The organism is Arenimonas sp. MALMAid1274, from assembly GCF_049195245.1.
GTDB lineage: Bacteria > Pseudomonadota > Gammaproteobacteria > Xanthomonadales > Xanthomonadaceae > Arenimonas.
Genome location: NZ_JBMIRR010000027.1, coordinates 110486 through 219171 on the forward strand (window position 1 = coordinate 110486; position 108686 = coordinate 219171).

The window sequence follows — 108686 nt, forward strand, 5'->3', positions numbered from 1 at the left end:
GGCCAGCAGGATCGCCGCCATCGCCAGCGAAGCGACGACGATGCGCGCGCCGAGGGTTCCCGCTTCGCCGGCGTACCAGCCGATGCCGGCGGTGCCGGCCAGCGCCGGCAGCAGCAGCCAGCCGCGGTCAGGCAGTCCGTCGAACTGCCGCAGCGCGCGCCAGTACCCGGTAAGCCCGAGCAGCAGGCAGCCATTGGCCAGCGGAAGCACCAGCTGTGCAGGCAGCGAGGCCTGCACCACCTGCAGCACGCAGCTGGCGGCGGTGAGCAGGGTGGCGATGCGCCAGCTGACCGCGCTGGGCTGCACGTCCGGCGCCAGGCTGCGGTGCATCAGGCCGAGCACGCCGCCGTTGAGCAGGATCATCAGGGTCGCCGACACCAGCAGCGTGCGCGGATCGATCAGTGCAAAGGAGTTCATCCGGCGCCGCCCGGGTCGTCCTTGCTGAAGCTTCGCGCGGCCAGGTTGCGGGTGAGCCGGAACACCCCCTCGCGTACCACCCGCGTCATGCGCAGGTCGATCAGCGTGGTCTCATTGGGACGCAGCACCTCGAGCAGGCCGCCCCCGTCCGCGCCGAGTTCGGCCAGCCAGTGTTCCACCCATTTGCCTTCCTGTCGCGGTAGCAGCCGCAGGCCATAGGGCGGCCGCGGCACCAGCTCGGGACGGCGCAGCCGACCGTCGGCGTCGCGTATTTCCGGGCAGCCGGTCAGCGCCGCGTGGTTGAGGAAGAAACACAGATTGCCCGGCGCACGGCGGTTGCCCTGGCGGTCGGTGAGGAAACCCTCGGGCAGTTGATTGGGATCGGCATTGGGTCCGGCGGTGAGCAGCAGGTTCATCTCGGGCACGCGGGTGCCGCTGTCGTCGATCAGGCGGAAGATCACCATCGCGTGCGGATCGTGCAGGTAGACGCGGTCGGGCAGCACGGGAATCTTTTCGATCTCGACCCGTCGCGGCAGCGCCTGGTGCTGCGTGTTCTCGGCATCGAAGTCGCGCCGCAGCGTCTCGTAACCAGCCGCATCCTGCACCGCCAGGCAGCGGATCACCGCGTCCACCGTAGGATGGGGCCGGCCGTCGTTGCGCACACTGGCCATGATTCCCTGCTCGCGCCCGCTGTGCGAGACGCCCGGCACGATCTTGAACGCGGTCGGCGCGGCGCGCGCGACCGACACCTTCTGCAGCGAACGCAGCCGCTTGCGCGCCGACGGCAGCGCTTCGCCCGGCACCAGCGGCGGCTGCGCCAGCACGACATGGCTGGCGTTGAGGTTGGCCGCGGCCAGCCGCACCACGCCATCGCCGCCGGTCTCGCCGGTGTAGGCGTTGACGTGGTCGTAAAGCTTTCGATCGATGCTGTCTCCGCTGAGCACGAACTGGAAAACCGGGCGCGCACCGCGCATCAGGTCGAGCGCAGGGTAGTCCTGGATCCAGCGCAGGTTGAGCGCCATCGACTCGGGGCTGGCCAGCTCCAGCCAGTCCAGCACGCCCTGGCCCGGTTCGACGCCATTGAACCAGGCCTTCATCGCGCCGAGCCGGCTCTTGCCCAGCTGCGCCAGGGCCGAACCGAAGTTCGCGGGCGCCAGCATCACCAGGTGGCTCAGCGGGCACTGTGCAAGACGCCCGGTCTTCACGTAGTAGCGGTCGAGCCATTCACGCACCACCGGGCCGCCAGTGCTGTGGGTGATGCAGGCAAAGCGCCGACCGGCGCCGGCTTCGGCGAGCACGGCGGCCAGGGCGCGGTCCAGCGCGCGGGCGACGTCCTCGAGCTTCACTTCGTCGCGGAAGCTCACGTACTGGCCCAGGTGCACTTCGGCCACGTCCAGCGCCGGTCCGCCGGCGCGCGCGGCCTCGGCCTTGAGCCGGGCGGGCAATTCGCCATACGTCGAGGTGTTCGTCACGCTCCAGCCGTGGACAAAAACCAGCAAGGGCTTGGCCATTGCGATGGGCTCGCGAGGGGTTCGGCCATGCTAACGTAGCGACGGCCCGTTGGGGGACGGTGGGGACTCATGGCGTTGGAAGAAAAGCGGATCCTGGTTGGTCTGCTGGAGAAGGGCATGTTCGTCAGTCGCCTCGACCGCGACTGGGTGGGCACGCCATTTCCGTTCCAGGGTTTTTACATCGAGTCCGACAACGATGTGGAGCTGCTGGGCAACTATTGCACCAGCGTGTTCATCGACGTGCTCAAGAGCCCGTTGACCGACCCCGGCCTGCAGTCGCTGCCGCGTCCGGCCCCCGGGGTATTCCCGCCCCGTGGGCCCACCTACCGGAACACCGTGGCGGTACAGGATGAATTGCCGCGCGCCCGCACCGCCCATGCCGACGTGCATCGGCTGGCGGCGGGTGTCGAGGCGGCGGTTCGCGCCGGCCAGCGGTTGTCGCCGCAGGCCGTGCGCGACGCGATGGAGCCCATGGTCGAAAGCCTGCTGCGCAATGCCGACGCGCTGTTCTGGCTGATCAGCCTGCTGCGCCGCGACGACTACGCCTACAGCCACGCGGTGAACTGCAGCGCGCTGGCGGCCGCCTTCGGACGCCATCTGGCGCTGCCGCGGGAAACCCTGGTCGAACTCGCCACCGGCGGCTTTCTGCTCGACGTCGGCAAGGCCGCGCTGCCCGATAGCCTGTTCAACCACGCAGGGCCACTGGAGCCGGCATCCATACAACGCATGCGCAGCCATGTGTCCGAAGGCCTGCGTGTGATCGACGAATCCGGCATCCGTGGCAAGTGGGTGCGCGACATGGTCGGCTGCCATCACGAGCGGCACGACGGCAGCGGCTACCCCGACCGCCTGGCCGGTGACCGCATTCCGCTTGCGGGCCGAATGGGCGCGGTGATCGACACCTATGACGCAATCAGCAGCGATCGCCCGCACTGCAAGGGCGAGTCCCGGCACGACGCGCTGCAGGAGGTCTACCGTGCCAGTGACCGCCTCTACCAGGGCGAGGTGGTGGAACAGTTCCTGCAGTGCCTGAGCGTGTATCCCACCGGCTCGCTGGTGGAGCTGAGCACGGGAGAGGTGGCGATCGTGATGGCGCAGAACCAGGCGCGTCGCCTGCTGCCGCGGGTGATGCTGCTGCTGGATGCCAACAAATACCCCTACCGTCCGTTCCGCGACGTGGACCTGATGACGGCGGGCGGCGAGAAGGCCGGTGCCGGCGCCGCCAAGATCGTCGCGGCGCTGGAGCCCGGCGCCTACGGCCTGGATCCGGCCGAGCTGTTCCTGGCATGAACGCAGGCAGCTACGCCAACGCGGGCACGGCGCTGATGGCGACTCTGGGGCCGCACCTGCAGGCCAGCACGGCCAGCGGCCGGCCGCTGGGCCTGCTGATGCTGGGGCTGCAGGGCCTGCGCCAGTTCAACATCCAGAACGGTTACGGCAACGGCGAGCGGCTGGTGGCGAAGGTGCAGGCGATGGTGCAGGCCGCACTGCGGCCCGGCGACCTGGTGTTCCAGATCGGTCCCGCGGATTTCGCGGTGCTGTTGCCGGTGATTCCCGACGGCAAGCACGCCGTGCTGGCGGCATCGCGGCTGCTCCGGCAGTTCGAGCAGACGCTGGAGGTCAACGGCCGGCCGGTGCTGGCTTCGGTGGCAGTGGGCATCGCGGTGGCGCCCGAGCATGGGCTGGACGCGGATTCGCTGTGCCGGCATGCGGAAGCCTCCCTCGCGCTCGCCCTGGGTGCGGCCGACCGCATGGCGATGGCGCCGGCGCAGGTGTTCGACACCGGCATCGAGCCGGCGGACCTTCGCGAGGCGATCCAGGCCGGGCACCTGGGCATCCACTTCCAGCCGCTGTGGGACCTGCGCGCCGGCCGCGTCGCCGGCGCGGAAGCGCTGGCGCGCTGGCAGCATCCGACCCGCGGCGCGATCAGCCCGGCGGTCTTCGTGCCGATGGCCGAGTCCACCGGCATGATCGCCGAGCTCACCCGCTGGAGCATCAACGCCAGCCTGCAGCACGCGGTGGACGCGCGCGAGGCAGGCATTCGCCTGCCGGTGTCGATCAACCTGTCGGCCGTGGCCTTTGCGGAGCGTGGTTTGGTCGAACACCTGGTCGGCGCGCTGCGGCTGTGGGGCGTGCCGGCCGACGACGTGGTGATCGAAGTCACCGAGACCGCCATCATCGCCGACCTCGACAAGGGCGCCCGCATCCTGGACCGGCTCAGTGCCGAAGGCGTGCGCGTCTCCATCGACGATTTCGGCGTCGGCAACTCGTCGTTTGCCTACCTGCGCGAGTTCCCGGCCACCGAGCTCAAGATCGACCGGTCCTTCGTCACCGGCATGCTGGGCAACGAGCGCTCGCTGCAGCTGGTGAAGGCAATGATCGACTTCGCCCACCACCTGGGCATCCGCGTCGTCGCCGAAGGCGTGGAGGACACCGCCACCCTGGAGCGTCTGGCCGAACTGAACTGCGACCACGCGCAGGGCTATGCGATCGGCCGGGCGCAGCCGGCCGCGGATTTCATCGCCGGCCTGGTGGCCGGCCACTGACTCAGGCCGGCGAGGTCTCGTCGTCGGTGTCGGCCGCCTGCACGCCGGCCGGCGGCAGTCGCCGCGGCACCTGCTGGGCGTCGAGCAGCCGCTCGATGCGGGCGAATACCTCGGCGCGCGCGAACGGCTTCTTCATGAAGTCGTCGGCACCGATGCGGTGCACGTAGAACTGCTCGGTGGCCTGCTCGTTGCCGCTGATCATGATCACCGGCACCTCGCGGGTGAACGGGTCGCGGCGCAGCTGGCGCAGCGCGGCGAAACCGTCCATGCCGGGCAGCACGATGTCCAGGAAGATCAGCTCGGGGCTCTGGGTGCGGGCGATGTCCAGGCCGGTCTCTGCATCGGCCGCCTCCAGCACGGTGTAGCCGTTCTGGCGCAGCATGCGCGAGAGCAGGGCGACGATGGTGGCCGAATCGTCGATCACCAGCATGCGGGTGCCGGGCCGGGCGTTGGCGCGCGCCTTGACGCGGCGCTCGTTGCCCGAGGGCGCCGCCGCGACCGGCGTGGCGCCATCGGCCGGGGCTTCGGCAGCGGGCCGCGGCGCGGGCCGGGCGCCCCAGCCGAACATCTGCTTGATCTTGTCGTAAACGCTCACGCCGCCATCCCCTTCCCCCGATACAGGCGCTAGTGTCCATGCCCGGCCCGCGGCTGGCAATCGCCCGCACTGGACATCGGTGCCGGGCTCGCGCAGTCTGCCCGCCCGCCTGTCCCGCCTGGAGTTGCCGTGGCCCCCAAGTCGACCGTGTACAAGGCCACCCTGCAGGTCAGCGACATGGACCGCAACTACTACGCCGGCCACGAGCTGGTGCTGGCCCAGCATCCGTCGGAAACCGACGAGCGCCTGATGGTGCGGCTGCTGGCCTTCGCCCTGCTGGCCGACGAGCGCCTGGAGTTCGGGCGCGGCCTGAGCACCGACGACGAACCCGACCTGTGGCGCAAGGACCTCACGGGCGCGATCGAACAGTGGGTGGAACTGGGCCAGCCCGACGAGTCGCGCCTGCGCAAGGCCAGTGGTCGTGCGCGCGAGGTGGTGCTGCTCACCTACGGTGGCCGCGGCGCCGACCTGTGGTGGGAGAAGAACGAGGCCGCGCTGGCGCGCCTGAAGAACCTGCGCGTGATCGACATCGCCGCCGAGGACAGCAAGGCCCTGGCCGGATGGCTGCGGCGCGGCATGGACCTGCAGGCGATGGTTCAGGACGGCGTGCTGCAGCTGGTGGATGGCGAGGCCACGCTGGAGATCACCCCGCGCCTGCGCCGCGAGGCCGGCTGAAAGGTCCGCGCCGCTTCAGTCCAGCGCCTTGGCCTCGGACGTACCGAGGGTGGCGGGATCGGGCTTGTGTCGTGGCCCACGCGTCAGCAGCGGATGCAGGAAGACGCCGGAGAGGATGATCACCACGCCCGCGTAGAACATCGCGCCCAGCTCGCGCTGCTCGCCCAGCAGCAGCACCGCCAGCACGATCGCGTAGACCGGCTCGAGGTTGATCGCCAGCTGCGCCGCAAACGCGCTCATGTTCCGCAGCGCCACCAGCGACAGCGCGAACGGCAGCAGGGTGCAGGCCAGGGCCAGCACCAGCAGCATCGCCCCGTCGTGCAGGCCCGGCAGCATCCAGGGCGAGCCGAACCAGGGGATCAGCGGCGCCGCCAGCGCCAGCAGCAGGCCACCGGCGCCCAGCTCGACGAAGGTGACCGTCAGCGCATCGGCGCGCTCGACGTAGCGCTTGTTGAGCGCCCCGAAGATGGCCACCAGCACCGCCGAGATCGTGCCCACTACGATGCCCAGGCGCATGCCGGCGGGCACGCCGCCCACCACCAGGGCCACGCCCGGCACCACGGCGATGCCCAGCAGCAGTTCGCGCGGCTGGAACCGGCGCCCGGTGACCCAGGGCTCGACCACCGGCAGGAACACCGTGGCCAGGGCAATGCAGGTCACCGCCACCGAGGCATTGGCCAACTTGATCGAGCCGTAGAAGGTGAGCCAGTGCAGCGCCACCAGCGCACCGATGCCGGCATAGATGCCCAGCAGGCGCACCGGCATCGCGCGCAGGCCGCGCCATACGCGCGGCACCAGCAGCAGCGCCGCCGCGACCAGGGCCATGCGCCACACCACCAGCGCCATCGCGGGCAGGGTGATGGCCTTGCCCAGGATGGCGGTGAACCCCCACAGCAGCACGCAGGCGTGGATCTGCCACTGCGCCCTGGCCGCGGGCGTCACGCCGGCACCGCCGCGCTGGCCGCCAGGGCGCGCTTGTCGGCGGCGCTGAGCTGCTTGATGGCGTACTCGGCCTTGAGCGCGCTGGACCGGTCGGCATGTTCGAAGCGCGCCAGCAGCCGGCGCGGCGGATGCGAGCGCGTGTAGCGCGCGCCCTTGCCGGCGGCATGCGCGGCATAGCGCTTGTCCACGTCCACCGCGACGCCGGTGTAGAGGCTGCCGTCCTGGCATTCGATCAGATACACGAACCAGGCCATCACTGCAGGCTCAGCGCGATGCGGCGCCAATCGGCGCGCACCTCGAGGCAGTCGCCGCCGCCCATGTCGAACTCCCGGCAGACGAAGGGCCGCTGCTCGTAGATGCTGCAGCACATGCGCTCGCGGTCCAGCGCGACGCACCAGCCGTCGTCGGCCTTGGCCATGATCAGGTAGCCCTCGCGGTCCTGGTCCAGGAAATGCTCCGGCGGCGCATCGCCGGGCAGCACCAGCACGGGCAGCTGGCAGCAGCAGGCCTGGCACTGGTCGCAGCGGATGGCGGGGTCGGTGGACACGGCCCCATTGTCCCATGCCGGCCGCCTCGTGCCGGCGTAGCATGCGGCGAAAACCACGGGAACCCGACCATGGCCATCACGCCCCGCGCCCTGCTGCTTGCCTGCCTGCTGGCGCCCGCCGCGGCGACCCTGGCAGCCTGTCCGCCTGCGGGGCAGGACCGTGCCTCGTTGGCCGCGCTGAAAGCCAAGGCCTTCCAGGTGGACGACGACGCGGCGCGCCAGGCACTGGCTCTGGCGCTGGTGGACTGCCTGGCGGATCCGGATCCGTCGCTTCGCGACGGCATCGCCTACGAATCCCTCGCGGCGTGGCTGCGGGCCGATGCGCTGGATCGGGCTACGCGCGAGCAGTTGCTTGCCGTGCTGCTGCCGCGCATCGACCCCGCCGCGGCCGACCCCGACGGTTTCGGCGCACCGTTCGCGGCCCTGGTGATGTCGGAACTCGCGCGCACCGACCGGGTGTCGGCCTGGCTGACGCCCGCGCAGCGCGCAAGCCTGGTGGAAGCATCCGCGCGCTACCTGGAGGGCGTGCGCGACTACCGCGGTTTCGACGATCGCGAAGGCTGGCGCCACGGCGTGGCGCACGGTGCCGACCTGCTGATGCAGCTGGCCTTGAATCCCGCGCTCGACAAGCGGCAGCTCTCGCGCGAGCTGGAAGCGGTGGCCTCGCAGGTGGCGCCGCCGGGCGCACCGGCCTACCACCATGGCGAAGCCGAGCGGCTCTCGCGTCCGGTGCTGTTCGTACTGCAGCGTGGCCTGCACGACGAACCGGAATGGTCCGCGTGGATCACGCGCATCACTGCCCCCGCGCCGATGAAGGCCTGGTCGGAGGCGTACGGCTCCGAGGCCGGACTGGCCCGCCGCCACAACACGCGGATGTTCCTGCTGGCGCTGTACGTGGGCCTGCGCGAAAGTGGCAGCGAGCCGCTGCAGGCGCGCGTGCCGGCGGTGGTGGCCGGCCTGCGCGCGGTGGACTGAAGGCTTAGTCCTTCGCGGGCGTAGTTGCGCGAACGGGCACCGGTACGTTGCAAAGGTCGATGTGGCCGGCCGGATGCAGGTACCAGTCGTCGCGGCGGTTGCGGCGCGATTCCACCAGCGCCTCGAACGTCGGCGTGTCGGTGCGCATCACCTCGATCTGCTCGCGCTCGGCTTCCGGCACCGAAGCGGCCAGGCGGATCGCGCGGATCGGCGTGCGCTGTTCCGGCTTTTCATAGAAGCCCAGTGGCCCCGTGCCGCGCGGCAGCACGCTCAGGCGCTCCATGCCCTGCACGACGCGTCCCACGGTGGTGATGTTGCGGTCCAGCTGGCGCGGCGACTGCCCGGTGACCACGTACAGCTCGGTGCCGTTGCTGCTGTCGGGCGGACCGCCGCGGCCGGCGCCGACCGTGCCGTAGCAGTGCGCGGCCCAGGCCAGCCCGGCCTCCGGGTCGCGCGCCGCCGGCATGCCCGCGGCGAACCCCACCTGCGGTGCCCAGCCGTCCACGTCGGGCAGGCGGGTGAAGGCCAGGCCCTGCGCGGGGCGGGTGAACTCGGCGGGCAGCTTCGCGGCCGCCTCGCCCAGTGGGCGCGCCTTCTTCGGGTCTTCGGCCTCGGCGTCGCCCCACTGCACCACGAAGTTGTCGTGCGAGCGGTTGATGCTCAGGCCGTCGTAGTACTTGCCGCGCACCAGGGTGAGGATGTTGGCGACGTGCCGCGGCGCGAAGGCGGGCGCCAGCTCGATCACCACGCGGCCACTGTCGAGCTCCAGGTACAGCGTGTGCTCCGGGTCCAGCCGGCGCCAGTCCGAAGGCTGCGAGGCGTCCAGCACCTCCTGCATCGTGCGGCCCTTGGGCGGCGCGTCATCGGCGGCGGCGCAGGGCAGGCTGGCCAGGGCCAGGACGAGCAGCAGGGGTCGCATCGGGGCCATCGGGCGCGCTCCATTCGAGGTTGCCGAAGACTAGCGCATCGCCGCGCGACGGTCAGTCCGGGTCCGGCGGCGCTTCCTGCAGCGCGGCCAGCTGTTCCTGCATCTGCGTGATCACCGATTCCCAGTGGCGTGGGGCCTGGAACCAGGGGAAGGCCACCGGGAAGGCCGGGTCGTGCCAGCGCCGGGCGATCCAGGCGTTGTAGTGCAGCAGGCGCAGCGTGCGCAGGGGTTCGATCAGGTGCAGCTCGCGGCGGTCGAAGGGGCGGAACTGCTCGTAGCCCTCCAGCAGCCAGCGCAGGGGTTCGGCACTGTCCTCGCGCCGGCCCGCCAGCATCCACAGGTCCTGCACCGCCGGGCCGGTGAGGGTGTCGTCGAGGTCGACGAAGTGCGCCTGGTCCTCGCGCCACAGGATGTTGCCGGGATGGATGTCGCCGTGGATGCGCAGCATGTGCACGTCGCCGGCACGGTCGTGGCAGTCGTGCATGGCATCGAGCAGCGCCTCGGCCAGCGATTCGAAGTTGCCTTCCAGCTCGGGCGGAATCCAGCCTTCATCCAGCAGGTAGTCGATGGGATCGTGGCCGTGGCTGTCCAGGGTCAGCGCGCCGCGGTGGCGGAAGCGTTCGCCGTCACCGACCGCATGCAGGCGGCCGAGCACGCGGCCGATGTGGCGCAGCGTTTCGCGGTCGCCGGGCTCCGGGGCGTGGCCGCCACGCAGCGGGAACAGCGCGAAGCGATGGCCGCCGTGGTGGTGCAGGCTGCGGCCGGCATGGTGCAGCGGCGCCACCACCGACAGGTCGGCGGCCTGCAGCTGCGCCGCGAAGCTGTGCTCCTCGTCAATTGCTTCGTCGGTCCAGCGGCCGGGCCGGTAGAACTTGGCCACCAGCGGCGGCCCGTCCTCCATGCCGATCCGGTAGACGCGGTTTTCGTAGCTGTTGAGCCCGAGCACGCGGCCGTCGCTGCGCAGCCCCAGCGACTCGATGGCGTCCAGGATGCGGTCGGGGTCGAGGTCGGCGTAGGGCGTGTCGCTCACTTCGCGGCCAGTTCCAGCGCCGTGGCGGCCGCGGCCAGCTCGCGGCTCAGGTAGGCCTGCGAGCCGACGGCCGTGAAGCCGGCCCGGGCGAAGGCGCGGCGATACCAGGCCGCGGGCCGGCGGCGCATCTCGTGCAGGTCGCCGATGATGTCGTCACCTTCGGCGAACACTTCCAGGAAGGCCACGCCCGAGCACAGGCGCGAGAATTCGGCCAGGCCGCGCAGCAGTTCGTCGTCGGGCAGGTAGTGCATCACGTCCGAGCACACCAGCAGGTCCACCGGCTTGCCAGGCGGCAGTGCGGCCAGGTCGCCGAACGGCAGCCAGTGCAGGTTGCGGCGCAGGCCGTGCCGGCGGATGGCGTAATCGCTCGAATCCACGCCCATGTAGCGCAGCTTCGGACGCAGGGCCAGCAGCGGCGCGCGCCAGGCGCCTTCGCCGCAGCCCACGTCCAGCACCGATCGCACCGGGCGGCCCAGGTGCAGTTCGGCCACCGCCACCGCCAGCGCCACTTTCCGCGCCAGCGCGGCCTTGCCGCCCAGGTCGCGCTGGCGGTACCAGGTGTCGAAGTAGCGGCGGTCGTAGGTCTTGCTCATGGCGGCGCGGGTGCCTGGCGCCGGCGCAGCAGCCACAGCGCGAAGAGCGCGGCGGTGAGGTACATGCTGAGCGAATACACCGCCGGCGCGATCGCCGCCTGCGAGCGCTGCAGCACTTCGATGGCGATGAAGATGGCCAGGGTGCCGTTGTGGATGCCGATCTCGAAGCTGATGGCGATCGCCTGCGGCTCGGCCAGGCGCGCGGCGCGGGACGCGAAGTAACCCGACAGCAGGCTGATCAGGTTGAACACGACGCAGGCCAGGCCGACCACCGGCGCGAACTGCTTCACCATTTCCCACTCGGACATGAAGGCCATCACAATCAGCACGCCCAGCAGCAGCGAGGACAGCGTGCGCACGGGTTTCTCGGCGGCGTCGGCCAGCGCCGGCTGCCAGCCGCGCAGCGCCATGCCCAGGGCCACCGGCACGATCACCAGCACGGCCACTTCCATCACCTTGCCGATGGGCGGCGGCACGCTGGCCTCGGCGCCCAGGAACACCGACAGCGCCAGCGCGGTCCACAGCGGCAGCGTCAGCAGGGCCAGCAGGCTGTTGATGGCGGTGAGCGTGATGTTGAGCGCGACGTCGCCGCGCGCGAGATGGCTGAACAGGTTGGCCGTGACGCCGCCGGGCGACGCCGCCAGCAGCACCAGCCCCAGCGCCAGCTCACCGGGCAGGTTGAAGGCGCGGCACACCAGGAAGGCCAGCGGCGGCAGCAGCAGCGACTGCACGGCCAGCGCCAGCAGCACCGCGCGCGGCATCTTCAGCACGCGGCGGAAATCGGCCAGGGTCAGGTGCAGTCCCAGGCCGGCCATCACCACGGCCAGCGCGAGCGGAAGGAACAGCACCAGCAGCGGATTGTCCTGCACGCGCGCCTCCCCGGCTCAGTCGGCGCCGATCAGCACGGAACGCATCGAGATCGATCCCGATACCGACTCGTTGAAGAATTCCACCTTGTCCTCGGGACGCTGCAGCGCGAGCACGTACAGCAGGGGCAGGTAGTGTTCGGGCGTCGGCACGGCCAGGTGCGCGTCGGGGCCCAGGGTCTCGTAGCCCAGCATGCCTTCGTGGTGCCCTTCGGCGATGCGCTCGGCGATGTCCTCGTCGAAGCGCAGCGCCCAGTCATAGGGCTCGGGCTTGTTCTGCCGCCACAGCCGCAGGTTGTGCACGATGTTGCCGGTGCCCACCACCAGCACGCCTTCGTCGCGCAGCGGCGCCAGCTGTTTGGCGATGTCGTAGTGCCAGGCGCCGGGCTGCAGTATGGACAGGCTCATCTGCACCACCGGGATGTCGGCCTCGGGGTACATCGGCCGCAGCACGCCCCAGGCGCCGTGGTCCAGGCCGCGGTGGCTGTCCAGGTGCACGCGCGGCTGCGGGATCAGCTCGGCGACGCGATGGGCCAGCGCCGGGCTGCCGGGCGCGGGATAGCGCACGTCGAACAGGGCACGCGGGAATCCGTGGAAATCATGGATGGTGTCGGGCCGCTCGGCGGCGCTGACGTAGATGCCCTGGGTTTCCCAATGCGCGGAGATGCACAGGATGGCCTTGGGCCGGGGCAGGCGCTGGCCCAGGACCTGCCAACTTCGCCGCCACTGGTTGTCCTCGATGGCGTTCATTGGCGAACCGTGGCCCAGGAACACCGTGGGCATCGGGCCGGACAGGGACGCGGGGCTCATCGAGGAACTCTCCTGGGGGTCGGGGCCTGCCTAAACACTACCACCCTGACTTCCGGCACTGCGCGTCCCGCGTGCCGGCAGCTAGTGTGGACTTAACGATATAGCCAAGTGGGCTGTATCCGGCAGTCGAGGGCAGGGGCATGGTCGAAACCGAAAGCCACGTGAAGAAATTCCAGAAGGAGCTCAGTGCCGGCACCGTCTCCCTGGTGCTGCTGGCGGTGCTGGGGCAGTCCACCGAGCCGCTGTACGGCTACCAGATCGCCAAGCGGCTCGAGCTCACCGGCGACCCGCTGCTGGTGGGCAAGCAGAGCGCGCTCTACCCGGTATTGCGCAACCTCAGCGCCGCCGGCCTTGCCGAGAGCCACGTCGAGCCCTCGGTCTCTGGCCCGCCGCGCCGCTACTACCGCATCACCGAGCTGGGCAGCCAGGTACTGGCCGACTGGGCCGCCACTTGGCAAACCACCCGCCGATCCGTCGATTCCGTGCTGGAAGGAAACCTGCGATGAATGCCGCCACCCCGAAAACCATCCCCGACTACCTCGACCAGCTGCGGCACGCGCTGCGCGGCGCCGACCCCGCCCTGGTGCAGGACGCGCTGTACGACGCCGAGGAATACCTGCGCTCGGAACTGGCGGACAACCCCGGCACCGACGAGGCCACCCTGCTGGCCAACATCGCCACCACCTACGGCGCGCCCGAGGAAGTGGCCGACATCTACCGCGACACGGAAGTGCAGGTGAGCAAGGCGCTGAGCCCGCCGCCGAAGCCGGCGCAGCGCAGCGCCCTGGGCGGATTCTTCGGCGTCGTGACCGACGCCAGGGCGTGGACGGCGCTGTTCTACATGCTGCTGTCGATGGCCACCGGCATCGTCTACTTCACGGTGGTGGTGACCGGGCTGAGCCTGTCGGCCGGGCTGGCCGTGCTGATCATCGGCATCCCGTTCGTGATCCTGTTCCTGGGCGTCGTGCGGCTGCTGTCGCTGGTCGAAGGCCGGCTGGTGGAAGTGATGCTGGGCGAGCGCATGCCGCGCCGGCCGCTGTACGCCGAGCGCGGGCTGCCGCTGATGACGCGCATCGGCCGCATGTTCACCGATCCGCGCACCTGGACGACGATGCTGTACATGCTGCTGATGCTGCCGCTGGGCATCGTCTACTTCACGGTCGCGGTGACGCTGCTGTCGGTGTCCCTGGGCCTGATTGCCGCCTTCGTGGTGGCGCTGGCGGAAATCCTGGGCATCGGCATGTTGGACGTGGACTGGTACGTCACGCTGCCGGCGATGTGGGAATTGCCGCTGCTTCTGCTGGTCGGCGTGCTGGGCCTGTTCCTGACCCTGCACCTGGCGAAGCTGGTCGGCTGGCTGCACGGCACGCTGGCCAAGCACCTGCTGGTCAAGACTGCCCAGCACGCGTGAAGCGCCCAGGCGTGGCGGTCGACGGCGGGCCCGCAGCGGCCCGCCGTTCCGGTGGCCGGGCCGTCAGGCCAGCACGAAGGTCCAGATGACGCCCCACAGTCCCTGTGCCACCAGCACCACGTTCGCCAGGCCGGCGACGGTAAAGGGCATCGCGCGGCTCCTGGCGGGGTTGGCATAGGCCAGCACGTACCACACGCGTCCCAGCAGCCACAGCGCGCCGAGGGTGGCGGCCAGCCACACCGCACCGAACTCCGCCGCGACCCACAGCGCGGGCAGGAACATCAGCGCCGCCTCCTGGGTGTTGCCCTGCACGCGGAAGATGCGCTCGAAACCCTCGTGGCCGGTGGTGGCCGGTGCCTTGATGCCGTAGCGGCCGCGGGCGCGGCCCACCATGATCAGGGTGGCCATCAGCAGCAGCACGGTGAGCAGGGTGATCAGGGCGATGTAGGGATGCATGGCGGAGTCCTGTCGGGAAGAAGAGGGGGTGCCGCCGCAGTGGGCGGAACCGGATCGGCAGTCAAGGCGTTGTCACCGGGCCGGCAAGCGCGACCAGCTGCACGCCCTTGCCGTTTTCCTGTCGCAGCGAGTGCGGGTCCAGGCCCAGGTCGGAGAGCCGGCCGACCACGTCCTGGTCGGGGCCCGGAAACACGCCGTAGCCGCGATTACGGCCTTCGAGCTTGCTCAGGTACAGCGCCACGTCGGCCAGGTTCAGCACCTGGTCTCGGCTGAGCTGCGCGCCGTCGCTGCCCACCCAGGGCAGGGGCGCGTAGCCGAGCGAACAGGTGACGCGCAGGCTGAGCCCGCCCGGCAGGCGCATCGGGGTTTCGCTGACGCTGTGCAGCACGCGGTAGGCGAAATCACGCGCGCCCTCGTAGTCGTAGCCGTGGCCGACCACCAGGAATTCTTCGCCGCCCCAGCGCAGCAGCCCGTCGTTCTCGCGCAGGTTCTGGCGCAGGCGGCGGGCCACCTCCACCAGCACGGCGTCGCCGGTCTCGTGGCCGTAGCGGTCGTTGATCTGCTTGAAGTGGTCCAGGTCGAACAGGCAGAAAGTGAAATGGCCGGGCGCGCGGTGCCGTCGTTCGGTCGGGGGCTGCGGCAGGTTCGGCGCCTGCTCGAGGAAAAACTTCAGGTAGCGACGGTTGCGCAGCCCGGTCAGCGCGTCGGTCAGGCTGGCCTCGGTCAGTTCGCGATTCATCAGCTCCAGCTGCGCCTTCTGGCTTTCCACCTGCTGGTTGCGCGCCTCCAGCGCCGCCCGGCTTTCGATCAGGGCCTGGAACGCGGCCTCGCGCGCCTCGGCGGCCGCGGCCGCGCGCGCGTGGTAGCGCACGCGCGCGACCAGCTCGAGCGGGCTGGGCAGCTTGACCACGTAATCGTTGGCGCCGCGGCGGAAGGCCTCCACCTTGGTTTCGGGCTCCTCGGCCGCGGACAGCATCACCACGGACACGTCGGTGAGATCGGGATCGGCGCGCAGGCGCGACAGGACTTCCAGTCCGTCCACCGGCTCCATGTTCAAGTCCAGCAGCACCACGTGCGGCCGCAGCTGCAGGGCCAGCACGATGGCGCCGTCGGCATCGGAGGTGGTGGTGACCTCGAGTTCGGGGGCCAGCGCCAGCATGGAGCGCACCGCCTCCAGGATGATCGGCTGGTCGTCGACGATCAGCACGCGCAGGGTCTCGTCCATCACGCGCGCCCCTTCGCCAGCTGGCGCACCAGCGCCGGTCCGATCGCCGCCAGGTCCAGCGCCTGCTGCGCGGCGCCCGATTCCATCGCCGCGCGCGGCATGCCGTACACCACGCTGCTGCGTTCGTCCTGCGCCAGCGTGTGCCAGCCGCGCCGGCGCATCTCGCCCAGGCCCGCGACGCCGTCGCTGCCCATGCCGGTCAGCAGGGCGGCCACGCCCGGCGCCGCGTGCAGGGCCAGGCTGGTGAACAGTGCATCGACGCTGGGCACGTGCAGCTCACTCGCGCGCGCGGCCTGGCGGCTGAACTGCAGCGAGGGCAGCAGCACCAGGTGGCCGCCGCTGCCGGCGACGTAGACACGGCCCGCGCGCGGCGTGTCGCCCCGTTCGGCCACCGACACCGGCAGCTTGCTCTGGCTGCCCAGCCACTCGGCCAGGCCGCTGGTGAATTCACTTTCGATGTGCTGCACGATCAGCACCGCGGCCTGCAGGTCGGTCGGCAGGCTGGCCAGTACCTTGGCCAGCGCGAGGGGGCCGCCGGTGGAGGCGCCGAGCGCGATGATCGGCGGCTGCCGCGTGCTGGGGGCGGCGGTGGCGGCCGGGCTGCCGATGCCGGCCGGACCGACCAGGCTGGCCAGGCGCTGGATGCGCGTGAGCGTGCGCTGGCCTCCGATCAGTTCACCACTCTCGTCCAGCCGCGGCGGCTCGATCAGGCCCAGGGCGCCCAGCCCGAGCGCCTCGTAGCCGTCGCCCGCCGCCTGGCTGGACGCCAGCGCGATCACCGAAATGCCGCCTTCGATCAGGCGCGGCAGGTGTTCGGCCCGGCGGCCCAGCAGCTCGAGCTCGACCAGCAGCAGGGCGGGGGGCTGGCGGCGGCATTCGCGCTCGAGTTCGGTGCGGTCCGCGGCCTGCCAAAGCAGTTCGTGGTCGCTGCGTGACAGGGTGCGGCGCAGGGCTTCGCGCACGAGGCGGTCGCGGTGGGCGATGGCGAGTTTCATTCCGGGGCCTCGGCGTCGCCGATGAGGGAGTGCACGACGTCCAGGAAGCCATGTTCCTGGAAATCGCTCTTGGTGAGGTAGGCGTCGGCGTGCACTTCCAGGCCACGGCTGCGGTCTTCGGGCCGGTCGCGGTAGGACACGATCACCACGGGCAGGTTGCGCAGGCGCGGGTCCTGCTTGATCGAGCGGGTCAGTTCGATGCCGTCCATGCGCGGCATGTCCACGTCGGTCACCACCAGATCGCAGGGCCATTCACGCAGGCGCATCCAGGCGTCCATGCCGTCCACAGCCACCTCCACGTCGAAACCCTTGGCCGACAGCAGCTGGCGCACCAGCTCGCGCACCGAGATCGAGTCGTCCACCACCAGCACGCGACGCCGCCGGCTGGCGTCCGCCTCGTCGCCCTGGCCCGCGAGGCGGCCATGCTGGCGCTCGCGCTCCAGCGCGCCGCGCATTAGGTCTTCGGTGTCCAGCAGCACCACCGGCGCGCCGTCGGGCATCAGCGCCAGCGCGGCCAGGTCGGCGACCCGGCCCAGGCGCGCGTCCAGCGGGCGGGTGGCCAGGTCGAATTCGCCGAGCACCGAGTCCACCGCGAAGCCGGCGCGACGGCCGTCTTGCGCCACCACCACGATGTCCGTGCCTTCGCCGCCGCCGCGCGTGTTGCCCAGGTCCAGCAGTTCGGCCAAGGGCACCAGGCCGATGTTCTGGCCCTCCAGCGCCAGGTACTGCATGCCTTCGCGGCGGTGGATCTGGTCGGGCGAGGCGCGCACCAGGCGTTCGATGCGCAGCAGCGGGAAAGCGTAGGTTTCGCCGGCCACGCCCACGGCCACCGCGCGGGTGACGGCGCGGGAAATCGGCACCAGCAGGCTGAACCGGGTGCCGGCGCCCGGCGTGGAGTGCAGGCGCACGCTGCCCTCGAGCTGCTTCAGCATCTGCCGCACCACGTCCAGGCCCACCCCACGCCCGCTGATCTCGCTGACTTCCTCGCGCGTGGTGAACCCGGCCGCGAACAGGGATTCCGACAAAGTGTCCTCGTCCAGCGCCGCCGCCTCCTCGTCCGACAGTCCGCGCTCGCTGCGCAGCCTGGCGCGGACGCGCTGGAAGTCGATGCCGGCGCCGTCGTCGCTGACCTCGATGGACAGCATGCCGGCGCGATAGCTGGCAGCGATGTTCAGCAGGCCTTCTTCGGGCTTGCCGGCCGCGAGCCGGCGGGCCGGATCCTCGATGCCGTGGTCGAGGGCGTTGCGCAGCAGGTGGGTCAGCGGCGCGTCCAGGCGCTCGAGCACGTCGCGGTCCACGGCCAGCTGCTCGCCCGACAGCACCGCACGCGCACGCTTGCCAAGCTGGCGCGACAGGTCGCGCACCATGCGCGGGTAGGACTCGGCGATATCGGCGAAGGGCCGCAGCCGGGTTTGTGACGCGTGGTGGTAGAGCCGCTCGGTGAGGTCGGCCGATTCGCGCTCGTAGGCCCCGAACTCGTCCAGCCATTGGTTGATGGTGCCGCGCGAGGACGACAGCTGCTGGCGCAGCCCCGCCAGCTGGCTGCCCACGGGCGTCTGCGGGCTGGGGGCGCCGAGTTCGTGGTGCAACTCGTCGAGCAGGCGCGAGGCCGCCGCGAGATCGCGGCGCAGGCGCTGCTGGCGTTCGCCGAACGGACGCAGGCGGCGGTTTTCGACCATGCCGGTGCCGGCCAGCGCGATCAGGCGGCCGACGTGGCTGGCGCGCACGCGCAGGATCGGGTCGGTGTCCTCCACGTCGATGTAGGTCGGCACCGGTGCCGCCAGCGTGGCGGCACCGGGCGCGGTCGCGGGCGCGGCCGGACCCGGGGCCGCCAGCAGCGCCGTGCACAGTTCCGCGGCGGCCTGGCGCGCGGCCGGCGAATCGTCGGTGCCCAGCCGGCGCAGGCGATCCACCGCACGCAGCGCCAGATCCAGGCGTTCGGCGTCCAGCGGCAGCGCGCGCTTTTGCGCGGCGCTCAGGCAGTCTTCCAGCGCATGCGCCAGCCGCACCGCGTCCTCGTTGCGCACGGCGCGGGCCGCGCCCTTGATCGAGTGCGCGGCGCGCATCAGCGGCGCCACCAGCTCGAGCCGCTCGGGTGATTGCTCCAGCTGCAGCAGCACACGCTCCATGGCGTTGCACTTGTCGTCCACTTCCGTCGCGAACAGGGCCCGCAGGCGCGCGTCCACGCCCGCGGGCACGGCGGCCGGCGCGGGCACCGCGATCGCGGCCGGTTCGTTGGCCAAGGCCTGCAGGGCGGCGATGGCCGGCTCGAATTCTTGGGCAGCGATGGCCGTGAGCGCGTCCATCCAGCGCCGCGCCTGCGCCACGTGTTCCTCGCGCGAGCCGACGCCCTGCCACAGGCCCTGCATTCGCTCGATCACCGCCGGCAGCGGCGTGTCGCCCAGCGCGCGCGTGGCGCCCTGGAAGCCGGCGAGGCGACGCTGCCACTGCGCGGCGGCGGCGCCGTCCTCGCCGTGCGCCAGCGCATCGGCGAAACGGCGCAGCTGCGGCAGCAGGCGCGCCAGTTCCTCCTGCATCAGCGGCCACAATGCCTTCATTCGAACACCGCCGACCGCAGCAGGCGGGTCACCGCGTCCGCATCCAGCAAGGCCACGTGCCCCGACGCAGTCGGCATCATCGCGCGCACGCAGGCATCCAGCGGCGCCCGCAGCGTGTCGGGCGGCGGTTCGACGGCATCGTCGGAATAGGGCAGCAGGCCGCGCACTTCGTCGCAGCGGAACGCCAGCGGGCCACTCTCGTCTTCCACCAGCACCAGGCGCGCGGTGGCGCCGCCCGGATCGCGGCGGCCCAGGCCCAGCAGCTCGACCAGCGACACGCACAGGCGCAGCTCGCCGCGCACGTTCACCACACCCTCGATGCGGCCGTCCGTGCGGTGCGCGAGCCGACGCACGGGCGGGTTGGCCGCGACTTCCGCCACCAGGCCGGGCGGCAGCCCGAGCCACTGCTGTCCCAGGCGGAACACCAGCGCCGTGCGCGTGCTGGTGGCGCGGCGGGTGTCGGACGGGATCTCGTCGCTGTCCTCCAGCGGTGATTCGCGGTCGAGCAGCTGCCGTGCCGCGGCCGCGTAGATCGGGCAGTTGCGGCAGTGCAGGACTTCCAGCAGGCGTTCGCAGCTCTGGTCGCCGCCCTGCACGCCGATCACGCGCCAGCAGTTGGCGGGCAGGCCGGTCACGGCGAGGCCTCGCGATGGCGCTGGCGCAGGCGGGCGGCGCGCGCGCGCAGGTCGCGCGCCTGGTCACCGGCACCCCGGCGTTCGGCCAGGCCGATGCGCTGTTCGATGGCGTCCAGGTGGTTGCGGTCGAGGTAGAGCACCTGCGTGAACGCGCGGTCGGCGGCATCGGCATGCCCGGACGCGGACTCAAGCAGGCCCAGCAGATACAGCGCAGCGACATCGGCCGGCTGACGCGCGAGGTGCAGCAGGCAGGCGGCGCGGGCCTGGTCCACGTGGCCGGCATCGGCGAGGTCGTGTGCAAGCCGGATGGCGTCGTCCGGCGCGGCGACGGCATCGGCAACCAACGGGACGGACGCGCGTTCGCGCGGGGGTGCCCCTCCCTGGGACGTCGCATCGCCGCGCGGCACGGCAGGCGCCGGCTCACGGGCCGGGGCGGGGACCGAGCGGCTTCGCGCGCCGGTCGACGACAGCCGTTCCATCGTGCCGGTGGCCTGCCGGCGTGGCGCGGCGGACCGCCCCGACCCCACGCTGGCCGCGGCCCGCGGCCCGCCATGGATGAAGCTCAGCGGGCAGCCGCCTTCGTAAGGCTGCAGCGCATCCGACATCGAACTCAGCACTTCCGCCTGGCCGGCCAGCACCAGGGCCGGCACCTGCGACGCCGACAGCAAAGTGTGCAGCAGCTGCCCGCGCGCTTCCGGGTGCAGATAGATCAGCAGGTTGCGGCAGAACACCACGTCGAACGGGTCTTCCGCGCGCAGCAGCCCGGGATCGAGCGCATTGCCCACCCGGAAGCGAACGCAGCGGCGCAGCACCGGGTCGGCCTGCAGGCTGCCGTCGGCCGCTTCGTGCAGCCAGGGCGTCGGCACCGGCTGGCCACGCAGTGCACTGCGGCGGAACACGCCGGCCTGCGCGCGGCGGATCGCGGCCTGCGAGACATCGATGCCCAGCACGTCGATGTCGGCAGGCGCCAGCCCGGCCTCGAGCAGGGTGATGGCCGCCGAGTAAGCCTCCTCGCCGGTGGAGGAGGGCAGGCTGAGCACGCGCAGCGGTCGCCGTGCCGGCTGTTCGCGGGCATGGCGGGCCAGGTCCTGGAACTGTTCGGCGGCGCGGAAGAACCAGGTCTCGGGCACGACGAAACATTCGCAGAATTCACCGAAGGCCTCGGCGTCGAGCAGCACCTTGCGGTAAAGCGCGGCATCGTCGGCCGCCGCCAGCGCGCGGCGGGCGTCGGCGAAGGCATCGTCCACCACGCGCGCGCCCAGCGTGCCCGGGTCCAGGCCCAGGCGCGTCTGCAGCAGGTCCAGCAGCGCGGCGCGGCTCATGCCGGGGCGGCCTGCTGGTAGAGCGCGGCCAGCTCGGCCGGGAGCAGCTGCATCGGGTCCACCAGCTGGGGCAGGCCGGCGCTGTGCGCCAGGTGTTCGCCCAGCCAGGGCGCACCGGCCACCGCCAGGCCGGGCAGGGTGTCGCCCATCGCCACCAGGTCGAGCACGTTTTCGGCCAGCAGGCCGACCAGGCGCTGGCCCGGGTCCTGCGGCAGCGACAGCACCATCAGGCGGGTCGAACGCAGCGGCCGCGAATCGCGGCCCAGGGCCAGCCGGCACAGGTCCACCACCGGCGTGAGCGTGCCGCGGAAGGGCAGCAGGCCGATGACGCCATCGGGCGCCAGGGCAAGCGGGCGCAGGGTGCGCCGCGGCAGCAGTTCCACCACGAACGAGGCCGGCAGCGCCAGCCGCAGCTCGCCCACCTGGAATGCGATCGCCAGCATCGTCGCGCTTTGGACTCAGTTGCCGACGTTGAACTGGGCGATTTCCTGCTTCAGCACCGACACCGCGTCGCGCAGGCTTTCGGTGGCGCTGTTGAACTCGCGCAGGGACACCGAGGTCTGGCGGGCACCGTCGATCAGCTGGCCCATGGCGTCGCCGATCTGGCGCGCGCCCTGGCCCTGGCTGCGCATGCCGTGGTTGACCGCGTCGAAGCGCTCGGAAAGCGTCTTGACCTGGCTGATGATCTGGCCAAACTGGCCGCCCACGCGCACCACGTTGCCGACGCCGCTGCGAACTTCCTCGGCGAAGCGGTCGATCTCCATCACGCCCGCGGACACCGCGTTCTGCATCTGCTTCACCATCTGCTCGATGTCCAGCGTGGCCACCGCGGTCTGGTCGGCGAGGCGGCGGATTTCGCGCGCCAGCACCAGGAAGCCCAGGCCCTGTTCGCCGGCCTTCTCGGCCTCGATGGCGGCATTGATGGACAGCAGGTTGGTCTGGTCGGCCACCTTGGAAATGGTGGTGACCACGCCGGTGATTTCGGCCGCCTCCTCGCGGATGGCGGCCAGCCGCGCCGCCATGGTGTTGGCGGCCTGGGCCAGGCGGTCCATGGTGGTGTCGAGATTGCGCAGGCCCGCCTGCCCATCCTCAGCGAGGTCGGCGGTCTGGCTGGCCACGGCGTTCACGCCTTCCATGGTGGACAGCAGCTCGGCGCTGGTGGCGTTGATCTGCTTCACCGCGGCGGCGATCTGGTTGGTGGACGCGCCGAAGCTCTGCACCGTGGCTTCCTGCTGGCGGCTGGTGGCGGCGAACTCGGTGGCCGTGCTCATCAGCTCGATGGACGCCTGCTTGGCGCGGGTGACCAGGGCGCGCAGGCTCTGGGTCATGCCGCTGATGGCCTTGAGCAGGCGGCCGGCCTCGTCGGTGTCGTTGCCGGGCGGCACCTCGGTGGCCAGGTCGCCGGAGGCGACCCGGTGGGCAACGTCGGCCGCCATCTGGATGCGCGAGGACAGCTGCCGCGCCGAGCGGTTGGCATAGACGGCCATGAACCCGACCACCAGCAGGATGGCGCCGCCCAGGATCAGCAGGGTGCGGCTCTGTTCGCCGATCACCTCGTCGGCCACCCGCTCGAAGTTGATGTTGTTCTGGGTGGCGATCTCGACCACGCGGTCGATGGCCCGGCGGTGGGTGTCGTAGCTGCGGCCCATCGGCACCAGCAGCGCGCGGGCCCGGTCGCGGTCGCCGGCGCGCACCGCCGGCACGAACTGCTCGTCCCGGACGCGGAAGAATTCGATGGCGGCGCGGTTGGCCTGCACCGTCATCAGGTCGCCCAGCTCGTTCTTGTCCAGCGTGCGCTTCCAGAACTCCTGGCGCGACTCGAAGTCCAGCCGCAGCTGGTCGCCGCGTTCGATCAGCTGCGAGATGCGGGTGGGATCGGTCTCGTCCACCATCTGCAGGGTCAGCAGGTAGGACTCGATGATGTAGGCCGGCGGCGGCAGCACGTCGGCGATCAGGTCCTTGCCCAGCACGATCTCGGTGTAGATCGGGCCCTTCACCCGCACCTGTTCCAGCGTGCGCCAGGTCGTGAAGCCGAACACCAGGAACAGCCCGGCGAACACCGCCACCAGCAGGGACAGCCTGCCGGCCAGTTGGGACTCACGCATCGCTTCCGCTCCCCTGTGGATTACCCCTCGATTTAAGCACAACCCAAGGGCCACCCGGGTGACCCGTGGCCGCCCGCATGCGGTCTAATGGGCCATCCGGCCCGGGAGTGCAAGATGACCGACCCGCTGTCCCAAGCCCTGCGCCTGCCCTGCGGCGCCGTGCTGCCCAACCGCCTGTGCAAGGCCGCGATGACCGAGGGCCTGGGGGATGGCCGGCTGCGCGCGACCGATCGCCACGTGCGCCTTTACCGGGCCTGGAGCGAGGGCGGCGCCGGCCTGCACATCACCGGCAACGTGATGATCGACCGGCATGTGCTGGAGCGGCCGGGCAATGTCGCCATCGATCCGCGCCATCCGCCCAGCGTGGATGCCGAGGCGATCGCGCGGCTCAGGGCCTGGGCGTCGGCCGGCACGGTAGGCGGCAACGGGCTGTGGATGCAGGTCTCGCACGCCGGCCGGCAGTCGCCGCGCTACGTGACGCGGCAACCGGTGGGGCCGTCGGACGTGCAGCTCGACCTGCTGGGCAACTACGCGCGACCGCGTGCGCTGACGGAAGCCGAAATCCTGGAGCTGGTGCAGCGTTTCGCGCAGGTCGCGGTGATCGCCCGCGACTGCGGCTTCACCGGCGTGCAGGTGCATGGCGCCCACGGCTACCTGCTCAGCAGCTTCCTGTCGCCGGTGACCAATCGCCGCACCGATGCCTGGGGCGGCTCGCTGGCCAACCGCGCCCGCTTCCTGCTCGAGACCGTGCGGGCCGTGCGCGCGGCGGTGGGGCCCGATTACCCGGTCTCGGTGAAGCTCAATTCCGACGATTTCCGCAAGGGCGGCTTCAGCCACGAGGACTGCCTGGGCGTGGTCGGCCTGCTCAACGGCGCGGGCATTGACCTGCTGGAGATTTCCGGCGGCAACTACGAGCAGCCGCGCCTGCTGGGCGTGTCGGGCCGCGACGACGACGCGGTGCAGGTGCGCGCCAGCACGCGGGTGCGCGAAGCCTATTTCCTGGATTACGCGGCCGCGATCCGGCGGGTGGCGACGATGCCGATGATGGTCACCGGCGGGTTCCGCACGCGCGCCGGCATGGAAGCGGCGCTGGCCAGCGGCGACACCGACCTGATCGGCCTGGCCCGGCCGTTCTGCACCCATCCCGATGCGGCGCGCCGGCTGCTGGCGGGCGAGATCGACACACTGCCTGCCTTCGAACACCGGCTGTACCTGCGCCCGCGCGGGCGGCTGTCGCCGGCCAGTCCCTGGCTGCTGGCCAAGATGGTGAACGTGCTGGGCGCCCAGGGCTGGTACTACCAGCAGATGGACCGGCTGGCCGACGGACGCGCGCCGGACCTGTCGCGTGGCATGCTGCGCTCCTTCGCGCGTTACTGGTGGAATGACCTGAGCAAGGCCGCGCAGCTGCGGCGCTAGGAGAGCAATCATGTCCGACCACGATCCCCTGCACGGCATCGAGCCGCTGGCCGACGAGACGGTGATTGCCGCGATGCGGGAATGGCTGGAGAAGGCCGTGATCGGGCTCAACCTGTGCCCCTTCGCCAAGGCCGTGCACGTCAAGCGGCAGATCCGCTACGTGGTCAGCCATGCGGCCGACGAAGAGGCGCTGATCGAGGACCTGCTGCACGAGCTGCAGCTGCTGGCGTCGGCCGATGCGGCCGACATCGAGACCACGCTGCTGGTGCATCCTCGCGTGCTGGCCGATTTCCTGGACTACAACGACTTCCTGGACATCGCCGACGCGGCCGTGGACGAACTCGGGCTGGATGGCGTGCTGCAGGTCGCCAGCTTCCACCCCGACTACCAGTTCGCCGACAGCGAACCCGGCGACATGGGCAACTTCAGCAACCGCGCGCCCTATCCCTGCCTGCACCTACTGCGCGAGGACAGCGTCGACAAGGCGGTCGCCGCCTTCCCCGACGCCGGCCGCATCTTCGAAACCAACATCGAGACCCTGCGCCGGCTGGGTCCCGAGGGCTGGGCGGCGCTTTGGCGGTAGGCGTTTTTGGGTTTTGTTTTTAGACGCGGATAAGAGCCCATTACGCGGATAGAGCCAGAGCGAATGGAAGCTTGATCCGGCAAGAACCAACCTTGCTCGCTTTTGCACTATCCGCGTGATTGGCTTTTATCCGCGTCAAAAAAAACCGTCAGAACATCTCGGCAGGGGTCGCCATCAGGGTCGGCGCACCCGCGCGGGCGGCGCGGAACTGGTGGTCGGTTTCCGGCAGCAGCCAGGCGAAGTAGAAGCGCGCGGTCGCGACCTTGGCGGCGTAGAAGCCGTCGTCGGTCTTGTCCAGCGCCACCGCGGCCATGCGTGCCCAGAGCCAGGCATAGGCCAGGTGGCCGACGATGCGCAGGTAGGGCACCGAGGCCGCGCCGACCTCGTTGGGGTCGGCCTTGGCCTTGGCGCCGATTTCGCCGGTCAGGCGCGCGGTGTCGGCCAGCAGCTTGGCCAGCGGCGCGGTGAACTCGTTCATCGCGGCGTTGCCCGACTGCTGCTTGAGGAAATCCTCAACCAGGCGGGCGAAGCGGCCGAACTTGGCGCCGCCGTCCAGCAGCACCTTGCGGCCGAGCAGGTCCAGCGCCTGGATGCCGTTGGTGCCCTCGTAGATCATGTTGATGCGCGCGTCGCGCACGAACTGGTCCATGCCCCATTCGTTGATGTAGCCATGGCCGCCGTAGACCTGCATGCACAGGTTGGTGGTCTCGTGCGCGGTGTCGGTGATGAAGGCCTTGACCACGGGCGTCAGCAGGGCCATCAGCTCGTCGGCCTCTTCGCGCACCGCCGGATCCGGATGCGCGTGCTCGCGGTCGATCAGCAGGGCGGTCCAGGTGGTGAACGCGCGGCCGGCCTCGGTGTAGGCGCGGCTGGTGAGCAGCATGCGGCGCACGTCGGGGTGCACGATGATGGGGTCGGCCGCCTTGGCCGGCAGCGCGGCGCCGGTGGGGGCGCGGCCCTGCAGGCGGTCCTTTGCGTAGGCCACGGCGTTCTGGTGGGCGGCCTCGGCCTGGCCCAGCGACTGCATGCCCACGCCCAGGCGCGCGGAGTTCATCATCACGAACATCGCGGCCAGGCCCTTGTGCGGCTCGCCGATCAGCCAGCCTTGGGCGGCATCGAAGTTCATCACGCAGGTGGCGTTGCCGTGGATGCCCATCTTGTGTTCGATCGAGCCGGCGGCCAGCGAGTTGCGTTCGCCCACGGCGCCGTTCGCATCGGGCAGGAACTTCGGCACCAGGAACAGCGAGATGCCCTTGGTGCCGGCCGGCGCATCCGGCAGGCGCGCCAGCACCAGGTGCAGGATGTTGTCGGCCAGGTCGTGTTCGCCGGCGCTGATGAAGATCTTGGTGCCGGTGATGGCGAAGCTGCCGTCGCCCTTCGGCTCGGCCCGGGTCTTGAGGATGCCCAGGTCGGTGCCGCAGTGCGGCTCGGTCAGGCACATGGTGCCGGTCCATTCGCCCGACACGATCTTCGTCAGGTAGACCTGCTTCTGCTCGTCGGTGCCGAAGGCCATCAGGCATTCGTAGGCGCTGTGCGAAAGGCCGGCATACATCAGCCAGGCCTGGTTGGCGGAGTTCCACATTTCGTACAGACGGTTGTTGAGGATGGTCGGCAGGCCCTGGCCGCCGAAATCCGGATCGCAGCCCACCGAGGGCCAGCCCGCGTCCACGAACTGGGCATAGGCCTGCTTGAATCCCGTGGGCGCGGTGACCACGCCCTGGCCGTGGAAGGTGCAGCCTTCGCGGTCGCCGACCTGGTTCAGCGGCTGGATCACCTGGCTCGCGAACTTCGCGCCTTCCTCCAGCACGGCGTCGATGGTCTCCACGTCGATGGCTTCATACGGCGGCAGCGCCTTGAGCTCGTCCTGGACCTTGAGCAGCTCGAACAATACGAAGCGCATGTCGCGCAGCGGCGCGGTGTACTGGGGCATGGGAAGCGACCGGGGTGGGTGAGGGTGGCGCGGACTCTAACATACCCTTGCGTACGGACTGTGACGCCCGCCGCGGCGCTATGCTCGGTGGCTCAGCCATCTTCGGGAATACCCATGCGCCGTACGCTTCTTGCCATCGCCCTGGCCACCGTCCTGATCGCCGGCTGCGGCGCGGACGGCGCCGCCGCCGCCGCGCCCGCTGCCTCCGCCGAGACCCCGGCCACCTCCACCGCACCCGCGCCGGCCGATGCCGCGTTCGCCACGCTCGCGGCCCGCTACCTGGACGAGGGTCTGGCCCTGTCGCCGGTCAGCGCCACCGGCATCGGCGAGCACCGGCACGACAGCGAGATCGACGACCTCAGCGCCGCCGGCCGCGAGCGGGGCACCGACTGGGCCCGCGGCATGCTGGCCGAGCTGACCGCCATCGATGCCGGCCAGCTGAGCCGGGAAAACCAGGTGGACGCGCGCATCCTGCGCAACCAGCTCGAATACGCGATCTGGGACGACGAGGTGATGCAGCGCTGGGCCTGGGACCCGCAGGTCTACAGCAGCCTGGCCGGCGGCGCGATCTACAGCCTGATGGCGCGCGAGTTCGCACCGATGCCCGACCGGCTGCGCTCCGCCACCGCACGCATGGAAAAACTGCCGGCGCTGCTGGCGCAGGCGCGTGAGAACCTGGATCCGGCGCGCGTGCCCAAGACCCATGCCGAAACCGTCGCCGCCCAGAACCGCGGCGTGCTGAGCCTGCTCGACGGTTTCATCCTGCCGGCGGCGGACCAGCTGCAGGGCGAGGAGCGCGCGCGCCTGGACGCTGCGGTGGCGACGGTGCGCGCCGCGGTCGAAGAACACCAGGTCTGGCTGGACAAGACCCTGGTACCCAATGCCGCCGGCGATTTCCGCATCGGCGCCGAGAAGTACGACCAGCAGCTGCGGTTCGCCCTTAACTCGTCCCTGGGTCGCGCCGAAATCCGCCAGCGCGCCGAGGCCGAACTGGCCCGCGTGCGCGACGAGATGTACGCCGTGGCGCGCACCGCGCTCAAGGACCGGCCGGACGCGCCGCCGATGCCCGAGCAGCCGGACGAGGCGCAGCGCCAGGCCGCCATCGAGGCTGCGCTGGAGCTGGCCTACGCCGAGAAGCCCGGCCGCGACGAGGTGGTGGACTTCGCCAAGCACACGCTGGACGTGGCGACGCAGTTCGTGCGCGACAAGGACCTGGTCACGGTGCCCGACGATCCGGTCAAGATCATCCTGATGCCGGAGTTCCAGCGCGGCTTTTCGGTGGCCTACTGCGATTCGCCCGGGCCGCTGGACCGCGGCCTGGACACCTACTACGCGATCTCGCCGATCCCGGAGTCCTGGGACGCGGCGAAGGTGGATTCCTTCCTGCGCGAATACAACGACTTCATGATCCACGTGCTGACCATCCACGAAGCCATGCCCGGCCACTACCTGGAGGGCGCGCATTCGGTCGAGCATCCCTCCACCCTGCGCGCGGTGCTGCGCTCGGGCCCGTTCGCCGAAGGCTGGGCGGTGTACACCGAGCGCATGGTGGCCGACGCCGGCTACCTGGACAACGACCCGCGCTTCCGCCTGATGCAGCTCAAGTTTTATGCCCGCGCGGTGGCCAATGCCATCCTCGACCAGGGCGTGCACGTGGATGGCTGGAGCAAGGAACAGGCGATGGACCTGATGGTGCGCCAGACCTTCCAGCAGCAGAGCGAGGCGGAGGGGAAGTGGGTGCGGGCGCAGCTCTCGTCCACCCAGCTGGCCACGTACTTCGTCGGCTCGCAGGAACATTTCGACGCCCGCAAGGCCGCCGAGGCGAAGTGGGGCGAGCAGTTCGCGCTCAAGGACTACCACGACCGCATGCTGTCCTACGGCGCGCCGCCAGTGCGCTTTGCGCGGCAGCTGCTGCTGGACGAGCCGATCCAGTGACGTGGGTGGGCGGCGGCGTGGCCGCCGTCCCGCCGCTCAGCAGGCCTGGCCCGCGGCGTGGCCGCTGGCCCAGGCCCACTGGAAGTTGTAGCCGCCCAGCCAGCCGGTGACGTCGAGCACTTCGCCGATGAAGTAGAGCCCGGGAACGTGCTTCGACGCCATCGTGGTGGACGACACGCCATCGGTGTCCACCCCGCCCAGCGTGACTTCCGCCGTCCGGTAGCCTTCGGTGCCGCTGGCGGTGATCGGCCAGTGCGCCAGCTGCCGCGCGATGTCGGGCAGCTGGTTGTGCGTGTACTGCTTCATCGGCTTGCTCGGGAACCACACCTCGCAAAGCCGCTGCGCGAAGCGCTTGGGCAGCACCTCGCCCAGCACCGTGCGCAGTTCGGCGGCCGGCTGCGCCTGCTGGCGCTCGCGCAGGAAGGCGGCGATGTCGTGTTCCGGCAGCAGGTCCAGCAGCAGCTCCTTGCCCGGTTCCCAGTACGAGGAGATCTGCAGGATGCTCGGGCCGCTCAGGCCGCGATGGGTGACCAGCATCGCGTTGCGGAAGCGCGCCTTGCCGCAGCGCGCCTCGACCGGAAACGCGACACCCGACAGCTCGGCGTAATGCTCCTGGTGCTTGCCGCTGAGCGTCAGCGGCACCAGCCCGGCGCGGGTGGGCAGCACGGCGTGGCCGAAGCGGCGCGCCAGCTCGTAGCCGAAGCCGGTGGCGCCCATGCTGGGGATCGACAGCCCGCCGGTGGCCACCACGACGGATTCGGCTTCTAGCGCGCCCTGGCTCGTGCCGATCCGCCAGCCGCCGCCGGGCACGGCGTCGAGGCTGTCGACGGCGCAGGACACCTGCACCTGCACGCCGGCGTCCGCGCATTCGGCCAGCAGCATGGCCACGATCTGCTTCGACGATTCGTTGCAGAACAGCTGGCCCAGCTCCTTCTCGTGGAAGGCGATGCCGTGCGCCTGCACCATCGCGATGAAGTCGGCCGGCGTGTAGCGCGCCAGCGCCGACTTGCAGAAATGCGGATTGGCGGAGAGGAAGTTGGCCGGCGTGGTGCCGGTGTTGGTGAAATTGCAGCGGCCCCCGCCCGACATCAGGATCTTCTTGCCGCAGCGGTTGGCATGTTCGACCACGCGCACCCGGCGGCCGCGGCGGCCGGCGGTGAGGGCGCACATCAGGCCGGCGGCGCCGCCGCCGATCACCAGCACGTCGACCTGCGCGGTGGCCTGGCTCATCGGTGGCGGGGCAGGGTGTCCATGTGGCCGGCATGATAGCGGGGGATGCCCCGGGCCCGTGCCCTCGGCTAACCTGTGGCCCTCACTGACGAAGACGGATGCGCTCCATGTCGGCCAAGAAGTGGCTCAGCGGTTGCCTGATCGTGATCGTGGTCCTGTTGCTGGGCCTCGCCGCCGCCTGGTGGTTCGTGCTGCGGCCGATGTGGAATGCCGGCAGCGAGTGGGTGGGCGAGGCGAAGGCCTGGACCCAGACGCTCGATCTGGGCGAGGGCGTGGTCAACAAGGAGCCCTTCACCGCGCCCGACGACGGCCGGCTGACGCCGGAGCAGGTGCAGGCCCTGGTGCAGGTGCAGCAGGTATTCGTGCAGGAGATGGGCGCCGACCTGGGCCAGCTGGCCGAGCGCGTGCGCCAGGCACAGGCGCTGCGCCAGGGCGGCGAGGCTTCGTTCCAGGACATGGCGGCGGCGTACTCTGAAATGACGCGGCTGCTGAAGCGGGCGCGCGAGGCCCAGCTCAAGGGCGTCAATCAGGCCGGCCTGTCGCGCGAGGAGTACCACTTCATCCGCAGCCAGGCGCTGGCAGCCATGCCGCTGCTGGTGGACGTGGGTTCGATCCCCGGCCTGCCGTCGCTGCCGGGCGCGGACGCGCAGGCCGATCCGTCCGCTGCCCAGGCCAATGCCGAACTGCTGCGTCCGCACCTGCCGCTGCTGAGCAAGAGCCTGGGGGCGGGGCTGCTCCAGCCCTGAAACGACGAGGCCGCGCATTGCGCGGCCTCGTCTTCCGGTCCTGCGTCCGCTTATTCGCCCGGCGGACCCTTGCGGTGCGGCTTCTTGAACGGCGGCTTGTCGCCGAACTTGCGCGGGCCGAATTCCTTCTTGCCGCCGGCGAACGGCTTCTTGCCGAAGGGCTTCTTGCCCGCCACCTTGCCGGCCGTGTCCGGCGCATCGCCGTCGCGGGTGATGCGCAGCTGCTGGCCGGCGCACCAGACCGTCTTGAGGTGGCTCATCACGTCCGGCGGCATGCCGTCGGGCAGGTCGAGCAGGGTGTGGTCCTCGAAGATCTCGATGCGGCCGATGTGCTTGGCGTCCAGGCCGGCTTCGTTGGCGATGGCGCCGACGATATTGCCGGGCTTCACGCCGTGGTCGTAGCCCACCTCGATGCGGAAGGTGGCCTTGCCCTCGTCGGGCGTGCGCGGCTCGCGCGTCTTCTTCGGGAAGGCGGGACGTTCGGGACGCTCGGCGCGGGCCGGGCGCTCGCCGCGCTCGGGCTTGTCGAAGCGCGAGGGCTTGGAAAAGCGGTCGGTGGCCGCGGCGACGTCGCGGTCGAAGGCGCGCTTCTTGGCCTCGAACTTCGGCGGCTCCATCAGCAGCGGCACGTCGCCGCGGGCCATCTTGGCCAGGGCGGTGGCGATCTCGATCGCGGGTACGTTCATCTCGCGCTCGTAGTCCTCGATCAGCTTGCGGAATTCGGTGAGCTCGCCGCCGGCCAGGGTATCGGTGATCTGCTGCTTGAACTTGGACTTGCGCACGTCGTTGACATCGGCCACGGTCGGCAGCTCCATCGGGGTGATGGGCTGGCGGGTGGCGCGCTCGATCGCGCGCAGCAGGTTGCGTTCGCGCGGGGCGATGAACAGGATCGCCTCGCCGCTGCGGCCGGCGCGACCGGTGCGGCCGATGCGGTGCACGTAGCTTTCGGTGTCGTGCGGCACGTCGTAGTTCAGCACATGGCTGATGCGCTCCACGTCCAGGCCGCGGGCAGCCACGTCGGTGGCCACCAGGATGTCGATCTTGCCGTCCTTGAGCTGCTGGATCGTGCGCTCGCGCTGGGCCTGAACCACGTCACCGTTGATGGCGGCAGCGGAGAAGCCGCGCGCCTGCAGCTTCTCGGCCAGTTCGTCGGTGGCCAGCTTGGTGCGGGCGAACACGATCATCGCGTCGAAGGGTTCGGCCTCGAGGATGCGGGTGAGCGCGTCGAGCTTGTGCATGCCGCTGACTTCCCAGCTGCGCTGGCGGATGTTGTCGGCGGTGCGGGTCTTGGCCTCGATGGTCACTTCCACCGGGTCCTTGAGGTAGGTCTGGGCGATGCGGCGGATCGCGTGCGGCATGGTGGCCGAGAACAGCGCGGTCTGGCGCACGGCCGGCATCTTCTTCAGGATCGCCTCGACGTCGTCGATGAAGCCCATGCGCAGCATTTCGTCGGCTTCGTCCAGCACCAGGTTCTTGAGCAGGGACAGGTCCAGCGAGCCCTTCTCCAGGTGGTCGATGATGCGCCCCGGGGTGCCCACCACCACGTGCACGCCGCGGCGCAGGGCCTGCAGCTGCGGGCCATAGCTCTGGCCGCCGTAGATCGGCAGCACGTGGAAGCCCGGCATGTGGGTGGCGTAGCGCTGGAAGGCCTCGGCGACCTGGATGCCCAGTTCGCGCGTGGGCGCCAGCACCAGGGCCTGCGGCTTGGTCTGCGAGAGGTCGATCTGGGACAGGATCGGCAGCGCGAACGCGGCGGTCTTGCCGGTGCCGGTCTGGGCCTGGCCCAGCACGTCGCGGCCGCCCAGCAGGTGCGGGATGGTGGCCGCCTGGATCGGCGAGGGCGACTCGTAGCCCAGCTCGGTCAGCACCTTGAGCAGGGCTTCGCTGAGGGCGAGTTCGCGGAATTGCATGGGCGCGCTGGGCGCCTCGGTCGTCTGGGCGGTCATGGGGAGTCCGTAGGTCTGGGTCCGATCTCGTCGGGGAGACTTCGCATACCGGCACACCACGGACACGAAGAAGGCGCGCATTGTACCCTAAAGCGGCCGCAAGCGCTTGAGCCGCGTGGATTTTCGGCCGGCGGCCGGACTTCACCCGGCCCGGGCCGCGGACCATGGCATCCTGCGCGCACTGCCCCCTCCCACGGACTCCGCATGGCCGCCTATTTCTGGACCAAAACCTTCCATCTCGTGTTCGTGATCGCCTGGATGGCGACTGTGTTCTACCTGCCCCGGATCCTGGTGAACCTGGCCGAGACCCGCGGCCAGGCCGACGTGCAGGCGCGGCTGGTGCTGATGGGGCGGCGGCTGTACGGCTTTGGCCACAGCATGTTCGGCATCGCGGTGGTGCTGGGCCTGCTGCTGTGGCTGGGCCACAAGCTCTCGCCCGAGCTGTGGCCCGATATCGTGGCCGGCATGAAGTGGATGCACGCCAAGCTGACGCTGGTGGCGGCGCTGCTGGCCTATTTCATCGTCGCCGGGCGCTGGCTCAAGCGGGCGGCCGCCGGCGGCACGCTGCCGTCGCCGACCACGATGCGCTGGTTCAACGAGCTGCCGCTGCTGGCCCTGGTGCCGATCATCTGGCTGGTGCTGGCCAAGCCCTTCTGAGGCTCAGCCCCTGGTCCGGCGCCAGCGACTGGACTCTCGCCAGGCCACGGCGGCCAGGGTCAGCGCCGTCAGCGGGATCACCACCGTCTGCATCACCAGCGTGAACTCGTCCAGGGCATCGTGCGCCTGTGCATTGAGCACCAGGTAGACGGTGTAGGCCACGTAGTACCCCAGGAACACCGCGCCCTCCCAGCGGGCGATCAGGTGGCCGGTGAACAGCACCGGCAGGCAGGCGACCGCCACGGCCAGCATCACCGGCAGGTCGAAGGCCAGCAGCGAGGCGGGCACCTGCAGGCCGGTGCCCGACACCATGGCGCTGATGCCCAGCACCGCGCCCAGGTTGAAGATGCCGCTGCCCAGCACGTTGCCCACGGCGATCTCGCGTTCGCCGCGCAGCGCGGCGATCACAGAAGTGGCCACTTCGGGCAGCGACGTGCCCGCCGAGACGATGGTCAGGCCGATCACCAGCGGGCTGACGCCCAGCATCGTCGCCACCACCGTGGCGGCGTCCACCAGCCAGCGCGAGCCCAGCACCAGCATGCCCAGCCCGACGACGATCAGGGCCAACTGCACGGGCAGGCGCGACAGCAGGCCGGGGTGATTGGTCAGCAACGCGTCGGCGACTTCGGCCGGGGCGGCCCGCGTGCCCTGGCGGTATAGCAGCAGGATGTAGGCCAGCAGCGCCCCCAGCAGCAGGGCGCCATCGAGGAAGGACAGCCGCAGGTCCGTCGCCATCCACACCACCATGGCCGACAGCCCGATCATGATCGGCACTTCCTGCCGGATCAGCTGGCGGTCCACCACCAGCGGCGCCAACAGCGCCGAGACGCCCAGGATGAAAAGCACGTTAAAGATGTTGCTGCCCACCACGTTGCCCAGGGCCAGGTCGGTCTGGCCGTCGAGCGCGCCTTTGACCGACACCGCCAGCTCGGGCGCGCTGGTACCGAAGGCGACCACCGTCAGTCCGACCACCAGCGGCGCGATGCCCAGGGACAGGGACAGCCGCGAGGCGCCGCGCACCAGCAGGTCGGCGCCGAGGATCAGCAGGGCCAGTCCGGCGAGGAACATCAGGAAGGTCATGGGCAGGTTCGCGGCGCAGGTGGGGTGGGACGATTATCGCCTGCAACGGTGCGTTGACGCGTGTGCCGGCCGCGGGCGCGTGACCGGGGCCGCGGCCCCCGGTATCGTCGGGGCAACTCTTCAAGGGGGCTGACATGGGCCTGGCGGCACGCTGGTTCCGCATTCCGTTCTGGCAGCGCGTGCTGGCCGGCTTCGTGCTGGGCGGCCTGGTGGGCTGGCTGGTCGGCGAACAGGCCGGCCCCTGGTTCCAGCCGCTGGGCACGCTGTACGTCACGCTGATCAAGATGATCGCCACGCCGCTGGTGTTCTTCGCGGTGATCAATGCGGTGGCCAGCCTGCACGGCCAGCAGTCGGTGGCGGCGCTGGGCGGTCGCACCTTCCTGTGGTTCGCCGGCACGGCCGTGCTGGCGGTGGGCGTCGGGCTGGCGGTGGGCGTGCTTCTGAAGCCGGGCCTGGGCCTGGAGCCGCTGACCGTGGCCGACACCTACGTCGAGAAGGTGGTGCCCGGGCCGGTGCAGGTGCTGCTGGACGTGGTGCCTGCCAATCCGTTCGCGGCGCTGGCCGAGGGCCGCATCCTGCAGGTGATCTTCTTCGCGGGCCTGCTGGGTTTCGCCCTGGTCAAGCTGGGCGAACGCACCGCCGGGCTGCGCGCGCTGGCGGGCGAGGCCAGCGCGGTGATGATCCAGGTCACGCGCTTCGTGCTGGAGTTCACGCCGATCGGCACCTTCGGCCTGATCGCTGCGCTGGTGGGCACCTATGGCTTCGAGCGGCTGCTGCCGCTGGGCGGCTTCGTGTTCGCGCTGTACCTGGCCTGCGCGCTGCACATCGTGTTCGTCTACGGCGGCCTGCTGCTGGCGCACGGGCTGAACCCGCTGCGCTTCTTCCGCGGCGCGGCGCCCGCGATGCAGATCGCCTTCGTCGCCTCGTCCAGCTTCGCGGCGCTGCCGGCCTCGCTGCGCGCGGCCACCCACAGCCTGGGCGTGAAGCCGGAGTACGCCGCCTTCGCGGTGCCGCTGGGTGCCAGCATCAAGATGGACGGCTGCGGCGCGATCTTTCCCGCGCTCACCGCGGTGTTCGTGGCCCAGTACTTCGGGCTGGACCTGTCGGCGCAGCAGTATTTCGTGATCCTGCTGGCCTCGGTACTCGGCAGCTTCGGCACCGCGGGCGTGCCGGGCACCGCGATGGTGATGGCCACCGTGGTGCTCAGCTCGGCCGGCCTGCCGCTGGAAGGCATCGGCTACTTGGTGGCCATTGATCGGGTGCTGGACATGATGCGCACGATGACCAACGTCACCGGGCAGGTGCTGGTGCCGGTGCTGGTGGCGAAGGAAACCGGCCTGCTGGACCAGGCCGCCTACGACGCCGCCAACACCGACATCGCGCTGGAAGGGGACGAGGCCCGGCGATGAGCCCGCGGCACGGCGCCACGCTGGCCGGACTGGCCGCCGTGCTGCTGTGGTCGACGCTGGCGCTGTTGACCGCAGGCACCGGTCGCCTGCCGGTGTTCCAGGTGCTGGCGACGGGGTTTGGCATCGCCGGGCTGGCGGGTTGCGCGCTGTTGCTGCGCCCCGGTGGTCCGGGCCTTGGCGCGCTGCGGCAGCCATGGCCCGCGGCGCGGCTGGCCATTGCCGCACTGCTGGGGTACCACGGGCTCTACTTCTTCGCGCTCAAGCATGCGCCGGCGGTCGAGGCCAACCTGATCAATTACCTCTGGCCGCTGCTGATCGTGGTGTTCGCTGCCGCGATTGGCGGCACCCGCGTGCGCGCAGCGCAGTGGCTGGGCACGGCGCTGGGCCTGGCCGCCGCGGTGCTGCTGGTGTCGCGGGGCGGCCAGGTGCAGGTGGATCCGGCGCACTGGCCGGGTTACGCGGCCGCGCTCGGCGCGGCGCTGGTCTGGGCGCTGTATTCGGTGCTCAACCGGCGCCATGCCGCGGCCCCCAGCACCGCGATGGCCGGCACCTGCCTGGCCGTGGGTCTGTTCGGTGCCTGCCTGCACCTGGCGCTGGAAACCACGGTGGCACCGACGCCCGTGCAATGGCTGTTGCTGCTGGCCCTGGGGCTGGGCCCGACCGGCATCGCGTTCTGGCTGTGGGACATCGGAACCAAGCGCGGCGACCTCGCCCTGTTGGGAACCCTGTCCTACGCCGCCCCGGTGCTGAGCACCGGCTGGCTGCTGCTCGCAGGGCGCGCCACGCCGCACTGGAGCCAGGCGGTGGCGGTCGCCCTGCTGCTGGCCGGAGCCGCGCTGAGCGCGCGGCACGCCGACTAGCGCGCCAGTCGCCAGCCGAGCAGGGCGAAGGGCAGCGGCACCAGCACGCCCGCCACCATCATCCACAGCGGATGCGGGATGGCCGCGAAGTTGGCCGCGACCAGCGCCAGCATCACCACGCCGATGACGATGGCCACGCCGCGCTTGTGCGCGCGGCTGATGGTGGTGGCGGTGTAGGCGCCTAGGAAGCTGCCGGCCGCGTAGGCCACCAGTACCATGCCCAGGGCCATGGGCGGCATCGCGGCGATCAGGGATTTCGCCGCTTCGGGGTTGGTCAGGTCCAGGCCGGGCGGCGGGGGATAGATCGAATGCCCCAGCCACTGGATGGCGGCCACCATCACACCCATCACCACGATCCCCGCCAGTACCGCGAGCACGCTGCGGATCATCGCCGCTTCCTCCCCGTTCGACTGCGCGCAGCTTCGTCCGGGCCCGCGCAAAAGACAAGCGCTGGACGGTTGCCTGGGTCGTGGTTCGCAAGAAACGTGGGGTCCGGGGATATTTTGGCCGCCGCATGGCTGGCACGGCGCCGCCGGCGCCAAATGGAAACCGACGCAAAAAGAAAGGGCCGCACAGGGCGGCCCTTCTTCATGCACCGCGGGCGCGGATCAGCGCGCGGGGCGGGTGCCGTCGTTGCGGCTGCGGCCGTCGCGGGCGCCGTCGCGCGGGCCCTTGGGGCCGGCGTGCGCGTGGCGCTCGGTGCCCACGTGCGGGCGGCGGGCGTGGCGCTGCGGCGGACGCTGGCCACCGGCCGGACGGCCCGAGGGCGCATCGTTGCCCATGCGGATCGGACGCTGCGGCGTGTAGCCCTCGACTTCCACCATCTCGATGTCGGCCTTGAGCACGCGCTGGATCGCGCGCAGCAGGCCGCCCTCGTCGGAGGACACCAGCGAGATCGCCTCGCCGGACGCGCCGGCGCGGCCGGTGCGGCCGATGCGGTGCACGTAGTCTTCGGCCACCATCGGCAGGTCGAAGTTGATCACCATCGGCAGCAGCGGGATGTCCAGGCCGCGGGCGGCGACGTCGGTGGCGACCAGCACGCGGGCCTTGCCCGACTTGAAGTCGCGCAGGGCCTTCAGGCGCTGGGCCTGGCTCTTGTTGCCGTGGATGGCGACCGAGTTGATGCCGGCCTTGTCCAGCTGCTCCGACAGACGGTTGCAGCCGTGCTTGGTGCGGCCGAACACCAGCACCTGGTCCTGGTAGCGCTTGGACAGGATTTCCAGCAGTAGGTCGCGCTTGCGGCTGGCATCCACCGGATGGACGATGTGGGTGACGTTGGTGGCCACGGCATTGCGCACCGACACCTGCACTTCCTTGGGCTCGCGCAGGAATTCCATCGCCAGCTTCTTGATCGCGTCCTCGAAGGTGGCCGAGAACAGCAGGGTCTGCCGGCGCGACGGGATCTTGGCCATCACGCGCTTCATCGCGGGCAGGAAGCCCATGTCGAGCATGCGGTCGGCTTCGTCCAGCACCAGGATCTCGACGTGCGAGAGGTCCACGCTGCGGCGCTCGAGATGGTCGAGCAGGCGGCCCGGGGTGGCCACGAGGATGTCGACGCCGCGGCGCAGCGCGTCGATCTGCGGCTGCATGCCGGCGCCACCGTAGACGGTGGTGGCGTTCAGGCGCAGGTGCTTGCCGTAGGCGCGCAGGCTGTCGAACACCTGCACGGCCAGCTCACGGGTCGGCGCCAGCACCAGGGCGCGCGGCTTGCGCGGGCCGCTCTGCGGACCGGCCTGGGCCAGGCGGTGCAGCAGGGGCAGCGAGAAGGCCGCCGTCTTGCCGGTGCCGGTCTGGGCGCCGCCCATCAGGTCGTGGCCGGCCATGACCAGCGGAATCGCTTCGGCCTGGATCGGGGTGGGGTTGGCGTAGCCGAGTTCGGCAAGCGCACGGTTCAGCTCGGGCGCGAGCCCAAGGGTTTCAAAAGACATGGATGTACTCCGTTGCGTAACCCGGAGCGTTCCCTGAAACCGCGCTGCGAGCTGGTGAAGCTGGTTTTACGGCAGGGCCCGAGCTGGGCCTGACGGGTTTGCGCAGCGAAAGGCGTGCGGAGTGGGGCCAGACGCAGGGCGAGCGGACTCGGGACCTGGGTGGCGGGCATACCGGGGGAAAACGGTCAGCCGTGCAGCAAACAGGGCGAAGGTTACGCGAAACCGGCCGCGCCGGCCAGCGCGGCTGTATCGGCCGTTCAGCCGGCGGCGCGCCGGACCGGCCCGTGGCCGTGACCAACGGGGGAGGGTGGTGGCCGGAACGGGCGGGTAGGATGCGGGCGATGAAGATCACCTTCGAGCTCGAGCCCGGCGACATCGACCGCTTCCACGAGGCGCTGGCCCGGGCCGAGCGGCGCGTGGCCTGCGCCGACGAGGGCGACATCGTGGCCGCGGCCAGGCACTCGCTGGAAACGCTGCCCATCGCCAGCGCGCCCGGCTACATCCGCCGCCGCCTGCTGGACGTGGAGCACCTGATCGGCATGCTCGAGGACGAGGCCTGGGCGCTGCCGCAGGTCGAGCGCGCCGAGGTGCTGCGGCTGCTGGCCTACTTCAGCGACCCCGAGGACCTGATCCCGGACGACGTGGCGGTGATCGGCCTGCTCGACGACGCGATCATGCTGGAGCTGCTGATGCGCGGCATCCGGCACGTGATGGGCGCCTACGGTGAGTTCTGCACCGCGCGCGCGGCCCAGCCCGAGGCCGAAGGCCCCGACGCACGCATCGCCATGGCCCGCGACCTCGCGCGCCGGCGCGATCGGCTGCACGCCCGCATGCGGCGGCGCGCGGTGCGCGACGCGGTGGCCGGCGCGGCCGGGCCCGCCGGTCCGTTTCCCCTCCAGGGTTGAGCCCGGCCGGGCGGCGCCCCGGGGCGCTAGAATCAAGCCTGGCCGCGCCTTGCGGCATCGGGAGCTTCGGGCATGAGCGGTGCGCAGCGTGAACTGACTTTCCGTTTCCTGGCCGAGCCCACCGACGTCAACTACGGCGGCAAGGTGCACGGCGGCGTGGTGATGAAGTGGATCGACCAGGTGGGCTATGCCGCCGCGGTCGGCTGGAGCGGCCGCTACAGCGTCACGGTGGCGGTGGGCGGCATCCGCTTCGTGGCGCCGATCCGCACCAGCGACCTGGTCACCGTCACCGCCAAGCTGGTCTACACCGGCAACAGCAGCATGCACTTCGCCATCGACGTGCGCGCCCGCGATCCGATGCAGGACGGCGGCGAGCGGCTGTGCACCCACTGCGTGATCGTGTTCGTGGCCCTGGACGGCGTCGAAGGCAAGCCCACCGCGGTGCCGCCCTGGACCCCCGAGTCCGAAGACGACCGCCGCATCGCCGACTACGCGCTCAAGGTGATGGCCCTGAGCAAGGACATCGAACACGCCGTGGCCTCGCTGCGCGACGCATGAGCCTGGGCGCGCGCGCCAGGCGATGGGCGTGGCTGTGCCTGGCCTACCTGGCCCTGGCCCTTGGCGTGATCGGCATCTTCCTGCCGGGCCTGCCCACCACGCCCTTCGTGCTGCTGTCGGCGTACGCCGCCGCGCGCGGCTCCGACCGTCTGCACGCCTGGCTGCTGGCGCATCGCCTCTACGGCCCCATGATCCGCGACTGGCAGGCCACCGGCGCCGTCAGCCGCCGCGCCAAGCACTGGGCCCTGGGCACGATGGCCCTGTGCGCCGTCATCTTTTTCCTCACCGCCCCCCGCTGGTGGATGGCCGCCACCGGCACCGCGATCATGGCCCTCGTCGGGACCTGGCTGTGGCTGCGTCCCGAACCGGAGAAGCCGACCGCGGATTGACGCGGATGACCGCGGATGAACGCAGATAAAGCGAAGTAAAAATTGAGATTGGTTCTATCCGCTTTTATCCGCGTTCATCCGCGTCAATCCGCGGCCAGCCTTCAATCCAGGACCCGCCGCGCCCCCGCATAGTGGCGACTCCAGTAGGGCCCGTCGAGGCGGTCCAGGCGCACGGTGCCGCCGGTGCTGGGGGCGTGCACGAAGCGGCCCTCGCCGACGTAGATGCCGATGTGGAAGACGCTGCCGCCGTTGGCGAACAGCACCAGGTCGCCCGAGGCCAGGCGATCGCGCGGTGGCGTGCGCGCCTTGATCTTGGCGATCTCGCGGGTGGTGCGCGGCAGGAACAGGCGCGCGGCATCCAGGTACACGTAGCCGACCAGGCCGCTGCAGTCGAAGCCCCCCTCGGGCGTGTTGCCGCCCCAGCGGTAGGGCGTGCCGACCAGGCCCAGGGCGCGCATCAGCACGTCGTTGGCGCGCATCGGGTCGGCCGGGCTGACGTCCACGATCTGCAGCGCGGGCGCCGCCGGCGCGCGGGCCGGGGTGGTCCGGCGTTCCGGCGCGGAACCGCAGGCGGCGAGCAGGGCCGCCAGCAGCACAAGCGCCCCGGCGCCACGCCAGCCAGGCGCCGCGCGCGGAACTGGCGCTGGCCGGGATCGGCCGGGATAATGCGCGTTCGCTGTCACGGGCCGAGTGTGCCCCATCGCGCCGGTCGCGTCACCGGCCCCATCCGGAAAAAAAATGAAGATCGAGAAGAACCGCGTCGTCCGCTTCCACTACACCGTTTCCGAGCCGGGGCAGCCGCCGGTGGAGAGCTCGCGCGACCGCGAGCCCCTGGCCATCCTGATCGGCCACGGCAACATCATCCCGGGCCTGGAGGCCGCGATGATGGACCGCGTCGCCGGCGACAGCTTCGAGGCCACCGTCGAGCCCGGGCAGGCCTACGGCGAGCGCCGCGAGGGCTTCACCCAGCGCGTGCCCAAGAAGCACATCCGCGAGCCGCGCCTGGCACCGGGCCAGCAGGTGGTGATCAACACATCGGTGGGGCCGCGCGCGGTCACCGTGGTCAAGGTCGGTGCCACCGTGGTGGACGTGGACCTCAACCACCCGATGGCGGGCAAGTCGCTGCAGTTCCAGGTCGAGATCGTGGACGTGCGTGAAGCCGAGCCGGTCGAGATCGAGCACGGCCACGTGCACGGCGAGGGCGGCGCGCAGCACTGACGCTTCTGGCAACAACCAAGGCGGGGAGGCCTGGCGCATGACCGATCATCCGAACGTGCTGGCGCCGGTGGCCGGCGAAGACCGCATCCAGGCCATGGACGTGCTGCGGGGCTTCGCCCTGGTGGGCATCCTGCTGATGAACATCGAGGGCATGGCCGGGCCGCTGATGGCCTCGGTCACGGGCGTGAACCCGGCGCTGCAGGGCGCCGACCGCTGGGCCGACACCTTCGTGTACCTGTTCGTGCAGGGCAAGTTCTACCCGCTGTTCTCGCTGCTGTTCGGCATGGGCTTCGCGGTGATGATGGCGCGCGCCCGCGCCGCGGGCCGGCCGTTCGTGGCGGTGTACCTGCGGCGGTCGCTGGTGCTGCTGGGCATTGGCCTGGCGCACGCCCTGCTGCTGTGGCCGGGCGACGTGCTGACGTCGTATGCGCTGATCGCGCTGGTGCTGCTGTTCATGGTGGCGATGCACGGGCTCAGCCTGCCGCGCTGGGCCGCGGTGGGCGTGGCGCTGAGCATCGCGGTGGTCGTGGTGGCGGTCGCGGCCGGCGTGCCGATGGCTGCGCTGCTGGTGCTGCCGCTGCTGCTGTTCGTCGGTCTGTCGCGGGTGCCGGGCGCGGGCCTGGCGGTGTACGCCAGCCTGCTGCTGCTGTTCACGCCGCTCTTCATCTTCTGCATGGGCCTGCTGGGCAGCGCAGCGATGTCCACGCCGGAATCGGCGGCCGATTGGACCCGCGAGATGGGGGCCGAAGGCGAGCGCATGGCCGCCGTGATCGCGGCCCAGCGCGAAGCCTACGGGTCCGGATCCTTCGCCGAGGCCACCGCGCAGCGCTGGGCCGACCTGAAGATGATGCTGGGCTACCTGGCGTTCTGGGGCTGGAACATCCTGGGCCTGTTCCTGCTGGGCGCCTGGTTCGTGCGCCGCGGTGTGATCGCCAACCCCGCGGCGCATGCGCGCTTCTACGCGGCGCTGCGCTGGGGCGCGATGCCGGTGGGCCTGGCCATGACCTTGTTCTCGTACTGGCTGGCGCCCACCACGGACGTCGGCCGCATGGACATCGTGATGGGCGGCTCGCAGTCGCTGGCCATGCTGGGCGGCACGCTGCTCAGCCTGGGTTACCTGGCCTGGATCGTGCACGCGCTGGGCACCCCGTCCGGCGCGGGCCTGGGCCGCCTGCTGGCGCCGGCCGGCCGCATGGCGCTGACCAATTACCTGATGCAGTCGCTGGTCTGCACCAGCATCTTCTACGGGTATGGCCTGGGCTATTTCGAGCAGATGCCGCGCGCCTGGCAGATTCCATTGGTGTTCGCGCTGTTCGCGCTGCAGGTGGCGCTGAGCCACTGGTGGATGGCGCGCTTCCGCTTCGGCCCGATGGAATGGCTGTGGCGCGCCGCCACCTACCTGCAGCTGCCGCCGATGCGGCGCGTGAGCCGGTGACGCCGCTGCGGTGCCGCCGGGCATGAGCCACGAGGACGCCGACGTCCTGATCCTGGGCGGGGGCGTGATCGGCCTGGCCTGCGCGCACTACCTGCTGGCCGAGGGCCGCAGCGTGCGCGTGCTGGAACAGGGGCGCGTCGGCGGCGCCGCCTCGCACGGCAACTGCGGCACGCTCACCCCCAGCCACGCACCGCCGCTGGCCGCGCCGGGCATGATCGGCCAGGCGCTGCGCTGGATGCTCAGCCCGGCGGCGCCGCTGTACATCCGCCCGCGCTGGGATCCGGCGCTGATGCGCTGGCTGCTGCAGATGGCCGGCCGCTGCAACGCGCGCGACTGGCGCGCCAGCGGCTTGGCCAAGGGCGCGCTGCTCAACCTCTCGCGCGCCCTGACCGAAGACCTGGTGTACGGCCAGGGCCTGGACTGCGGTTTCGAGGCCAGCGGTTTCCACTACGTTTTCCGCAGCGCCCGCGCGCTGGAGAAGCAGCAGCGAGACCTGCCGCTGCTGGCCGAACTGGGCATCGTCGCGCAGGTGCTCGATGGCGCCGCCCTGGCCGCCGACGAACCGGCCCTGCGCCCGGGCATGGCCGGCGCCCTGCATTTCCCCGGCGACGCCCAGCTGCGGCCCGACCGCTACACCGCCGAGCTGGCGCGCATCGTGCGCGCCGCGGGCGGCGTGATCGAAGAAGGCGTGCACGTGGGCGGTTTCGAACGCGGCCGCCACGGCATCACCGCCGTGCAGACCAGCGAAGGCCGGCGCAGCGGCGGCAAGGTGCTGCTGGCCATGGGCGCGTGGTCGGCCGGCTTTGCACGCATGCTGGGCCTGCGCATCCCGGTGCAGCCTGGCAAGGGCTATTCGATCACCTACACGCGGCCGGCCCAGGTGCCGCGGCGCCCGCTGGTGCTCAAGGAGCGCAGCGTCTGCGTCACCGCCTGGGACGACGGCTTCCGGCTGGGCAGCACGATGGAGTTCAGCGGTTACGACGACCGGCTCAACGCCACGCGGCTGGCCGCGCTGGAATCGGGCGCGGCCGAGTACCTGCACGTGCCGGTCGGCCCGGTGAAGCAGGAAAGCTGGTGCGGCTGGCGGCCGATGTGCGTGGACGACGTGCCGCTGCTGGGCCGGGCGCCGGGCCACAACAACCTGTGGCTGGCCACCGGCCACGGCATGATGGGCATGGGCATGAGCGCAGGCAGCGGCCGCGTGGTGGCCGACCTGATGCTGGGGCGCGCGCCGCTGATCGACCCGGCGCCTTACGCGCCAGCGCGCTTCGACGCCCCGCGCGGCGCCGGCTAGACTGCGGCATGGACGTCTTCACCCTGCACCGCGGCACCGCGCCGCTGCTGATCAGCCTGCCGCACGACGGCATCGCGCTGCCCGAGGACATCGCCGCGCGCGTCACGCCGGAAGCCCGCGGCGTGCCCGACACCGACTGGTTCGTCAGCCGGCTTTACGACTTCGCACGCGGACTGGGCGCGTCGCTGCTGGTGCCGAACTATTCGCGCTACGTGGTGGACCTCAACCGCCCGCCGGACGACGTATCGCTGTATCCCGGCCAAAACACCACCGGCCTGTGCCCGGCGGTGCGCTTCAGCGGCGAACCGGTGTACCTGCCGGGACAGGCGCCATCGCCGGAGGAAGTGGCCGCGCGCGTCGAACGCTACTGGCGGCCCTACCACGAGGCGCTTGCCGGCGAACTTGCGCGCCTGCATGCGCAGCACGGCCGCGTGCGGCTGTGGGAAGGCCATTCCATCCGCAGCCAGGTGCCGTTCCTGTTCGAAGGCCGCCTGCCGGACTTCAACCTGGGCACGGCCGCCGGCGCCAGCTGCACGCCGGAGCTGCAGTCCCGGCTCGAGGCGGTGCTGCAGGCGCAGGACGACTACACCTGGGTGGCCAACGGCCGCTTCAAGGGTGGCTACATCACGCGCCACTACGGACGGCCCGGGGCGGGCGTGGACGCGGTGCAGCTGGAGCTGGCGCAGTGCACCTACATGGATGAAGTCAACGGTCGCTATGATCGCGACCGCGCGCAGGCGCTGCAGCAGGTGCTGACGAAACTGCTGGAAACCGCGCTCGCCTGAGGCCGGGCTCAGCGCCCGGCGATCACGCCCGTCATCGAGGCACCGGGACGGCTGCGCGGATCGAAAAAGCAGATCGCCTGCCGCGAGGCCACGCGCCGCGGCGTGTTGCAGCCGGCCTGGCGCGCAGTGCGTCCGTCGAAGCCCTGCAGGCCGATGGTGGCCTGCGCCGCCTGGCTGTCGTCCACCGAGGCGTACTGCAGCGCGATCTCATGGCTGCCGTGGTACAGCACCGCCTGCGCCTGCAGGGGCTGGGTGCTGTGCAGCGGGCCGGCGCGTTCGAAACCGCGCCATTCCACCACCGTGCAGGCCTCGCGCCGGCCGCTGGCCGCGCCACGCGGGCAGGCCGGGAAGTAGGCCTGGCGCACGCCGCCACCGGCCTGCGGGCGCAGGTCGTCGTGGTAGACGTAGATGCGGTTCTGGCTGGCCGCCGGATTGTCGGCACGGGCCGGCAGGCTGCAGTCGTTGCTGAAATCGGAGCCGTCCTCGGCCTGCAGCGAATCGGCCGCCGCCAGGTAACCGTTGCCCGACACCACCAAGCTCTTGCCGGGCTGCTGGTAGAGCTCGAAGGGCTGGGCCAGCGGCAGAACGGCGGCCAGGTCGTCCTCGGCCGCCTTGCCATGGCCGGGCGCCAGCGGCAGGGTCGTCGCGGTGGCGGGCAGGGGAATGTAGTCGTAGCCGCAGCTGCCGCCGCCCACGCCGCGGCTGTCGGCCAGCGTGTAGCCGTACAAGTCGGCCTTGCTGCTGGCGTTCTCGCGCGCCTGCAGGCCCACGGCCACCGCGGCGGCCAGGGTCAGGCCCAGCAGGGTAAGCACCAGGCTCTTGGGAGTGGGGGCAGGACGTGACATCAGGAAGAGCGGTAGCAGGAATCGTGCCAGTTGCACGATGCCTCACGCCGAAACACGCGCGGGATCCTCGCAGAGCCAAGGCTGGCGCGGCTTTGCGGCGATCGCAAGGCGATGACGACGCGCGTGACGGATGGCCTTCGGCGCGGCGGACGGCTGCCGCAACCGGTCGCGGGTGACGCCGCGCGTCACCTTTCCAACGTCGGCTTCAGACCTCTAGCGAGGCCAGGTCGCCCTTGGCCTCAAGCCAGGCCTTGCGGTCGCCGGCGCGCTTCTTGGCCAGCAGCATGTCCATCAGGCCGCGGGTCAGGTCGGCGTCGTCCACGGTGAGCTGCACCAGGCGGCGGGTGTCGGGGTGGATGGTGGATTCGCGCAGCTGCACCGGGTTCATTTCGCCCAGGCCCTTGAAGCGGGTGACGTTGACCTGGCCCTTGATCTTTTCCTTCTCGATGCGATCGAGCAGGATGCGTTTTTCCTCTTCGTCCAGCGCGTAGAAGACCTGCTTGCCCACGTCCACGCGGAACAGCGGCGGCATTGCCACGAAGATGTTGCCGGCGCGCACCAGGGCCGGGAAATGGCGCAGGAACAGCGCCGACAGCAGGGTGGCGATGTGCAGGCCGTCGGAGTCGGCGTCGGCCAGGATGATCACCTTGCCGTAGCGAAGGCCGTCGATGTTGTCGGTGCCCGGGTCGCAGCCGATGGCCACTGCCAGGTCGTGCACTTCGTTGGAGGCCAGCACGCCACCGGACTCCACTTCCCAGGTATTCAGGATCTTGCCGCGCAGCGGCAGGATGGCCTGGAACTCCTTGTCGCGGGCCTGGCGCGCGCTGCCGCCGGCCGAATCGCCCTCCACCAGGAACAGCTCGGTGCGGCCAAGGTCCTGGCTGATGCAGTCGGCCAGCTTGCCGGGCAGGGCGGGGCCCTGGGTGATCTTCTTGCGGGTGACCTGCTTCTCGGTTTTCAGCCGCGCCGAGGCGCGGTCGATGGCCAGCTGCGCGATCTGCAGGCCGGTCTCGACGTGCTGGTTGAGCCAGAGCGAGAACGCATCGTGCGAGGCGCCCTCGACGAAGGCCGCGGCCTGGCGCGAGCTGAGCCTTTCCTTGGTCTGGCCGCTGAACTGCGGGTCGGTGAGCTTGAGGCTGAGCACGTAGCTGACGCGGTCCCACACGTCTTCCGGCGCCAGCTTGACGCCGCGCGGAAGCAGGTTGCGGAAGTCGCAGAACTCGCGCAGCGCGTCGGTGAAGCCCGAGCGCAGGCCGTTGACGTGGGTGCCGCCCTGCGCGGTCGGGATCAGGTTGACGTAGCTCTCCTGCACCAGCTCGCCCTCGGGCACCCAGGCCACGGCCCAGTCCACCACTTCGGTGTCCTTGCTGACGTGGCCGACGAACAGCTCGGCCGGCAGCAGGTCGCGGCCCACCAGCTCGCCGCGCAGGTAGTCGCGCAGGCCATCCTGGTAGAACCACTCGTTGCGCTCGCCGGTGGCCTCGTCGTACAGCTTCACGGTCAGGCCGGGGCAGAGCACCGCCTTGGCGCGCAGCAGGTGCCGCAGCGATCGGGCGTGGATCTTCGGCGTGTCGAAATATTTCGGGTCGGGCCAGAAGCGCAGCCGCGTGCCGGTGTTGCGCTTGCCGACGGTGCCCACCACTTCCAGCGCCGAACTGCGGTCGCCGTCGCGGAATTCCATGCGGTGTTCCTGGCCCTCGCGGCGGATCACCACCTCCACCTTCTTCGACAGTGCATTGACCACGCTGACGCCGACGCCATGCAGGCCGCCGGAGAAGGTGTAGTTCTTGCCGCTGAACTTACCGCCGGCGTGCAGGCGGGTCATGATCAGCTCGATACCGGGGATCTTCTCCTCCGGGTGGATGTCCACCGGCATGCCGCGGCCGTCGTCCACCACCTCGCAGCTGCCGTCCGCGTACAGGGTCACTTCCACGGTCTTCGCGTGCCCGCCCAGGGCCTCGTCCACCGAGTTGTCGATCACTTCCTGGGCCAGGTGGTTGGGCCGGGTGGTGTCGGTGTACATGCCGGGGCGGCGTTTGACCGGGTCCAGGCCCGAGAGCACTTCGATGTCGGCGGCGTTGTAGCGGGTGTTCATTCGGCAGGGGACTCGGCAGGGGGTCGGGCGCGGGCGCGAGGCCCGCAGGATGGGCGTCATGCCCGGGGCGGTCAAGGCGGGGCCGCCGGGCCGGAGCCGCAAGCCCTTGATCGGAAGAAGTTTCTCGCCGCGGGGCGGCCGAGCCGGTAGAATGCGGTTTTCCAGCGCCCCCAATCCCCATGACTCGTCTTATCTTCGTTACCGGTGGCGTGGTGTCCTCGCTAGGCAAGGGCATCGCCGCGGCCTCGCTCGCGGCCATCCTGGAGGCCCGCGGCCTGCGGGTGACCATGATGAAGCTCGACCCCTACATCAACGTCGACCCCGGCACCATGAGCCCGTTCCAGCACGGCGAGGTGTACGTCACCGACGACGGCGCCGAGACCGACCTGGACCTGGGCCACTACGAGCGCTTCCTGCGCACGCGGCTGAGCCGCAAGAACTCGGTCACCACCGGCCGCATCTACGAGAACGTGATCCGCAAGGAGCGCCGCGGCGACTACCTGGGCGGCACCGTGCAGGTCATCCCGCACATCACCGACGAGATCAAGCGCGCCATCTTCGAGGCCACCGACGGCTTCGACGTGGGCATCGTCGAAATCGGCGGCACGGTCGGCGACATCGAGTCGCTGCCCTTCCTCGAGGCCATCCGCCAGATCCGCACCGAGCGCGGCCCCGACCAGGCGCTGTTCATGCACCTGACCCTGGTGCCCTACATCGCGGCCGCCGGCGAGCTCAAGACCAAGCCCACCCAGCACTCGGTGAAGGAACTGCGCTCGATCGGCATCCAGCCCGACATCCTGGTCTGCCGCAGCGAAAAGCCGCTGCCCGAGTCCGAGCGCCGCAAGATCGCGCTGTTCACCAACGTGCACGAGAAGGCCGTCATCAGCTGCGTGGACGTGGACAACATCTACAAGCTGCCGCTGTGGCTGCACAGCCAGCACCTGGACGAGATCGTGGTCGAGCGCCTGCGGCTGGAAGACCAGGCCCGCCCGGCCGACCTGTCGGAGTGGGAGGCCGTGGTGGACGCGGTCGAACACCCGGTGGACGAGGTCACGGTCGCGGTGGTGGGCAAGTACATCGACCACCAGGACGCCTACAAGTCGCTGTCCGAGGCGCTCAAGCACGGTGGCCTGCGCCAGCGCACGCGCGTGAAGCTGCGCTGGCTCGAGTCCGAGCAGGTCGAGAAGGACGGCGTGCAGGTTCTGGACGGCGTGGACGCCATCCTGGTGCCCGGCGGCTTCGGCGACCGCGGCTTCGAGGGCAAGGTGCTCACCGCGCGTCACGCGCGCGAGCACGGCATTCCCTACTTCGGCATCTGCTACGGCATGCAGGCGGCGGTGGTGGACTTCGCCCGCCATGTCGCCGGCCTGGCCGGCGCCAACAGCACCGAGAACGACCGCAACAGCCCGCACCCGGTGATCGGCCTGATCACCGAGTGGCGCACCGCCAGCGGCGAGATCGAGCGCCGCGACGAGAAGTCCGACCTGGGCGGCACCATGCGCCTGGGCCTGCAGGACCAGCGCATCAAGCCCGGCACCCGGGCCCGGGAGATCTACGGCAAGGACGTGGTGGGCGAGCGCCATCGCCACCGCTATGAGTTCAACAACCGTTACCGCACCCAGCTCGAGGACGCCGGCCTGGTGATCAGCGCCAAGTCCATGGACGACCTGCTGGTGGAGATGATCGAGCTGCCCGGGCATCCGTGGTTCGTGGCCTGCCAGGCGCATCCGGAATTCCTGTCCACGCCGCGCGATGGCCATCCGCTGTTCATCGGTTTCATCCGCGCCGCGCGCGAGCACAAGGCGGGCGGCCGGCTACTGAAGGAGGCGAAGGCCTGATGGAACTCTGTGGCTTCAAGGTCGGGCTGGACCAGCCCTTCTTCCTGATCGCCGGCCCCTGCGTGATCGAGTCCGAGCAGCTGCAGGTGGACACCGCCGGCACGCTGAAGGAAATCACTGCGCGCCTGGGCATCCCCTTCATCTTCAAGTCCAGCTTCGACAAGGCCAACCGCACCTCGGGCACCAGCTTCCGCGGCCCCGGCCTGGAAGCGGGCCTGAAGGTGCTGTCGGAAGTGAAGCGCCAGCTGGGCGTGCCGGTGCTCACCGACGTGCACGAATACACGCCGCTGGATGAAGTGACCAGCGTGGTGGACGTGCTGCAGACGCCGGCCTTCCTCTGCCGGCAGACCGACTTCATCCAGAAGGTGGCCAGCGCCGGCAAGCCGGTCAACATCAAGAAGGGCCAGTTCCTCAGCCCCTGGGAAATGAAGCACGTCACCGCCAAGGCCCTGGCCACCGGCAACACGCAGATCATGGCCTGCGAGCGCGGCGCGTCCTTCGGCTACAACAACCTGGTCTCGGACATGCGCTCGCTGAGCGTCATGCGCGACACCGGCTGCCCGGTGGTGTTCGACGCCACGCACAGCGTGCAGCTGCCCGGCGGCATGGACGGCAAGTCCGGCGGCCAGCGCGAGTTCGTGCCGGTGCTGTCGCGCGCGGCCATGGCCGTGGGCATCAGCGGCATCTTCATGGAAACCCACCCGGACCCGGCCAAGGCCCTCAGCGACGGACCCAATGCCTGGCCGCTGCCGAAGATGGAGGCCCTGCTGGCCACCCTGCAACAGCTCGACCGCATCGCCAAACTCAACGGCTTCCTGGAGAACGACGCATGAACATCCCCGCCGCCGCACCGCTCAAGCACTCGGGCCTGGGCATCGCTTCCACCGTCATGGCCCTGCTGTTCGGCCTGGGCATCATCATCGTGTTCGCGTATGCCGGTTACCTGGGCACGCAGGCGCCGGGCGGCGTGATCGACGAGACCGACCCCAAGATCATGATGGTGGGCATCCTGGTGGTGGCCGGCATCGGCGGGCTGCTGCTGGGCGCGCTGCTGGGCCTGCTGGGTCTGTTCATCGGCGAGCGCCGCCGCATGTATGCCTGGCTTGGGCTGGTGCTCAATGCGCTGCCCCTGCTCGCGGCCCTGGGCCTGATGGCCCTCGGCTTCGCGATGTCCTGACGTTCACTCCTTCGCAGCCATCGAAAAGACCATGACCCAGATCAGCAAGATCCACGCCCGCGAGATCCTCGACAGCCGCGGCAATCCGACCCTCGAAGCCGAGGTCACGCTCGCCAGCGGCCACGTCGGCCGCGCCGCGGTGCCCTCGGGCGCGTCCACCGGCACCAAGGAAGCGGTGGAACTGCGCGACGGCGACAAGAGCCGCTATCTCGGCAAGGGCGTGCGCAAGGCGGTGGCCAACGTCAACACCACCATCGCCGAGGCGCTGCAGGGTTTCGACGCCGCCGACCAGGCGGGCATGGACCGCAAGCTGATCAACCTGGACGGCACCGAGAACAAGGGCCGCCTGGGCGCCAATGCGCTGCTGGGCGTGTCCCTGGCCAACGCCCATGCGGTCGCCGCGTCGAAGGGGCAGCCGCTGTGGGCGCACCTGGCCGCCGGCCGCGAGGCAGTGCTGCCGGTGCCGATGATGAACATCATCAACGGCGGCGCGCATGCCGACAACAACGTGGACATGCAGGAGTTCATGGTGCTGCCGGTGGGCTGCGACAGCTTCGCTGAGGCGCTGCGCTGCGGGACCGAGATCTTCCATTCGCTCAAGTCCGTGCTCAAGGGCAAGGGCCTGGGCACGGCGGTGGGCGACGAGGGCGGCTTCGCGCCCGACCTCAAGTCCAACGAGGAAGCCATCGAGGTCATCCTCGAGGCGATCGGCAAGGCCGGCTACAAGGCCGGCGAAGACGTGCTGCTGGGCCTGGACGTGGCCAGCTCGGAGTTCTTCGAGAACGGCAAGTACAACCTGGTGGGCGAGGGCAAGCGCCTCACGCCGGAACAGTTCGTGGATTTCCTGGCCGGCTGGAGCGCGCAGTACCCGATCATCACCATCGAGGACGGCATGGCCGAGAACGACTGGGCCGGCTGGAAGCTGCTCACCGAGCGGCTGTCGAGCAAGGTGCAGCTGGTCGGCGACGACCTGTTCGTCACCAACCCGAAGATCTTCAAGGACGGCATCGACCAGCGCGTGGCCAACGCCATCCTGATCAAGGTCAACCAGATCGGCACGCTGACCGAAACGCTGGAGGCCATCGCCATGGCCGATGCCAACCGTTACGCGGCGATCGTCTCGCACCGCTCCGGCGAGACCGAGGACACCACCATCGCCGACATCGCGGTGGCCACCACCGCCACCCAGATCAAGACCGGCTCGCTGTGCCGCAGCGACCGCGTGGCCAAGTACAACCAGCTGCTGCGCATCGAGGAGGCGCTGGGCGCCAAGGCGCGCTACGCCGGCCGCGGCGCCTTCACCAGCCTCGTGCGCTGAGTCCACGCCCTTGCGCCGCTGGTGGGTCCTTGCCCTGCTGCTGCTGGCCCTCGTGGGCCTGCAGCTCAAGCTCTGGTGGGGCGAGGGCGGCCTGCACGAGGCGCGCGTGCTCGAGCAGCGCGTGGGCGACCAGCGTGCCGAGAATGCGCGCCTGCAGCAGCGCAATGACGCACTGAGCGCCGAAGTCGAGGACCTCAAGTCCGGCGAAGCGGCCGTGGAAGACCGCGCCCGCAGCGAGCTGGGCATGATCAAGCCGGGCGAAACCTTCTACCGCGTGGTGGAGCCGCGCCCGGCGGGTGCCGACGACGGCGAAGACGCGCGCGAGGAGGACGATGCCGCTCCGCCGGCCGATGCCGCCGCGCCCGAGGACCGCGACAGCGACGAAGCCGGGCCCGTGCCCGGAGCCGTGGCATGACCTGGGCGGTGGTGCCTGCCGCGGGCCGCGGCAGCCGGTTCGGCGGCGAGCGGCCCAAGCAGTACCTCAGCCTCGCCGGACGCACGCTGCTTGAACACAGCCTGCGCGCCGTGCTGTCGCATGACGATGTCGATGGCGTGATGGTGGCCCTGTCGCCCGACGACCGCGACTGGCCCGGCTGGCGCGACCTGGGTGGCAAGCCGGTGCTGACCTGCATCGGCGGTGCCGAACGCGCCGACTCCGTGCTGGCCGGCTTGCAGGCCCTGCCGGGCACGGTCAGCGAAGACCAGTGGGTGCTGGTGCACGATGCCGCGCGGCCCTGCCTGCGCGCGCTCGACCTGGCGCGGCTGCTCACGGTCGGACAAGCCGATCCCGTCGGAGCGCTGCTGGCGGCGCCGGTGCGCGACACCCTCAAGCGCGCCGATCGCGTCGGCCGCAGCCAGTCCACCGAGCCGCGCGACTGGCTATGGCGTGCGCTGACGCCGCAGCTGTTCCGCCGAGGCGGGCTCACGCGCGCGCTGGAAGCCGCGCTGCGTGCCGGCGTGCGCGTCACCGACGAAGCCATGGCCATGGAGCGCCTGGGCCTCAAGCCCTGCCTGGTCGAGGGCAGCGAAGACAACATCAAGGTCACCACGCCGGCCGACCTGGCGCTGGCCGAATTCATCCTCGCGCAGGCCAGGGCCTGAGTCCGCGACCCACCAAGGATCCGACATGAGCGACTTCCGCATCGGCCAGGGCTACGACGTGCACGCCTTCGGCGACGGCGACCACGTGGTGCTGGGCGGCGTGCGCATCGCGCATGACCGCGGCCTGCTGGCCCATTCCGACGGCGACGTGGTGATCCATGCGCTGTGCGATGCGCTGCTGGGCGCGCTGGCGCTGGGCGACATCGGCCGCCATTTCCCGCCCTCGGACCCGCGATGGAAGGACGCCGACAGCCGCCAGTTCCTGCGCCACTGCCAGGCGCTGCTGGCGGGGCGCGGCTGGCGCCTGGGCAATGCCGACGTCACCGTGGTCTGCGAGTCGCCGCGGATCGGCCCGCACGCGGCCGCGATGCAGGCCAACCTGTCCAGCGACCTGGGCTGCGACCCGGACGCGGTGAGCGTCAAGGCCACGACGACCGAAGGCCTGGGTTTCACCGGGCGCCGCGAGGGCATCGCCGCCATGGCCGTGGCGCTGCTGGTGCGCGCGTGACCACGCTGCCGCGCGCGCACGGCGCGCCGGTGCTGAGCGCGCGCTGCCGGGTGGCGCCCGAGGATTTCCGCGTCACCGAAGTGGATGGTTTTGAACCGGCCGGGCAGGGCGAGCACCTGCTGCTCACCATCGAAAAGCGCAGCATGAACACCGCCTTCGCCGCCAGGCAGATCGCACGCTGGGCCGGCGTGCCGGAGATGGGCATCGGCTACGCCGGCATGAAGGACCGCCACGCGGTGACCGTGCAGCGCTTTTCGGTGCACCTGCCCAAGCGCGTGGCGCCCGACCTGGCGGACCTGGCCGCGCCCGACCTGCGCGTGCTCGGCGCCACCTGGCACAACCGCAAGCTGCCGCGCGGCGCACTCAAGGGCAACCGGTTCACGCTGCACCTGCGCGACGTGGCCGGCGACGCCGACGCGATCGATCAGCGCCTGCAGGCGATTGCGCGCGATGGCCTGCCCAACTATTTCGGCGTGCAGCGCTTCGGCCGCGACGGCGACAACGTGGCCGCGGCCCTGCGCATGTTCGCGGGCCAGCGCGTGCACCGCGACCAGCGCTCGATCCTGCTGTCGGCGGCCCGCTCGGAGCTGTTCAATGCGGTGCTGGCGGCGCGCATCGAAGACGGCACCTGGGCCCACGGCCAGGACGGCGATGTATGGATGCTGGACGGCAGCCAGAGCGTGTTCGGGCCCGAAGACCTTACCGACGACCTGCGCCAGCGCGCCGCGCGCCAGGACATCCATGCCACCGGTCCGCAGTGGGGCCTGGGTGAATTGCGTTCGCAGGGCGCGGTACGGGCGCTGGAGCAGGGCGTGGCGGCCGGACTGGCCGAGCTCTGCGCCGGCCTGGAGGCCGCCGGCCTGAAGCAGGAGCGTCGCGCGCTGCGCGTGCGGGTGGACGGGCTGCAGTGGCAGCGACCCGCCGCCGACGAACTGGTGCTGGAGTTCGGCCTCGCGCCGGGGGCCTACGCCACCGGCCTGCTCGAGGCCCTGGGCGACGTGGCGGACGCCGGCCGTCCGGAGTGAATCCTCGGCCGGGCACTTGCACCCGGGCACCGCGGGAGTAGGCTGGTTCGGCGGTTTTCCTTTCCGAGGAGGTCGCCATGACTACCGCCCGCAAGCTGTTCCCCGCTGCACTCTCGGGACTGGCCCTGGCCGCATGCGCCAGCACCAGTCCGCCCCGCGCCACGGTGGCCGATCCGGCTACGGCCAACACGCTGGACGGCACCTACATCACCGCCGTCGAAGAGGCCACCCGCAAGGCCGGCGTGCGCGTGTTCTGGGTCAATCCACCGCGCGAGAAGGACCGCAAGCCGGACGAGCCGCGTCCCTAGGCCGGTCGTCCCTGCTCGCCCGCGCGCCGGCGGGCGAGCAGCACCAGCACCGCGCCGGTGCCGCCCATCGCTTCGGGTGCCGAGGCGAAGGCCAGCACGTCCGCGCGCTGGCGAAGCATGCGGTCCACCAGCGCCTTGAGCACCGAGCCGCCGTCGTCGCCGCGCGGTCCCTTGCCGTGGATGATGCGCACGCAGGCGTGGCCGCCGGCGCGTGACTCGTGCAGGAAGTTGCGCAGCCAGCGTTCGGCTTCCACTGCGCGCAGGTGGTGCAGGTCGAGTTCGCCGCCCAGGCTGTAGCCGCCGCGCCGCAGTGTCTTGAGCACGGCCTCGGGGACCTCGTCGCGCCGGTAGGACAGCGCCTCGGCCGCGTCGATGGTGGCCTGCATCAGCGCGGGGCTGCGCGACTGCGCCAGCGCCTCGGCCTCGTCGCGCGCCTGCATGCGCGGCTCGGGCGCCGGACGCGGGCGTTCCGGGGGCGGCGGCGGGGCGGGCAGGGGCCGCACGCCGTCGATGGATTCCCGGAACAGGGCGGCGTCCTCGTCGCTGACGGTCGGCGGTTTGCGCTTCATGCGGCAAGACTACCGCGGGGCCGGGTGATGGCAAGGTGGCCGCCCGGGGACGTGCATCCGTTATCATGTCCCCTTTCCGCGGGACCCCCGATGCGCGTACTGGTGAGCAATGACGATGGCGTGGAAGCCCCCGGCATCCGCGTCCTGGCCGAAGGACTGCGGGCCGCAGGCCACGACGTGACCGTGGTGGCGCCCGACCGCGACCGCTCCGGCGCCAGCAATTCGCTGACCCTGGACCAGCCGATCCGCGTCAAGGCGCTGGGCGACCAGGTCTGGCGCGTGGCGGGCACGCCCACCGACTGTGTGCACCTGGCCCTGGCCGGCATGCTGGACCTGGATCCGGACATCGTGGTCTCGGGCATCAACACCGCCGCCAACCTGGGCGACGACGTGATCTATTCGGGCACCGTCGCCGCCGCGATGGAAGGCCGTTTTCTGGGCCTGCCGGCGATCGCGATGTCGCTGGTCACGTTCGATCAGTCCGGGCGCCACTACGACACCGCCGCCCGCGCCGCGGTCGAGATCACCGCGCGCCTGCTGGTGGACCCGCTGCCGGCCGACACCATCCTCAACGTCAACGTGCCCGACCTGCCCTACGAGCAGATCAAGGGCTTCGAGGTCACGCGCCTGGGCCACCGCCACCGCGCCGAGCCCTGCATCGAGCAGACCGATCCTCGCGGCCGCGCCATGTGGTGGATCGGCCCGCCCGGCCCCGAGCAGGACGCCGGCCCGGGCACCGACTTCCACGCGGTGCGCCACGGCTACATCTCGATCACGCCGATCCACGTCGACCTCACGCGCTACCAGGCGCTGGAAAAGGTCGCCAGCTGGGTCGGGGCGCTGGGGCAGGGGTTGAAGGCTCCATGACGCCACGCATGCACGGCCAGCCCGCGGTCCAGGGCCAGGGCATGACCTCGCAGCGCGCACGCGACCGCATGATCGAGCGGCTGCGCGCCGAGGGCGGCATCGGCGACGAGCGCGTGCTTACCGCGATGCGCACCGTGCCGCGGCACCAGTTCATGGACGAGGCCCTGGCCAGCCGCGCCTACGAGGACACCGCGCTGCCGATCGGCAACGGCCAGACCATCTCCCAGCCCTGGGTGGTGGCGCGCATGACCGCCGCGCTGATCGAGCACGGCCTGCCGCGGCGCGTGCTGGAAGTCGGTACCGGATCGGGCTACCAGGCCTCCGTGCTGGCCACGCTGGGCCTGGAGACCTACAGCGTCGAACGCATCGAGGAACTGCTGCGCGTTGCGCGCCGGCGCTTCCGCACGCTGGGCCTGAACGTGCGCACCCGGCATGATGACGGCCGCGCGGGCTGGCCCGAATACGCCCCCTTCGACGGCATCCTCGTCACCGCCGGCGCGCAGGCGCTGGAACAGGCCCTGTTCGACCAGTTGCCCGAGGGCGGCACCCTGGTGGCGCCGCTGGGCGCAGCCAATGGCCAGCGCCTGCTGCGCATGCGCCGCATCGACGGTCAGCTGGTGCAGGAAGACTTGGGCGCCGTGGTGTTTGTCCCCCTGCTGCCGGGAACGCTCTGATGGAGGTCTTCAAGCCGCTCTACCTCAAGGCCCTGCACTGGTCGCGCCACCGGCACGCGCCGGCGCTGCTGACCGGGCTGAGCTTCATCGAGGCAATCTTCTTCCCGGTGCCGCCGGAGATGATGCTGGCGCCGATGTCCCTGGCCCAGCCCAAGCGGGCGATGTGGTTCGCCACGCTGAGCCTGGCGGGATCCATGGTCGGCATGTTCATCGGCTATGCGCTGGGTTATTACGCGGTGGAGATGGCGATGCCGCTGGTGGAAAGCCTGGGGTATGCCGACCAGTTCGAGTCGATCAAGCAACAGGCGGCGGAGAACGGGTTTTGGCTCCTGCTGATCGCCGGCTTCACGCCGATTCCATTCAAGATCTTCACCATCGCCTCGGGTGCGGTGGGCATGCCGCTGCTGCCCTTCTTCTTCGGCGCGCTGATCGGCCGCGGCAAGCGCGTGTACCTGGTGGCCGGTGCGATCCGCCTGGGCGGCGCGCGGGCGGAGGCGGCGCTGCACCGGTACATCGAGCCCATCGGCTGGTTTGCGCTGGCGCTGCTGGTGGCCGTGGTGGCGTGGCTGTTCCTGCGCGGGCAGGGGGCGTGATGCGGGCGGCGTTGTCCCGGTCGGGTGGTGTGCGCTGGCTGCGTGCGGCGCTGGTGGGGCTGGTGGTCGTGGGCCTGGCAGCCTGCGGGCAGTCGCGTGTGGTCAAGCGGGAAGGGTCGCGCCCTTCGCCGCCCTCGCGCGTGGCCAGCCAGGCGGCGCCGCGGTCGGGCGATTACCTGGTGCGCGCCGGCGACACGCTTTACGGCATCGCGTTCCGGCATGGGCTGGACTATCGCGAAGTGGCGGCCTGGAACCGGATCCCCGCGCCTTACACGATCTATCCCGGCCAGCGACTCAAGCTGCGCGGTGCGGCGGCCTCGGTGGCGCGCGGCCCGGCACCGCGCCCGGCAACCACGAGCGAGTCCTCGTCGGGGCAAGCGCTGCCGCCGCGCCAGGCGCCGGTGCAGGGCGGGTTCGTGACGGTGTCTCCGACGCCGACGCCGTCACCGTCGCCGGCCGGCGCTCCTGTCGCTGCGGTGCCCTCCTCGGCTCCGGCGATACCGTCGCAGGCGCCGGTGGTGCCGGCCCCGAGCGCCACCGCGGTGACTCCCGTGGTTTCGCCGACCGTCCCGGCGGTGTCCGCGCCTGCGCTGCCCGGCCCCGCGGCCGCCGTCAGCGCCGCGGGCTGGCGCTGGCCCACGCAGGGCGCGCTGATCGGGCGCTTCCTGGCCGGCGATCCCAAGCGCCAGGGCATCGACATCGCCGGCGTCGCCGGCCAGCCCGTGGTCGCCGCCGCCGATGGCGTGGTGGTCTATTCGGGCGCTGGCCTGGTGGGCTACGGCGAGCTGATCATCATCAAGCACAACGACGAATGGCTGTCGGCCTACGCGCACAGCCGCCGTCGCCTCGTGGGCGAGGGCACCGCCGTGAAGGCCGGCCAGACCATCGCCGAACTCGGCCGCACCGGCACCAGCCGCGACATGCTGCACTTCGAAGTCCGCCGCAACGGCAAGCCCGTAGACCCCCTGACCCTCCTGCCCGCGCAGTAAAAAAATCCGGAAATCCGGAAATCCGGGGTCAGAGTACGTTTATCTTCGCGGCCCTTACCCATCCGCAGAGCAGGACGCGGCGGCGAAGATAAACGTACTCTGACCCCGGATTGCTCTGGCCCGGACTCTCTTCAGCCGGGAAGCAGGAAGGCGGCGACGACGCGGCGGCCTTCGGTGGCCAGGACGTTGAAGGTGCGGGCGGCGGCGGCGTTGTCCATCACTTCCAGGCCGATGCCGCGGGTGAGCAGGCTGGCCATCACGGCCGCGGACGGGAAACGCTGGCGCGGGCCGGTGCCCAGCAGCACCAGCACCGGGTCCAGGGCCAGCGCGGCCTGCATGTCTTCGGGCGTGAGCTGGTCGGCAGCGGTGGGTCGCCAGTCGGGCACCAGCACATGCGGAGTCAGCAGAAAGCTGCTGGCGAGGGTTTCCTGGTTCACCAGCACCCCCGCGGGGCTGACGCCGCGCAGCACGTAGTTGAAATCGGGGTTTTCCTGCGACAGCTGCATACGGCGGCGCGGGGGCTCAGGCCTTGGGCAGCACGATCAGCGGCTTGTCGGCGCTGCGCTTGTAGAGCACGGCGATGTTGCCGATGCGCGCCACCAGGTCCGACCCGGTGCGCTCGACCAGCTCGCCGATCCAGGCATCGCGCAGCTCGCGGTCACCCGCGGCCACCCGCACCTTGATCAGCTCGTGGTGGTCCAGGGCATTGCCGGTTTCGGCCGCCACGTTGTCGGTGATGCCCTTGGCGCCCACGAGGATGACCGGCTTGAGGTGGTGCGCCAGGCCGCGCAGGTAGCGCTTCTGGGGGTTGCTGAGGGCGGCGGCCATGGGGGTCCGGGCAGGGTCAAAAGGGGGCGTAGGGTATCATGGCGGCCTCTCCCGCCTTCCCCCGGCCCGTCCCGCCCCATGGCAAGAAGCAAAAGCAGCGTCGGTTGGCTCAAGGAACACTTCGACGACCCGTTCGTGAAGCGGGCCCAGGCTGAAGGCATGCGTTCGCGCGCGGCCTACAAGCTCGAAGAGCTGATCGAGCGCGACAAGCTGCTCAAGCCCGGCATGGTGGTGGTGGACCTGGGCGCCGCCCCCGGCGGCTGGTCGCAGGTGATGCGCCGGGACCTGGGCGACCGCGGCCGCGTGATTGCGATGGACATCCTGGCCATGCCCCCGATCGCCGGGGTGGAGTTCATTCACGGCGATTTCAGAGAGGACGGCCCATTGTCGGAGCTGGAAGCCGCGCTGGGCAATGCCAGGGTGGACCTTGTGCTGTCCGACATGGCCCCCAATATGACCGGTGTGGATACGGTGGACCAGGCCCGGGCGATGTACCTGTCCGAACTGGCCCGCGATTTCGCGGACAAGCACTTGAAGGTGGGCGGCAACTTCCTGATCAAGCTGTTCCAGGGCGAAGGCTTCGATGCCTACGTCAAGGACCTCAGGACCCGCTACGACAAGCTGGTTATCCGCAAGCCGGCGGCCTCCCGCCGCCGGTCGAACGAGGTTTATGCGCTGGCCCTGGGCAAGCGACGAGGATGAAGTGATGAATGACCTTGCCAAGAACCTGCTGCTCTGGCTGATCGTCGCCGTCGTGCTGATGGCGGTGTTCCAGAACTTTTCCCAGACGCCGGCGGGTGCCACCAGCGAGCTGACCTACAACCAGTTCATCACCGAGGTGAAGGGCGGCCGGGTGAGCGCGGTGAACATCGCCGACAACGGCATCGAAGTGACCGGCAAGCGCAGCGACGGCTCGGTGTTCAAGACCGCCGCGCCCAACGACGACAAGCTGCTCGACACCCTGTTCGCCAACAACGTGCAGATCGTCCAGGAGGCGCCGGAAGGCCGTTCCTGGCTGGGCATCATCCTGCTCAACTTCCTGCCGGTGCTGCTGATCATCGGCTTCTGGTTCTTCATGATGCGGCAGATGCAGCAGGGCGGCGGCAAGGGCGCCATGAGCTTCGGCAAGTCGCGCGCCAAGCTGCAGGGCGAGAACGAGGTCAAGGTCACCCTGGCCGACGTCGCCGGCTGCGAGGAAGCCAAGGAAGAAGTGGGCGAGCTGGTCGAGTTCCTGCGCGACCCGGGCCGCTTCCAGAAGCTGGGCGGCAAGATCCCGCGCGGCGTGCTGATGGTGGGCCCGCCGGGCACCGGCAAGACCCTGCTGGCGCGCGCCATCGCCGGGGAGGCCAAGGTGCCGTTCTTCTCCATCTCCGGCTCGGACTTCGTCGAGATGTTCGTCGGCGTCGGCGCCAGCCGCGTGCGCGACATGTTCGAGACCGCCAAGAAGCACGCGCCCTGCATCATCTTCATCGACGAGATCGACGCCGTCGGCCGCCATCGTGGCGCCGGCCTGGGCGGCGGCCACGATGAGCGCGAGCAGACCCTGAACCAGCTGCTGGTCGAGATGGACGGCTTCGAGGGCGGTGAGGGCGTGATCGTGATCGCCGCCACCAACCGTCCGGACGTGCTCGACCCGGCGCTGCTGCGCCCGGGCCGCTTCGACCGCCAGGTCACTGTCGGCCTGCCGGACGTGCGCGGCCGCGAGCAGATCCTGAAGGTGCACATGCGCAAGGTGCCGCTGGACGTGGACGTGGAGCCGATGACCATTGCCCGCGGCACGCCCGGCTTCTCCGGCGCCGACCTGGCCAACCTGGTCAACGAGGCCGCGCTGTTCGCCGCCCGCGAGAACGCCAAGACCGTGCGCATGGAGCACTTCGACCGCGCCCGCGACAAGATCCTGATGGGCACCGAGCGCCGCTCGATGATCATGAGCGAGGACGAGAAGAAGCTCACCGCCTACCACGAGGCCGGCCATGCCATCGTCGGCCGCGTCGTGCCCGACCACGACCCGGTGTACAAGGTGACCATCATCCCGCGCGGCCGCGCGCTGGGCGTCACCATGTACCTGCCCGAGGGCGACAAGTACTCGTACAACCGCACCCACATCGAGTCCATGCTGTGCTCGCTGTACGGCGGCCGCGTGGCCGAAGAGCTGATCTTCGGCGCCGACAAGGTCACCACCGGCGCCTCCAACGACATCGAGCGCGCCACCAAGATGGCCCGCAACATGGCCACCAAGTGGGGCCTGTCCGAGGAGCTGGGTCCGATCGCCTATGGCGAGGAAGAGGACGAGGTGTTCCTGGGCCGTTCGGTCACCCAGCACAAGAACGTCTCCGACGACACCGCGCGCAAGATCGACGAGGTGGTGCGCGGCATCCTGGACAACGCCTACCGCCGCACCACCCAGATCCTCACCGACAACCTGGACAAGCTGCACGTGATGGCCGAGGCGCTGCTGACCTACGAGACCATCGACGCGCTGCAGATCGACGCGATCATGGAAGGCCGTCGTCCGGGTCCGCCGTCGGACTGGGCGAAGTCGGGCCGCATTTCCAAGGACGATCCGGGTCCGGGCACGGCGGCGGGTCCGCTCGGCGGCCCGATGCCGCAGACCTGAGGCCGGCCTCCCGGCCCCGCGATGTTCGACCTGGTGCCGCAGCTTGATTGCGCCGGGCGCGTCCTGCGCCTGGACCGCCCGCGCGTGATGGGCATCGTCAACGTCACGCCCGACTCGTTCTCCGACGGCGGCGCGCACGCCGACGTGGACGCCGCCGTCGCGCACGGCCTGCGCCTGGTGGCCGAGGGCGCCGACCTGCTCGACATCGGCGGCGAATCCACCCGCCCTGGCGCCACGCCGGTATCGCCCGAGGAAGAGCGCCGCCGCGTGCTGCCGGTGGTCGAACGTCTGGCGCGCGAAACCGGCGTGCCGGTCTCGGTGGACACCTCCGATCCGGAACTGATGCGCGCCGCGGTGGCCGCCGGCGCGGGCGTGATCAACGACGTGCGCGCCCTGCGCCGCGACGGTGCCCTGGACGCCGCGGCTTCGCTCGGCGTGCCCGTGGTGCTGATGCACATGCCGGCCGAGCCCGGCGGCATGCAGGACGACCCGCGCTACGACGACGTCGTGGCCGAGGTGCACCGCTTCCTGGCCGAGCGCCTGTTCGCCTGCGAGATGGCCGGCATCGCGAAGAAGAACCTGGTGGTCGACCCGGGCTTCGGCTTCGGCAAGACCCTGGACCACAACCTGTTGCTGCTGCGCCAGCTGTCGCGCTTCGCCGACCTGGGCGTGCCGGTGCTGGCGGGGCTGTCGCGCAAGCGCAGCCTGGGCGACCTGACCGGCCGCCCGGTGCACGAACGCGTGCATGCCTCGGTGGCGGCGGCCGTGTTGGCGGCGGAGTACGGCGCGCGCCTGATCCGCGTGCACGACGTGGCCGCCACGGTGGACGCGCTCAAGATCTGGGCCGCGGTGGCCGCGCTGCCGGGACCCGTCGCAAAACCGGCGAAACCGGCCGCACCGAAATGGCCCGACGAGGATTGATCCCGGGACTGGTCAAGGATTGACCAACCCGCTTGACAGCCGCGCCCCGCCTGCCGCGCCGCAATCCATCCACAGGAGTTCTCCCCGGGTTATCCACAGCCGGTGTGGACAGCGGGGCAGGATCAGCCGGGCAGGGCGTCGCGGAAGGCACGCACCCGAGGGTCGATCACCCGGTGCCAGAGCGGCGGCACCAGCGCCAGCACGAACATGGCCGAATAACCGCCCGGCAGCTGCGGGCTGTCGGCGTGGTGGCGCAGGATCGCGTAGCGGCGCTTGGGGAAGGCATGGTGGTCGGAATGCCGCTGCAGCTGGAACAGCAGCAGGTTGGACAATGCGAAGTCCGAGTTCCAGCTGTGCAGGTGGGTGGTGCGCTCGTAGCGGCCGTCGGCGTCGCGGCGGCGCTCCAGGCCGTAGTGCTCGATGTAGTTGATGACCTCCAGCGAGCCGGCGGCGAACACGCCCTGCAGCAGGAAGAACGCCAGCCCCACCGGCCCCAGCCACAGCGCGAACGCGGTGGCCAGCGCCAGCCAGACCCCGGTCCAGCCGATCATCTCGTTGCGCCAGTGCACGGCGGGCAGTCCGCGCCCGCGCAGCCGCGCCGCCTCCAGCCGCCAGGCGTTGAGCGTGTTGCGCCACAGCGCGCGCGGCAGGAAGCCCCACAGCGACTGGCCCAGCCGCGCGCTGGACGCGTCTTCTGGCGTGGACACGTGCACGTGGTGCCCGCGCAGGTGTTCGATCTTGAAGCCGTGGTAGCCCACGCTGGCCAGCAGCAGGCCGCCGGCCACTGGCTCCAGCCGCCCGTCCTTGTGGATCAGCTCGTGCGCGGTGTTGATGGCCAGGATGCCGCCGACCACGCCCTGCGACAGCAGCCAGCCGGCCGCGCCCACGGGCCCCAGGTCCGCCTGCACGAACCAGTGCGCCGACCACGCCAGCAGCCCCAGCTGCACCGGCAGGCAGGCCAGGGTGAGCGCCTTGAACCACACGCGCTGGGCGACCGCGCGTTCCCGCGCCACCGGCACGTTCACCGGGTCGTGCCCCAGCAGGTAGTCCACCGCGGGCAGGAATACGAACAGGAAGAACAGCGGGAACCAGGCCATCAGGTCGGGGCGTCCCGACCACGCGGCCAGCCAGGCGGCCGCCGGCATCAGCGCCGGGACGATGAACACCAGCAGGAAGGCGAGGGCTTTTCCGGGCGACATGGCGCGGGCTTCGCGTGGGGCCTGGCGCCCAGCATACGCCGGGACCGGGCACGCGGCACCGGGGCCGGCGGCCTTCGCGCTAAGCTTGCCCGGCCTCCGCACGCCGACGAGCCACCATGAGCCAGTTCTCCCCGCTGCACATCACCTTCGCGATCTACATCCTGGGCATGATCGGCATCGGCCTGGCGGCGTGGTACTACACGCGCAGCTTCGACGACTACATCCTGGGCGGCCGGTCGCTGGGCAGCGTGGTCACCGCGCTGTCGGCGGGCGCCTCGGACATGAGCGGCTGGCTGCTGCTGGGCCTGCCCGGTGCGCTGTTCCTCAACGGCGTGTCCGAGGCCTGGATCGCGATCGGACTGATTGCCGGCGCCTGGTTCAACTGGCGCTACGTGGCCGCGCCGCTGCGGCTCTACACCGAGCGCAGCAACAACGCGCTGACCCTGCCGGACTATTTCACCCATCGCTTCGAAGACAAGGGCAAGCTGCTGCGGGTGTTCTCGGCGCTGGTGATCCTGGTGTTCTTCGCGGTGTACTGCGCCTCGGGCATCGTCGCCGGCGCGCGCCTGTTCGAAAGCGTGTTCGGCATCCCGTATGCGCAGGCCATGTGGTACGGCGCCGCGGCCACCATCGTCTACACCTTCATCGGCGGCTTCCTGGCGGTGAGCTGGACCGACACGGTGCAGGCGACGCTCATGATCTTCGCCCTGATCCTGACGCCGGTGTTCGTCATCCTCAGCCTGGGCGGCCCGGCGGAAAGCCTGGCCGTGGTGGAGCAGGTGAATCCCGCGAACCTGGACTTCTTCAAGGGCGCCAGCTTGGTCGGCATCGTCTCGCTGCTGGCCTGGGGCCTGGGCTATGTCGGCCAGCCGCATATCCTGGCGCGCTTCATGGCGGCCAAGGACGCGCGCACGCTGACCAACGCGCGCCGCATCGGCATGACCTGGATGGTGCTGTGCCTGTTCGGCGCGATGGCCGTGGGCTTCTTCGGCATCGCGTATTTCGCCCAGCATCCGGACCAGGCCGGCCCGGTGACCGTCAACCACGAGCGCGTCTTCATCGAGCTGGCCACGCTGCTGTTCAATCCGTGGATCGCGGGCATCCTGCTGTCGGCGATCCTGGCGGCGGTGATGAGCACGCTGAGCTGCCAGCTGCTGGTGTGTTCCAGCGCGGTCACCGAGGACTTCTACAAGGGCTTCCTGCGCAAGAAGGCCGGGCAGCGCGAACTGGTGTGGATTGGCCGGCTGGCCGTGCTGGGCGTTGCGCTGCTGGCGATCTGGCTGGCGTCGGATCCGGAGAGCCGCGTGCTGGGCCTGGTCAGCTATGCCTGGGCCGGTTTCGGTGCGGCCTTCGGTCCGGTGGTGGTGCTGTCGCTGTACTGGAAGCGCACGACGCGCAACGGGGCCCTGGCCGGCATGGTGGTGGGCGCGGTGACCGTGATCGCGTGGAAGGAGCTGCTGGCCGACACGGGCCTTTACGAAATGGTGCCGGGCGTGATCCTGGCGACCCTGGCCGTAGTCGTAGTCAGCCGACTGGGCCGGCCGCCGTCGCCGGCGATGGAAGGCCTGTTCGACCACGTGCAGGGCGAACTGCGCCGCGACGGGCTCTGAGCCGCATGCAGGACCGGCGCCCGCTGGCGATCGCGCTGATGGGCCCGACCGCCTCGGGCAAGACCGCGCTGGCGGTGGACTGGGCGCAGGCGCTGGGCACCGAGGTCATCAGCGTGGATTCGGCCCTGGTGTACCGCGGCCTGGACATCGGCGCCGCCAAGCCCGATGCCGCCACGCGCGCGCTGGCTCCGCACCACCTGGTGGACGTGCGCGATCCGCACGAAATCTTTTCGGCCGCCGATTTTGCCCGCGAGGCGCTGCCGCCGATGCAGGCGCTGGCCGCGCGCGGCCGCATCCCGCTGCTGGTGGGCGGCACCGGCCTGTATTTCAGCGCCCTGCTCGATGGCCTGTCGGACATGCCGCAGGCCGATGCCGCAACGCGCGCGCAGATCGCGAGCGAGGCCGCAATGCACGGCTGGGCGGCCCTGCACCGGCAGCTGGCGCAGGTGGATCCGGACGCCGGCCATCGCATCCAGCCGGCCGACCAGCAGCGCATCACCCGCGCGCTGGAGGTGTACCGCCTCAGCGGCAAGCCGATCAGCCAGTGGCAGCGCGAAGGCACGGCCCGGGCGTTCGGGTTCCGGGTGCTGCGGCTGGTGCTGGCCCCGGCCGACCGCGGCGTGCTGCACGAACGCATCGGGCGCCGCTTCGACCAGATGCTGGCCGAAGGTTTCCTGGACGAAGTGCGGCGGCTGCGCGCCGACCCGCGCCTGCATCCGGATCTTCCGTCCATGCGTGCGGTCGGCTATCGGCAGGCCTGGCAGCACCTGGAGGGCGACACCGACGCCGCCACCTTCCGCGACCAGGCCATCGCCGCCACCCGGCAGCTGGCCAAGCGCCAGCTGACCTGGCTGCGGGCAAGGCCCGACGCCCGCTGGTTCGACCCCGACACCGACCGGAATGCGCTGGACCGGGCCCTGCGCGACTTCGTGACCAGACCCTAACGCGCGGGGCTGCTAGAATCGTCGGCATTCGCGGCCTTGGACCCTTTTGGCCGCAAATCGCGCCAGCTGGCGCGCCACAAAAAGAAGAACGGAGTCCATCCCCATGTCCAAAGGCCAATCCCTCCAGGATCCCTTCCTCAATGCCCTGCGCCGCGAGCGCATCCCGGTGTCCATCTACCTGGTCAACGGCATCAAGCTGCAGGGCACGATCGAAAGCTTCGACCAGTTCGTGGTCCTGCTGCGCAACACCGTCAGCCAGATGGTCTACAAGCACGCCATTTCCACCGTGGTGCCGGCGCGCAACGTGCGCGTGGGTCCGGGTGGCGGCGCCGTGGCGTCGGGCGCGGGCGAGGACGACGAGGCGGGCCAGGACGATTGACGCCCTTGCACGGCGGATCGGCCCACTGATGCGCCGCACCGATGTTTGAGCGCGCCCGCAAGGGTGAACAGGCCCTGCTGATCCAGCCCTATGCGCCGGGCCAGCAGGACCCGGCCCTGCTCGAGGAATTTTCCGAACTGGCGCGCTCCGCCGGCGCCACCGTGGTCGGCACCCTGATGGCGCGCGTGGAGAAACCCAACGCCGCCTACTACATCGGCACCGGCAAGCTGGAAGAGGCGCAGGCCGCCTGCGAAGCGACCGGCGCCGACCTGGTGCTGGTCAACCACCTGCTCACGCCCGGCCAGGAACGCAACCTGGAGAAGGCGCTCAAGCGCCGCGTGGTCGACCGGACCGGGCTGATCCTGGACATCTTCGCCCAGCGCGCCGCGACCCACGAAGGCAAGCTGCAGGTCGAACTGGCCCAGCTCAAGCACTGGGCCACGCGCCTGGTGCGCGGCTGGACCCACCTCGAGCGCCAGCGCGGTGGCGCGATCGGATTGCGCGGCCCCGGCGAAACCCAGCTCGAGCTCGACAAGCGCATGCTGCAGAAGCGGCTGGAGTCGCTGCAGGCGCGCCTGGACAAGGTCGAGGTGCAGCGCACCCAGATGCGGCGCGCGCGGCTGCGCAACGACGTGCCGCGGGTCGCGCTGGTGGGCTACACCAATGCCGGCAAGTCCACGCTGTTCAACCTGCTGACCGGCTCGGGCGTTTACGCCGACGACCGCCTGTTCGCCACGCTCGATCCCACCGTGCGGCGTGTGGAGGGCGTGGCGCCGCTGGTGCTGTCGGATACCGTCGGCTTCGTGCGCGACCTGCCGCACGAACTCGTCGCCGCGTTCCGGTCCACCCTGGCCGAGACCCGCGACGCCGACCTGCTGCTGCACGTGGTGGACGCCGCCGACGAACTGCGCGACGAACGCATCGTGCAGGTGGACCGGGTGCTGGAGGACATCGGTGCCGGCGACATCCCGCAGGTGCTGGTGTTCAACAAGATCGACCGGATCGAGGGCGCCCAGCCGCGCCACGATCCGGAAGTGGAAGGCCGCGAGCGGCTGTGGCTGTCGGCCCGGGACGGGCAGGGCGTAGAGCTGCTGCGCGACCTGCTGGCCGGCCGGTTCGTGGACCATCGCCTGCGGGGCGAGCTGGCGCTGGGACCCGGTGAAGGCCGCCTGCGCGCCCGTCTTCACACCCTGGGTGCGATCCTGTCGGAAACCACCGATGAAAACGGCTGGGTGCTGCAGCTGGACCTGCCGCTGGCGGCCGCCGAACGGCTGGCAAGCGAGCCGGGTGGGCATTTGCTGCAGCCCCTCTTGCTTGTGGCCCCCGGCGCCCCTACCTACAATCCCGACACTGACTAATGCGCCCCCGCCGGCCCTGGCCCCCGCCAGGAAGCCGGCCCGGAGTGCGCGACGGAGCATCAAGCATGGCCTGGAACCAGCCTGGTAAAGGCAACCAAGACCCCTGGAAAGGCAAGGACCCCGGCAACGAGGTCGAAGCCTTCCTGAACCGCCTCAAGGGCATGTTCGGCGGCGGCGGTTCCGGCGGCGGTCGCGGCGCGCCCGCGGCGGGCTCGTTCAACCCCGTGCCCTGGGTGGTCGGCCTGCTGGCCATCTGGGTGGTGTTCAACAGCTTCAAGCTGATGGACGAGCGCGAGCGCGGCGTGGTGCTGCGCTTCGGCGAGTTCAACCGCATCATGACGCCCGGTCCGAACTTCAAGTGGCCGTGGCCGATCGAGACCGTCACGGTGGTGGATGCCACCCAGGTGCTGACCCTCAGCGACCAGGTGCGCGTGCTCACCAAGGACGAGAACATCGTCGACATCAAGTTCAACGCCCAGTACACCAAGTCCGACCCGCGCCTGTTCCTGTTCGGTTCGCGCGACCCGGAAGAGACCCTGCGCCAGGCCGCCGAAAGCGCCGTGCGCGAGGCGGTGGGCCAGAGCCGCATGGACACCGTGCTGTTCGAACGCGCCGAGCTGGTCATCATGGCGCGCCAGCGCCTGCAGGCCTCGCTCAACGACTACCAGACCGGCCTGGTGCTGACCGAGTTCAACCTGCCCGACGCCCGTCCGCCGGAAGAAGTGAAACCGGCCTTCGACGACGCCATCAGCGCGCGCGAGGACAAGAGCCGCATCGAGAACGAGGCCGAGGCCTATGCCAGCAAGATCGTGCCCGAAGCCCGCGGCTCCGCCGCCGTGGTGCGCACCCAGGCCGAGGGCTACCGCGCCTCGGTGATCGCACGCGCCGAGGGTGACACCGAGCGCTTCCGCCTGCTGGCCGACGAGTACCGCAAGGCCCCCGAGGTCACCCGCCAGCGCCTGTACCTGGAGACCATGCAGGACGTGCTGTCGCGCAACCGCAAGGTGATGTCGGGCAACGACAACATCCTCTACCTGCCGATTGGCGCCACCCCGGCTGGCGCCGCACCGGTCGAGGCGCCGCTGGTGCGCATGCCGTCCACCCAGGCGGTCGCCCCGGAACCCACTACCCCCAGCGCCGAGCGCAACCGCGCCGACGCCCGCACGGGAGGCCGCTGACATGCTGCGCGGAACCACGCTAGCCATCCTGCTCATCGTCGCGGGCCTGCTGGGCCTGATGGGCTCGGTCTATGTCGTCAACGAAGGCCAGACCGCCATCGTGCTCAACCTGGGCAAGGTGGTGCGCAGCGACGTCGAGCCAGGCCTGCACTTCAAGTGGCCGCTGGTGGAGGAGGTGACCAAGTTCGACCGGCGCATCCTCACCCTGGACGACGCCCCGGAGCGCTATCTCACCTCGGAGAAGAAGGATGTCAGCGTCGACTTCTTCGTCAAGTGGCGCATCGACGACGTGTCCACCTTCTACCGCGCCGCCAGCGGCGGCAACGAGGAGGCGGCCAAGCTGCGCCTTACGCCGATCATCAAGGATGCGCTCCGCCAGGAAATCAACCGCCTGAGCCTGCAGGACGTGGTGTCCGGCGCCCGCGTCGACCTGACGGCCCGCCTGCTGGAGGCCACCAAGGACGGCGCCGCCACCCTGGGCATCGAGATCGTCGACATCCGCATCAAGCGCATCAACCTGCCCGAGGATGGCAACATCCTGAGCTCGGTCTTCGAGCGCATGCGCGCCGAGCGCACCCGCGTAGCCAATCAGCTGCGCGCCGAGGGCACCGAGGGCGCCGACGAGATCCGTTCGGAAGCGGAACGCGAACGGCAGGTCATCCTGGCCGAGGCCGAGCGCGATGCCCAGCGCGTGCGCGGTGCCGGTGACGCCCGGGCGGCCGAGCTGGCTGCGGCCGCCTACGGCCAGGACGCCGAGTTCTATGCCTTCTACCGCAGCCTGGAGGCCTACCGGAACTCGATGGCCGATGGCCAGTCGGTGCTGGTGCTGGATCCGGACTCCGAGTTCCTGAAGTATTTCGGCAACGACAAGCGCTGAGCGCACCAAACAAATTTCGGAGTCAGGTCATGGGTCAGTCGGTGGTGGTGCTGGGCGCGCAGTGGGGCGACGAGGGCAAGGGCAAGATCGTCGACCTGCTGACCGAGGAAATCGGCGCGGTCGTGCGCTTCCAGGGCGGCCACAATGCCGGCCACACGCTGGTGATCGGCGGCAAGAAGACGGTGCTGCACCTGATCCCGTCGGGCATCTTGCGCGCCGACGCGCTGTGCCTGATCGGCAACGGCGTGGTGCTGAGCCCGGCGGCGCTGAAGAAGGAAATCGGCGAGCTGGAGGCCAATGGCGTCGAAGTGCGTTCGCGCCTGAAGATCAGCCCGGCCACGCCGCTGATCATGCCCTACCACATCGCCCTGGATCAGGCCCGCGAGAAGGCCGCCGGCGGCGCCGCGATCGGCACCACCGGGCGCGGCATCGGCCCGGCCTACGAGGACAAGGTGGCGCGCCGCGGCATCCGCGTGGCCGACCTGAACTACCCCAAGGAGCTGGCCGAAAAGCTCCGCACCACGATGGACTACCACAACTTCGTGCTGACCAAGTATCTCGGCGTCGAGGCGGTGGACTTCCAGAAGACGCTGGACGAGGCGCTGGAGTTCGGCGCCTACGTCGACCCGATGAAGGCCGACGTCGCCGGCATCCTGCACGACCTGCGCAAGCAGGGTAAACGCGTGATGTTCGAGGGCGCGCAGGGTTCGCTGCTCGACATCGACCACGGCACCTATCCGTACGTGACCTCGTCGAACACGACGGTGGGCGGCGCGATGGCCGGCACCGGCGTCGGCGCAGACGCGATCGACTATGTGCTGGGCATTGCCAAGGCCTATGCCACCCGCGTCGGCGGCGGTCCGTTCCCCACCGAACTCAACGACGCCACCGGCGAACTGATCCGCCAGAAGGGTGCGGAGTTCGGCGCCACCACCGGCCGCCCGCGCCGCTGCGGCTGGATGGACATCGTCGCGCTCAAGCGCGCGGTGGCCATCAATGGCATCACCGGCCTGTGCATCACCAAGCTCGACATCCTGGACGGGATGGAGAAGCTCAAGATCTGCATCGCCTACGAGTACCGCGGCAAGCGCACCGAATACGCGCCGCTGGACGCCGCCGGCTGGGACGAGTGCACGCCGGTGTACCTGGAGTTCCCGGGCTGGGAGGAAACCACCGCCGGCATCACCGAGTGGGACAAGCTGCCGCCGGCGGCGCGTGCCTACCTGCGTGCGCTGGAGGAGCTGGCGGGCTGCCCGCTGGCCATCGTTTCCACGGGTCCGGGGCGCGAGTCCACGATCGTGCTGCAGGATCCGTTCGCCTGAGTTCGGAGCGGGGCGGGGCACGCGGCCCCGTTCCTCAACTGCCGTTTTCTTCGACGATGCCACGCGCCGTCGCGGCATCGCGACGACGCTGCGCCGCGGTCAGGCATACGCTGCGCCGGCGGTTGCTGCCGATCACCTGTTCGCGCACGCAGATCATGCGGCTGTCGGCGCGGGCCGTGGCGAGCGTGGCGTTGATGGCGTCCTGTTCGCTCCGGATCGCCGTGCGCTGCGCTTCCGGCAGCTGCGCGAGCGATTCCACCGTGGACAGGTCCGTGCCGATGCGTCCTAGTGCTTCCTTCACCCGCCTGCGATCGTGTTCGCGCAGTTCCGAATAGTCCTGGGTGTCGCCGAGGGCCTTGAGGATCTCTGCGGAGCGCGCTTCGAACTCGGCGGCGGTGGCGTCGTCGGACAGCTCAAGCCGCAGTTCCGGGGCGATCTTCGCGTGCGCGAAACCAGCAAGAAGGCAGAGGCTGGCAGCCAGCAGGCGGGCGGAACGCAGGGCGGACGGCATGAGGCAACAACTCCGGAAGGGTGTACGTCCGATGCTAGGCGGCGGGCTCCCCCAGCGTCAACGCGGCAGCCGGCGCCTGGCTCAGCAGCAGCGGCCATTGCCACCGCCGTAGCGTGACTGCTGGCACGCGTGGAAGAACTGCGCCTCCGTCAGCGGTTCGCGCCCGGGATGTTTCGCGCGCTGGTGCGCCAGGTAGCTGGCGTAGTCCGGCAGGCCCACCAGCATGCGCGTCGTGCGGGCGAGGTGGCTCCAGGCAAGCTTGAGTCGCGAGGTCATGGGCGTCTCCTCAGACCGGCACATGGTCGGCGGGAATCGGTTGCGCCGGCCGTTCGGTGTCGCTGCGCTGCGGATTGCGCCGCGCCTTCGCGATTGCCGTGACCGCGTAGAACAGGATGCTGGCCACCACCATCAGGAACAGGGCGGTCAGCCCGGTGTTGAGGTAGCCGTTGGACACGATGTGCTGCATCTGGTCCATGGACTTGGCCGGCGCCAGCAACTGGCCGTCGGCCATCGCCGCCTGGTACCGGCGCGCCTGCGCCATGAAGCCCAGTGCCGGATCGGGATCGAAGATCTTGATCAGGCCCGCCGTGGTGGTGCAGATCAGCAGCCACACCGCCGGCACCGCCGTCACCCACGCGTAGCGCTCGCGCTTGAGCTTGAACAGAACCACCGTGGCCAGCATCAGCGCGATGCCCGCCAGCATCTGGTTGGAGATGCCGAACAGCGGCCACAGCGTGTTGATGCCGCCCAGCGGATCCACCACGCCCTGGTAGAGCAGGTAGCCCCACAGCGCCACGCAGCCGGCGGTGGCCACCAGGTTGGCCAGCCAGTTCTCGGTGCGGCGCATCGCCGGCACGAAGGTGCCCAGCAGGTCCTGCAGCATGAAGCGGCCGGCGCGGGTGCCGGCATCCACCGCCGTCAGGATGAACAGCGCCTCGAACAGGATCGCGAAGTGGTACCAGAAGGCCATCGTGCCTTCGCCCGGGATGACCTGGTGCAGGATCTGCGCAATGCCCACCGCCAGCGTGGGCGCGCCGCCCGCGCGTGAGAGGATGGTGGATTCGCCGATGTCGTCGGCGGTCTGCTGCAGCATTTCCGGCGTGATCGAGAAGCCCCACTGCGTCACCGTGGCCGCGACCGTCTGCACGTCGGCGCCGACCACCGCCGCCGGGCTGTTCATCGCGAAGTAGACGCCGGGCTCGATCACCGACGCGGCCACCATCGCCATGATCGCCACGAACGATTCCATCAGCATGCCGCCGTAGCCGATGTAGCGGGCGTGGCTTTCATTGGCCAGCAGCTTGGGCGTGGTGCCCGAGGCGATCAGCGCATGGAAGCCCGACACCGCGCCACAGGCGATGGTGATGAACAGGAAGGGGAACATGCCGCCCTTCCACACCGGGCCGCTGCCGTCGGTGAACTGGGTCAGCGCCGGCATCTTCAGGTCCGGGTTGATCAGCAGGATGCCGATCGCCAGGCCCACGATGGTGCCGATCTTGAGGAAGGTGGACAGGTAGTCGCGCGGCGCCAGCAGCAGCCACACCGGCAGCACCGCGGCCACGAAGCCGTAGCCCACCAGCATCCAGGTGATCTGCACGCCGGTGAAGGTGAAGGCCGGGCCCCAGGTGGGATGCGCCGCCACTTCGCCGCCGAGCCAGATTGAACCCAGCAGCAGCACCAGTCCCACCACCGAGATCTCGCCGATCTTCCCGGGCCGCAGGTAGCGCATGTACAGGCCCATCATGATCGCGATCGGAATGGTCGCGATCACGGTGAACATGCCCCAGGGACTCTCCGCCAGCGCCTTGACCACGATCAGCGACAGCACCGCCAGGATGATGATCATGATCAGGAACACGCCGAACAGGGCGATGGTGCCGGGCACGCGGCCCATTTCCTCGCGCACCAGGTCGCCCAGCGACCGGCCGTCGCGGCGGCTGGAAATGAACAGCACCATGAAATCCTGCACCGCGCCCGCCAGCACCACGCCCGCGATCAGCCAGAGCGTGCCGGGCAGGTAGCCCATCTGCGCCGCCAGCACCGGCCCCACCAGCGGCCCGGCGCCGGCGATGGCGGCGAAGTGGTGGCCGAACAGCACGTGCTTGTTGGTGGGCACGTAGTCCAGGCCGTCGTTGTTGAGCACCGCCGGCGTGGCGCGGTTCGGGTCCAGTCCCATCACGCGGGTGGCGATGAACAGGCCGTAGTAGCGGTAGGCCACCAGGTAGATCGAGACCGAGGCCACCACGATCCACAGCGCGCTGACGCTCTCGCCGCGGCGCAGCGCCACCGTGCCCAGCGCGAAGGCGCCGACGATGGCCAGCAGGATCCACAGCAGGTGGCGCGTGAGCTTGTTCATGCCGGCTTTCCGTCGAGGGGCGTGCGGCCAGTCTAGGCGGGTCGCCGCCGCGAAGCATCCGGTGTGCCGCGCAGGCTTGCGCAGGCGCAGGTCCCGGCGGCGCGCTCAGTCGATCGTGTAGCCGAGCCGCCGCGCGTGCGCGCCCAGCGTGTCCATCCACGGCTGCAGCTGGTCGCGATAGCGCAGCCAGCGCGCTGCGGCGCGGCGGGGTCCGCGGTGGGCCGGCGCGTCCGCGCGCGGAGCCTCGGGCGCGCCCTCGAGACCGAGGAAGGCGAAGACTTCCGCCAGCGCGGATTCAGGCGACTCGGCCAGCGACTCGTAGCGCACCTGGGCCAGCGGCAGCGTGATGCGAGGCTGCAGGCGCTGCCACAGGCCCATCACCGCGTCGTAGCTGCGCACGGCGCCGGCCAGGCTGTGGAAGTTGATGCCCGCCTCGCCCATGGCTTCGGCACGCATGAAGTTGGCCAGCACCACGTCGCAGGGATGGCGCAGCGACCACAGCAGGCGCGCGCGTGGGAACAGCGCCTGCACCAGCCCCACGTGCAGCGTGTGCAGCGGGGCCCGGTCCACGACCTGGGTGCCGGCGGCGACGCCCAGGCGCGAGAGCGCCAGGCGATAGGAGCGTCGCAGCGCCATGCGGTCGGTGCGGTCCAGGCGCGCGATGGCGCCGGGATAGCCGCCGGGCAGGCCAGCGATGATGCCCACCACCGGCGCCAGCGTGGGCTGGTCCACGCAAAGGCCCAGGGCCGGATGCCGGCGCAGCGCCGCGTCCAGCGAAGCGTGGTCCGAACGGGGAAAGCCGAACTGGAAACAAAGGTCGGCGCCGGTGTCGCCATCGCCGTCGTCCACGCCGTCCAGGCCGGGCGCGCCGTCCTTCAGCCAGGCCTGCACCTCGTCCACCCGATGGAACAGCGCCTCGGCGTCCGGCTTGCGGAAGCTCAGGTTGGCCGCGGCCAGCTGGTTGGAGGCCTCGAAGGCGCGGAAGGCCTCGTCGCTGCGGGCGTTGCGGTCCAGCACCCGGCCCAGTTCGTGCTCGTAGCGCTGGCGCACGCGCGGCGTGATCTTGCGCGCGTCCAGCCGCCGCAGCCGCGCCTCCGCGCCCAGGCTGTCGCCGCGGCGACGGTCCAGCCGCGCGGCCTGCACGTTGAGCAGGGCGTGCTGCGGCGCCAGCGTCAGCCCGGTCTGCACCGCCTGCTGCGCATGCGGCAGGTCGTCGAGCGCCTGGTAGACGATGGCCAGCTCGGCCCAGGCGTCGGGATCGTCGCCGCGCAGCTTGAGTGCCTGCTGCAGCGAACGCTTCGCGGCCTCGTACTCGCGCTGCTCGCTCAGCAGCGTGCCCAGGTAGTAATGCGCCCACTGGTGCAGGGGATCGAGCTCGAGCGCACGCTGCAGTCGCTGGCGGCCTTTCGCCAGCTGGCCGAGGCGCTGCAGGCAGGCGCCGGCGTTGACCATCGCCTCGACATCGTCGCGGTTGAGCTTGAGCAGGGACTCGAAGCAGGCCAGAGCCTCGCCGGGCTGGTCCATCGCGTACAGGTTGATGCCCAGGTTCAGGCGCGCCGAGCGGTAGCCGGGCGAGATCGCCAGCGCACGCTGCAGGGCCTCGCAGGAGCGTTCCAGCTCGCCGTTGGCGCGCAGCGAATGCGCCAGGTTGTGCCAGGCCTCGGGATAGCGCGGATCGGCGTGCACGGCGCGCTCGAACTCGGCCAGGCCGCCGGCGGTATTGCCCTGGTTGTGCAGTGCGCGGCCCAGGTGGTTGTGGGCCGGGGCATGGGCGGGGGCGATCGCCAGCGCGCGGCGGCAGGTGGCGGCCGCGCCGGCGTAGTCGCGCGCCAGGTGCTGTTCGAAGGCGGTGGCGACGAGGCTGCGCGGCTCCTCATCCGACCGGGGCCGCATGCGGATCACGGCCACGGCCTCGGCGTTGCGGCGCTCGCCGACCAGCTGCTCGCGTGCGCGCTCGTTGCAGATCGGATCGGTGCCGAACTCGCGCAGGATGGCCAGCGCGCCTTCGGCGTCGCCGGCGCGCAGGCGCAGCCAGCCCAGGTGCCAGGCCGCGGTGGGGTCGGACTCGGTGCGCGCAAGGTGCGCCAGCAGGGTGTCGGCCTCGCCCGGCTTGCCGTCGGCGGCCAGCGCCAGGGCGTGGTCGATGCGTTTGGGATCGGCGGGCATGCGGGTGTCCGGTGGAATCTCAGCGCGATTGTAGGGCCGCCCGGCGTGGCCGGCCCGACCGCCGGGCAAAGAAAAAGGCCCGCCGAAGCGGGCCTTTCCTTTGATCTGGTGCCCGGGAGAGGACTCGAACCTCCACGGTTTTACCCGCTAGTACCTGAAACTAGTGCGTCTACCAATTCCGCCACCCGGGCAGGGGCTTCCCGAGCGAGCGCTGGGAAGCCGCATAAGTTAATCGCGCGGCCTGGGCTTGTCAATTGCCCGGCGCGCAAACGGCATCGGCGGCCGGCCGTACAGGCTGGCGGGTGTACCATTCAGCCATGACAAAAGCCCCAAAGAAGCCCGGCAAGGCCGGCAATCTCCCCGGTTGGATGCCCGACAGCATGCGCGGCACCGCGCCGGCCAAGTCCGGTCCCGCCGCCAAGTCCCCGAAGTCCGCCAAGTCCGCCAAGCCCGGGCCGGCGGCCGGCAAGGGCCCCGCGCCCGGCAAGGCCGGGAAATCCGGCAAGCGCAGCGGCCCGCCCGCAGCGGCCCATCGTGGTGGCCCCGGCGGCAAGCCGCCGCGTGGCCCGCGCGGTTCCGGCGCCGGCATCCATGACCCGCATGCCTCGCGCGAAGCGCAGAAGTACGACCAGCCCATCACCAGCCGCGAGGCCATCGCCGAGTTCCTCACCGAGAGCGCCGGCCCGCTGACCGCCGAAGACATCGCGCGCGCGCTCAACCTCACCGCGCCCGACCGCTTCGAGGCGCTCAGCCGGCGCCTGGCGGCCATGCTGCGAGACGGCCAGCTGCTGATGAACCGCCGCGGCGGCTATGCCGCCGCCCAGAAGCTGGACCTGATCGCCGGCACCGTGATTGCCAATCCCGACGGCTTCGGCTTCCTCAAGGCCGAGGACGGCGGCGAAGACCTGTTCCTGCCGCCGGGCGAGATGCGCAAGGCGCTGCACGGCGACCGCGTGCTGGCCAGCGTCACCGGCGTGGACCGCCGCGGCCGCCGCGAAGGCGCGATCGTGGAGGTGCTCGAACACCGGCTCACGCGCCTCACCGGCCGCTACAGCGAACGTTCCCGCATCGGCATGGTGGTGCCCGACGACCGCCGCGTGCTGACCGAAGTGCTGATCCCGCCGGAAGACCGCAACGAGGCCCGCGAGGGCCAGCTGGTGGTGGTGGAAGTGACCGCGCCGCCGGAAAAGGGCCGCCCGCCGATCGGCCGCATCCTGCTGGTGCTGGGCGACAAGCTGACGCCCTCGCTGGTGGTGGAAGCCGCCATCCACGGCCACGACCTGCCGCACGTGTTCCCGCGCGAGGCGCTGGCCGAGGCCGCGCTGGTGCCGGTGGAAGTGCCGGAGGCCGAGACCCGCGACCGCGTGGACCTGCGCAAGGTGCCCCTGGTCACCATCGACGGCGAGGACGCCAAGGACTTCGACGACGCGGTCTGGTGCGAGCCCACCGGCACCGGCTTCCGCCTGATCGTCGCCATCGCCGACGTTTCGCACTACGTGCGCCCCGGCACTGCGCTGGACGACGAGGCCATCAAGCGCGCCACCTCGGTGTACTTCCCGGGCTTCGTGGTGCCGATGCTGCCCGAGACGCTTTCCAACGGCATCTGCTCGCTGATGCCCAAGGTCGAGCGCATGTGCTTCGCCTGCGAGATGCAGGTGGATTTCGAGGGCAACGTCACCGCGTCGAAGTTCTATGAAGCCGTGATGCGTTCGCACGCGCGCCTGACCTATACCCAGGTGTGGAAGGCCGTGGGCGAGGCCGACACCGCCGACGGCGCCGAGGCCGTGGCCCAGATCGGCTCGCTGATGCCCCAGGTGCAGCGCCTGCACCAGCTGTACAAGGTGCTGGCCAAGGCGCGCAACCGCCGCGGCGCGATCGAGTTCGAGTCGGGCGAAGTGCGCTTCGTGCTCGACAACAGCGGCGAGGTGATCCAGGCCGGCATGATGGAGCGCAACGACGCCCACAAGCTGATCGAGGAATGCATGATCGCGGCCAACGTCGAGGCCGCGAAGTTCGTCACCGCCAAGCAGATCCCGGCGCCGTTCCGCGTGCATCCGCGCCCGCCGGAGGCCAAGTACGCCGATCTGCTGGAGTACCTGTCCGAGTTCGGCCTGAGCCTGCCGCCATGGTCGAAGGTGCAGCCGAAGGATTTCACCAACCTGCTGCGCAAGATCCGCGTGCGGCCGGATGCGCCCCTGCTCGAGACGGTGCTGCTGCGCTCCCAGAGCCTGGCTGTGTACCAGACCGAGAACCTGGGCCATTTCGGCCTGGCGCTGGAGGCCTACGGCCACTTCACCTCGCCCATCCGCCGCTACCCGGACCTGCTGCTGCACCGCTCGATCAAGCACGCGCTGCTGTCGGGAGATCCGGACGGCTTCCGCTATTCGGCCAAGGAGATGTCGGCGCTGGCGCTGCACTGCTCGGCGATGGAGCGGCGGGCGGACGAGGTCGAGCGCGAAGTGGACGAACGCTACCGCAGCGCCTGGATGGAAAAACACGTCGGCGACGAGTTCGACGGCGTGGTCAGCGGCGTCACCAACTTCGGCCTGTTCGTGGAGCTGGCCGGGTCCAAGGTCAATGGCCTGGTGCACGTGACGCAGCTGCCGCACGACTTCTACCACTTCGATCCGCTGCGCCGTTCGCTGGCGGGCGAGCGCACCGGGCTCAAGTTCCGCTTGGGTGATCCGGTGCGGGTGCTGGTGCTCAAGGCCAGCGTCGAGGACAAGCGCATCGACTTCAAGCTGGTGGTGCCGGAAGGCGCGCCGAAGAAAAAGAAAAAAGCCTGACCCAAGCGGCATGACGGGAAGATCGCAATGAGCAAGAAGGACAACTGGATCGCCGGCATCAATGCGGTGGCCTCGGCGCTGGAGCACGACGTCGAGAACGTGCGCGAAGTCCTGATCGAGGGTGGCGCCAAGAACGCGCGCCTGACCGAGATCGAGGAAACCGCACGCCGGCGCGACGTGTCGGTGCGGCGCATCCCGCTGCAGTCGCTGGAGGGCATCGTCGGTGCGCTGCGCCACCAGGGCGTGATCGCGCGCTACGAGGCGGCCAAGCCCACCGACGAGTCCGAGCTGCCCGGCCTGGTGGAAGCCGCCGGAGGCAAGGCGCTGGTGCTGGTGCTCGACGGCGTGCAGGACCCGCACAACCTGGGTGCCTGCCTGCGCAGCGCGGCGGCGGCCGGCGTCACCGCGGTCGTGATCCCCAAGGACAAGGCCGCGCCGATCAATGCCACGGTGCGCAAGACCTCGGCCGGCGCCGCCGACCGCATCCCGGTGGTCAGCGTCACCAACCTGGCCCGCACCCTGCGCGCCCTGCAGAAGATGGGCGTGTGGATCTACGGCCTGGACGGCGAAGCCACCCAGGCCATCCACGGCATCGACTTCACCGGCAACGTGGCGATCGTGATGGGCGGCGAAGGCGAGGGCATGCGCCGGCTGACGCGCGAACACTGCGACGGCCTGGTGAAGATCCCGATGCCCGGCGAAATGGAAAGCCTCAACGTCTCGGTCGCGACCGGCGTTGCCCTGTTTGAAGTGGTCCGACAGCGTGGAGCCAAGGCATGAGCCTTCAGTGGTTTGATTTCGTGGGACTGGCCGGCGTGGCCTTCGTGCTGGGCGCCTTCTACCTGCTGCAGGCCGGCAAGCTGGCCAGCGACTCGATCGGCTACCAGCTGGCCAACCTGTTCGGCGCCATCTTCTTCCTGGTGTCCATCTTCGGACCGTCGCCGGATTTCCGCGACGTGATCTCGGTCACCATCATGCAGTTCGCGTGGATCGCCATCAGCCTGTATGGCATGTGGCGGGGCATCCGGGCTCGCGCTGAGCGCTTCCGCAACCGCAAGTCGCCGCCGGGGGCGTGATTTTTGCCGCGGATTTTCGCGGAGGGCGCGGATAGGGCGATTTGACGCGGATCAACGCGGATGACGCCGATAGGGCAATTTGACGCGGATTGACGCGGATGACGCGGATAAGACCGTTGATGGCCACCGGTCGCACGATGAATGCCGGCCACCATACTGCGGCCACGACCTCCCGATCATTCTTTCCTTTTTCGGCTCTATCCGCGTCATCCGCGTAAATCCGCGGCAAAAAAAATCAACCCAACCCCGCCGCCCAGTCCTCATCGGAGCCTTCGTTGATGCCTTCGAAGAGGAAGGTGCTGAGGTAGCGTTCGCCGGTGTCGGGGATCATGGCCAGCACGACGCTGCCGGGTTCGCAGGTGCGGGCCACTTCCAGCGCCGCGGCGAAGGTGCCGCCGCCGGAGATGCCGCAGAAGATGCCTTCCTGGGTGGCCAGGGCGCGCGCAGTGTCACGGGCCAGCAGGTCGGTGACCGGCACGATCAGGTCGTAGATGTCGCGGTTGAGCACGGCCGGGATGAAGTCCGGCGTCCAGCCCTGGATCTTGTGCGGCTGCCATTCCTTGCCCGACAGCAGGGCGGCGCCGTCGGGTTCGGTCACCGCGATCTTCAGGTCGGGGCGCGCGGCCTTGAGCACTTCGCCGGCGCCGGTGAGGGTGCCGCCGGTGCCGTAGCCGGTGACGAACCAGTCCAGCCGGCGCGCGGCGAAGTCGCGCAGGATTTCCGGGCCGGTGGTGCTGCGGTGGTAGGCCGGGTTGGCCGGGTTCTCGAACTGGCGGGCCAGGAAGGCGCCGTGTTTTTCCGCGAAGGCAGCGGCGCGCCTGACCATGCCGCTGCCGCGCTCGGCCGCCGGGGTCAGGATCACCTTGGCGCCCAGGCCGCGCATCAGCTTGCGGCGCTCTATCGAGAAGGTCTCGGTCATGAAGGCCACGAACGGATAGCCACGCGCCGCGCAGACCATCGCAAGCGCGATGCCCGTGTTGCCCGACGTCGCCTCGACCACCATCTGCCCGGGCTTGAGCACGCCCGTGCGTTCGGCATCCAGGATGATGGCCAGCGCCAGCCGGTCCTTCACCGAGGACATCGGGTTGAAGTACTCGAGCTTGGCGTACATCGCCACGCCGGGCGGCGCGAGCCGGTTGATGCGCACGATGGGTGTGTTGCCGACGGTACCGAGGATGCTGTCGTGGATCATGGCTTGCTCCCGAGGGTGAGCGAAGGATCAGTCCTGGTGCGCGGCGGCGAGGTCGTTTTCCGAAAACTGGCGCCAGCGGTTCAGGACTGCGCAGAACAGGTGCGCGGTGCGTTCGGTGTCATAGACGGCCGAATGGGCCTGGTCGCCGTCCCAGGGCAGGCCCGCGGCCTGCACGGCGCGGCTGAGCACGGTCTGGCCATAGGCCATGCCGGCCAGGGTGACGGTGTCGAAGGTGCTGAAGGGATGGAAGGGATTGCGCTTGTGGCCCACGCGCGCGACGGCGGCGTTGAGGAAGCCGAGGTCGAAGTGCGCGTTGTGCCCGACCAGGATGGCGCGCTGGCAGCCGTTGCGCTTGGCCGCGGCGCGCACGGGCGCGAAGATGTGGTCCAGTGCGGCGCGTTCCTCCAGCGCGCCACGCAGCGGCGAGTCCAGGCGGATGCCGGTGATCTCCAGCGACTTGGGATCGATCTGCGCGCCTTCGAAGGGCTCGACGTGGGTGCTGACGGTTTCGCCCAAGACGTAATAGCCATCGCCGTCGAGCTCGATCGGGATCGCGGCGATTTCCAGCAGCGCGTGCCGGCTGCAGTCGAAGCCGCCGGTTTCCACGTCCACCACCACCGGGAGGTAACCGCGGAAGCGCTCGGCCATGCGCGGCAGGGAAAAGGATTCCATGCCGGCAGGATAGCAGCCCGGGGCTCAGGCCAGCAGCAGGCGATCCAGTGCGATCAGCAGCAGGCCGACGATGGCCAGGGTCAGGCCGAGGGTCGGCATCAGCAGGGCCAGCGGCAGGCCCAGCACCAGGGCGGCCAGGCCCCAGGCCAGCGCGTCCTGGACCGGACGCCGCTCGCCGCTGCCGTAGCGGCTGGCGATGGCGGCATCCAGGCTGAACTTGCCGGCGCCCTTGAACACCAGCGGCAGCAGCATCAGCGCGAACAGCAGCGGCAGCTTGAAGTTGCCAAAGCCCTTGTCGGTGATGGCATAGCCCTTGGCCAGTTCCTGCACGCCCATCCAGTCCATCGGCCAATGCACCGAAGCGGTGGCGACGGCCGTGAGCACCAGCAGCGAGAAGGCGAAGAAGCGCGTGCCCAGGCCCAGGGCCAGCGCCACCGCGCCGATCAGCTCGGCCCAGGTCGCCATCGTCCAGCTCAGGTCGGCCGGCACGCGGTCGAACGGGAACGGGAAGTCGGACTGGATGCCGGAGAACCAGTTCTCGCCGCGGAATTTTTCAATGCCGGCCTCCCAGAACTCCCACGCCAGGATCAGCCGCAGGCCCAGCGGGGCCAGCCAGTCGCCAACACCGTCCAGCCGTTCGGTGAGCGCTGTCCAGCGCTCGCTCAGGGATACACGCATGGGAAACTCCGTCAGGAAAGGGAAGTGCCGAGGATCACGTGGGTGGCGCGCAGCTGGTCCAGCATCACGCGGCCTTGTGCAAGGAAGGCATCGGGGTCGGGAGCGCCGGCCTCCATTGCCAGCGCCTGCAGCTGCTCGCGCCCGCGCAGCGCGGGCTCGTCCGACAGCCGCTGCAGCAGCCGGAAGGTGAGCGCATTGAGTTCGCTGAAGCGCACCTTGTGCTGCGCGTCGCGCTGCACCATCAGGAAGGTCGCGACCGCTGGCGTCTCTGCCGGCTGGTAGTCGGGCGACAGCCGGTGCACGGGCCAGGTGTAGGCCAGCGGCCAGGCCAGCGGCGACAGCAGGGGCACGCCCTCGAACAGGTCGCCGTCGGGATCAAAGCGTTCTTCGGCCGGGTCGGCCTCCAGCAGATCCATCGCCAGCTCCGCCCACTCGTAGTGCGCCAGGTCGGCCAGCCAGGGCGCGTCGCCGCGGCCGGCCTGCGCGCGCTGCTGCAGGTACTGGATGAACTCGCGCGGCAGCTCCGGGAACAGCGGCGTGCCGCAGCGGAACTCACGGTAGAAGTCGCGCACCAGGCGATGCCAGCCGGTGTCGCCCAGCAGCCGGCGGATGACCGGGAAATTGCCGGCCAGCAGGCCCTGCAGGCTGTTGTAGAACAGGTCGCGGTAGATCGCCAGGCGGCGGTCCTCGATGCCCGGCGGCGGCGCCTGGCCGGGGTCGCGGATGTGCGCGGCCAGCTGGAACTGCTGCGCGCGCAGCGTCTCAGGCGCGGGCATGGCAGGCCTCGGCCGGCGCATGGCGGCGCAGGATGTCGCGCACGCTGCCCACTTCGGCCACCAGTTCGGCGAAGGGCGGGAAATTGAAGTCGCGCTCGAGCAGCGCGGGGCGCGGGCCGAACAGCGCGCAGGCTTCGTCCAGCAGCGCGAACACGTCGGGCTTCACCGTCGCGCCGTGGGTGTCGACCTTGAGGTCGTCGGCCTCGTCGTAGTGGCCGGCGACGTGGAAATAGGCGATGCGCTCGCCGGGAAGCGCGCGCAGGAAGTCGTGGGCGTCATAGCGGTGGTTCACCGCGTTGACGTAGATGTTGTTCACGTCCAGCAGCAGGTCGCAGTCGGCCTCGGCCAGTACGGCCTTGAGGAAGTCGATCTCGGCCATCGCCTGGTAGGGCGCGGCGTAGTAGGAAATGTTCTCCACCGCGATGCGGCGGCCCAGCGCATCCTGCACCTGGCGGATGCGGGCGGCGACGTGGTGTACGGCTTCTTCGGTGAAGGGAATGGGCATGAGGTCGTACAGCTGGCCGTCGTCGCTGCAGTACGCGAGGTGCTCGCTGAAGATCCGCACCTGGTGCTGGTCCAGGAAGCGCCGCAGCTTGAGCAGGTAGGTCTGGTCGAAGGGTTCGACCGCACCCAGCGACAGCGACAGGCCGTGGCAGACCAGCGGGTGGCGCGAGGCCAGGTCCATGAGCGCCTCGCCGAAACGTCCGCCGACGCCGATCCAGTTGTCGGGCGCACATTCCAGGAAATCAAAATCACCCGGCGCCGCAGCCTGCAGCGGACCCATCAGGGCCCGCCGCAGGCCGAGGCCGGCGGCCATCGGGGAAAGGGAAGGGATGGCCGTCATGACGCGCTTACTTCTTGTCGTCGCCGCACTTGCCTTCGCCGCACTTGCCTTCTTCCTTGGCCTTGTCGTCGCCGCACTTGCCTTCGCCGCACTTGCCCTCTTCCTTGGCCTTGTCGTCGCCGCACTTGCCTTCGCCGCACTTGCCTTCCTCGTGCGCCTTGTCGTCGCCGCACTTGCCTTCGCCGCACTTGCCCTCGCCACACTTGCCTTCTTCGGCCTTGGCGTCGCTGGCGGACACCAGGTAGCCCTGCGCGAGGGAGCTCATGGCGAACGCGGAATTGGCAAGGGCCATGCTGCCCAGGATCAGGGCACCGGCGGCCATCACGGCGGGCTTCAGGGATTTGTTGCTCATGGTGTTCGCTCTCTCTGTGGATGGTGCGGGCGGTCCCGCGGGGTGGAATCAATCTTTCAGGAACTCGCGCGCCAGGGCGCGGGCACGGTGCAGTCGGGCCTTGGCGGCTTCGCGGGTCAGGGCCAGGCGCTCGCCGATCTCTTCGATCGTCAGGCCCTCCAGGTCGCGCAGCAGCAGGATCTCGCGGTAGTGCGGCGGCAGCGCCTCGATCGCGCAGGCCAAGTCGCGGGCCAGGCCGCGCTGTTCGATGCGGCAGGTGTCGGCAATGTCCTCGGTGACGGGCTCATGGTTGAAGCTACGCAGCCCGCGCTTCAATCGGTTGCACTCGCGCTTGACGATGCGGAACAGCCAGGACGCGAAGCACTCCAGCTGGCGCAGGTCGGTCAGCCGGCGCGAGGCGGTGAACAAGGCTTCCTGTACCGCGTCCTCGGCGTCGTTGACGACGCAGTGGTGCTCGGCGTAGCGGCGCAGGTCCTGGCGCGACCGGCCCAGCACGCGCTCCAGCGCCGGACGATCGCCGTCGCGGGCCGCCTGCAGGTCGGTGGTAAAGGCCAGGCTGTTCATCGGGTGTCCTTTCGCCGGTACCAGCATGGACGGGCATGTCCCTGCTGTCATATGCCCTAAGGGGCACCGGGAAGGCCAGCGGGTGCGCCGCCGGACGGACGGGATTTAGCCGCGGTTCAGCAAAAAAATCAGGCCGGCACCGGGTGCCGGGGCAGCCCGCGTGACACCCCGGCGGCGATCGCCACGAAGGCCGCGGAAATCCACAGGCAGGCGGCCAGGCCCCAGGCCTGGTACACCGCGCCCGACAGGACCGTGCCCAGCAGTCGGCCGCCGGCATTGGCCATGTAGTAGAAGCCCACGTCCAGCGACACGCCGTCCTCGCGGGCATAGCTGACGATCAGGTAGCTGTGCAGCGCCGAGTTCAGCGCGAACAGCGCGCCGAACACCATCAGCCCGCCCACCAGCACCGGCCCCGGTGGCCAGCCGGCCAGCAGTGCCAGCGCGATGCCCGCAGGAATCAGGGCCAGGGGCAGCGCCCAGGCCATCGCGGCCCGGCCGTCGGGAGCGGGGCCGTGGCCGGTGCGTGTCAGCGCGGGCGACAGCGCCTGCACCGCGCCATAGCCGATGATCCATAGCGCCAGGAAGCCGCCCACCTGGGCATGCGTCCAGCCCAGCTGAGTGGAAAGGAAGACCGGCAGCGCCACCACGAACCACACGTCGCGCGCGCCGAACAGGAACAGCCGCGCCGCCGACAGCCGGTTGATGGCCGCGCTCTTGGACACCAGCTCACGGAACTTCGGTTTGGCGCTGGCCTTGCCCAGGTCGGCCTTCAGCCACACCAGGCTGGCGATCCACACCACGACCAGCGCACCGGCCATTGCCAGCACGGCGCCGTCGAAACCCAGCAGGCCCAGCAGCAGTGCGCCGAGGAAAAAGCCCACGCCCTTGAGCGCGTTCTTTGACCCGGTCAGCAGGGCCACCCAGCGATACAGCCGCGCTTGCTCGCCTGCGGGCACCAGCAGCTTCAGGCTGCCCTTGGCGCTCATCTTGTTGAGGTCCTTGGCGATGCCGCTCAGGGCCTGCGCCGCCATCACCCAAGGCACCGTCAGCATCACGGCCGGCACCGCCAGCATGGCCAGCGCGGCCACCTGCAGGAACAGGCCCAGGTTCATCGTTCGGTTCAGGCCCAGCCGTGCGCCCAGCCAGCCACCGACCAGGTTGGTGACGACGCCGAAGACTTCGTAGAACAGGAAAAGCATCGCCACCTGCAGCGGCGAGTAGCCCAGCTGGTGGAAATGCAGCACCACCAGCATGCGCAGCGCGCCGTCGGTGAGGGTGAAGGCCCAGTAGTTTCCGGTGACCAGCAGGTACTGCCCGGTCAGCGGCGAACGCGCGGGCGTCGCCGGGTTCACGCCAGGCCCACCTTGCGCGCCAGCTCGACGGTGCGGTTGGCGTAGGCCCACTCGTTGTCGTACCAGGCGAACACCTTCACCTGGGTGCCGTTGACCACCATGGTGAAAGGACCATCGACGATGCCCGAGCGCGGATCGGTGCGGTAGTCGATCGACACCAGCGGCCGCGTCTCGTAGCCCAGGATGCCCATGAGCGGGCCGTCGGCCGCGGCCTTGAACAGGGCATTGACCTCGTCGACCGTGGTGGCGCGCTCCACTTCGAACACCGCATCGGTGAGAGAGGCATTCGCCAGCGGCACGCGAACCGCATGGCCGTTGAGGCGGCCCTTGAGTTCGGGAAAGATCTCGGTGATCGCGGTGGCCGAGCCGGTGCTGGTCGGGATCAGGCTCATGCCGCAGGCGCGCGCGCGGCGCAGGTCCTTGTGCGGCTGGTCGAGGATGGACTGGGTGTTGGTCAGATCGTGCACGGTGGTGATGCTGCCGTGGCGGATGCCCAGGCCTTCGTGGATCACCTTCACCACCGGCGCCAGGCAGTTGGTGGTGCAGCTGGCGGCGGTGACGATGCGGTGCACGGCGGGGTCGTAGCGGTCGTCGTTCACGCCCATGACCACGTTCAGCACGCCGGGTTCCTTCACCGGTGCGGTCACCACCACGCGCTTCACGCCCTGGTCCAGGTAGGCCTGCAGCACCGCGCTGGACTTCATCTTGCCGCTGGCCTCGATCACCACGTCGCAGCCCGACCAGTCGGTGTCGGCGATGGCCTTGTTGCGCGAGACCGGGATGCGCTGTCCGTCGATCAGCAGCGCCTCGCCCTCGGAGCCGGCCTCGGTATCCCAGCGGCCATGCACGGAGTCGAAGTTGAGCAGGTGGGCCAGCGTGGCCGCGTCGCCCGCGGGGTCGTTGACGTGCACGAAGCTCACGTCGGGCCAGGTCCACGCCGCGCGCAGGGCGAGGCGGCCGATGCGGCCGAAGCCGTTGATGCCGATTTTCAGGGTCATGGGGAGGGCTCGGGCAGGAAGGGTCAGCAGCAGGCGGCCGCCCGGGTGGACGCGCAGTCCGCGCCGGCGCAGCAGTTTTCGGTGAGGTAGTCGACCAGCGACTGCATGGCGGCGAAGTCGGCCCGGTAGCGGATGTTGCGGCCCTGAGGCTCGGGCACCACCAGTCCGGCCTGCTGCAGCGTGCGCAGGTGGAAGGAAAGCGTATTGGCCGCCAGCCCCAGGTGCTCGCCGATCTCGCCGGCCCACGCGCCTTCCGGCCCTATCTCGACCAGGCGCCGGAAGATCGCCAGCCGGTGCTGCTGGGCGAGGGCGGAGAGGGCGGTGACGGCGACGGGGGCATCCATGGCGTTTCCCTCGGCGATTGCATCCCGATTCGACGGGACGGGCGTCAGTTCGATAATACTAGAACAATAGAAATATACCGCCAAGAGACGACGATTTCATGACAGACAGTCGTCCCAACCGGGTTTCGGCGGCGCCGGAACGACCGGGTCTGGCCCACCTCGCGCTGCCGGACGCCGGGCATGCTCCGCGAATCCTGCTGCTGTATGGCTCGAAGCGGCCGGGCCGCAGCGCGGATCGTGCAAGCTTCCGGCGTCTAGAATCGCGCCCATGCAGCGCGGCATCTTCATCACCTTCCTTCGCCTGGGCCTGACGTCGTTCGGCGGCCCGATCGCCCATCTCGCCTATTTCCGCGAAGCCCTGGTCGTCCGCCGGCGCTGGCTCGACGATGGGGAGTTCGCGCAACTGGTGGCGATCTGCCAGGCCTTGCCGGGGCCGGGCAGCAGCCAGCTCGGATTCGCGGTCGGATGGCTGCGCGGCGGTTGGCGCGGCGGATTGCTGGCCTTCCTCGGGTTCACGCTGCCGTCGGCGCTGCTGATGTTCGGACTGGCCCTGCTGGCGCCGCGGCTGCAGGGTCCTGTGGCCGACGCCGCATTGCATGGCCTGAAGCTGGTCGCGGTGGTGGTGGTGGGCCATGGCCTGGTCGGCATGGCGCGCACGCTGACGCCGGATTTCCGGCGGGCCGTGCTCGCGGTCATCGTGATGGTCTGGATGCTGGGCGAAGGGCAGGCCTGGCAGCAGCCGGCGGTGATCGCGATGGGTGCCTTGGCCGGCATCTGGTTCTGGGACGACCTGCCTGCGCTGCCCGTCGCTCCCATGAGGGTGACGCATGGACGCCAGCTTGCCTTCGGACTGTTGGCGGTATTCGCGCTCGGCCTGGGGGCGGCGCTGTGGCTGGCGGGAGGGCCGGCATCGCTGGTGGCGCTGGCGGCCTCGCAGTACCAGGCCGGCGCGCTGGTCTTTGGCGGCGGGCACGTGGTGCTGCCGCTGCTTGAACAGAGCATGGTGGGGAGCGGCTGGCTCAGCGACGCGCAATTCCTTTCCGGCTACGGTGCCGCCCAGGCGCTGCCGGGACCGATGTTCGCGCTGTCGGCCTATCTCGGCGCCCTGGTGCCGACCGGCGCCACGCCCGCCGCAGGCGCGGCGGTGGCGCTGGTGGCGATGTTCCTGCCCGGGCTGCTGCTGGTGGCTGCGGTGTTGCCGCTGTGGCAATCGCTGGCGTCGCACCGCTGGGCCCCGGCGGCGATAGCCGGGATCAATGCGGTGGTGGTCGGCCTGCTCGCCGCTGCGATGATCGGGACGGTGCTGCCCGCGGGCGTGCGGGGCGCCGCGGATGCCGGCATCGCAGTCGTGGGCTTGCTGCTGCTGTGGTTGGGCCGCCTCAACGTCCTGTGGGCCGTGGTCCTGATTGTTGCGGCGAGCGTGCTCTTGCGGGCCTGGAGCTGCTAGCGCCTTCAGCGCGCCAGGAAACGCGCCATCGCCTCGACGGGCACGTCGCCCGACAGCACGGTGTCATGGCTGGCCTCGGCCACGTCCACCACTTCCGGCGCCTTGGGCAGCGCCGCGATCAGCCGGTTGGTGTGCACCGGCGGCACCACCTGGTCGCGGCCCGCGCGAATCACCAGCACCTGGCCATCGAAATTGGCCAGGTGGCGGTGCGAGTCGTAGCGGTCGCGCAGCAGCCAGTTCACCGGCAGCCACGGGTAGTGGCCGGCGCCCACTTCGGCCAGGCTGTCGAACGGCGTCACCAGCACCAGCTGCTTCACCGGACGCTGCGCCGCCACCTGGCTGGCCACGCCCGAGCCCAGGCTGCGGCCGATCAGCGCCACGTCGCCCTGGCGATGCCGGCTGCGCACATGGTCGAACAGGGCCAGGCCATCGCCCACCAGCGCGGCTTCGTCCGGTTCACCGTCGCTGGCGCCGTAGCCCCGGTAGGCCAGCAGGTAGATGCTGCGGTCGGGAAACCAGCGCGACAGCCGCGTACGCATGCCCTCGATCGCCTCGGCATTGCCGCCGAAGTAGATCAGCGCATCCGCCTGGCCCGGATTGATCAGCCAGCCGCGCAACGCCACGCCGTCGCGCTTGATCGCATAGTCGGTGTGCACCGCATCCATGCGCGTGCCCTGCGGGAAATACACCAGCGACTGCTGCCTGCCGTACATCAGCAGGCACAGGGCCAGGTAGGCCAGCAGGGGCAGGGCGAGCATCGTGGCCAGCACGAGGCGTCGCTTGCGCTGGGCGCGCGCCGTGCCCCGCATCATCAGGCCTCGGCCTCGTCCTTGTAGGCATCCACCGGGATGCAGGCGCACATGATGTTCTTGTCGCCGTACACGTTGTCCACGCGCGACACCGGCGGCCAGTACTTGGCCTGGCGCAGGGACGCCAGCGGGAACGCCGCCAGCTCGCGCGGGTAGGAGCGCGTCCACTCGCTGGCGGTCACGGTGGTGGCGGTGTGCGGGGCGTGCTTGAGCGGATTGTCCTCGCGGTCCAAGCGGCCGTCCTGCACCGCGCGGATCTCTTCGCGGATCTGGATCATGGCGTCGATGAAGCGGTCGAGTTCGTGCTGGGACTCGCTCTCGGTCGGCTCCACCATCAGGGTGCCGGCGACCGGGAAGCTCAGGGTCGGGGCGTGAAAGCCGAAGTCGATCAGGCGCTTGGCCACGTCCTCGGCGCCGATGCCGGTGGCGTCCTTGAGCGGGCGCAGGTCCAGGATGCACTCGTGCGCCACCAGGCCGTTGCGGCCGGTGTAGAGCGTCTTGTAGTGCGGCGCGAGACGGGTGGCGATGTAGTTGGCGTTGAGCAGGGCCACCTGGGTGGCCTTGCGCAGGCCCTGCGAGCCCATCATGGTCACGTACATCCAGCTGATCGGCAGGATCGAGGCCGAGCCGAAGCTGGCGGCGCTGACCATGCCCACGTCGCCTTCGCCGCCGAGCGTCTTGGGCAGGAACGGGGCGAGGTGCGACTTCACCGCGCAGGGACCGACGCCGGGGCCGCCGCCGCCGTGCGGGATGCAGAAGGTCTTGTGCAGGTTCAGGTGCGAAACGTCCGAGCCCCACTTCCCGGGCTTGGCCACGCCCACCAGCGCATTCATGTTGGCGCCGTCGGTGTACACCTGGCCACCGTGGGAATGGATGATGTCGCAGATCTCGACGATGTCCTCCTCGAACACGCCGTGCGTGGACGGGTAGGTCACCATCAGCGCGGCCAGGCGGTCGCTGTACTTCTCGGCGGCGCGGCGCAGGTCGGCCACGTCCACGTTGCCGTTGGCGTCGGTCTTGGTGACCACCACGGTCATGCCGCACATCTGCGCGCTGGCCGGGTTGGTGCCGTGCGCGGAGTCGGGGATCAGGCAGATGTCGCGGTGCGCCTCGCCGCGGCTGCGGTGGTAGGCGCGGATGGCCAGCAGGCCGGCGTATTCGCCCTGCGCGCCGGAGTTGGGCTGCAGGCTCACCGCGTCGTAGCCGGTGCACTCGACCAGCATAGCCTCGAGTTCGTCGATCAGCTGCCTGTAGCCCATGGCCTGCGTGGCCGGCGCCAGCGGATGGATATTGCCGAACTCCGGCCAGGTCACCGGGATCATCTCGGCGGTGGCGTTGAGCTTCATCGTGCAGCTGCCCAGCGGGATCATGGTGCGATCCATGGCCAGGTCCTTGTCGGCCAGGGCGCGCATGTAGCGCAGCAGTTCGTGCTCGCTGTGGTGGGTGTTGAACACCGGGTGCTGCAGGAACGGCGACTCGCGGCGCAGCGCCTCCGGCATCGCGTACTTCGCGGCGGCGTCGAGCGCATCGATGTCGGCCTGGGCGCCGAACAGGGCCGCTATCGCGACGACGTCGTCGCGCGTGGTGGTTTCGTCCAGGCTGATCGTCAGCGAGCCGGCATCGAGCCTGCGCAGGTTGATGCGGGCGGCCTCGGCCTTGCCGTGCAGCGCTGCGGCATCGATGCCCGTGACATGCAGCGTGTCGAAGAAGCCGTCGCCGACCGACACGCCGGCGCCGCGAAGCGCGCCGGCCAGGATCACCGCCAGGCGATGCGTGCGGCGCGCGATGCGCGTCAGGCCCTCGGGGCCGTGGTAGACGGCGTACATCGACGCCATCACGGCCAGCAGCACCTGGGCGGTGCAGATGTTGGACGTCGCCTTCTCGCGGCGGATGTGCTGCTCGCGGGTCTGCAGCGTGAGGCGATAGGCCGGCTTGCCCTCGGCGTCCACCGACACGCCGATCAGGCGGCCGGGCATCGAGCGCTTGAACGCGTCCTTGCAGGCCATGAAGGCCGCATGCGGGCCGCCGAAGCCAAACGGCACGCCGAACCGCTGCGAGTTGCCGACCACGATATCGGCGCCCCATTCACCCGGTGCCTTCAGCAGGGTGAGCGCGAGCAGGTCGGTGGAGACGGCGACCAGGCCGCCGCGCGCATGCACGGCATCGGCCAGCGCCTGGTAGTCCTTGGCCTGGCCGAAGGTGTCCGGGTACTGCACCAGCGCGCCGAACACGTCCAGGTCCGCGGCGGTGGCGTCGTCGCCGATCACCAGTTCGATTCCCAGCGGTTCGGCCCGCGTCTTCAGCACTTCCAGGGTCTGCGGATGCACGCCGCGCGACACGAAGAAGAGGTCGGACTTCGACTTGCACGAGCGCTTCGCAAGCGTCATCGCCTCGGCGGCGGCGGTGCCTTCGTCGAGCAGGGACGCGTTCGCGATCTCCATGCCGGTCAGGTCGGCGCACATCGTCTGGAAGTTGATCAGCGCTTCCATGCGGCCCTGCGAGATCTCCGCCTGGTAGGGCGTGTAGGCCGTGTACCAGGCCGGGTTCTCGAGGATGTTGCGCAGGATCACGTTGGGCGTGTGGGTGCCGTAGTAGCCCTGGCCGATGAAGCTGCGGAAGACCTGGTTCCTGTCCGCGATCTTCCTGATCTTGGCGATCGCCTCGACCTCGCTGATCGGCGCGGGCAGCGCCAGCGGAGCCGGCGACTTGATGCTGCCGGGCACGATGGCGTCGGTCAGCGCGTCGAGCGAGGCATGGCCGACCGCAGCCAGCATGGCGGCGATCTCGGCGTCGTTAGGGCCGATGTGGCGTTCGAGGAAGGCGTCGTGATGTTCGAGCGAGCGCAGGCTGTCGCGGTTCATGGGCGGTCCGGGCATGGGGGAGGGCCGCGCAGACGCAGCGCGGATCGCCCCTCTGTCCTTTTGCCTGAGAGTTTTGGGCCGCAATCCCTGCAGTCCCATGCCCCTTCGGCGCCGGGTTGAACCGGTCTCTCCAGAGTTGCTCGCGCGGTACGGTTCCGGGTCCTGAGCGATTACGGGCGTTACGCCTTCGGCGCTGGCCTAGGCCAGCCTCTCCCGCACCACGCATCGAGCGTTGGCATTCTACCCCAGGCGGGTGGCCCGGAGGCGGGGCCGTGGCATCGGACCTGCCGGTGGCGCCACTTATCGGCGGTCCGGAGCCGCGCTAGCATGGCCGGGCTTCACTCCGCCTACATCCCCGGGAGTCCCTGCATGAATCCGACACCGAAGTGGTACCTGCCGGTCGCCGTCCTCGCCCTGCTCTGGAACTTGCTGGGCTGCGCCGCATTCGCGATGGACCTGATGCTGACCCCCGACGTGGTCGCCACGCTGCCGGCCGACCAGCAGGCGCTGTATGCCGCCCGCCCGGCCTGGGCGCTGGTGGGGACCGGGCTGGCGGTGGTTGGCGGCGCGCTGGGGTCGCTGGGCCTGGTGCTGAAGCGGGCCTGGGCCTGGCCGCTGCTGCTGCTGTCGCTGCTGGGACTGTTGCTTCAGGACGCGGCCCTGGTCGGGCTGACCGGCGAACTGCTGACGCCGGCGATCTGGGTCATGCAGGGCGCGGTGCTGGTGATCGCCCTCGGCCTGGTCTGGCTGGCGTGGGCCGCCCGCGCCCGGGGCTGGCTGCGCTGAAGAATGCTGCCGCCGCGTCCCGGGATGCCGGGAGCGGCGCCGCGTGGTCGGCCTTACTGGCTGGTCAGGTCGCGCTTCTCGCGCTCTTCGGCCGGCTGCTCGCCGTGCACCAGGAACCAGGTGTACTCGGCGATGTTGGTGGCATGGTCGCCGATCCGCTCGATGTTCTTGGCGATGAACAGCAGGTGGGTGCAGGCCGTGATCTGGCGCGGGTCCTCGGCCATGTAGGTCAGCAGCTCGCGGAACAGGCCGGTGTACTCGGCGTCGAGCTCGGCGTCGCGGCTGCGCACCGCCATCGCGCGGTCGGCGTCGCGGGCGCGGTAGGCGTCCAGCGATTCGCGCACCAGCGTATTGGCCAGCTTGGCCAGCGCGGGCAGGCCGCGGGCGGCCGAGACCGGGGCCGTCTGGTTGAGCACCGTCGAGCGCTTGGCGACATTGGCCGCGTAGTCGCCGATCCGCTCGATGTCGGACGAGATGCGCAGCGCCGCGTAGACCTCGCGCAGGTCGCGGGCCATCGGCTGGCGCAGGGCCAGCAGGCGCAGCACGTCATGGCTGACCTCGTGTTCCAGGGCGTCGATGGCGTCGTCGTTGGCCACCACCCGCATCGCGGCCTGGCTGTCGCGACGCTGCAGCACGTCGATGGCGGCGTCGAGCTGGCTGATGGCCAGCTCGCCCATGCGGCGGATTTCGCCGTCCAGGCGCGTGAGCTCGCTGTCGTAGCTCTTGACGATGTGGTCGTTCATTGGGGGCGTCATCCTGTGCTCAGCCGAAACGGCCGGTGATGTAGTCTTCGGTCTGCTGCTTGGTCGGCTTGGTGAAGATGGTGGACGTGACGCCGTGTTCGACCAGCTCGCCCAGGTACATGAAGGCGGTGTAGTCCGAGCAACGCGCCGCCTGCTGCATGTTGTGGGTCACGATCAGGATCGTGAACTGCTGCTTGAGCTCGGAGATCAGCTGCTCGATCTTGCCGGTGGCGATCGGGTCCAGCGCCGAGGTCGGCTCGTCGAACAGGATCACCTGCGGCTTGAGCGCCACCGCGCGGGCAATGCAAAGGCGCTGCTGCTGGCCGCCGGACAGGCCCAGGGCGCTCTGCTTGAGCTTGTCCTTGACCTCGCCCCACAGCGCCGCCTGGTTCAGCGCTTCTTCCACCCGCACGTCCATCTCGGCGCGCGAGAGCTTCTCGTAGTGGCCGATGCCGTAGGCGATGTTGTCGTAGATCGACATCGGGAACGGCACCGGCTTCTGGAACACCATGCCGACCTTGCTGCGCAGCTTGTTGAGCGGGTACTTGGGGTCGAGGATGTTCTCGCCGTCCAGCAGCACCTGGCCGCTGGCGCTCTGGCCGGGGTAGATCGAGTAGATGCGGTTGAAGATGCGCAGCAGGGTCGACTTGCCGCAGCCGGACGGCCCGATCAGCGAGGTCACGCGCTTTTCCGGCACATCCAGGTTGATGTCCTTGAGCGCGGTGAAGTCACCGTACTTGAAGGCCAGGTTGCGCGCCGACAGCTTGGCGCTGCGCGGGGCCAGCTCGGCCGCGGCCGGCACGGCGGTGGAAAAGGCGATCGAGACGTCAGTCATGGCTCATCTTCTTGCGAAGCAGGAAAAAGCGGGCGGTGAGGCTGACGATCAGCACGAACACCGTGATCAGGAAGGCGCCGGCCCAGGCCAGCTGGTTCCAGTACTCGAAGGGGCTCAGGGCGAACTGGAAGATGGTGACCGGCAGGTTGGGCACCGCCTGGGTCAGGTCCATGTTCCAGTACTGGTTGTTGAAGGCGGTGAACAGCAGCGGTGCGGTTTCGCCGCTGATGCGCGCCAGCGCCAGCAGTACGCCGGTGAGGATGCCCGGCGCGGCCGCGCGGTAGAGGATCTGCGTGGTGACCTTCCACTGCGGGATGCCCAGCGACAGCGCCGCCTCGCGCATCTGGGTCGGCACCAGCTGCAGCATCTCGTCGGTGGTGCGCACCACCACCGGCAGCACGATGAAGGCCAGCGCGATGGCGCCGGCGAAACCCGAGAAGCCGCCGGTAGTCCGCACCACCAGCGTGTAGACGAACAGGCCCAGCACGATCGACGGCGCCGACAGCAGGATGTCGTTGACGAAGCGGATGACCTCGCCCAGGCGGCGGTGGTTGACGTACTCGGCCAGGAAGGTGCCGGCGGCCACGCCGATCGGCGCGCCCATCAGCACGGCCAGGCCGCTGATCAGCAGGCTGCCGGCGATGGCGTTGAGCAGGCCACCGGTGGCCTGGCCCGGCGGCGGCGTCATCTCGGTGAACAGCTGCAGGCTCATCGCGTCCACGCCCTTGGTGAACGTGGTCCACAGGATCCACACCAGCCAGAACATGCCGAACAGCGCGGCGAAGCCGGAAAGCACGAGGGACACGCCATTGACGACGCGGCGGCGCAGGAACAGGCGGTCGGCGACGGTGGCCATCACTTGCCCTCCCGCTTCTTGAGCTGCATCAGCATCAGCTTGGCGATCGACAGCACGATGAAGGTGACCACGAACAGCAGGAAGCCCAGCGCCAGCAGCGCCGACTGGTACATCGGGGTCGTGGCCTCCGCGAACTCGTTGGCCACGCTGGCGGCGATGGAATTGCCCGGCTCCAGCAGCGAGGCGCTGATGCGATGGGCATTGCCCAGCACGAAGGTGACCGCCATGGTTTCGCCCAGGGCGCGGCCCATGCCCAGGAAGATGCCGCCGATCACCGCCGAGCGGGTGTAGGGCAGCACGATGTCCCAGGCCACCTCGGTGGTGGTCGAGCCCAGCGCGTAGGCCGATTCCTTGAGCCGGGTAGGCACGGTAAGGAAGACCTCGCGCATCACCGAGGAGATGAAGGGGATGACCATGATCGCCAGCACGATGCCGGCGGTGAGCATGCCGATACCCAGCGGCGGGCCGCGGAACAGGGCACCCAGCACCGGCCAGGTGCCCAGGTTCTCGTCCACCCAGGGGTAGACGTGGTTGCCCAGCAGCGGCGCCAGCACGAACAGGCCCCACATGCCGTAGATGATGGACGGGATGCCCGCCAGCAGTTCGATCGCCGAGCCCAGCGGCTGCCGCAGCCAGACCGGGGCGACCTCGGTGAGGAACAGGGCGATGCCGAAGCTGACCGGCACCGCGATGATCATTGCGATGGCCGTGGTGACCAGGGTGCCGTAGATGGCGACCAGGGCGCCGTACTGCTCGGTCACCGGATTCCACTCGGTGGACGTCAGGAAGCCCCAGCCGAATTCCGAGAAGGCCTCGCGTCCGCCCCAGTACATCGAGAACGCCGCCAGGAACAGGGTGATGAGCACGAACCAGCCGGCGACGGCGACGATGTTGCGGAACAGCCAGTCGCCGATGCCGTCGAGGAATCGGGGTGCGGGGTCGTTCGCGGCGGCAGGAGCTTGCATTCGAGGCCCAGGGTTAGGTGTGGCGCGTGCGGGGTCCGGAAACAACCGCGCGCGCCGGAGGGCGCGCGCGGTCGGTGCAGCAGGCGATTACTTGGCGACCTGGGTCCAGTAGGTCTTGATCTGGGCAACCAGCTCGTCCGGCAGCGGCACGTAGCCCAGCTCCGTGGCGGCGGCGTCGCCGTTGGCATAGACCCAGGTGAAGAACTCGAGGGCCTGCTTGGAGCTCTCGGGGTTCTTCGGGGTCTTGTGCATCAGGATGAAGTTGGTGGCCGAGATCGGGTACGCGTCGGCACCCGGGGCATCGGTGATCACCAGCGAAAAGTCCTTGGCGCCGGCCCAGTCGGCGCTGGCGGCGGCCGCGGCGATGGACTCGTTGCTCGGGACGATGAAGTTGCCGGCCCGGTTGCGCACCGCGGCGTAGTTGAGCTTGTTCACCAGCGCATAGGACAGCTCGACGTAGCCGATGGCGCCCTTGATCTGCTTGGTGTACGCGGCCACGCCCTCGTTGCCCTTGCCGCCCACGCCGGTCGGCCAGCGCACGGAGGTGCCTTCACCGACCTTCTCGCGCCACTCGACGCTGACCTTGGAGAGGTAGTTGACGAAGTTGAAGGTGGTGCCCGAACCGTCGGAGCGGTGCACAACGGTGATGCGCAGGTCCGGCAGCGGCACGCCCGGGTTGACCGCGGCGATCACCGGATCGTTCCAGTTCTTGATCTTGCCCAGGAAGATGTCGGCCAGGATCGGGCCGGTGAAGCGCATCTTGCCCATTTCCAGGCCCGGGATGTTGACCACCGGCACGATGCCGCCGGAGACCGACGGGAACTGGTACAGGCCGCTGGCGGCCAGGTCATCGGCCTTGAGCGGGGCGTCGGACGAACCGAAGTCCACCGTGGCCGCCTTGATCTGGGCGATGCCGCCACCCGAACCGATGGACTGGTAGTTCACCCGGTGCTGGGTGGCAGCGTTGTAGTCGGCCGACCACTTGGACATGGCCGGGAACACGAAGGAGGCGCCGGCGCCGGTGATTTCGGCGGCCTGGGCGTTTGCGCCAAGCACGCCGGCGATGGCGAGCACGGCGATGCGGGACTGGGTCTTGATCGAACTGAACACGGTCGACTCCTTGGAGTGAGGGTGCCGGCCGGGACCGCGGGGGAGGAGGCGGTCCGGCCGGCAGGACTATGATTTATGACGAATGTGACAGCGCGGTTACATTCCGGCGCAGGGGCCGGCAGGGCGCCCCGGTTGCCGGGGCGCCGTTCATGCGGGGCTTACCAGTAGAACTGGGCGCGCAGCTCGAAGATGTTCGGGCTCTGGTCCAGGCCCTGGCGGTCGGCGTCCACCATCACGTAGTTGGCCGAGAACTTGTAGTTCGAGCGCCAGTACCAGTTCACGCCCACGGTCCAGTTGTCCTCGGTGCCGCCGCGGACCAGGCCGTCGTTGAGGTCCACGGTGTCGTAGCGCAGGCCCACCTGCCACATGCCCGAGGCCGGATCGTCCGGCAGGCCGGTGGTGATGACGCCGTTGCGGTAGCCCCAGGTCTCGCCCGTGACGTTCCAGACGCCGTAGACGTACCAGCTGTCGCCGCTGAAGTCGGGATTGAGGTCGCGGCTGATGTCCGAGGTCATGTACTCGGCCTGCACCTTCACCGGGCCGTTGACGTAGGCGGCTTCGAAGCCGGTGGTGGCGATGCGGTCGGCGTCGGCGAAGTTGCCGGTGTCCACCAGGCGGGCGGTGGCCAGGTCGGCATCGGGGCGCACGCGGAAGCGGGCCGACGCATTGCCGTTGGCGTCCTCGGCCTCGAAGTCGTTGTACGACAGGCCCAGGTGCAGGAAGTTGCCCGATTCGTTGATCGGGGCGAAGTAGCCGCGCACGCCGTAGCCCGGGCCCTGGGCCAGGTTGCGGGTCAGCTCGTCGCCGTAGGCGCTGCCGGTGATGCCCCAGTTGGTCTGCAGGTAGGCCAGCTGCACGCCCATGCGGCGGGCGACGCCCTGCAGGTTGGTGGTCATGGCCTTGGAGATGAAGTCGTTGTTCTTGGTGCTCGACAGTTCTTCCAGGCTGTTGGGCTGCTTGTACTGGCCCACGGTCAGGAAGGTCTGGGCGTTGAAGCGGTACTGCACGTTGGTGTCGAGGAACTTGTCGGCCTTGGCGTCGTAGCCGACCACCCAGTTCCAGTTGCCCGGGCCCTTGCCCTTGAGCACGATCTCGGCGCGGCGCAGCTCGAACTCGGTGTCGTCGCCGTTGATGGAGACGCCGTTGAGGTCGGTGATGTCGTTGTCGAACCAGTTGCCGTCCATCTGGATCAGGCCCTCGAAGGACACTTCGGAGCCGCCGATGACGTCGATGGTGATCTCGGCGAAGGCCGGGGTGGAGAGCGCGGCCAGGACGGCGGCGGCGAGCAGCTTGGGAGCGAGTTTCATGGGGAATCCCTGCGACGTGGGAGTAAGGGGAGGAGGCCGGCGCAGGTTAGGGTGTGAAGGTTTCGTTATTGTGACAGACAGTGACATATGACAGTCCTCCCGCACGCCTTGCCTTCACTCCGTCGTCTTGTCGCGGTAGCGGCACAGGTCGCGGATGACACATTTGGGGCACTCGGGCCGGCGCGCCTTGCAGACGTAGCGTCCGTGAAGGATCAGCCAATGGTGGGCATCGCGCCGGTACTCGGCCGGCACGGCCTTGAGCAGCTTGTCCTCGACCGCGCGCACGGTCTTGCCGGGGGCCAGGCCGGTGCGGTTGGCGACGCGAAAGATGTGGGTGTCCACTGCGATGGTGGGTTCGCCGAAGGCCGTATTGAGCACCACGTTCGCGGTCTTGCGGCCGACGCCGGGCAGGGCTTCGAGCGCATCGCGGTCACGCGGCACTTCACCGCCGTGCGCGTCCACCAGCTGGCGCGCGGCGGCAATGACGTTGGCGGCCTTGGTGTTGAACAGCCCCAGCGAAGCGATGTGGCGCTTGAGCGCGGCTTCGCCCAGGTCCAGCATCTGCTGCGGCGTGTTGGCCTCCGCGAACAGCCGTCGCGTGGCCTTGTTCACGCCCACGTCGGTGGATTGCGCCGACAGCGCCACGGCCACCAGCAGTTCATATGGCGTGCTGTATTCGAGTTCGGTGGTGGGGTGCGGGTTGAGTTCGGCCAGGCGGGCGAACAGTTCGCGGCGCTGGTCGGCCTTCATGCGACGGTGCGCCCCGCGCGGAGCCGCCAGCCCTGCCGCATCGCCACCAGCGTCGCCAGCACCAGGAAGGCGCCGGTCGGCAGCACGGCAATCAGGAAGCCCGGATAGCCCGGCACCGACAGCTCCAGGCCGGGCAGGCCCAGCAGCCGGCCGGCGCCTGCGAACAGGCTGCCTTCGCCGACCGCTTCGCGCACCGTGCCGATCAGCAGGATCACCCAGAGGAAGCCCAGGCCCACCGCGAAGCCGTCCAGCGCCGCGCGCGCCGGGTCGTGCCGCGAGGCAAAGGCTTCGGCGCGGCCCATCAGCGCGCAGTTGGTCACGATCAGCGGAATGAACAGGCCGAGCACGGCGTGCAGTTCCGGCAGGAAGGCGCGCAGGCCCAGCTCGATCGAGGTGACCACGGCGGCGATGACGAGGATGAAGGCCGGGATGCGCACGTCGCGGCGCGTGAGCCGCCGTATTGTCGCGACCGCGGCGTTGGTTAGCGTGAGGGCCAGCAGCGTGGCCAGGCCCAGGCCCAGCGCATTGACGGCGTTGTTGCTTACCGCCAGCAGCGGGCACAAGCCCAGCAGCTGCACCAGGCCGGTGTTGCCGCTGGACAGGCCGTACTCAAGGATGGCGCGCGGACTCGGGGCGGTCATGGCGGGGCAGCGTCGGGGGCCGTCTGGAGGGAAAGTGTAGCGCCGGCCTCCGCCGTGCGGAGTGCGTCGCCGTGGCGCGCGACGAACTCCAGGCCGCGCCGCACGGCCGCCACCACCGCGCGCGGCGTCACGGTCGCGCCGGAGAACTGGTCGAAGTCGCCGCCGTCGCGCCGCACGGCCCAGCGCGGCGCGGGCGGATCCTGCAGCGAACGCCCGGTGAAGCGCGTGATCCAGTCGCTGCGCCCGGCCTCGATGTCGTCGCCCAGACCGGGCGTTTCCTGGTGGCCGGTGACGCGCACGCCCAGCACGCGTCCCTCGCGATCCACCGCCATCAGCAGGCGGATCGGCCCGGCGTAGCCGTCGGGTGCGGTGAGTTCCAGCACCAGGGCGCTGTGCTGTCCGCGCAGCCGCGCGCGATGGACCCTGGCCGAGGCCTGGCCCAGCCACGCCGGTGCCTGCACGGTGACGGCATCGGTCACCGGATCATTGTCGTGCGATGCCGGCGGAAGCACGATCTGCAGCGCCTCGCGCTGGCTGCGAAGTTCGGACTCGGCGATGCGGCCGCGGGTGAGCAGGTGGGTGCCGGCCAGCAGCGCGGTGGCAAGCAGGGCCGCCAGCGCCAGCTGTGCGCCGGCCCGCAGCGATTCGCGCGCGGCCTCGCTCATGGGTGGCGGCCTTCGCCCAGGATGCGCGGCCGGGTGTGCTGGTCGATCCACGGTGCCGCGCAGTTCATGATCAGCACCGCGAACGCGATGCCGTCGGGGAACGCGCCCCAGCGCCGGATCACCAGCGTCAGCACCGCCACGCCCGCGCCGAACACCAGTCGTCCGCGCGGGGTGCTGCAGCCGCTGACCGGATCGGTGGCGATGAAGAACGCCGCCAGCACCAGGCCGCCGGAGAAGACATGCTGCAGCGGGAACGGATGCAGGTCGGGATCGAGCAGCCAGAACGGCAGCGTGGCCAGCACCACCGTGCCCAGCACGGCTGCGGGTACCTGCCACGGGATCAGCCGCTGGTACAGCAACCACAGGCCGCCAAGGGCATAGGCGTTGGCCACCCATTCCCAGCCCTGTCCGCCGAAGTCGCCGAAGACGGCCGAGTCGCGGATTTCCGCCAGGGTCGCGCCCTGGCTGGCGAGCGTGCGCACGGTGTCGAGCGGCGTGGCCTGGGCCAGCATGTCCCAGCCCCAGGGCGCCGGCAGCTCACCGGTGAGCACGGCCCGCAGGCTGGCGCCCCAGCCGGGCACCGGCAGGTCCAGGCCCGCGGGCGGCAACCACTGCGTGAACTCGCGCGGGAAACACAGCAGCACCACGGCCAGGCCCACCATGGCCGGGTTGAAGAGGTTGTTGCCCAGCCCGCCGAACAGATGCTTGGCCACCACGATGGCCGCGGCCATGCCCACCGCCGCCAGCCACCACGGCGCCAGCGAAGGCAGGCACAGCGCGAACAGCACCGCGGTGAGCGGCGCGCTGAGGTCGGTGAGGAAGGGCCGCAGCGGCCGCCCGCGCAAGTGCAGCATCGCCGCCTCGAAGGCCAGCGCGAAGCCGGTCGCCATCACGATCTGCAGCACGATGCCGGGCCCGAAAAACCAGGCATGCGCCAGCACGCCCGGCACGAGCGCCAGCAGCACCCGGGCCATGACGCCGCGCACGCTGCGCCGCGCCGGCAGATGCGGTGAGCTGGCGGTCTGGAAGGTCTTCATGGCGGCGTACCGGGGTCGGCGGCCGCGGCGCGTTTTGCGCGGGCGCGGGCGAGCGCGGCGGCCACGGCGTCGTCACTGCTCGCGTCCAGCGCGCTGGCGCGGCGGGCGTCGCGTTCGGCGCGCTCGCGCGATTCGCGCTCCAGCCGCTGCTGGCGCGACTCGTGGCGCTCACGTGCGGCCTGCGCCCGGCCGGCGTCCAGGGCGCGCAGACGGAGGGTCGACTTGCCGTGGCGGAAATGCGCCGTCAATGGAATATGGCTGGGGCAGACCAGGTCGCAGGCGCCGCACTCGATGCAGTCGAACAGCCCCTGGTCGCTGGCGCGGTCAAGTCGGTCGGCGCGCAGCTGCCACAGCAGCATCTGTGGCTGCAGACGCGACGGGCAGGCGCTGGCGCAGTCGCCGCAGCGGATGCAGGGCATCTCGCCGCGCTCGTCCGCGACGTCATCCGACGACAGCACCAGCACCGCGCCCTGCGTCTTGCCAATCGGAACCTCGTCGTGCGCCAGCGCCTGTCCCATCATCGGGCCGCCCAGCAGCAGCCGGGCCGCTGCGGGCGTGTAGCCACCGGCCTGCGTGACCAGATGCGAAACCGGCGTGCCCAGCGGCACGACGTAGTTGGCCGGATCGGCCACGCCGCGCCCGGTCACGCTGACGATGCGGGACACCAGCACTTCGCCCAGCGCGACCGCGCGCCAGGCCGCGCGCGCCGTGGCAACGTTGTGCACCAGGATGCCCAGGTCGCGCGGCAGGCCGCCGCGCGGAACCTCGCGGCCGGTCAGGACCTGGATCAGCTGGCGCTCGCCGCCGGCCGGATAGCGGGTCGGGACGGCGACCACTTCGACGGCGCTGCTTTCGTGGTCGTTCAGCGCGGTGGCGGCCGCGTGTGCGGCGGCCAGCGCTTCGGCCATGCGGTCCTCGATCGCGAGCAGCACGCGGGTGGCGCCGACCGCGCGGGCCAGCAGCAGCCCGCCACGCAGCACGTCGCCGGCATGCGCGCGCAGCAGGGCATCGTCGCAGGCCATCCAGGGTTCACATTCGGCGCCATTGAGCACGAGCAGCTCGCGGCCGGCGGAAAGTTTTTCGGCCGTCGGGAAGCCGGCGCCGCCCAGGCCTACGATGCCGGCTTCGCGAACCCGCTCGCGCAGTTCGCCGGGGGTCGCGGTCGCGGCGTCCATCGCCGGCAGGGCCAGCGGCGCCGCGGGCTGGATCGCATCCACGGCAATCCCCACGTGCAGTGCCTCGACGCCGGGCAGGTGCGGCACGGGCCGCGACGACACCGAGCGCACGCGGCCACTGGCCGGCGCGTGCACGTGCGCGCTGAATTCCCCGGTGGCCACGCCGATGCGCTGCCCGGCCACCACGACCTCGCCGACGGCGACGCAGGGCAGGGCGGCCTCGCCGGCGTGCTGCAGCAGTGAAACCTGCAGGCACTCGGGCAGCGTGCAGGTGCGCAGCCCGTCCCGCGTGGACTCGGCCTTGTGGCCGGCCAGCCGCAGGCCGCCGTGGAAGCGATGCAGGCGCATGGCCTCGCCGCGGCCTCAGCGGCCGCTGAATTCCGGCTTGCGTCGGGCCAGGAAGGCGCCCGTGCCTTCCTTCATGTCCTGGGTGGAGAAGGCCACGGCGAACACCTGGGTCTCGTAGTCCAGGCCCGCCTCGAGCGGGCCGTCACCGCCGGTGATCACCGCATCGAGCACGCCGCGCAGCGCCTGCGGCGCGGACGCGGCCAGCTGGTCGGCGACACGGTCGGTCTCGGCCTCCAGCTGATCGGCGGCGACCACGCGGGTGGCGATGCCCAGTTGCAGCGCGCGCGCCGCGTCGATGGGCTGGCCCAGCAGGCACAGCTCCAGCGCGGCGCCGCGACCGGCCAGGCGCAGCAGCCGCTGCGTGCCGCCGAAGCCCGGCACCAGGCCCAGGTTCACCTCCGGCTGCCCGATCTTCGCGGTGTCCGCCAGGATCCGCAGGTGGCAGGCCATGGCCAGCTCCAGGCCACCGCCCAGCGCGAAGCCGTTGACCATCGCCAGCACCGGCTTGCCCAGGGTTTCGATGCGGCGCATCAGGGCCTGGCCGTGGCGCGAGAAATCGCGCGCCTGCACGGGGCTCAAACCGTTCATTTCGGCGATGTCGGCGCCCGCGACGAAGGCCTTGGGGCCGGCGCCGGTGAGCACCACCACGCGCACCGCGTCGTCACGGCCGGCGGCCTCGAAGGCCTGGTGCAGGTCGGTGAGGGTGGCGTGGTTAAGCGCGTTGAGCTTGTCGGGGCGGTTGAGCGTGATGCGCCGGACCGCGCCGCGATCCTCGACGAGCAGGTTGCTGGAAACCATGAAAACTCCGTTAATTGGGGCTGCGGCGGGAACTTGCGGGCGCCATCGCCGGTCGATGCAGGGGTCCGGGCCCGGTGTCAGTAGCGGTTCAGCCGTGCCGGGGCTATCCTAGCGCGGCCTTCGGGGCCCCACATTGCCCCGGTTTCAACCACTGGAGATTTCCTGATGAAGTTGCGTCTGTTGGCTGCCTCCGTGGCGGCCCTTGGTCTGAGCGCCGGCATTGCCCTGGCCCAGACCGCCCCGGCCCCCGCCCCGCAGGCCCAGCCCGCGCCGCCGCCGGTCAACAAGCCGGTCCTGAGCTACGCCATCGGTTACGACCTGGGCAAGGACCTCGCCGACCGCGGCGTCGATGTGGACATCAACGCGGTGATCCGCGCCGTGCAGGACGGTTACGCCAAGAAGGCGCCGACCACCCCGCAGGCGCAGCTCGACGCCCAGCTGGCCGGTCTGCAGCAGCGCATGATGGCCAAGGCCCGCTCCGATTTCGAAGCGATGGCGCGCGACAACAAGGCCAAGTCCGATGCCTTCCTGGCCGCCAACCGCAGCAAGCCGGGTGTCACGCTGCTCCCGGGCAGCAACATCCAGTACCGCGTGATCGAGCCGGGCACCGGCGCCAAGCCGACCGCCTCGAGCAAGGTGCAGATGCACTACCGCGGTTCGGTGTCCAGCGGCCAGGAGTTCGCCAACACCTACAACCAGCAGACCCCGACCCCGGCCTCGTTCACCGTGTCCGAGTTCCCGATCAAGGGCGTCCAGACCGCGCTGCTGCAGATGCCGGCCGGTTCCCGCTGGGAGGTCTACCTGCCTGCCGACCAGGCTTTCGGCAACGACCCGCGTTCGCCGGTCGGTCCGGGCCAGGCGCTGGTGTTCGACATCAAGCTGGTTTCGGTCGGCCAGTAATCGCAATCAGCCGCCGCGCCGGGTCCTCCGGCGCGGCGGTTTTGCGTTTGTGACCCCATGAATCCCGTTTTCCGCGCCGTGCTCAGTCCCTGCATCGGCATCTGCTCGCTGGACGCACAGGGCCTGTGCGAAGGCTGCCACCGCAGCTCGGCCGAGATCGCCCGCTGGGGCCAGATGAACGACGACGAGCGCCTGCACCTGATGGAAGTGGTCCTGCCGCGCCGCGAGGCGCATCGCGGGTGAACCCGGCCTTCGATCCCTTCGATCGATTGCCGCGCGCGCTGCATCCGCTGGCCCGGGCCCCCGACGGCCCCGGCTGGAACCACGCCGAACTGGCCGACCTGCTGCCCGCCGAGACCCCGCTGCGGCCGGCCGCCGTGCTGGTGGCGCTCGTCGAGAGGACCTACGGCCCGCAGGTGCTGCTCACCCGGCGCACCGAAGCCCTGCGCCACCATGCAGGACAGATCAGCTTCCCGGGTGGCCGCATCGAGCCCGAGGACCCCGACCCGGTCGCCGCGGCGCTGCGCGAGGCGCATGAGGAAGTTGGCCTGGAGGCCGCGCTATCCTCGCCGCTGGGTTACCTGGATCCCTTCGTCACCATCACCGGCTTCCACGTGTATCCGGTGGTGGCCACGGTGTCGGACCGTTACGTGCCGCGCCTGGATCCGTCGGAAGTGGCCGAGGCCTTTGAAGTGCCGCTGGCCTTCCTGCTCGATCCCGCGAACGTGCGCGAACAGGAAGTGGACTGGCAGGGCAAAAGGCGCAAGCTGCTGGAGTTCCAGTACCTGCAGCACCGCATCTGGGGCGCCACTGCGGCGATGCTGGTGAACTTCCGCCACCGTCTGGAGCAGGCCGGATGAACTGGACCACGCTGGTTACTGCGGCCGATCTCGCGGCCAGCCTCGGGGCGGCGGACCTGGTGGTGGTGGATTGCCGCCATGTCCTGGCCGACGCCGACGCGGGCGAGCAGACCTGGCGCGCGGGGCACCTGCCCGGCGCGGGCCACGTGCATCTGGACCGGGATCTGTCCGACCACCGCAAGCCGGCGGCGCAGGGCCGGCATCCGCTGCCGGACGCGGCGGACTTCACCGCCGTTCTGCGGCGGCTGGGCATCGGCCCCGGCACCCAAGTGGTGGCCTATGACGCCGGCGAGGGCGCGATGGCGGCTGCGCGTTTCTGGTGGCTGCTGCGACTGCTCGGACACGCACGCGTAGCCGTGCTGGACGGCGGGCTGGCGGCATGGACCGCGCGCGGCCTGCCGCTGGAAACGGCAATCCCTGCGCACGAGCCTGGCGATTACGCCGGCCAGTTCGACCTGGCGCAGGTCGCCGACGTGCAGGAAGTGATGTCGCGCCTGCACGAAGCGCCGGGCTGGCTGCTCGACGCACGGGCACCCGAGC

110 protein-coding genes, 1 tRNA gene, 1 pseudogene and 1 riboswitch (2 of these 113 running past the window's edge) are annotated in these 108686 nt (G+C 70.2%); of the genes and pseudogenes, 51 read left to right on the plus strand and 61 right to left on the minus strand.

The genetic code is table 11. From position 1 onward, the window contains the following. Window positions 1-417, minus strand: partial view of a GGDEF domain-containing protein gene (locus tag ACOQFR_RS08845; protein WP_421380978.1) — the 5' end (the start) only. It extends 756 nt beyond the left edge of the window; the window shows 417 of its 1173 coding nt (coding positions 1-417); its start codon is at window positions 415-417; its stop codon lies off the left edge, out of view. Beyond that, window positions 414-1928 (minus strand): phospholipase, encoded by a 1515-nt coding sequence (locus ACOQFR_RS08850; RefSeq protein ID WP_421380981.1) that lies wholly within the window; start codon window positions 1926-1928, stop codon window positions 414-416. Before ACOQFR_RS08850 ends, ACOQFR_RS08845 begins: the two co-directional genes overlap by 4 nt. Window positions 1929-1997: 69 nt before the next feature. Between ACOQFR_RS08850 and ACOQFR_RS08855 the strand changes: the two genes are divergently transcribed. Both ACOQFR_RS08855 and ACOQFR_RS08860 read left to right on the plus strand, forming a co-directional pair. Next, entirely contained in the window at window positions 1998-3218 is a 1221-nt protein-coding gene (locus ACOQFR_RS08855) for an HD-GYP domain-containing protein (RefSeq protein WP_421380984.1), read from the plus strand. After that, entirely contained in the window at window positions 3215-4474 is a 1260-nt protein-coding gene (locus ACOQFR_RS08860) for a putative bifunctional diguanylate cyclase/phosphodiesterase (RefSeq protein WP_421380987.1), read from the plus strand. The genes ACOQFR_RS08855 and ACOQFR_RS08860 overlap by 4 nt, the downstream gene beginning before the upstream one ends. A 1-nt stretch (window position 4475) precedes the next feature. Here the strand turns inward: ACOQFR_RS08860 and ACOQFR_RS08865 are convergent, their stop codons facing one another. After that, complete coding sequence (locus ACOQFR_RS08865) at window positions 4476-5069, minus strand: response regulator transcription factor (RefSeq protein WP_421380990.1); 594 nt, start codon at window positions 5067-5069, stop codon at window positions 4476-4478. A gap of 129 nt (window positions 5070-5198) precedes the next feature. Here ACOQFR_RS08865 and ACOQFR_RS08870 point away from each other — a divergent pair, with 129 nt between their 5' ends. After that, window positions 5199-5744, plus strand: a complete 546-nt coding sequence (locus tag ACOQFR_RS08870) for a YaeQ family protein (RefSeq protein ID WP_421380993.1) — start codon at window positions 5199-5201, stop codon at window positions 5742-5744. A gap of 15 nt (window positions 5745-5759) precedes the next feature. On the opposite strand, the gene ACOQFR_RS08875 is transcribed toward ACOQFR_RS08870, so the two are convergent. Genes ACOQFR_RS08875 through ACOQFR_RS08885 form a run of 3 tightly spaced genes read right to left on the minus strand, consistent with a single transcriptional unit; the run spans window position 5760 to window position 7233 of the window. Beyond that, window positions 5760-6686: a DMT family transporter gene (locus ACOQFR_RS08875; RefSeq protein ID WP_421380996.1), complete on the minus strand. Its 927-nt coding sequence runs from the start codon at window positions 6684-6686 to the stop codon at window positions 5760-5762. Beyond that, window positions 6683-6940: a GIY-YIG nuclease family protein gene (locus ACOQFR_RS08880; protein WP_421380999.1), complete on the minus strand. Its 258-nt coding sequence runs from the start codon at window positions 6938-6940 to the stop codon at window positions 6683-6685. Before ACOQFR_RS08880 ends, ACOQFR_RS08875 begins: the two co-directional genes overlap by 4 nt. After that, window positions 6940-7233: a YkgJ family cysteine cluster protein gene (locus ACOQFR_RS08885; protein WP_421381001.1), complete on the minus strand. Its 294-nt coding sequence runs from the start codon at window positions 7231-7233 to the stop codon at window positions 6940-6942. The genes ACOQFR_RS08880 and ACOQFR_RS08885 overlap by 1 nt, the downstream gene beginning before the upstream one ends. 69 nt (window positions 7234-7302) lie before the next feature. On the opposite strand from ACOQFR_RS08885, the gene ACOQFR_RS08890 reads away from it, so the two are divergent. Then, the gene (locus ACOQFR_RS08890) at window positions 7303-8208 is read left to right on the plus strand and encodes a DUF2785 domain-containing protein (RefSeq protein ID WP_421381004.1); all 906 of its coding nucleotides are present in this window, start codon (window positions 7303-7305) and stop codon (window positions 8206-8208) included. 4 nt (window positions 8209-8212) lie between these two features. Here the strand turns inward: ACOQFR_RS08890 and ACOQFR_RS08895 are convergent, their stop codons facing one another. Genes ACOQFR_RS08895 through ygiD form a run of 5 tightly spaced genes read right to left on the minus strand, consistent with a single transcriptional unit; the run spans window position 8213 to window position 12435 of the window. Then, the gene (locus ACOQFR_RS08895) at window positions 8213-9136 is read right to left on the minus strand and encodes a peptidylprolyl isomerase (protein WP_421381007.1); all 924 of its coding nucleotides are present in this window, start codon (window positions 9134-9136) and stop codon (window positions 8213-8215) included. 52 nt (window positions 9137-9188) lie between these two features. Continuing rightward, a complete protein-coding gene (locus tag ACOQFR_RS08900; protein WP_421381010.1) occupies window positions 9189-10166 on the minus strand; it encodes a serine/threonine protein kinase in 978 nt (325 codons plus the stop codon). After that, window positions 10163-10759 carry a class I SAM-dependent DNA methyltransferase gene (locus ACOQFR_RS08905; RefSeq protein ID WP_421381013.1) on the minus strand — a complete coding sequence of 199 codons (597 nt, stop codon included), beginning with the start codon at window positions 10757-10759 and terminating at the stop codon, window positions 10163-10165. Before ACOQFR_RS08905 ends, ACOQFR_RS08900 begins: the two co-directional genes overlap by 4 nt. Beyond that, the gene (locus tag ACOQFR_RS08910; protein WP_421381016.1) at window positions 10756-11628 is read right to left on the minus strand and encodes a bile acid:sodium symporter family protein; all 873 of its coding nucleotides are present in this window, start codon (window positions 11626-11628) and stop codon (window positions 10756-10758) included. Before ACOQFR_RS08910 ends, ACOQFR_RS08905 begins: the two co-directional genes overlap by 4 nt. 15 nt (window positions 11629-11643) lie before the next feature. Continuing rightward, the gene (gene ygiD, locus ACOQFR_RS08915; RefSeq protein ID WP_421381019.1) at window positions 11644-12435 is read right to left on the minus strand and encodes a 4,5-DOPA dioxygenase extradiol; all 792 of its coding nucleotides are present in this window, start codon (window positions 12433-12435) and stop codon (window positions 11644-11646) included. Window positions 12436-12575: 140 nt separating this feature from the next. On the opposite strand from ygiD, the gene ACOQFR_RS08920 reads away from it, so the two are divergent. After that, window positions 12576-12941: a PadR family transcriptional regulator gene (locus ACOQFR_RS08920; RefSeq protein ID WP_421381022.1), complete on the plus strand. Its 366-nt coding sequence runs from the start codon at window positions 12576-12578 to the stop codon at window positions 12939-12941. Next, the gene (locus tag ACOQFR_RS08925; RefSeq protein ID WP_421381025.1) at window positions 12938-13846 is read left to right on the plus strand and encodes a sensor domain-containing protein; all 909 of its coding nucleotides are present in this window, start codon (window positions 12938-12940) and stop codon (window positions 13844-13846) included. Before ACOQFR_RS08920 ends, ACOQFR_RS08925 begins: the two co-directional genes overlap by 4 nt. Before the next feature lie 63 nt (window positions 13847-13909). On the opposite strand, the gene ACOQFR_RS08930 is transcribed toward ACOQFR_RS08925, so the two are convergent. The 8 genes from ACOQFR_RS08930 to ACOQFR_RS08965 form a co-directional block, all read right to left on the minus strand. Then, window positions 13910-14302: an MAPEG family protein gene (locus tag ACOQFR_RS08930; protein ID WP_421381028.1), complete on the minus strand. Its 393-nt coding sequence runs from the start codon at window positions 14300-14302 to the stop codon at window positions 13910-13912. A 61-nt stretch (window positions 14303-14363) separates the two neighbouring features. Further along, window positions 14364-15527 carry a GGDEF domain-containing response regulator gene (locus ACOQFR_RS08935; RefSeq protein ID WP_421381031.1) on the minus strand — a complete coding sequence of 388 codons (1164 nt, stop codon included), beginning with the start codon at window positions 15525-15527 and terminating at the stop codon, window positions 14364-14366. Next, window positions 15527-16522, minus strand: a complete 996-nt coding sequence (locus ACOQFR_RS08940; RefSeq protein WP_421381034.1) for a chemotaxis protein CheB — start codon at window positions 16520-16522, stop codon at window positions 15527-15529. The genes ACOQFR_RS08935 and ACOQFR_RS08940 overlap by 1 nt, the downstream gene beginning before the upstream one ends. Continuing rightward, complete coding sequence (locus tag ACOQFR_RS08945) at window positions 16519-19080, minus strand: hybrid sensor histidine kinase/response regulator (RefSeq protein WP_421381037.1); 2562 nt, start codon at window positions 19078-19080, stop codon at window positions 16519-16521. Before ACOQFR_RS08945 ends, ACOQFR_RS08940 begins: the two co-directional genes overlap by 4 nt. Beyond that, the gene (locus ACOQFR_RS08950) at window positions 19077-19715 is read right to left on the minus strand and encodes a chemotaxis protein CheW (RefSeq protein WP_421381040.1); all 639 of its coding nucleotides are present in this window, start codon (window positions 19713-19715) and stop codon (window positions 19077-19079) included. The genes ACOQFR_RS08945 and ACOQFR_RS08950 overlap by 4 nt, the downstream gene beginning before the upstream one ends. Next, a complete protein-coding gene (locus ACOQFR_RS08955; RefSeq protein ID WP_421381043.1) occupies window positions 19712-21037 on the minus strand; it encodes a CheR family methyltransferase in 1326 nt (441 codons plus the stop codon). The genes ACOQFR_RS08950 and ACOQFR_RS08955 overlap by 4 nt, the downstream gene beginning before the upstream one ends. Next, window positions 21034-21480 carry a chemotaxis protein CheW gene (locus tag ACOQFR_RS08960; protein ID WP_421381046.1) on the minus strand — a complete coding sequence of 149 codons (447 nt, stop codon included), beginning with the start codon at window positions 21478-21480 and terminating at the stop codon, window positions 21034-21036. The genes ACOQFR_RS08955 and ACOQFR_RS08960 overlap by 4 nt, the downstream gene beginning before the upstream one ends. Window positions 21481-21495: 15 nt before the next feature. After that, complete coding sequence (locus ACOQFR_RS08965) at window positions 21496-23142, minus strand: methyl-accepting chemotaxis protein (RefSeq protein ID WP_421381049.1); 1647 nt, start codon at window positions 23140-23142, stop codon at window positions 21496-21498. A gap of 114 nt (window positions 23143-23256) precedes the next feature. Here ACOQFR_RS08965 and ACOQFR_RS08970 point away from each other — a divergent pair, with 114 nt between their 5' ends. Continuing rightward, a complete protein-coding gene (locus tag ACOQFR_RS08970; RefSeq protein ID WP_421381052.1) occupies window positions 23257-24558 on the plus strand; it encodes an NADH:flavin oxidoreductase/NADH oxidase family protein in 1302 nt (433 codons plus the stop codon). 10 nt (window positions 24559-24568) lie between these two features. Then, entirely contained in the window at window positions 24569-25141 is a 573-nt protein-coding gene (locus ACOQFR_RS08975) for a DUF1415 domain-containing protein (RefSeq protein WP_421381055.1), read from the plus strand. Window positions 25142-25289: 148 nt separating this feature from the next. Here ACOQFR_RS08975 and ACOQFR_RS08980 read toward each other — a convergent pair whose 3' ends face one another. After that, a complete protein-coding gene (locus ACOQFR_RS08980) occupies window positions 25290-27071 on the minus strand; it encodes an acyl-CoA dehydrogenase C-terminal domain-containing protein (RefSeq protein WP_421381058.1) in 1782 nt (593 codons plus the stop codon). Between the two features lie 114 nt (window positions 27072-27185). Here ACOQFR_RS08980 and ACOQFR_RS08985 point away from each other — a divergent pair, with 114 nt between their 5' ends. Beyond that, window positions 27186-29006 carry a DUF885 domain-containing protein gene (locus ACOQFR_RS08985; protein ID WP_421381061.1) on the plus strand — a complete coding sequence of 607 codons (1821 nt, stop codon included), beginning with the start codon at window positions 27186-27188 and terminating at the stop codon, window positions 29004-29006. Between the two features lie 36 nt (window positions 29007-29042). Here the strand turns inward: ACOQFR_RS08985 and ACOQFR_RS08990 are convergent, their stop codons facing one another. Next, window positions 29043-30236, minus strand: a complete 1194-nt coding sequence (locus tag ACOQFR_RS08990) for an NAD(P)/FAD-dependent oxidoreductase (RefSeq protein ID WP_421381064.1) — start codon at window positions 30234-30236, stop codon at window positions 29043-29045. 107 nt (window positions 30237-30343) lie between these two features. Here ACOQFR_RS08990 and ACOQFR_RS08995 point away from each other — a divergent pair, with 107 nt between their 5' ends. Beyond that, window positions 30344-30982 carry a hypothetical protein gene (locus tag ACOQFR_RS08995; RefSeq protein WP_421381067.1) on the plus strand — a complete coding sequence of 213 codons (639 nt, stop codon included), beginning with the start codon at window positions 30344-30346 and terminating at the stop codon, window positions 30980-30982. Window positions 30983-31032: 50 nt separating this feature from the next. On the opposite strand, the gene ACOQFR_RS09000 is transcribed toward ACOQFR_RS08995, so the two are convergent. After that, window positions 31033-32928, minus strand: coding sequence for a DEAD/DEAH box helicase (locus ACOQFR_RS09000; protein WP_421381071.1), 1896 nt, complete (start codon window positions 32926-32928; stop codon window positions 31033-31035). A 204-nt stretch (window positions 32929-33132) separates the two neighbouring features. Here ACOQFR_RS09000 and ACOQFR_RS09005 point away from each other — a divergent pair, with 204 nt between their 5' ends. Continuing rightward, the gene (locus ACOQFR_RS09005) at window positions 33133-33585 is read left to right on the plus strand and encodes a CopD family protein (RefSeq protein ID WP_421381073.1); all 453 of its coding nucleotides are present in this window, start codon (window positions 33133-33135) and stop codon (window positions 33583-33585) included. Window positions 33586-33588: 3 nt separating this feature from the next. On the opposite strand, the gene ACOQFR_RS09010 is transcribed toward ACOQFR_RS09005, so the two are convergent. Next, window positions 33589-34665 carry a calcium/sodium antiporter gene (locus tag ACOQFR_RS09010; RefSeq protein ID WP_421381076.1) on the minus strand — a complete coding sequence of 359 codons (1077 nt, stop codon included), beginning with the start codon at window positions 34663-34665 and terminating at the stop codon, window positions 33589-33591. A 134-nt stretch (window positions 34666-34799) separates the two neighbouring features. Between ACOQFR_RS09010 and ACOQFR_RS09015 the strand changes: the two genes are divergently transcribed. Then, a complete protein-coding gene (locus ACOQFR_RS09015) occupies window positions 34800-36074 on the plus strand; it encodes a dicarboxylate/amino acid:cation symporter (protein WP_421381079.1) in 1275 nt (424 codons plus the stop codon). After that, a complete protein-coding gene (locus tag ACOQFR_RS09020) occupies window positions 36071-36934 on the plus strand; it encodes a DMT family transporter (protein ID WP_421381082.1) in 864 nt (287 codons plus the stop codon). The genes ACOQFR_RS09015 and ACOQFR_RS09020 overlap by 4 nt, the downstream gene beginning before the upstream one ends. Here ACOQFR_RS09020 and ACOQFR_RS09025 read toward each other — a convergent pair. Both ACOQFR_RS09025 and ACOQFR_RS09030 read right to left on the minus strand, forming a co-directional pair. Next, window positions 36931-37323, minus strand: coding sequence for a hypothetical protein (locus tag ACOQFR_RS09025; protein WP_421381085.1), 393 nt, complete (start codon window positions 37321-37323; stop codon window positions 36931-36933). The genes ACOQFR_RS09020 and ACOQFR_RS09025 overlap by 4 nt on opposite strands. Window positions 37324-37542: 219 nt before the next feature. Continuing rightward, window positions 37543-38862 (minus strand): DEAD/DEAH box helicase, encoded by a 1320-nt coding sequence (locus tag ACOQFR_RS09030; protein ID WP_421381088.1) that lies wholly within the window; start codon window positions 38860-38862, stop codon window positions 37543-37545. Window positions 38863-39203: 341 nt separating this feature from the next. Here ACOQFR_RS09030 and ACOQFR_RS09035 point away from each other — a divergent pair, with 341 nt between their 5' ends. The 3 genes from ACOQFR_RS09035 (at window position 39204) to ACOQFR_RS09045 (ending at window position 40714) form a co-directional block, all read left to right on the plus strand. After that, on the plus strand, window positions 39204-39767 hold the full coding sequence (locus ACOQFR_RS09035) for a YkvA family protein (RefSeq protein ID WP_421381091.1): 564 nt from the start codon (window positions 39204-39206) through the stop codon (window positions 39765-39767). A 72-nt stretch (window positions 39768-39839) separates the two neighbouring features. Further along, the gene (locus ACOQFR_RS09040; protein WP_421381094.1) at window positions 39840-40325 is read left to right on the plus strand and encodes an acyl-CoA thioesterase; all 486 of its coding nucleotides are present in this window, start codon (window positions 39840-39842) and stop codon (window positions 40323-40325) included. Next, complete coding sequence (locus tag ACOQFR_RS09045) at window positions 40322-40714, plus strand: YbaN family protein (RefSeq protein WP_421381097.1); 393 nt, start codon at window positions 40322-40324, stop codon at window positions 40712-40714. The genes ACOQFR_RS09040 and ACOQFR_RS09045 overlap by 4 nt, the downstream gene beginning before the upstream one ends. 101 nt (window positions 40715-40815) lie before the next feature. Here the strand turns inward: ACOQFR_RS09045 and ACOQFR_RS09050 are convergent, their stop codons facing one another. Next, complete coding sequence (locus tag ACOQFR_RS09050; RefSeq protein WP_421381100.1) at window positions 40816-41415, minus strand: C40 family peptidase; 600 nt, start codon at window positions 41413-41415, stop codon at window positions 40816-40818. A 37-nt stretch (window positions 41416-41452) separates the two neighbouring features. Here ACOQFR_RS09050 and ACOQFR_RS09055 point away from each other — a divergent pair, with 37 nt between their 5' ends. Genes ACOQFR_RS09055 through hutG form a run of 4 tightly spaced genes read left to right on the plus strand, consistent with a single transcriptional unit; the run spans window position 41453 to window position 45446 of the window. Then, the gene (locus ACOQFR_RS09055) at window positions 41453-41932 is read left to right on the plus strand and encodes an FKBP-type peptidyl-prolyl cis-trans isomerase (protein WP_421381103.1); all 480 of its coding nucleotides are present in this window, start codon (window positions 41453-41455) and stop codon (window positions 41930-41932) included. A 37-nt stretch (window positions 41933-41969) separates the two neighbouring features. After that, a complete protein-coding gene (locus ACOQFR_RS09060; protein WP_421381106.1) occupies window positions 41970-43367 on the plus strand; it encodes a DUF418 domain-containing protein in 1398 nt (465 codons plus the stop codon). 22 nt (window positions 43368-43389) lie between these two features. Next, the gene (locus tag ACOQFR_RS09065) at window positions 43390-44661 is read left to right on the plus strand and encodes an NAD(P)/FAD-dependent oxidoreductase (RefSeq protein ID WP_421381108.1); all 1272 of its coding nucleotides are present in this window, start codon (window positions 43390-43392) and stop codon (window positions 44659-44661) included. A gap of 8 nt (window positions 44662-44669) precedes the next feature. Next, window positions 44670-45446, plus strand: coding sequence for an N-formylglutamate deformylase (gene hutG / locus ACOQFR_RS09070; RefSeq protein WP_421381110.1), 777 nt, complete (start codon window positions 44670-44672; stop codon window positions 45444-45446). Window positions 45447-45454: 8 nt separating this feature from the next. On the opposite strand, the gene ACOQFR_RS09075 is transcribed toward hutG, so the two are convergent. Beyond that, window positions 45455-46291, minus strand: coding sequence for a hypothetical protein (locus tag ACOQFR_RS09075; protein WP_421381112.1), 837 nt, complete (start codon window positions 46289-46291; stop codon window positions 45455-45457). Between the two features lie 205 nt (window positions 46292-46496). Further along, on the minus strand, window positions 46497-48386 hold the full coding sequence (gene parE / locus ACOQFR_RS09080; RefSeq protein ID WP_421381114.1) for a DNA topoisomerase IV subunit B: 1890 nt from the start codon (window positions 48384-48386) through the stop codon (window positions 46497-46499). 179 nt (window positions 48387-48565) lie between these two features. Between parE and ACOQFR_RS09085 the strand changes: the two genes are divergently transcribed. The 9 genes from ACOQFR_RS09085 (at window position 48566) to ACOQFR_RS09125 (ending at window position 55661) form a co-directional block, all read left to right on the plus strand. After that, window positions 48566-50224, plus strand: coding sequence for a CTP synthase (locus ACOQFR_RS09085; protein WP_421381116.1), 1659 nt, complete (start codon window positions 48566-48568; stop codon window positions 50222-50224). Beyond that, entirely contained in the window at window positions 50224-51057 is an 834-nt protein-coding gene (gene kdsA, locus ACOQFR_RS09090; protein WP_421381118.1) for a 3-deoxy-8-phosphooctulonate synthase, read from the plus strand. Before ACOQFR_RS09085 ends, kdsA begins: the two co-directional genes overlap by 1 nt. Further along, on the plus strand, window positions 51054-51401 hold the full coding sequence (locus tag ACOQFR_RS09095; protein ID WP_421381120.1) for a hypothetical protein: 348 nt from the start codon (window positions 51054-51056) through the stop codon (window positions 51399-51401). The genes kdsA and ACOQFR_RS09095 overlap by 4 nt, the downstream gene beginning before the upstream one ends. Window positions 51402-51432: 31 nt before the next feature. After that, window positions 51433-52719, plus strand: coding sequence for a phosphopyruvate hydratase (gene eno / locus ACOQFR_RS09100; protein WP_421381122.1), 1287 nt, complete (start codon window positions 51433-51435; stop codon window positions 52717-52719). A gap of 10 nt (window positions 52720-52729) precedes the next feature. Continuing rightward, window positions 52730-53134, plus strand: a complete 405-nt coding sequence (gene ftsB, locus ACOQFR_RS09105; protein ID WP_421381124.1) for a cell division protein FtsB — start codon at window positions 52730-52732, stop codon at window positions 53132-53134. Beyond that, entirely contained in the window at window positions 53131-53820 is a 690-nt protein-coding gene (gene ispD, locus ACOQFR_RS09110) for a 2-C-methyl-D-erythritol 4-phosphate cytidylyltransferase (RefSeq protein ID WP_421381126.1), read from the plus strand. Before ftsB ends, ispD begins: the two co-directional genes overlap by 4 nt. 25 nt (window positions 53821-53845) lie before the next feature. Then, a complete protein-coding gene (ispF, locus tag ACOQFR_RS09115) occupies window positions 53846-54328 on the plus strand; it encodes a 2-C-methyl-D-erythritol 2,4-cyclodiphosphate synthase (RefSeq protein WP_421381128.1) in 483 nt (160 codons plus the stop codon). Next, window positions 54325-55353: a tRNA pseudouridine(13) synthase TruD gene (gene truD / locus ACOQFR_RS09120; protein WP_421381130.1), complete on the plus strand. Its 1029-nt coding sequence runs from the start codon at window positions 54325-54327 to the stop codon at window positions 55351-55353. The genes ispF and truD overlap by 4 nt, the downstream gene beginning before the upstream one ends. 77 nt (window positions 55354-55430) lie before the next feature. After that, complete coding sequence (locus ACOQFR_RS09125; RefSeq protein ID WP_421381132.1) at window positions 55431-55661, plus strand: hypothetical protein; 231 nt, start codon at window positions 55431-55433, stop codon at window positions 55659-55661. Here ACOQFR_RS09125 and ACOQFR_RS09130 read toward each other — a convergent pair. Further along, on the minus strand, window positions 55658-56230 hold the full coding sequence (locus tag ACOQFR_RS09130; protein WP_421381134.1) for a Smr/MutS family protein: 573 nt from the start codon (window positions 56228-56230) through the stop codon (window positions 55658-55660). The genes ACOQFR_RS09125 and ACOQFR_RS09130 overlap by 4 nt on opposite strands. 90 nt (window positions 56231-56320) lie before the next feature. Between ACOQFR_RS09130 and surE the strand changes: the two genes are divergently transcribed. The 4 genes from surE to ACOQFR_RS09150 are packed head-to-tail and all read left to right on the plus strand — an operon-like array spanning window position 56321 to window position 59353. Continuing rightward, on the plus strand, window positions 56321-57097 hold the full coding sequence (surE, locus tag ACOQFR_RS09135) for a 5'/3'-nucleotidase SurE (RefSeq protein ID WP_421381136.1): 777 nt from the start codon (window positions 56321-56323) through the stop codon (window positions 57095-57097). Continuing rightward, entirely contained in the window at window positions 57094-57771 is a 678-nt protein-coding gene (locus ACOQFR_RS09140; RefSeq protein WP_421381138.1) for a protein-L-isoaspartate(D-aspartate) O-methyltransferase, read from the plus strand. Before surE ends, ACOQFR_RS09140 begins: the two co-directional genes overlap by 4 nt. Next, window positions 57771-58364, plus strand: coding sequence for a YqaA family protein (locus tag ACOQFR_RS09145; protein WP_421381140.1), 594 nt, complete (start codon window positions 57771-57773; stop codon window positions 58362-58364). Before ACOQFR_RS09140 ends, ACOQFR_RS09145 begins: the two co-directional genes overlap by 1 nt. Window positions 58365-58393: 29 nt before the next feature. Beyond that, on the plus strand, window positions 58394-59353 hold the full coding sequence (locus tag ACOQFR_RS09150; RefSeq protein WP_421381142.1) for a peptidoglycan DD-metalloendopeptidase family protein: 960 nt from the start codon (window positions 58394-58396) through the stop codon (window positions 59351-59353). Window positions 59354-59484: 131 nt separating this feature from the next. On the opposite strand, the gene ACOQFR_RS09155 is transcribed toward ACOQFR_RS09150, so the two are convergent. Both ACOQFR_RS09155 and yhbY read right to left on the minus strand, forming a co-directional pair. Continuing rightward, a complete protein-coding gene (locus tag ACOQFR_RS09155) occupies window positions 59485-59859 on the minus strand; it encodes an Mth938-like domain-containing protein (RefSeq protein WP_421381144.1) in 375 nt (124 codons plus the stop codon). Window positions 59860-59875: 16 nt separating this feature from the next. Then, window positions 59876-60181, minus strand: coding sequence for a ribosome assembly RNA-binding protein YhbY (yhbY, locus tag ACOQFR_RS09160; protein WP_421381146.1), 306 nt, complete (start codon window positions 60179-60181; stop codon window positions 59876-59878). A 78-nt stretch (window positions 60182-60259) separates the two neighbouring features. Here yhbY and rlmE point away from each other — a divergent pair, with 78 nt between their 5' ends. From rlmE to folP, 3 genes are read left to right on the plus strand one after another with little or no spacing between them, the layout of a single operon-like run. Continuing rightward, window positions 60260-60883 (plus strand): 23S rRNA (uridine(2552)-2'-O)-methyltransferase RlmE, encoded by a 624-nt coding sequence (gene rlmE, locus ACOQFR_RS09165; RefSeq protein ID WP_421381148.1) that lies wholly within the window; start codon window positions 60260-60262, stop codon window positions 60881-60883. Between the two features lie 4 nt (window positions 60884-60887). Further along, on the plus strand, window positions 60888-62798 hold the full coding sequence (gene ftsH / locus ACOQFR_RS09170) for an ATP-dependent zinc metalloprotease FtsH (RefSeq protein ID WP_421381150.1): 1911 nt from the start codon (window positions 60888-60890) through the stop codon (window positions 62796-62798). 21 nt (window positions 62799-62819) lie between these two features. Then, window positions 62820-63719 (plus strand): dihydropteroate synthase, encoded by a 900-nt coding sequence (gene folP / locus ACOQFR_RS09175; RefSeq protein WP_421381152.1) that lies wholly within the window; start codon window positions 62820-62822, stop codon window positions 63717-63719. A 122-nt stretch (window positions 63720-63841) separates the two neighbouring features. Here folP and ACOQFR_RS09180 read toward each other — a convergent pair whose 3' ends face one another. Then, window positions 63842-64918, minus strand: coding sequence for an alkane 1-monooxygenase (locus tag ACOQFR_RS09180; protein WP_421381154.1), 1077 nt, complete (start codon window positions 64916-64918; stop codon window positions 63842-63844). A 116-nt stretch (window positions 64919-65034) separates the two neighbouring features. Here ACOQFR_RS09180 and putP point away from each other — a divergent pair, with 116 nt between their 5' ends. From putP to ACOQFR_RS09215, 7 genes are all read left to right on the plus strand, one after another. Beyond that, window positions 65035-66528: a sodium/proline symporter PutP gene (putP, locus tag ACOQFR_RS09185; protein WP_421381156.1), complete on the plus strand. Its 1494-nt coding sequence runs from the start codon at window positions 65035-65037 to the stop codon at window positions 66526-66528. Window positions 66529-66533: 5 nt separating this feature from the next. Then, a complete protein-coding gene (miaA, locus tag ACOQFR_RS09190; RefSeq protein WP_421381158.1) occupies window positions 66534-67472 on the plus strand; it encodes a tRNA (adenosine(37)-N6)-dimethylallyltransferase MiaA in 939 nt (312 codons plus the stop codon). A 103-nt stretch (window positions 67473-67575) separates the two neighbouring features. Next, window positions 67576-67851 (plus strand): RNA chaperone Hfq, encoded by a 276-nt coding sequence (gene hfq, locus ACOQFR_RS09195; RefSeq protein WP_421381160.1) that lies wholly within the window; start codon window positions 67576-67578, stop codon window positions 67849-67851. A gap of 41 nt (window positions 67852-67892) precedes the next feature. After that, on the plus strand, window positions 67893-69209 hold the full coding sequence (hflX, locus tag ACOQFR_RS09200) for a ribosome rescue GTPase HflX (protein ID WP_421381162.1): 1317 nt from the start codon (window positions 67893-67895) through the stop codon (window positions 69207-69209). Window positions 69210-69274: 65 nt separating this feature from the next. Beyond that, on the plus strand, window positions 69275-70387 hold the full coding sequence (gene hflK / locus ACOQFR_RS09205) for an FtsH protease activity modulator HflK (protein WP_421381164.1): 1113 nt from the start codon (window positions 69275-69277) through the stop codon (window positions 70385-70387). 1 nt (window position 70388) lies between these two features. Further along, window positions 70389-71264, plus strand: a complete 876-nt coding sequence (hflC, locus tag ACOQFR_RS09210; RefSeq protein ID WP_421381166.1) for a protease modulator HflC — start codon at window positions 70389-70391, stop codon at window positions 71262-71264. Window positions 71265-71293: 29 nt separating this feature from the next. After that, window positions 71294-72586 carry an adenylosuccinate synthase gene (locus tag ACOQFR_RS09215; protein ID WP_421381168.1) on the plus strand — a complete coding sequence of 431 codons (1293 nt, stop codon included), beginning with the start codon at window positions 71294-71296 and terminating at the stop codon, window positions 72584-72586. A gap of 34 nt (window positions 72587-72620) precedes the next feature. On the opposite strand, the gene ACOQFR_RS09220 is transcribed toward ACOQFR_RS09215, so the two are convergent. The 5 genes from ACOQFR_RS09220 to ACOQFR_RS09240 all read right to left on the minus strand — a co-directional run bounded on the left by ACOQFR_RS09220 (window position 72621) and on the right by ACOQFR_RS09240 (window position 77810). Continuing rightward, window positions 72621-73097 carry a hypothetical protein gene (locus ACOQFR_RS09220; protein ID WP_421381170.1) on the minus strand — a complete coding sequence of 159 codons (477 nt, stop codon included), beginning with the start codon at window positions 73095-73097 and terminating at the stop codon, window positions 72621-72623. Between the two features lie 81 nt (window positions 73098-73178). After that, on the minus strand, window positions 73179-73373 hold the full coding sequence (locus tag ACOQFR_RS09225) for a YbdD/YjiX family protein (protein WP_421381172.1): 195 nt from the start codon (window positions 73371-73373) through the stop codon (window positions 73179-73181). 10 nt (window positions 73374-73383) lie between these two features. Further along, a complete protein-coding gene (locus tag ACOQFR_RS09230; protein WP_421381174.1) occupies window positions 73384-75453 on the minus strand; it encodes a carbon starvation CstA family protein in 2070 nt (689 codons plus the stop codon). Between the two features lie 105 nt (window positions 75454-75558). Further along, window positions 75559-77619, minus strand: a complete 2061-nt coding sequence (locus tag ACOQFR_RS09235; RefSeq protein WP_421381176.1) for a tetratricopeptide repeat-containing sulfotransferase family protein — start codon at window positions 77617-77619, stop codon at window positions 75559-75561. A gap of 106 nt (window positions 77620-77725) precedes the next feature. Next, window positions 77726-77810, minus strand: a tRNA-Leu gene (locus ACOQFR_RS09240). 189 nt (window positions 77811-77999) lie between these two features. On the opposite strand from ACOQFR_RS09240, the gene rnr reads away from it, so the two are divergent. From rnr to ACOQFR_RS09255, 3 genes are read left to right on the plus strand one after another with little or no spacing between them, the layout of a single operon-like run. Beyond that, window positions 78000-80405 (plus strand): ribonuclease R, encoded by a 2406-nt coding sequence (rnr, locus tag ACOQFR_RS09245; RefSeq protein WP_421383253.1) that lies wholly within the window; start codon window positions 78000-78002, stop codon window positions 80403-80405. 27 nt (window positions 80406-80432) lie between these two features. Beyond that, window positions 80433-81185 carry a 23S rRNA (guanosine(2251)-2'-O)-methyltransferase RlmB gene (rlmB, locus tag ACOQFR_RS09250; protein ID WP_421381178.1) on the plus strand — a complete coding sequence of 251 codons (753 nt, stop codon included), beginning with the start codon at window positions 80433-80435 and terminating at the stop codon, window positions 81183-81185. After that, entirely contained in the window at window positions 81182-81481 is a 300-nt protein-coding gene (locus ACOQFR_RS09255; protein ID WP_421381180.1) for a CBU_0592 family membrane protein, read from the plus strand. Before rlmB ends, ACOQFR_RS09255 begins: the two co-directional genes overlap by 4 nt. Window positions 81482-81716: 235 nt before the next feature. Here the strand turns inward: ACOQFR_RS09255 and cysK are convergent, their stop codons facing one another. From cysK to ACOQFR_RS09305, 10 genes are all read right to left on the minus strand, one after another. Continuing rightward, on the minus strand, window positions 81717-82673 hold the full coding sequence (cysK, locus tag ACOQFR_RS09260; RefSeq protein ID WP_421381181.1) for a cysteine synthase A: 957 nt from the start codon (window positions 82671-82673) through the stop codon (window positions 81717-81719). Between the two features lie 27 nt (window positions 82674-82700). After that, complete coding sequence (gene rnt / locus ACOQFR_RS09265) at window positions 82701-83345, minus strand: ribonuclease T (protein WP_421381183.1); 645 nt, start codon at window positions 83343-83345, stop codon at window positions 82701-82703. A gap of 24 nt (window positions 83346-83369) precedes the next feature. After that, complete coding sequence (locus ACOQFR_RS09270) at window positions 83370-84023, minus strand: DoxX family protein (protein WP_421381185.1); 654 nt, start codon at window positions 84021-84023, stop codon at window positions 83370-83372. An 11-nt stretch (window positions 84024-84034) separates the two neighbouring features. Continuing rightward, window positions 84035-84799 carry a DNA-binding domain-containing protein gene (locus ACOQFR_RS09275; RefSeq protein ID WP_421381187.1) on the minus strand — a complete coding sequence of 255 codons (765 nt, stop codon included), beginning with the start codon at window positions 84797-84799 and terminating at the stop codon, window positions 84035-84037. Further along, window positions 84786-85643 (minus strand): DUF692 domain-containing protein, encoded by an 858-nt coding sequence (locus ACOQFR_RS09280; protein ID WP_421381189.1) that lies wholly within the window; start codon window positions 85641-85643, stop codon window positions 84786-84788. The genes ACOQFR_RS09275 and ACOQFR_RS09280 overlap by 14 nt, the downstream gene beginning before the upstream one ends. 7 nt (window positions 85644-85650) lie before the next feature. Then, complete coding sequence (locus tag ACOQFR_RS09285) at window positions 85651-85995, minus strand: hypothetical protein (RefSeq protein WP_421381191.1); 345 nt, start codon at window positions 85993-85995, stop codon at window positions 85651-85653. A gap of 48 nt (window positions 85996-86043) precedes the next feature. Further along, window positions 86044-86559 carry an RNA polymerase sigma factor gene (locus ACOQFR_RS09290; protein WP_421381193.1) on the minus strand — a complete coding sequence of 172 codons (516 nt, stop codon included), beginning with the start codon at window positions 86557-86559 and terminating at the stop codon, window positions 86044-86046. A 128-nt stretch (window positions 86560-86687) separates the two neighbouring features. Then, on the minus strand, window positions 86688-87911 hold the full coding sequence (arsJ, locus tag ACOQFR_RS09295; protein ID WP_421381195.1) for an organoarsenical effux MFS transporter ArsJ: 1224 nt from the start codon (window positions 87909-87911) through the stop codon (window positions 86688-86690). Further along, window positions 87908-88909, minus strand: coding sequence for an ArsJ-associated glyceraldehyde-3-phosphate dehydrogenase (locus ACOQFR_RS09300; RefSeq protein WP_421381197.1), 1002 nt, complete (start codon window positions 88907-88909; stop codon window positions 87908-87910). The genes arsJ and ACOQFR_RS09300 overlap by 4 nt, the downstream gene beginning before the upstream one ends. A gap of 23 nt (window positions 88910-88932) precedes the next feature. Next, the gene (locus ACOQFR_RS09305) at window positions 88933-89253 is read right to left on the minus strand and encodes an ArsR/SmtB family transcription factor (protein WP_421381199.1); all 321 of its coding nucleotides are present in this window, start codon (window positions 89251-89253) and stop codon (window positions 88933-88935) included. 268 nt (window positions 89254-89521) lie between these two features. On the opposite strand from ACOQFR_RS09305, the gene chrA reads away from it, so the two are divergent. Further along, window positions 89522-90700 (plus strand): chromate efflux transporter, encoded by a 1179-nt coding sequence (chrA, locus tag ACOQFR_RS09310; RefSeq protein WP_421381201.1) that lies wholly within the window; start codon window positions 89522-89524, stop codon window positions 90698-90700. A gap of 5 nt (window positions 90701-90705) precedes the next feature. Here chrA and ACOQFR_RS09315 read toward each other — a convergent pair whose 3' ends face one another. Beyond that, window positions 90706-91512 carry an alpha/beta hydrolase gene (locus ACOQFR_RS09315; RefSeq protein ID WP_421381203.1) on the minus strand — a complete coding sequence of 269 codons (807 nt, stop codon included), beginning with the start codon at window positions 91510-91512 and terminating at the stop codon, window positions 90706-90708. Next, complete coding sequence (gene gcvP, locus ACOQFR_RS09320) at window positions 91512-94370, minus strand: aminomethyl-transferring glycine dehydrogenase (protein ID WP_421381205.1); 2859 nt, start codon at window positions 94368-94370, stop codon at window positions 91512-91514. The genes ACOQFR_RS09315 and gcvP overlap by 1 nt, the downstream gene beginning before the upstream one ends. A 42-nt stretch (window positions 94371-94412) precedes the next feature. Then, window positions 94413-94514, minus strand: a riboswitch (glycine riboswitch). A gap of 225 nt (window positions 94515-94739) precedes the next feature. On the opposite strand from gcvP, the gene ACOQFR_RS09325 reads away from it, so the two are divergent. Then, on the plus strand, window positions 94740-95156 hold the full coding sequence (locus tag ACOQFR_RS09325; RefSeq protein WP_421381207.1) for a hypothetical protein: 417 nt from the start codon (window positions 94740-94742) through the stop codon (window positions 95154-95156). Between the two features lie 53 nt (window positions 95157-95209). On the opposite strand, the gene phoU is transcribed toward ACOQFR_RS09325, so the two are convergent. From phoU to ACOQFR_RS09385, 12 genes are all read right to left on the minus strand, one after another. Further along, window positions 95210-95911: a phosphate signaling complex protein PhoU gene (phoU, locus tag ACOQFR_RS09330; RefSeq protein WP_421381209.1), complete on the minus strand. Its 702-nt coding sequence runs from the start codon at window positions 95909-95911 to the stop codon at window positions 95210-95212. A gap of 7 nt (window positions 95912-95918) precedes the next feature. Next, the gene (gene pstB, locus ACOQFR_RS09335) at window positions 95919-96734 is read right to left on the minus strand and encodes a phosphate ABC transporter ATP-binding protein PstB (protein ID WP_421381211.1); all 816 of its coding nucleotides are present in this window, start codon (window positions 96732-96734) and stop codon (window positions 95919-95921) included. Continuing rightward, window positions 96727-97590, minus strand: coding sequence for a phosphate ABC transporter permease PstA (gene pstA, locus ACOQFR_RS09340; RefSeq protein ID WP_421381213.1), 864 nt, complete (start codon window positions 97588-97590; stop codon window positions 96727-96729). Before pstA ends, pstB begins: the two co-directional genes overlap by 8 nt. Beyond that, window positions 97590-98555, minus strand: coding sequence for a phosphate ABC transporter permease subunit PstC (gene pstC / locus ACOQFR_RS09345; RefSeq protein WP_421381215.1), 966 nt, complete (start codon window positions 98553-98555; stop codon window positions 97590-97592). Before pstC ends, pstA begins: the two co-directional genes overlap by 1 nt. Window positions 98556-98642: 87 nt before the next feature. Then, window positions 98643-99665 carry a phosphate ABC transporter substrate-binding protein PstS gene (pstS, locus tag ACOQFR_RS09350; protein WP_421381217.1) on the minus strand — a complete coding sequence of 341 codons (1023 nt, stop codon included), beginning with the start codon at window positions 99663-99665 and terminating at the stop codon, window positions 98643-98645. A gap of 158 nt (window positions 99666-99823) precedes the next feature. Continuing rightward, window positions 99824-100972, minus strand: a complete 1149-nt coding sequence (locus ACOQFR_RS09355) for an OprO/OprP family phosphate-selective porin (protein ID WP_421381219.1) — start codon at window positions 100970-100972, stop codon at window positions 99824-99826. 114 nt (window positions 100973-101086) lie between these two features. Further along, window positions 101087-101722, minus strand: a complete 636-nt coding sequence (gene nth / locus ACOQFR_RS09360) for an endonuclease III (RefSeq protein WP_421381221.1) — start codon at window positions 101720-101722, stop codon at window positions 101087-101089. Then, entirely contained in the window at window positions 101719-102363 is a 645-nt protein-coding gene (gene rsxE / locus ACOQFR_RS09365; protein ID WP_421381223.1) for an electron transport complex subunit RsxE, read from the minus strand. The genes nth and rsxE overlap by 4 nt, the downstream gene beginning before the upstream one ends. Beyond that, the gene (gene rsxG, locus ACOQFR_RS09370; protein WP_421381225.1) at window positions 102360-103028 is read right to left on the minus strand and encodes an electron transport complex subunit RsxG; all 669 of its coding nucleotides are present in this window, start codon (window positions 103026-103028) and stop codon (window positions 102360-102362) included. The genes rsxE and rsxG overlap by 4 nt, the downstream gene beginning before the upstream one ends. After that, a complete protein-coding gene (locus ACOQFR_RS09375; protein WP_421381227.1) occupies window positions 103025-104065 on the minus strand; it encodes an RnfABCDGE type electron transport complex subunit D in 1041 nt (346 codons plus the stop codon). The genes rsxG and ACOQFR_RS09375 overlap by 4 nt, the downstream gene beginning before the upstream one ends. Further along, window positions 104062-105588, minus strand: a complete 1527-nt coding sequence (gene rsxC, locus ACOQFR_RS09380; protein ID WP_421381229.1) for an electron transport complex subunit RsxC — start codon at window positions 105586-105588, stop codon at window positions 104062-104064. Before rsxC ends, ACOQFR_RS09375 begins: the two co-directional genes overlap by 4 nt. 15 nt (window positions 105589-105603) lie before the next feature. Further along, on the minus strand, window positions 105604-106386 hold the full coding sequence (locus ACOQFR_RS09385; RefSeq protein ID WP_421381231.1) for an enoyl-CoA hydratase/isomerase family protein: 783 nt from the start codon (window positions 106384-106386) through the stop codon (window positions 105604-105606). A gap of 165 nt (window positions 106387-106551) precedes the next feature. Between ACOQFR_RS09385 and ACOQFR_RS09390 the strand changes: the two genes are divergently transcribed. The 3 genes and pseudogenes from ACOQFR_RS09390 to ACOQFR_RS09400 form a co-directional block, all read left to right on the plus strand. Then, window positions 106552-107286, plus strand: a complete 735-nt coding sequence (locus ACOQFR_RS09390; RefSeq protein ID WP_421381233.1) for an FKBP-type peptidyl-prolyl cis-trans isomerase N-terminal domain-containing protein — start codon at window positions 106552-106554, stop codon at window positions 107284-107286. Between the two features lie 57 nt (window positions 107287-107343). Beyond that, window positions 107344-108146: pseudogene (locus tag ACOQFR_RS09395) on the plus strand (NUDIX hydrolase). After that, window positions 108143-108686 carry the 5' portion of a sulfurtransferase gene (locus ACOQFR_RS09400; protein ID WP_421381235.1) on the plus strand. Its footprint extends 314 nt past the window's final position, so the window shows 544 of its 858 coding nt (coding positions 1-544); it begins with the start codon at window positions 108143-108145; its stop codon lies beyond the right edge, outside the window. Before ACOQFR_RS09395 ends, ACOQFR_RS09400 begins: the two are co-directional and overlap by 4 nt.

Excerpts from the sequence above, each read along its gene's own strand:
- ACOQFR_RS08850 (WP_421380981.1), bottom strand. The coding sequence starts at position 1,928 with ATGGCCAAGCCCTTGCTGGTTTTTGTCCACGGCTGGAGCGTGACGAAC.
- ACOQFR_RS08855 (WP_421380984.1), top strand. The coding sequence starts at position 1,998 with ATGGCGTTGGAAGAAAAGCGGATCCTGGTTGGTCTGCTGGAGAAGGGC.
- ACOQFR_RS08860 (WP_421380987.1), top strand. The coding sequence starts at position 3,215 with ATGAACGCAGGCAGCTACGCCAACGCGGGCACGGCGCTGATGGCGACT.
- ACOQFR_RS08880 (WP_421380999.1), bottom strand. The coding sequence starts at position 6,940 with ATGGCCTGGTTCGTGTATCTGATCGAATGCCAGGACGGCAGCCTCTAC.
- ACOQFR_RS08890 (WP_421381004.1), top strand. The coding sequence starts at position 7,303 with ATGGCCATCACGCCCCGCGCCCTGCTGCTTGCCTGCCTGCTGGCGCCC.
- ACOQFR_RS08895 (WP_421381007.1), bottom strand. The coding sequence starts at position 9,136 with ATGGCCCCGATGCGACCCCTGCTGCTCGTCCTGGCCCTGGCCAGCCTG.
- ACOQFR_RS08905 (WP_421381013.1), bottom strand. The coding sequence starts at position 10,759 with ATGAGCAAGACCTACGACCGCCGCTACTTCGACACCTGGTACCGCCAG.
- ygiD (WP_421381019.1), bottom strand. The coding sequence starts at position 12,435 with ATGAGCCCCGCGTCCCTGTCCGGCCCGATGCCCACGGTGTTCCTGGGC.
- ACOQFR_RS08920 (WP_421381022.1), top strand. The coding sequence starts at position 12,576 with ATGGTCGAAACCGAAAGCCACGTGAAGAAATTCCAGAAGGAGCTCAGT.
- ACOQFR_RS08925 (WP_421381025.1), top strand. The coding sequence starts at position 12,938 with ATGAATGCCGCCACCCCGAAAACCATCCCCGACTACCTCGACCAGCTG.
- ACOQFR_RS08930 (WP_421381028.1), bottom strand. The coding sequence starts at position 14,302 with ATGCATCCCTACATCGCCCTGATCACCCTGCTCACCGTGCTGCTGCTG.
- ACOQFR_RS08935 (WP_421381031.1), bottom strand. The coding sequence starts at position 15,527 with ATGGACGAGACCCTGCGCGTGCTGATCGTCGACGACCAGCCGATCATC.
- ACOQFR_RS08940 (WP_421381034.1), bottom strand. The coding sequence starts at position 16,522 with ATGAAACTCGCCATCGCCCACCGCGACCGCCTCGTGCGCGAAGCCCTG.
- ACOQFR_RS08945 (WP_421381037.1), bottom strand. The coding sequence starts at position 19,080 with ATGAAGGCATTGTGGCCGCTGATGCAGGAGGAACTGGCGCGCCTGCTG.
- ACOQFR_RS08955 (WP_421381043.1), bottom strand. The coding sequence starts at position 21,037 with ATGAGCCGCGCCGCGCTGCTGGACCTGCTGCAGACGCGCCTGGGCCTG.
- ACOQFR_RS08960 (WP_421381046.1), bottom strand. The coding sequence starts at position 21,480 with ATGCTGGCGATCGCATTCCAGGTGGGCGAGCTGCGGCTGGCGCTGCCG.
- ACOQFR_RS08965 (WP_421381049.1), bottom strand. The coding sequence starts at position 23,142 with ATGCGTGAGTCCCAACTGGCCGGCAGGCTGTCCCTGCTGGTGGCGGTG.
- ACOQFR_RS08970 (WP_421381052.1), top strand. The coding sequence starts at position 23,257 with ATGACCGACCCGCTGTCCCAAGCCCTGCGCCTGCCCTGCGGCGCCGTG.
- ACOQFR_RS08975 (WP_421381055.1), top strand. The coding sequence starts at position 24,569 with ATGTCCGACCACGATCCCCTGCACGGCATCGAGCCGCTGGCCGACGAG.
- ACOQFR_RS08980 (WP_421381058.1), bottom strand. The coding sequence starts at position 27,071 with ATGCCCCAGTACACCGCGCCGCTGCGCGACATGCGCTTCGTATTGTTC.
- ACOQFR_RS08985 (WP_421381061.1), top strand. The coding sequence starts at position 27,186 with ATGCGCCGTACGCTTCTTGCCATCGCCCTGGCCACCGTCCTGATCGCC.
- ACOQFR_RS08990 (WP_421381064.1), bottom strand. The coding sequence starts at position 30,236 with ATGAGCCAGGCCACCGCGCAGGTCGACGTGCTGGTGATCGGCGGCGGC.
- ACOQFR_RS08995 (WP_421381067.1), top strand. The coding sequence starts at position 30,344 with ATGTCGGCCAAGAAGTGGCTCAGCGGTTGCCTGATCGTGATCGTGGTC.
- ACOQFR_RS09000 (WP_421381071.1), bottom strand. The coding sequence starts at position 32,928 with ATGACCGCCCAGACGACCGAGGCGCCCAGCGCGCCCATGCAATTCCGC.
- ACOQFR_RS09005 (WP_421381073.1), top strand. The coding sequence starts at position 33,133 with ATGGCCGCCTATTTCTGGACCAAAACCTTCCATCTCGTGTTCGTGATC.
- ACOQFR_RS09010 (WP_421381076.1), bottom strand. The coding sequence starts at position 34,665 with ATGACCTTCCTGATGTTCCTCGCCGGACTGGCCCTGCTGATCCTCGGC.
- ACOQFR_RS09015 (WP_421381079.1), top strand. The coding sequence starts at position 34,800 with ATGGGCCTGGCGGCACGCTGGTTCCGCATTCCGTTCTGGCAGCGCGTG.
- ACOQFR_RS09020 (WP_421381082.1), top strand. The coding sequence starts at position 36,071 with ATGAGCCCGCGGCACGGCGCCACGCTGGCCGGACTGGCCGCCGTGCTG.
- ACOQFR_RS09025 (WP_421381085.1), bottom strand. The coding sequence starts at position 37,323 with ATGATCCGCAGCGTGCTCGCGGTACTGGCGGGGATCGTGGTGATGGGT.
- ACOQFR_RS09030 (WP_421381088.1), bottom strand. The coding sequence starts at position 38,862 with ATGTCTTTTGAAACCCTTGGGCTCGCGCCCGAGCTGAACCGTGCGCTT.
- ACOQFR_RS09035 (WP_421381091.1), top strand. The coding sequence starts at position 39,204 with ATGAAGATCACCTTCGAGCTCGAGCCCGGCGACATCGACCGCTTCCAC.
- ACOQFR_RS09040 (WP_421381094.1), top strand. The coding sequence starts at position 39,840 with ATGAGCGGTGCGCAGCGTGAACTGACTTTCCGTTTCCTGGCCGAGCCC.
- ACOQFR_RS09045 (WP_421381097.1), top strand. The coding sequence starts at position 40,322 with ATGAGCCTGGGCGCGCGCGCCAGGCGATGGGCGTGGCTGTGCCTGGCC.
- ACOQFR_RS09050 (WP_421381100.1), bottom strand. The coding sequence starts at position 41,415 with ATGGGGCACACTCGGCCCGTGACAGCGAACGCGCATTATCCCGGCCGA.
- ACOQFR_RS09055 (WP_421381103.1), top strand. The coding sequence starts at position 41,453 with ATGAAGATCGAGAAGAACCGCGTCGTCCGCTTCCACTACACCGTTTCC.
- ACOQFR_RS09060 (WP_421381106.1), top strand. The coding sequence starts at position 41,970 with ATGACCGATCATCCGAACGTGCTGGCGCCGGTGGCCGGCGAAGACCGC.
- ACOQFR_RS09065 (WP_421381108.1), top strand. The coding sequence starts at position 43,390 with ATGAGCCACGAGGACGCCGACGTCCTGATCCTGGGCGGGGGCGTGATC.
- hutG (WP_421381110.1), top strand. The coding sequence starts at position 44,670 with ATGGACGTCTTCACCCTGCACCGCGGCACCGCGCCGCTGCTGATCAGC.
- ACOQFR_RS09075 (WP_421381112.1), bottom strand. The coding sequence starts at position 46,291 with ATGTCACGTCCTGCCCCCACTCCCAAGAGCCTGGTGCTTACCCTGCTG.
- parE (WP_421381114.1), bottom strand. The coding sequence starts at position 48,386 with ATGAACACCCGCTACAACGCCGCCGACATCGAAGTGCTCTCGGGCCTG.
- ACOQFR_RS09085 (WP_421381116.1), top strand. The coding sequence starts at position 48,566 with ATGACTCGTCTTATCTTCGTTACCGGTGGCGTGGTGTCCTCGCTAGGC.
- kdsA (WP_421381118.1), top strand. The coding sequence starts at position 50,224 with ATGGAACTCTGTGGCTTCAAGGTCGGGCTGGACCAGCCCTTCTTCCTG.
- ACOQFR_RS09095 (WP_421381120.1), top strand. The coding sequence starts at position 51,054 with ATGAACATCCCCGCCGCCGCACCGCTCAAGCACTCGGGCCTGGGCATC.
- eno (WP_421381122.1), top strand. The coding sequence starts at position 51,433 with ATGACCCAGATCAGCAAGATCCACGCCCGCGAGATCCTCGACAGCCGC.
- ispD (WP_421381126.1), top strand. The coding sequence starts at position 53,131 with ATGACCTGGGCGGTGGTGCCTGCCGCGGGCCGCGGCAGCCGGTTCGGC.
- ispF (WP_421381128.1), top strand. The coding sequence starts at position 53,846 with ATGAGCGACTTCCGCATCGGCCAGGGCTACGACGTGCACGCCTTCGGC.
- ACOQFR_RS09125 (WP_421381132.1), top strand. The coding sequence starts at position 55,431 with ATGACTACCGCCCGCAAGCTGTTCCCCGCTGCACTCTCGGGACTGGCC.
- ACOQFR_RS09130 (WP_421381134.1), bottom strand. The coding sequence starts at position 56,230 with ATGAAGCGCAAACCGCCGACCGTCAGCGACGAGGACGCCGCCCTGTTC.
- surE (WP_421381136.1), top strand. The coding sequence starts at position 56,321 with ATGCGCGTACTGGTGAGCAATGACGATGGCGTGGAAGCCCCCGGCATC.
- ACOQFR_RS09140 (WP_421381138.1), top strand. The coding sequence starts at position 57,094 with ATGACGCCACGCATGCACGGCCAGCCCGCGGTCCAGGGCCAGGGCATG.
- ACOQFR_RS09145 (WP_421381140.1), top strand. The coding sequence starts at position 57,771 with ATGGAGGTCTTCAAGCCGCTCTACCTCAAGGCCCTGCACTGGTCGCGC.
- ACOQFR_RS09155 (WP_421381144.1), bottom strand. The coding sequence starts at position 59,859 with ATGCAGCTGTCGCAGGAAAACCCCGATTTCAACTACGTGCTGCGCGGC.
- yhbY (WP_421381146.1), bottom strand. The coding sequence starts at position 60,181 with ATGGCCGCCGCCCTCAGCAACCCCCAGAAGCGCTACCTGCGCGGCCTG.
- rlmE (WP_421381148.1), top strand. The coding sequence starts at position 60,260 with ATGGCAAGAAGCAAAAGCAGCGTCGGTTGGCTCAAGGAACACTTCGAC.
- ftsH (WP_421381150.1), top strand. The coding sequence starts at position 60,888 with ATGAATGACCTTGCCAAGAACCTGCTGCTCTGGCTGATCGTCGCCGTC.
- folP (WP_421381152.1), top strand. The coding sequence starts at position 62,820 with ATGTTCGACCTGGTGCCGCAGCTTGATTGCGCCGGGCGCGTCCTGCGC.
- ACOQFR_RS09180 (WP_421381154.1), bottom strand. The coding sequence starts at position 64,918 with ATGTCGCCCGGAAAAGCCCTCGCCTTCCTGCTGGTGTTCATCGTCCCG.
- putP (WP_421381156.1), top strand. The coding sequence starts at position 65,035 with ATGAGCCAGTTCTCCCCGCTGCACATCACCTTCGCGATCTACATCCTG.
- miaA (WP_421381158.1), top strand. The coding sequence starts at position 66,534 with ATGCAGGACCGGCGCCCGCTGGCGATCGCGCTGATGGGCCCGACCGCC.
- hfq (WP_421381160.1), top strand. The coding sequence starts at position 67,576 with ATGTCCAAAGGCCAATCCCTCCAGGATCCCTTCCTCAATGCCCTGCGC.
- hflX (WP_421381162.1), top strand. The coding sequence starts at position 67,893 with ATGTTTGAGCGCGCCCGCAAGGGTGAACAGGCCCTGCTGATCCAGCCC.
- hflK (WP_421381164.1), top strand. The coding sequence starts at position 69,275 with ATGGCCTGGAACCAGCCTGGTAAAGGCAACCAAGACCCCTGGAAAGGC.
- hflC (WP_421381166.1), top strand. The coding sequence starts at position 70,389 with ATGCTGCGCGGAACCACGCTAGCCATCCTGCTCATCGTCGCGGGCCTG.
- ACOQFR_RS09215 (WP_421381168.1), top strand. The coding sequence starts at position 71,294 with ATGGGTCAGTCGGTGGTGGTGCTGGGCGCGCAGTGGGGCGACGAGGGC.
- ACOQFR_RS09220 (WP_421381170.1), bottom strand. The coding sequence starts at position 73,097 with ATGCCGTCCGCCCTGCGTTCCGCCCGCCTGCTGGCTGCCAGCCTCTGC.
- ACOQFR_RS09225 (WP_421381172.1), bottom strand. The coding sequence starts at position 73,373 with ATGACCTCGCGACTCAAGCTTGCCTGGAGCCACCTCGCCCGCACGACG.
- ACOQFR_RS09230 (WP_421381174.1), bottom strand. The coding sequence starts at position 75,453 with ATGAACAAGCTCACGCGCCACCTGCTGTGGATCCTGCTGGCCATCGTC.
- ACOQFR_RS09235 (WP_421381176.1), bottom strand. The coding sequence starts at position 77,619 with ATGCCCGCCGATCCCAAACGCATCGACCACGCCCTGGCGCTGGCCGCC.
- rnr (WP_421383253.1), top strand. The coding sequence starts at position 78,000 with ATGCGCGGCACCGCGCCGGCCAAGTCCGGTCCCGCCGCCAAGTCCCCG.
- rlmB (WP_421381178.1), top strand. The coding sequence starts at position 80,433 with ATGAGCAAGAAGGACAACTGGATCGCCGGCATCAATGCGGTGGCCTCG.
- ACOQFR_RS09255 (WP_421381180.1), top strand. The coding sequence starts at position 81,182 with ATGAGCCTTCAGTGGTTTGATTTCGTGGGACTGGCCGGCGTGGCCTTC.
- cysK (WP_421381181.1), bottom strand. The coding sequence starts at position 82,673 with ATGATCCACGACAGCATCCTCGGTACCGTCGGCAACACACCCATCGTG.
- rnt (WP_421381183.1), bottom strand. The coding sequence starts at position 83,345 with ATGGAATCCTTTTCCCTGCCGCGCATGGCCGAGCGCTTCCGCGGTTAC.
- ACOQFR_RS09270 (WP_421381185.1), bottom strand. The coding sequence starts at position 84,023 with ATGCGTGTATCCCTGAGCGAGCGCTGGACAGCGCTCACCGAACGGCTG.
- ACOQFR_RS09275 (WP_421381187.1), bottom strand. The coding sequence starts at position 84,799 with ATGCCCGCGCCTGAGACGCTGCGCGCGCAGCAGTTCCAGCTGGCCGCG.
- ACOQFR_RS09280 (WP_421381189.1), bottom strand. The coding sequence starts at position 85,643 with ATGACGGCCATCCCTTCCCTTTCCCCGATGGCCGCCGGCCTCGGCCTG.
- ACOQFR_RS09285 (WP_421381191.1), bottom strand. The coding sequence starts at position 85,995 with ATGAGCAACAAATCCCTGAAGCCCGCCGTGATGGCCGCCGGTGCCCTG.
- ACOQFR_RS09290 (WP_421381193.1), bottom strand. The coding sequence starts at position 86,559 with ATGAACAGCCTGGCCTTTACCACCGACCTGCAGGCGGCCCGCGACGGC.
- ACOQFR_RS09300 (WP_421381197.1), bottom strand. The coding sequence starts at position 88,909 with ATGACCCTGAAAATCGGCATCAACGGCTTCGGCCGCATCGGCCGCCTC.
- ACOQFR_RS09305 (WP_421381199.1), bottom strand. The coding sequence starts at position 89,253 with ATGGATGCCCCCGTCGCCGTCACCGCCCTCTCCGCCCTCGCCCAGCAG.
- chrA (WP_421381201.1), top strand. The coding sequence starts at position 89,522 with ATGCAGCGCGGCATCTTCATCACCTTCCTTCGCCTGGGCCTGACGTCG.
- ACOQFR_RS09315 (WP_421381203.1), bottom strand. The coding sequence starts at position 91,512 with ATGATGCGGGGCACGGCGCGCGCCCAGCGCAAGCGACGCCTCGTGCTG.
- gcvP (WP_421381205.1), bottom strand. The coding sequence starts at position 94,370 with ATGAACCGCGACAGCCTGCGCTCGCTCGAACATCACGACGCCTTCCTC.
- ACOQFR_RS09325 (WP_421381207.1), top strand. The coding sequence starts at position 94,740 with ATGAATCCGACACCGAAGTGGTACCTGCCGGTCGCCGTCCTCGCCCTG.
- phoU (WP_421381209.1), bottom strand. The coding sequence starts at position 95,911 with ATGACGCCCCCAATGAACGACCACATCGTCAAGAGCTACGACAGCGAG.
- pstB (WP_421381211.1), bottom strand. The coding sequence starts at position 96,734 with ATGACTGACGTCTCGATCGCCTTTTCCACCGCCGTGCCGGCCGCGGCC.
- pstA (WP_421381213.1), bottom strand. The coding sequence starts at position 97,590 with ATGGCCACCGTCGCCGACCGCCTGTTCCTGCGCCGCCGCGTCGTCAAT.
- pstC (WP_421381215.1), bottom strand. The coding sequence starts at position 98,555 with ATGCAAGCTCCTGCCGCCGCGAACGACCCCGCACCCCGATTCCTCGAC.
- ACOQFR_RS09355 (WP_421381219.1), bottom strand. The coding sequence starts at position 100,972 with ATGAAACTCGCTCCCAAGCTGCTCGCCGCCGCCGTCCTGGCCGCGCTC.
- nth (WP_421381221.1), bottom strand. The coding sequence starts at position 101,722 with ATGAAGGCCGACCAGCGCCGCGAACTGTTCGCCCGCCTGGCCGAACTC.
- rsxE (WP_421381223.1), bottom strand. The coding sequence starts at position 102,363 with ATGACCGCCCCGAGTCCGCGCGCCATCCTTGAGTACGGCCTGTCCAGC.
- rsxG (WP_421381225.1), bottom strand. The coding sequence starts at position 103,028 with ATGAGCGAGGCCGCGCGCGAATCGCTGCGGGCCGGCGCACAGCTGGCG.
- ACOQFR_RS09375 (WP_421381227.1), bottom strand. The coding sequence starts at position 104,065 with ATGAAGACCTTCCAGACCGCCAGCTCACCGCATCTGCCGGCGCGGCGC.
- rsxC (WP_421381229.1), bottom strand. The coding sequence starts at position 105,588 with ATGCGCCTGCATCGCTTCCACGGCGGCCTGCGGCTGGCCGGCCACAAG.
- ACOQFR_RS09385 (WP_421381231.1), bottom strand. The coding sequence starts at position 106,386 with ATGGTTTCCAGCAACCTGCTCGTCGAGGATCGCGGCGCGGTCCGGCGC.
- ACOQFR_RS09390 (WP_421381233.1), top strand. The coding sequence starts at position 106,552 with ATGAAGTTGCGTCTGTTGGCTGCCTCCGTGGCGGCCCTTGGTCTGAGC.